The 115,343-nt window shown below is 49.3% G+C and carries 102 protein-coding genes, 3 tRNA genes and 3 rRNA genes (2 of these 108 cut by a window edge); 66 read left to right on the top strand and 42 right to left on the bottom strand.

Annotated elements, in window-relative coordinates:
* Together ACXX82_RS18000 and ACXX82_RS17995 are read right to left on the bottom strand one after the other, a co-directional pair.
* Nucleotides 1–162 carry the beginning of an RNA polymerase factor sigma-70 gene (locus tag ACXX82_RS18000; protein WP_322237049.1) on the bottom strand. Its footprint begins 408 nt before the window's first position, so the window shows 162 of its 570 coding nt (coding positions 1–162); the start codon lies at nucleotides 160–162; its stop codon lies beyond the left edge, outside the window.
* Between the two features lie 632 nt (nucleotides 163–794).
* Entirely contained in the window at nucleotides 795–1,538 is a 744-nt protein-coding gene (locus ACXX82_RS17995; RefSeq protein WP_322237047.1) for an SDR family oxidoreductase, read from the bottom strand.
* Nucleotides 1,539–1,660: 122 nt separating this feature from the next.
* Between ACXX82_RS17995 and ACXX82_RS17990 the strand changes: the two genes are divergently transcribed.
* Entirely contained in the window at nucleotides 1,661–2,578 is a 918-nt protein-coding gene (locus tag ACXX82_RS17990) for a LysR family transcriptional regulator (RefSeq protein WP_322237045.1), read from the top strand.
* 224 nt (nucleotides 2,579–2,802) lie between these two features.
* Nucleotides 2,803–3,132, top strand: a complete 330-nt coding sequence (locus ACXX82_RS17985; RefSeq protein WP_322237043.1) for a DMT family transporter — start codon at nucleotides 2,803–2,805, stop codon at nucleotides 3,130–3,132.
* A 422-nt stretch (nucleotides 3,133–3,554) separates the two neighbouring features.
* Here the strand turns inward: ACXX82_RS17985 and ACXX82_RS17980 are convergent, their stop codons facing one another.
* Both ACXX82_RS17980 and ACXX82_RS17975 read right to left on the bottom strand, forming a co-directional pair.
* The gene (locus ACXX82_RS17980) at nucleotides 3,555–4,574 is read right to left on the bottom strand and encodes a DUF2891 domain-containing protein (RefSeq protein ID WP_322237041.1); all 1,020 of its coding nucleotides are present in this window, start codon (nucleotides 4,572–4,574) and stop codon (nucleotides 3,555–3,557) included.
* A gap of 121 nt (nucleotides 4,575–4,695) precedes the next feature.
* Nucleotides 4,696–5,688, bottom strand: a complete 993-nt coding sequence (locus tag ACXX82_RS17975; RefSeq protein WP_322237039.1) for a serine/threonine protein kinase — start codon at nucleotides 5,686–5,688, stop codon at nucleotides 4,696–4,698.
* A gap of 221 nt (nucleotides 5,689–5,909) precedes the next feature.
* Between ACXX82_RS17975 and ACXX82_RS17970 the strand changes: the two genes are divergently transcribed.
* Together ACXX82_RS17970 and ACXX82_RS17965 are read left to right on the top strand one after the other, a co-directional pair.
* Nucleotides 5,910–6,344 (top strand): VOC family protein, encoded by a 435-nt coding sequence (locus tag ACXX82_RS17970; RefSeq protein WP_458563407.1) that lies wholly within the window; start codon nucleotides 5,910–5,912, stop codon nucleotides 6,342–6,344.
* A gap of 193 nt (nucleotides 6,345–6,537) precedes the next feature.
* Nucleotides 6,538–7,236 carry a UPF0149 family protein gene (locus tag ACXX82_RS17965; protein WP_322237037.1) on the top strand — a complete coding sequence of 233 codons (699 nt, stop codon included), beginning with the start codon at nucleotides 6,538–6,540 and terminating at the stop codon, nucleotides 7,234–7,236.
* Between the two features lie 136 nt (nucleotides 7,237–7,372).
* Here ACXX82_RS17965 and orn read toward each other — a convergent pair whose 3' ends face one another.
* Nucleotides 7,373–7,969: an oligoribonuclease gene (orn, locus tag ACXX82_RS17960; protein ID WP_322237036.1), complete on the bottom strand. Its 597-nt coding sequence runs from the start codon at nucleotides 7,967–7,969 to the stop codon at nucleotides 7,373–7,375.
* Between the two features lie 78 nt (nucleotides 7,970–8,047).
* Here orn and ACXX82_RS17955 point away from each other — a divergent pair, with 78 nt between their 5' ends.
* The 5 genes from ACXX82_RS17955 (at nucleotide 8,048) to ppnP (ending at nucleotide 13,477) form a co-directional block, all read left to right on the top strand.
* Nucleotides 8,048–9,340, top strand: a complete 1,293-nt coding sequence (locus ACXX82_RS17955; protein ID WP_323506958.1) for a M48 family metallopeptidase — start codon at nucleotides 8,048–8,050, stop codon at nucleotides 9,338–9,340.
* 88 nt (nucleotides 9,341–9,428) lie between these two features.
* On the top strand, nucleotides 9,429–10,295 hold the full coding sequence (gene rsgA / locus ACXX82_RS17950) for a ribosome small subunit-dependent GTPase A (protein WP_322240535.1): 867 nt from the start codon (nucleotides 9,429–9,431) through the stop codon (nucleotides 10,293–10,295).
* A gap of 178 nt (nucleotides 10,296–10,473) precedes the next feature.
* A complete protein-coding gene (argF, locus tag ACXX82_RS17945; RefSeq protein WP_322237033.1) occupies nucleotides 10,474–11,391 on the top strand; it encodes an ornithine carbamoyltransferase in 918 nt (305 codons plus the stop codon).
* A 183-nt stretch (nucleotides 11,392–11,574) separates the two neighbouring features.
* Nucleotides 11,575–12,804, top strand: a complete 1,230-nt coding sequence (locus tag ACXX82_RS17940; protein WP_322237032.1) for an argininosuccinate synthase — start codon at nucleotides 11,575–11,577, stop codon at nucleotides 12,802–12,804.
* Nucleotides 12,805–13,162: 358 nt separating this feature from the next.
* Nucleotides 13,163–13,477 (top strand): pyrimidine/purine nucleoside phosphorylase, encoded by a 315-nt coding sequence (gene ppnP / locus ACXX82_RS17935; protein ID WP_322237031.1) that lies wholly within the window; start codon nucleotides 13,163–13,165, stop codon nucleotides 13,475–13,477.
* A 90-nt stretch (nucleotides 13,478–13,567) separates the two neighbouring features.
* Here ppnP and murB read toward each other — a convergent pair whose 3' ends face one another.
* Nucleotides 13,568–14,626, bottom strand: a complete 1,059-nt coding sequence (gene murB / locus ACXX82_RS17930; protein WP_322237030.1) for a UDP-N-acetylmuramate dehydrogenase — start codon at nucleotides 14,624–14,626, stop codon at nucleotides 13,568–13,570.
* 260 nt (nucleotides 14,627–14,886) lie between these two features.
* Between murB and ACXX82_RS17925 the strand changes: the two genes are divergently transcribed.
* Both ACXX82_RS17925 and ACXX82_RS17920 read left to right on the top strand, forming a co-directional pair.
* On the top strand, nucleotides 14,887–15,372 hold the full coding sequence (locus ACXX82_RS17925) for a YajQ family cyclic di-GMP-binding protein (protein ID WP_323506956.1): 486 nt from the start codon (nucleotides 14,887–14,889) through the stop codon (nucleotides 15,370–15,372).
* A 117-nt stretch (nucleotides 15,373–15,489) separates the two neighbouring features.
* Nucleotides 15,490–16,128: a retropepsin-like aspartic protease family protein gene (locus ACXX82_RS17920; protein ID WP_322237028.1), complete on the top strand. Its 639-nt coding sequence runs from the start codon at nucleotides 15,490–15,492 to the stop codon at nucleotides 16,126–16,128.
* A gap of 96 nt (nucleotides 16,129–16,224) precedes the next feature.
* Here ACXX82_RS17920 and aroG read toward each other — a convergent pair whose 3' ends face one another.
* The 9 genes from aroG to ACXX82_RS17875 form a co-directional block, all read right to left on the bottom strand.
* On the bottom strand, nucleotides 16,225–17,289 hold the full coding sequence (gene aroG / locus ACXX82_RS17915) for a 3-deoxy-7-phosphoheptulonate synthase AroG (protein WP_322237027.1): 1,065 nt from the start codon (nucleotides 17,287–17,289) through the stop codon (nucleotides 16,225–16,227).
* 545 nt (nucleotides 17,290–17,834) lie between these two features.
* Nucleotides 17,835–19,055, bottom strand: a complete 1,221-nt coding sequence (locus ACXX82_RS17910) for an MFS transporter (RefSeq protein WP_322237026.1) — start codon at nucleotides 19,053–19,055, stop codon at nucleotides 17,835–17,837.
* Complete coding sequence (locus tag ACXX82_RS17905; RefSeq protein ID WP_458563406.1) at nucleotides 19,045–21,009, bottom strand: IucA/IucC family protein; 1,965 nt, start codon at nucleotides 21,007–21,009, stop codon at nucleotides 19,045–19,047. Before ACXX82_RS17905 ends, ACXX82_RS17910 begins: the two co-directional genes overlap by 11 nt.
* A gap of 283 nt (nucleotides 21,010–21,292) precedes the next feature.
* Nucleotides 21,293–21,871: a GNAT family N-acetyltransferase gene (locus ACXX82_RS17900; protein WP_458563405.1), complete on the bottom strand. Its 579-nt coding sequence runs from the start codon at nucleotides 21,869–21,871 to the stop codon at nucleotides 21,293–21,295.
* A gap of 13 nt (nucleotides 21,872–21,884) precedes the next feature.
* The gene (gene tldD / locus ACXX82_RS17895) at nucleotides 21,885–23,345 is read right to left on the bottom strand and encodes a metalloprotease TldD (RefSeq protein ID WP_322237023.1); all 1,461 of its coding nucleotides are present in this window, start codon (nucleotides 23,343–23,345) and stop codon (nucleotides 21,885–21,887) included.
* Between the two features lie 151 nt (nucleotides 23,346–23,496).
* Nucleotides 23,497–24,210 (bottom strand): dUTP diphosphatase, encoded by a 714-nt coding sequence (locus ACXX82_RS17890; protein WP_322237022.1) that lies wholly within the window; start codon nucleotides 24,208–24,210, stop codon nucleotides 23,497–23,499.
* Nucleotides 24,211–24,673: 463 nt separating this feature from the next.
* Nucleotides 24,674–25,456: a 3-hydroxybutyrate dehydrogenase gene (locus tag ACXX82_RS17885; RefSeq protein ID WP_322237021.1), complete on the bottom strand. Its 783-nt coding sequence runs from the start codon at nucleotides 25,454–25,456 to the stop codon at nucleotides 24,674–24,676.
* A 9-nt stretch (nucleotides 25,457–25,465) separates the two neighbouring features.
* Nucleotides 25,466–26,212, bottom strand: a complete 747-nt coding sequence (locus ACXX82_RS17880; protein ID WP_323506953.1) for an acetoacetate decarboxylase — start codon at nucleotides 26,210–26,212, stop codon at nucleotides 25,466–25,468.
* 309 nt (nucleotides 26,213–26,521) lie between these two features.
* Nucleotides 26,522–27,544, bottom strand: coding sequence for an alpha/beta fold hydrolase (locus tag ACXX82_RS17875; RefSeq protein ID WP_458563404.1), 1,023 nt, complete (start codon nucleotides 27,542–27,544; stop codon nucleotides 26,522–26,524).
* An 814-nt stretch (nucleotides 27,545–28,358) separates the two neighbouring features.
* On the opposite strand from ACXX82_RS17875, the gene ACXX82_RS17870 reads away from it, so the two are divergent.
* The 16 genes from ACXX82_RS17870 (at nucleotide 28,359) to ACXX82_RS17795 (ending at nucleotide 47,653) form a co-directional block, all read left to right on the top strand.
* Nucleotides 28,359–28,658, top strand: a complete 300-nt coding sequence (locus ACXX82_RS17870; protein ID WP_322237019.1) for a Flp family type IVb pilin — start codon at nucleotides 28,359–28,361, stop codon at nucleotides 28,656–28,658.
* A 200-nt stretch (nucleotides 28,659–28,858) separates the two neighbouring features.
* The gene (locus ACXX82_RS17865) at nucleotides 28,859–31,312 is read left to right on the top strand and encodes a pilus assembly protein TadG-related protein (protein WP_323506952.1); all 2,454 of its coding nucleotides are present in this window, start codon (nucleotides 28,859–28,861) and stop codon (nucleotides 31,310–31,312) included.
* A gap of 4 nt (nucleotides 31,313–31,316) precedes the next feature.
* Nucleotides 31,317–32,504, top strand: coding sequence for a hypothetical protein (locus tag ACXX82_RS17860; RefSeq protein ID WP_323506951.1), 1,188 nt, complete (start codon nucleotides 31,317–31,319; stop codon nucleotides 32,502–32,504).
* Between the two features lie 84 nt (nucleotides 32,505–32,588).
* Nucleotides 32,589–33,308, top strand: coding sequence for a hypothetical protein (locus ACXX82_RS17855; protein ID WP_458563403.1), 720 nt, complete (start codon nucleotides 32,589–32,591; stop codon nucleotides 33,306–33,308).
* 69 nt (nucleotides 33,309–33,377) lie between these two features.
* Nucleotides 33,378–33,572 carry a Flp family type IVb pilin gene (locus ACXX82_RS17850; RefSeq protein ID WP_322237015.1) on the top strand — a complete coding sequence of 65 codons (195 nt, stop codon included), beginning with the start codon at nucleotides 33,378–33,380 and terminating at the stop codon, nucleotides 33,570–33,572.
* A gap of 35 nt (nucleotides 33,573–33,607) precedes the next feature.
* Nucleotides 33,608–34,906 (top strand): TadE/TadG family type IV pilus assembly protein, encoded by a 1,299-nt coding sequence (locus ACXX82_RS17845; protein WP_323506949.1) that lies wholly within the window; start codon nucleotides 33,608–33,610, stop codon nucleotides 34,904–34,906.
* A 134-nt stretch (nucleotides 34,907–35,040) separates the two neighbouring features.
* A complete protein-coding gene (gene cpaB / locus ACXX82_RS17840) occupies nucleotides 35,041–36,036 on the top strand; it encodes a Flp pilus assembly protein CpaB (protein ID WP_322237013.1) in 996 nt (331 codons plus the stop codon).
* Nucleotides 36,033–37,742, top strand: coding sequence for a type II and III secretion system protein family protein (locus ACXX82_RS17835; RefSeq protein WP_323506947.1), 1,710 nt, complete (start codon nucleotides 36,033–36,035; stop codon nucleotides 37,740–37,742). Before cpaB ends, ACXX82_RS17835 begins: the two co-directional genes overlap by 4 nt.
* Before the next feature lie 195 nt (nucleotides 37,743–37,937).
* On the top strand, nucleotides 37,938–39,908 hold the full coding sequence (locus ACXX82_RS17830; RefSeq protein WP_322237011.1) for a TadA family conjugal transfer-associated ATPase: 1,971 nt from the start codon (nucleotides 37,938–37,940) through the stop codon (nucleotides 39,906–39,908).
* The gene (locus ACXX82_RS17825; RefSeq protein WP_322237010.1) at nucleotides 39,901–40,758 is read left to right on the top strand and encodes a type II secretion system F family protein; all 858 of its coding nucleotides are present in this window, start codon (nucleotides 39,901–39,903) and stop codon (nucleotides 40,756–40,758) included. The genes ACXX82_RS17830 and ACXX82_RS17825 overlap by 8 nt, the downstream gene beginning before the upstream one ends.
* Nucleotides 40,759–40,856: 98 nt before the next feature.
* Complete coding sequence (locus ACXX82_RS17820) at nucleotides 40,857–41,750, top strand: type II secretion system F family protein (protein ID WP_458563402.1); 894 nt, start codon at nucleotides 40,857–40,859, stop codon at nucleotides 41,748–41,750.
* Between the two features lie 93 nt (nucleotides 41,751–41,843).
* The gene (locus ACXX82_RS17815; protein WP_322237008.1) at nucleotides 41,844–42,164 is read left to right on the top strand and encodes a hypothetical protein; all 321 of its coding nucleotides are present in this window, start codon (nucleotides 41,844–41,846) and stop codon (nucleotides 42,162–42,164) included.
* Nucleotides 42,165–42,469: 305 nt separating this feature from the next.
* On the top strand, nucleotides 42,470–43,102 hold the full coding sequence (locus ACXX82_RS17810; RefSeq protein WP_323506946.1) for a hypothetical protein: 633 nt from the start codon (nucleotides 42,470–42,472) through the stop codon (nucleotides 43,100–43,102).
* Between the two features lie 201 nt (nucleotides 43,103–43,303).
* Nucleotides 43,304–43,672, top strand: coding sequence for a DUF192 domain-containing protein (locus ACXX82_RS17805; protein WP_322237006.1), 369 nt, complete (start codon nucleotides 43,304–43,306; stop codon nucleotides 43,670–43,672).
* 379 nt (nucleotides 43,673–44,051) lie between these two features.
* Nucleotides 44,052–46,499, top strand: a complete 2,448-nt coding sequence (locus tag ACXX82_RS17800; RefSeq protein ID WP_458563401.1) for a pilus assembly protein TadG-related protein — start codon at nucleotides 44,052–44,054, stop codon at nucleotides 46,497–46,499.
* 5 nt (nucleotides 46,500–46,504) lie between these two features.
* Nucleotides 46,505–47,653 (top strand): hypothetical protein, encoded by a 1,149-nt coding sequence (locus ACXX82_RS17795; RefSeq protein WP_458563400.1) that lies wholly within the window; start codon nucleotides 46,505–46,507, stop codon nucleotides 47,651–47,653.
* Between the two features lie 93 nt (nucleotides 47,654–47,746).
* Here the strand turns inward: ACXX82_RS17795 and ACXX82_RS17790 are convergent, their stop codons facing one another.
* Both ACXX82_RS17790 and ACXX82_RS17785 read right to left on the bottom strand, forming a co-directional pair.
* A complete protein-coding gene (locus tag ACXX82_RS17790; protein WP_416186818.1) occupies nucleotides 47,747–48,565 on the bottom strand; it encodes a carbon-nitrogen hydrolase family protein in 819 nt (272 codons plus the stop codon).
* A gap of 154 nt (nucleotides 48,566–48,719) precedes the next feature.
* Nucleotides 48,720–52,967, bottom strand: coding sequence for a YhdP family protein (locus ACXX82_RS17785; protein ID WP_323506945.1), 4,248 nt, complete (start codon nucleotides 52,965–52,967; stop codon nucleotides 48,720–48,722).
* A 317-nt stretch (nucleotides 52,968–53,284) separates the two neighbouring features.
* Between ACXX82_RS17785 and glnE the strand changes: the two genes are divergently transcribed.
* Nucleotides 53,285–56,074, top strand: coding sequence for a bifunctional [glutamate--ammonia ligase]-adenylyl-L-tyrosine phosphorylase/[glutamate--ammonia-ligase] adenylyltransferase (glnE, locus tag ACXX82_RS17780; RefSeq protein ID WP_323506944.1), 2,790 nt, complete (start codon nucleotides 53,285–53,287; stop codon nucleotides 56,072–56,074).
* Between the two features lie 191 nt (nucleotides 56,075–56,265).
* On the opposite strand, the gene gap is transcribed toward glnE, so the two are convergent.
* From gap to tkt, 3 genes are all read right to left on the bottom strand, one after another.
* Nucleotides 56,266–57,276 carry a type I glyceraldehyde-3-phosphate dehydrogenase gene (gap, locus tag ACXX82_RS17775; RefSeq protein ID WP_322236999.1) on the bottom strand — a complete coding sequence of 337 codons (1,011 nt, stop codon included), beginning with the start codon at nucleotides 57,274–57,276 and terminating at the stop codon, nucleotides 56,266–56,268.
* A 142-nt stretch (nucleotides 57,277–57,418) separates the two neighbouring features.
* Nucleotides 57,419–58,012: a GNAT family N-acetyltransferase gene (locus ACXX82_RS17770; RefSeq protein ID WP_323506943.1), complete on the bottom strand. Its 594-nt coding sequence runs from the start codon at nucleotides 58,010–58,012 to the stop codon at nucleotides 57,419–57,421.
* Entirely contained in the window at nucleotides 58,009–60,003 is a 1,995-nt protein-coding gene (gene tkt / locus ACXX82_RS17765) for a transketolase (RefSeq protein WP_323506942.1), read from the bottom strand. Before tkt ends, ACXX82_RS17770 begins: the two co-directional genes overlap by 4 nt.
* A gap of 473 nt (nucleotides 60,004–60,476) precedes the next feature.
* On the opposite strand from tkt, the gene ACXX82_RS17760 reads away from it, so the two are divergent.
* The 8 genes from ACXX82_RS17760 (at nucleotide 60,477) to ACXX82_RS17725 (ending at nucleotide 69,858) form a co-directional block, all read left to right on the top strand.
* Nucleotides 60,477–61,202, top strand: a complete 726-nt coding sequence (locus ACXX82_RS17760) for a 16S rRNA (uracil(1498)-N(3))-methyltransferase (protein WP_322240528.1) — start codon at nucleotides 60,477–60,479, stop codon at nucleotides 61,200–61,202.
* Between the two features lie 290 nt (nucleotides 61,203–61,492).
* Nucleotides 61,493–61,951, top strand: a complete 459-nt coding sequence (locus ACXX82_RS17755; RefSeq protein ID WP_322236994.1) for a YidB family protein — start codon at nucleotides 61,493–61,495, stop codon at nucleotides 61,949–61,951.
* Between the two features lie 217 nt (nucleotides 61,952–62,168).
* Nucleotides 62,169–63,146 carry a bifunctional riboflavin kinase/FAD synthetase gene (locus ACXX82_RS17750; RefSeq protein WP_322236992.1) on the top strand — a complete coding sequence of 326 codons (978 nt, stop codon included), beginning with the start codon at nucleotides 62,169–62,171 and terminating at the stop codon, nucleotides 63,144–63,146.
* Between the two features lie 146 nt (nucleotides 63,147–63,292).
* Nucleotides 63,293–66,196 (top strand): isoleucine--tRNA ligase, encoded by a 2,904-nt coding sequence (gene ileS, locus ACXX82_RS17745; protein ID WP_458563399.1) that lies wholly within the window; start codon nucleotides 63,293–63,295, stop codon nucleotides 66,194–66,196.
* Nucleotides 66,197–66,349: 153 nt separating this feature from the next.
* Nucleotides 66,350–66,871, top strand: a complete 522-nt coding sequence (gene lspA, locus ACXX82_RS17740) for a signal peptidase II (RefSeq protein ID WP_322236990.1) — start codon at nucleotides 66,350–66,352, stop codon at nucleotides 66,869–66,871.
* 43 nt (nucleotides 66,872–66,914) lie between these two features.
* Nucleotides 66,915–68,126 carry a bifunctional phosphopantothenoylcysteine decarboxylase/phosphopantothenate--cysteine ligase CoaBC gene (gene coaBC / locus ACXX82_RS17735; RefSeq protein ID WP_458564022.1) on the top strand — a complete coding sequence of 404 codons (1,212 nt, stop codon included), beginning with the start codon at nucleotides 66,915–66,917 and terminating at the stop codon, nucleotides 68,124–68,126.
* A 173-nt stretch (nucleotides 68,127–68,299) separates the two neighbouring features.
* Entirely contained in the window at nucleotides 68,300–68,749 is a 450-nt protein-coding gene (gene dut / locus ACXX82_RS17730) for a dUTP diphosphatase (protein WP_322236989.1), read from the top strand.
* Nucleotides 68,749–69,858, top strand: a complete 1,110-nt coding sequence (locus ACXX82_RS17725) for a M48 family metalloprotease (RefSeq protein WP_322236987.1) — start codon at nucleotides 68,749–68,751, stop codon at nucleotides 69,856–69,858. The genes dut and ACXX82_RS17725 overlap by 1 nt, the downstream gene beginning before the upstream one ends.
* Before the next feature lie 255 nt (nucleotides 69,859–70,113).
* Here ACXX82_RS17725 and clpA read toward each other — a convergent pair whose 3' ends face one another.
* Complete coding sequence (gene clpA, locus ACXX82_RS17720; RefSeq protein WP_322236985.1) at nucleotides 70,114–72,414, bottom strand: ATP-dependent Clp protease ATP-binding subunit ClpA; 2,301 nt, start codon at nucleotides 72,412–72,414, stop codon at nucleotides 70,114–70,116.
* Entirely contained in the window at nucleotides 72,411–72,719 is a 309-nt protein-coding gene (clpS, locus tag ACXX82_RS17715) for an ATP-dependent Clp protease adapter ClpS (RefSeq protein WP_322236983.1), read from the bottom strand. The genes clpA and clpS overlap by 4 nt, the downstream gene beginning before the upstream one ends.
* A gap of 368 nt (nucleotides 72,720–73,087) precedes the next feature.
* Here clpS and cspE point away from each other — a divergent pair, with 368 nt between their 5' ends.
* Complete coding sequence (gene cspE, locus ACXX82_RS17710; protein ID WP_322210815.1) at nucleotides 73,088–73,291, top strand: transcription antiterminator/RNA stability regulator CspE; 204 nt, start codon at nucleotides 73,088–73,090, stop codon at nucleotides 73,289–73,291.
* Nucleotides 73,292–73,430: 139 nt separating this feature from the next.
* On the opposite strand, the gene icd is transcribed toward cspE, so the two are convergent.
* Nucleotides 73,431–74,684, bottom strand: a complete 1,254-nt coding sequence (gene icd / locus ACXX82_RS17705) for an NADP-dependent isocitrate dehydrogenase (RefSeq protein ID WP_322236981.1) — start codon at nucleotides 74,682–74,684, stop codon at nucleotides 73,431–73,433.
* Between the two features lie 178 nt (nucleotides 74,685–74,862).
* On the opposite strand from icd, the gene ACXX82_RS17700 reads away from it, so the two are divergent.
* From ACXX82_RS17700 to ACXX82_RS17690, 3 genes are all read left to right on the top strand, one after another.
* Nucleotides 74,863–75,435, top strand: coding sequence for a pseudouridine synthase (locus ACXX82_RS17700; RefSeq protein WP_322236979.1), 573 nt, complete (start codon nucleotides 74,863–74,865; stop codon nucleotides 75,433–75,435).
* Nucleotides 75,436–75,581: 146 nt separating this feature from the next.
* Complete coding sequence (locus tag ACXX82_RS17695) at nucleotides 75,582–75,818, top strand: hypothetical protein (RefSeq protein WP_416186816.1); 237 nt, start codon at nucleotides 75,582–75,584, stop codon at nucleotides 75,816–75,818.
* Nucleotides 75,819–75,992: 174 nt separating this feature from the next.
* Nucleotides 75,993–76,457, top strand: a complete 465-nt coding sequence (locus ACXX82_RS17690) for a DUF192 domain-containing protein (protein ID WP_322236977.1) — start codon at nucleotides 75,993–75,995, stop codon at nucleotides 76,455–76,457.
* 321 nt (nucleotides 76,458–76,778) lie between these two features.
* Here the strand turns inward: ACXX82_RS17690 and rpsT are convergent, their stop codons facing one another.
* Nucleotides 76,779–77,045 (bottom strand): 30S ribosomal protein S20, encoded by a 267-nt coding sequence (gene rpsT / locus ACXX82_RS17685; protein ID WP_322236975.1) that lies wholly within the window; start codon nucleotides 77,043–77,045, stop codon nucleotides 76,779–76,781.
* A 319-nt stretch (nucleotides 77,046–77,364) separates the two neighbouring features.
* On the opposite strand from rpsT, the gene murJ reads away from it, so the two are divergent.
* Nucleotides 77,365–78,915: a murein biosynthesis integral membrane protein MurJ gene (murJ, locus tag ACXX82_RS17680; RefSeq protein ID WP_458563398.1), complete on the top strand. Its 1,551-nt coding sequence runs from the start codon at nucleotides 77,365–77,367 to the stop codon at nucleotides 78,913–78,915.
* Between the two features lie 46 nt (nucleotides 78,916–78,961).
* A complete protein-coding gene (locus tag ACXX82_RS17675; protein WP_323506939.1) occupies nucleotides 78,962–79,807 on the top strand; it encodes a SirB1 family protein in 846 nt (281 codons plus the stop codon).
* A gap of 116 nt (nucleotides 79,808–79,923) precedes the next feature.
* Here ACXX82_RS17675 and ACXX82_RS17670 read toward each other — a convergent pair whose 3' ends face one another.
* The 11 genes from ACXX82_RS17670 to ACXX82_RS17620 all read right to left on the bottom strand — a co-directional run bounded on the left by ACXX82_RS17670 (nucleotide 79,924) and on the right by ACXX82_RS17620 (nucleotide 91,835).
* Nucleotides 79,924–81,819 (bottom strand): ATP-binding cassette domain-containing protein, encoded by a 1,896-nt coding sequence (locus tag ACXX82_RS17670; RefSeq protein ID WP_458563397.1) that lies wholly within the window; start codon nucleotides 81,817–81,819, stop codon nucleotides 79,924–79,926.
* Between the two features lie 488 nt (nucleotides 81,820–82,307).
* Nucleotides 82,308–82,382, bottom strand: a tRNA-Arg gene (locus tag ACXX82_RS17665).
* Between the two features lie 368 nt (nucleotides 82,383–82,750).
* A complete protein-coding gene (locus ACXX82_RS17660; protein ID WP_458563396.1) occupies nucleotides 82,751–83,173 on the bottom strand; it encodes a surface-adhesin E family protein in 423 nt (140 codons plus the stop codon).
* Between the two features lie 304 nt (nucleotides 83,174–83,477).
* A complete protein-coding gene (locus tag ACXX82_RS17655) occupies nucleotides 83,478–83,888 on the bottom strand; it encodes a hypothetical protein (protein ID WP_458563395.1) in 411 nt (136 codons plus the stop codon).
* A 65-nt stretch (nucleotides 83,889–83,953) separates the two neighbouring features.
* Nucleotides 83,954–84,066, bottom strand: a 5S ribosomal RNA gene (gene rrf / locus ACXX82_RS17650).
* Nucleotides 84,067–84,244: 178 nt separating this feature from the next.
* Nucleotides 84,245–87,127: ribosomal RNA gene (locus ACXX82_RS17645) — 23S ribosomal RNA — on the bottom strand.
* 358 nt (nucleotides 87,128–87,485) lie between these two features.
* Nucleotides 87,486–87,561, bottom strand: a tRNA-Ala gene (locus ACXX82_RS17640).
* A gap of 21 nt (nucleotides 87,562–87,582) precedes the next feature.
* A tRNA-Ile gene (locus tag ACXX82_RS17635) sits at nucleotides 87,583–87,659 on the bottom strand.
* Between the two features lie 89 nt (nucleotides 87,660–87,748).
* Nucleotides 87,749–89,281: ribosomal RNA gene (locus tag ACXX82_RS17630) — 16S ribosomal RNA — on the bottom strand.
* The 16S, 23S and 5S rRNA genes sit together here with 2 tRNA genes alongside, the layout of an rRNA operon.
* Nucleotides 89,282–90,087: 806 nt before the next feature.
* Nucleotides 90,088–90,585, bottom strand: a complete 498-nt coding sequence (locus ACXX82_RS17625; RefSeq protein ID WP_458563394.1) for a methyltransferase — start codon at nucleotides 90,583–90,585, stop codon at nucleotides 90,088–90,090.
* A gap of 69 nt (nucleotides 90,586–90,654) precedes the next feature.
* Nucleotides 90,655–91,835, bottom strand: a protein-coding gene (locus tag ACXX82_RS17620) for an IS3 family transposase (RefSeq protein ID WP_458563393.1) whose coding sequence is annotated in 2 segments (ribosomal slippage) — nucleotides 90,655–91,583 and nucleotides 91,583–91,835 — 1,182 coding nt in all. Because the reading frame shifts where the segments join, the coding sequence is not laid out codon by codon here.
* A gap of 2,078 nt (nucleotides 91,836–93,913) precedes the next feature.
* On the opposite strand from ACXX82_RS17620, the gene ACXX82_RS17615 reads away from it, so the two are divergent.
* Genes ACXX82_RS17615 through ACXX82_RS17605 form a run of 3 tightly spaced genes read left to right on the top strand, consistent with a single transcriptional unit; the run spans nucleotide 93,914 to nucleotide 96,190 of the window.
* On the top strand, nucleotides 93,914–95,170 hold the full coding sequence (locus tag ACXX82_RS17615) for a hypothetical protein (RefSeq protein ID WP_458563392.1): 1,257 nt from the start codon (nucleotides 93,914–93,916) through the stop codon (nucleotides 95,168–95,170).
* The gene (locus ACXX82_RS17610) at nucleotides 95,148–95,477 is read left to right on the top strand and encodes a hypothetical protein (RefSeq protein WP_458563391.1); all 330 of its coding nucleotides are present in this window, start codon (nucleotides 95,148–95,150) and stop codon (nucleotides 95,475–95,477) included. Before ACXX82_RS17615 ends, ACXX82_RS17610 begins: the two co-directional genes overlap by 23 nt.
* On the top strand, nucleotides 95,474–96,190 hold the full coding sequence (locus ACXX82_RS17605) for a hypothetical protein (protein WP_458563390.1): 717 nt from the start codon (nucleotides 95,474–95,476) through the stop codon (nucleotides 96,188–96,190). The genes ACXX82_RS17610 and ACXX82_RS17605 overlap by 4 nt, the downstream gene beginning before the upstream one ends.
* Before the next feature lie 5 nt (nucleotides 96,191–96,195).
* Here ACXX82_RS17605 and ACXX82_RS17600 read toward each other — a convergent pair whose 3' ends face one another.
* Complete coding sequence (locus tag ACXX82_RS17600) at nucleotides 96,196–96,945, bottom strand: TRADD-N-associated membrane domain-containing protein (RefSeq protein WP_458563389.1); 750 nt, start codon at nucleotides 96,943–96,945, stop codon at nucleotides 96,196–96,198.
* A 377-nt stretch (nucleotides 96,946–97,322) separates the two neighbouring features.
* Between ACXX82_RS17600 and ACXX82_RS17595 the strand changes: the two genes are divergently transcribed.
* Together ACXX82_RS17595 and ACXX82_RS17590 are read left to right on the top strand one after the other, a co-directional pair.
* Entirely contained in the window at nucleotides 97,323–97,796 is a 474-nt protein-coding gene (locus ACXX82_RS17595) for a LexA family protein (protein WP_458563388.1), read from the top strand.
* Between the two features lie 2 nt (nucleotides 97,797–97,798).
* On the top strand, nucleotides 97,799–99,094 hold the full coding sequence (locus ACXX82_RS17590) for a Y-family DNA polymerase (protein WP_458563387.1): 1,296 nt from the start codon (nucleotides 97,799–97,801) through the stop codon (nucleotides 99,092–99,094).
* Nucleotides 99,095–99,194: 100 nt separating this feature from the next.
* On the opposite strand, the gene ACXX82_RS17585 is transcribed toward ACXX82_RS17590, so the two are convergent.
* From ACXX82_RS17585 to ACXX82_RS17570, 4 genes are all read right to left on the bottom strand, one after another.
* Nucleotides 99,195–99,875 (bottom strand): SOS response-associated peptidase, encoded by a 681-nt coding sequence (locus ACXX82_RS17585; RefSeq protein ID WP_458563386.1) that lies wholly within the window; start codon nucleotides 99,873–99,875, stop codon nucleotides 99,195–99,197.
* Nucleotides 99,876–100,159: 284 nt separating this feature from the next.
* Complete coding sequence (locus ACXX82_RS17580) at nucleotides 100,160–100,375, bottom strand: hypothetical protein (protein ID WP_458563385.1); 216 nt, start codon at nucleotides 100,373–100,375, stop codon at nucleotides 100,160–100,162.
* Nucleotides 100,372–101,463 carry a phage portal protein gene (locus ACXX82_RS17575; RefSeq protein ID WP_458563319.1) on the bottom strand — a complete coding sequence of 364 codons (1,092 nt, stop codon included), beginning with the start codon at nucleotides 101,461–101,463 and terminating at the stop codon, nucleotides 100,372–100,374. Before ACXX82_RS17575 ends, ACXX82_RS17580 begins: the two co-directional genes overlap by 4 nt.
* Entirely contained in the window at nucleotides 101,460–103,247 is a 1,788-nt protein-coding gene (locus tag ACXX82_RS17570; protein WP_458563384.1) for a terminase ATPase subunit family protein, read from the bottom strand. The genes ACXX82_RS17575 and ACXX82_RS17570 overlap by 4 nt, the downstream gene beginning before the upstream one ends.
* A gap of 144 nt (nucleotides 103,248–103,391) precedes the next feature.
* Between ACXX82_RS17570 and ACXX82_RS17565 the strand changes: the two genes are divergently transcribed.
* The 12 genes from ACXX82_RS17565 (at nucleotide 103,392) to ACXX82_RS17510 (ending at nucleotide 109,444) form a co-directional block, all read left to right on the top strand.
* On the top strand, nucleotides 103,392–104,234 hold the full coding sequence (locus ACXX82_RS17565) for a GPO family capsid scaffolding protein (RefSeq protein ID WP_458563383.1): 843 nt from the start codon (nucleotides 103,392–103,394) through the stop codon (nucleotides 104,232–104,234).
* A 62-nt stretch (nucleotides 104,235–104,296) separates the two neighbouring features.
* Nucleotides 104,297–105,331, top strand: coding sequence for a phage major capsid protein, P2 family (locus ACXX82_RS17560; RefSeq protein ID WP_458563382.1), 1,035 nt, complete (start codon nucleotides 104,297–104,299; stop codon nucleotides 105,329–105,331).
* A 2-nt stretch (nucleotides 105,332–105,333) separates the two neighbouring features.
* Nucleotides 105,334–106,056: a phage terminase small subunit gene (gene gpM / locus ACXX82_RS17555; RefSeq protein ID WP_458563381.1), complete on the top strand. Its 723-nt coding sequence runs from the start codon at nucleotides 105,334–105,336 to the stop codon at nucleotides 106,054–106,056.
* Nucleotides 106,057–106,156: 100 nt separating this feature from the next.
* On the top strand, nucleotides 106,157–106,648 hold the full coding sequence (locus ACXX82_RS17550) for a head completion/stabilization protein (RefSeq protein ID WP_458563380.1): 492 nt from the start codon (nucleotides 106,157–106,159) through the stop codon (nucleotides 106,646–106,648).
* Nucleotides 106,649–106,659: 11 nt separating this feature from the next.
* Nucleotides 106,660–106,869 carry a tail protein X gene (locus ACXX82_RS17545; protein WP_458563379.1) on the top strand — a complete coding sequence of 70 codons (210 nt, stop codon included), beginning with the start codon at nucleotides 106,660–106,662 and terminating at the stop codon, nucleotides 106,867–106,869.
* 26 nt (nucleotides 106,870–106,895) lie between these two features.
* Nucleotides 106,896–107,252 carry a putative holin gene (locus tag ACXX82_RS17540; protein ID WP_458563378.1) on the top strand — a complete coding sequence of 119 codons (357 nt, stop codon included), beginning with the start codon at nucleotides 106,896–106,898 and terminating at the stop codon, nucleotides 107,250–107,252.
* A complete protein-coding gene (locus tag ACXX82_RS17535; RefSeq protein WP_458563377.1) occupies nucleotides 107,245–107,535 on the top strand; it encodes a phage holin family protein in 291 nt (96 codons plus the stop codon). The genes ACXX82_RS17540 and ACXX82_RS17535 overlap by 8 nt, the downstream gene beginning before the upstream one ends.
* A complete protein-coding gene (locus ACXX82_RS17530) occupies nucleotides 107,522–107,989 on the top strand; it encodes a D-Ala-D-Ala carboxypeptidase family metallohydrolase (RefSeq protein WP_458563326.1) in 468 nt (155 codons plus the stop codon). Before ACXX82_RS17535 ends, ACXX82_RS17530 begins: the two co-directional genes overlap by 14 nt.
* Nucleotides 107,980–108,399 (top strand): hypothetical protein, encoded by a 420-nt coding sequence (locus tag ACXX82_RS17525; protein WP_458564059.1) that lies wholly within the window; start codon nucleotides 107,980–107,982, stop codon nucleotides 108,397–108,399. Before ACXX82_RS17530 ends, ACXX82_RS17525 begins: the two co-directional genes overlap by 10 nt.
* The gene (gene lysC / locus ACXX82_RS17520) at nucleotides 108,293–108,514 is read left to right on the top strand and encodes an Rz1-like lysis system protein LysC (protein ID WP_458564021.1); all 222 of its coding nucleotides are present in this window, start codon (nucleotides 108,293–108,295) and stop codon (nucleotides 108,512–108,514) included. The genes ACXX82_RS17525 and lysC overlap by 107 nt, the downstream gene beginning before the upstream one ends.
* Nucleotides 108,498–108,983 carry a phage tail protein gene (locus tag ACXX82_RS17515; protein WP_458564017.1) on the top strand — a complete coding sequence of 162 codons (486 nt, stop codon included), beginning with the start codon at nucleotides 108,498–108,500 and terminating at the stop codon, nucleotides 108,981–108,983. The genes lysC and ACXX82_RS17515 overlap by 17 nt, the downstream gene beginning before the upstream one ends.
* Nucleotides 108,980–109,444 (top strand): phage virion morphogenesis protein, encoded by a 465-nt coding sequence (locus tag ACXX82_RS17510; RefSeq protein WP_458563376.1) that lies wholly within the window; start codon nucleotides 108,980–108,982, stop codon nucleotides 109,442–109,444. Before ACXX82_RS17515 ends, ACXX82_RS17510 begins: the two co-directional genes overlap by 4 nt.
* Nucleotides 109,445–109,450: 6 nt before the next feature.
* On the opposite strand, the gene ACXX82_RS17505 is transcribed toward ACXX82_RS17510, so the two are convergent.
* Together ACXX82_RS17505 and ACXX82_RS17500 are read right to left on the bottom strand one after the other, a co-directional pair.
* A complete protein-coding gene (locus tag ACXX82_RS17505) occupies nucleotides 109,451–109,843 on the bottom strand; it encodes a helix-turn-helix domain-containing protein (protein WP_458563375.1) in 393 nt (130 codons plus the stop codon).
* Complete coding sequence (locus ACXX82_RS17500; RefSeq protein WP_458563374.1) at nucleotides 109,830–110,168, bottom strand: transcriptional regulator; 339 nt, start codon at nucleotides 110,166–110,168, stop codon at nucleotides 109,830–109,832. The genes ACXX82_RS17505 and ACXX82_RS17500 overlap by 14 nt, the downstream gene beginning before the upstream one ends.
* A gap of 216 nt (nucleotides 110,169–110,384) precedes the next feature.
* Between ACXX82_RS17500 and ACXX82_RS17495 the strand changes: the two genes are divergently transcribed.
* The 7 genes in view from ACXX82_RS17495 to ACXX82_RS17465 are tightly spaced (at most 32 nt apart) and all read left to right on the top strand, a layout consistent with a single transcriptional unit that may run on beyond the window.
* Nucleotides 110,385–111,068 (top strand): phage baseplate assembly protein V, encoded by a 684-nt coding sequence (locus tag ACXX82_RS17495; RefSeq protein WP_458563373.1) that lies wholly within the window; start codon nucleotides 110,385–110,387, stop codon nucleotides 111,066–111,068.
* Nucleotides 111,065–111,406: a GPW/gp25 family protein gene (locus ACXX82_RS17490; RefSeq protein ID WP_458563372.1), complete on the top strand. Its 342-nt coding sequence runs from the start codon at nucleotides 111,065–111,067 to the stop codon at nucleotides 111,404–111,406. The genes ACXX82_RS17495 and ACXX82_RS17490 overlap by 4 nt, the downstream gene beginning before the upstream one ends.
* Nucleotides 111,403–112,290, top strand: a complete 888-nt coding sequence (locus tag ACXX82_RS17485; protein ID WP_458563371.1) for a baseplate assembly protein — start codon at nucleotides 111,403–111,405, stop codon at nucleotides 112,288–112,290. The genes ACXX82_RS17490 and ACXX82_RS17485 overlap by 4 nt, the downstream gene beginning before the upstream one ends.
* Nucleotides 112,283–112,852: a phage tail protein I gene (locus tag ACXX82_RS17480; protein WP_458563370.1), complete on the top strand. Its 570-nt coding sequence runs from the start codon at nucleotides 112,283–112,285 to the stop codon at nucleotides 112,850–112,852. The genes ACXX82_RS17485 and ACXX82_RS17480 overlap by 8 nt, the downstream gene beginning before the upstream one ends.
* A gap of 4 nt (nucleotides 112,853–112,856) precedes the next feature.
* Entirely contained in the window at nucleotides 112,857–114,302 is a 1,446-nt protein-coding gene (locus ACXX82_RS17475; protein WP_458563369.1) for a hypothetical protein, read from the top strand.
* The gene (locus tag ACXX82_RS17470; RefSeq protein WP_458563368.1) at nucleotides 114,284–114,838 is read left to right on the top strand and encodes a tail fiber assembly protein; all 555 of its coding nucleotides are present in this window, start codon (nucleotides 114,284–114,286) and stop codon (nucleotides 114,836–114,838) included. The genes ACXX82_RS17475 and ACXX82_RS17470 overlap by 19 nt, the downstream gene beginning before the upstream one ends.
* 32 nt (nucleotides 114,839–114,870) lie before the next feature.
* Nucleotides 114,871–115,343: the 5' end (the start) of a phage tail sheath protein gene (locus tag ACXX82_RS17465; RefSeq protein WP_458564020.1), read on the top strand. It continues 700 nt past the right edge of the window; 473 of the gene's 1,173 nt are visible here — the first part of the coding sequence; its start codon is at nucleotides 114,871–114,873; its stop codon lies off the right edge, out of view.

Below are 115,343 nucleotides of genomic sequence, written 5' to 3'. Positions count from 1 at the left end.
TTCGCTGACTTTAATAAAAACGTCCTGTACAACATCCTCGGCACGACAGCGACAACCGGTAATTCCTGTTGCAATATTCACCAGCAGATTACGATTTGCAATCAACACTGTACCTACTTCTGCACTTCCGTTATTCGCTTCCGGCTGCCTTGACGTACCCATGTTGTCGCTCCGTTCTGCAAGTGGTGGAACGAAGACTATAAAGCAAATACGAATCATTCTCAATACAATAATTGGCGTGCAGCAATAAATAAATACGTCATTTACGCTATATTTGAATCACTATTATTTAGATCACAATGTTTTATTGTCACTCAAAATGAGGATCGAATTGTCGATGAATTAACGCACTTTTAACGTTGCTTTGAAAGTAATAAAGTGTGAAAAAATCATCCTTTTGACAGCATTGAAATTGTAAAATAAATAACTATTTCGAATTGTCAAACGTGATCAATAATGGCTATTATTTCTTAATAGAGAGATGACCTGACAAGGTCACCGTAAGGGCTTGCGGAGACAAACGGCTGAAGGTACGGCTGAAGGTTTTTATACTTTTCTAACGACATTTATGGGATCAATTAATCAATATTATTTACAGCAATCGATAATTTTATAATAACGACTTTAAAAAGAAAAAACGGCACACTCAGCGCCGCTTTTATCTTTACTATTTACTATTTTATAGTTAAGCATTTTCACTTAGCTCAATCATGCTCGTACAATATTTAGTACAACATTTATAACAATATTAATGAAAAAATTTATGGCATTATTTAGGTTAAACACTTACTAACTTAGAAATCCTGAACCGTTGGCCGCAAGACAATTTCATTAATATCCACGCCAGCGGGTTGCTCAATTGCGTAAGCGATTGCACGCGCGACCGAATCCGCTGGAATCGCCATCTGATAAAAATCATTCACTGACGCAGCACTTGCTTCGTGGGAACTGCCCAGCTTGAGTTCGGAATCCACCGCACCTGGCGAAATGGTCGTGGTGCGGATCGCGCCACCCACTTCATGACGTAATCCTTCAGTAATCGCATGCACGGCAAACTTGGTGCCACTATAAACAGTGCCGCCCGGACTGAATACTTTAATACCGGCCACCGAAGCAATGTTAATAAAATGTCCACTGCCTTGTTTTTGAAAAATTGGCAATACCGCTGCAATGCCGTAGAGCACGCCTTTGATGTTAATGTCGATCATCCGATCCCACTCATCCACCTTGGTCTCGCTCATCGGCGCAATCGCCATCAACCCCGCGTTATTTACCAATACATCGACACGTCCAAAAGTGCGGACGGCGGCGTCGATCAACGCCTGCACTTCAACAGCCTGCGTCACATCTGTGGCAGCAATCTCTACTTTTCCACCTGCTGCGCGAATGTCAGCGGCAATCTGAATCAATTTATCCAGGCGCCGTGCGCCGAGCATCACTGAAGCTCCAAGAGCGGCCAGATGGCGCGCAGTGGCTTCACCCAAACCGCTGCTGGCACCGGTAATCACAACTACTTTACCTTCGATATTTTTGTTCATTTTTGTTACTCCAGTTTATGCAAAACATTTTTTGCGTTGGAGCAAGTATCGTAGGATACTATCTGCCAGTAAATGATCAATATTTCACTTTATAATTCCATTTTTTGGAATAGTTAGGGAAAATGTTAAATCGCTTAGAAATGTTGCGTATCTTTTGTGTTGCAGCGGAAGCAATCAGTTTTAAAGAAGCCGCGATCAAACTTGGTATATCGCCGCAAGCGGTCACCAGAGCGGTGCGAGAGCTTGAACGATTACAAGGTGAGCTTCTGTTTCATCGTAATACACGCAATGTCCAAATTACTGCCTACGGCGAAATGCTCGCAACCCGCGCCAGTCAAAGCGTAGCGCAATTGGATGGTCTGTTTGTAAGCGCCGATGAAACTAGCGAGTTGGAATTGGAAGGTCTGATAACGCTGACCGCACCCAGCGTCCTCGGGCGTCAGTTATTGTTGCCTGCGCTCACGTTGATTGCAAAACAACATCCTCAACTCCGTTTCGACCTTCGTCTAAGTGACCGCCATGCTGACGTGGTAAGTGAAAAAATCGATATCGGCGTACGGATGGGGTATTTACGCGATAGCCGTTTCGTCGCACGACAGGTCGCCAAAGTGCGCTTTCATGTGGTTGCTACGCCGGGCCTCTTTGCCGAACATGGCGATCCCAAACATATAGAAGATTTAAACGCACTCCCAACCACCGCCATGTTTGATCGCGATACCGGTCGACCATGGCCATGGTTATTCGCGGGAGGACAGCAATCTAACCCTCCCAACGCACGTTTTATTTGCGATGACGCAGAAGCTGAATTGGCGGCGGTGCTATCGGGCCTGGCGTATGGTCAGATACCGGGATTCTTAGTGGAAAAATTAATCGCCGCCGGAGAGCTTATTCCTGTGATGGAAAAACTGGCTCCCGAGCCTTGGGGCTTGTTTGTGTATCGACCACAGCGAGGTCCGGTACCCGCCAGAATCCGACTTGTATTTGATGCGTTGATTCTCGCTCTGTCCGACGAAGAACCCCATGGCACAGACAGCGAGTAAGCGCTCCCAATATTATCGGCATTGCCGCATTCATGCAAAAACCTGTCGCGCAAACATCCGAGGTGTTTGTCTGTTCTTATATGATCAGATGTTCACGCAGAACGCACGCACAAAGAAATACGCAAACCGATAGCGACTTAACGTGAACTGAGAAAATCCAAAATCGATGATGTTAGTCGACCAATTTTCACCCGCTGCGCCAGTACTGGCTTCTAAGGAAAATAATGCATTGGCTCTATTTAGGTATCGCTATCGTCGCAGAAGTCATTGCCACCAGCGCACTAAAAGCCAGCAGCGAGTTCACCCGCTTGCTGCCGTCAATCGTAGTCGTCACAGGTTATCTGATCGCGTTTTATTTTCTGTCGCTAACATTGCGCACATTGCCGGTCGCCATCGTGTATGCGATGTGGTCCGGCATTGGTATTGCGCTAATCGCCATGATCGGGTGGCTAGTATTCAAACAAACGCTGGACACCGCAGCGTTGATCGGGATCGGTTTGATTGTGGCGGGCGTCGTCGTACTGAATGTCTTTTCTAAATCGGTTGCGCATTAACCGTTCGCTTAAGTTTATTGACATATAAAGCTTGTAGACGGGGTTATTGCAAACTGAATCACAGCCACTATAAATGCTGTGGAAGTTGCAGTTACAGTTGCTTTTGAATTTGACGTACCCCGTCAAGGACGCTGCCAAGTATTTCAGCTGTCAGTCGGGAATTGTTGGAAGACATGTTTGAGCGAAGCGATTTGGTCTTTCAACCCGACTGACGGCTGAAATACTTGGGAACCCGCAGGGCAGCGTCAGTTGCGGTCGCCTTTTCTTTGGTTACTTTTTCTTGGCGGGGGCGCCGAGCCGAGGCAAAAGAAAGTAACTACCTGTCGGGCTACCCCGACCAGCATCCACGGAGCACCAACCGCTCAAGTTATCCAAGCATCGAACCGCAAGCCCTTCCCGACTCAAAATACCTGCACAATAAATCAAGCCTCCAAAGCCAACAAAGCAAACGTTCCCAACCAATGTTCCCCCATATAATCACCAGAAATATGTGCAATGGCACTGTCAAAATGGTGATCGGCTGCATCCAATAATACGACTGAACGTGCATCATCCAACGGCAATGCACCTGCCAGTGAACGCTGACACCAGGCACGACTAAAATTAAGTCCGTCCAGATGCGCAATCTTGCCATCGCTTCGGTCAGTAACTGTTGCTGGTTCAAACAAGGTAGCCGGTTGACGTTGCGCCAGATGAGGCAAAAATGCACGGAACCACGTATCAAATTCGGCGGCTGGCAAAACCTGCCGCATCAGTTCAGCCTCCATCAGCGCAGGCGACAAAAATTCATCCCCGCTTGGTTCCCAGGCCTGACAGTCCACGTCCTGGGCATGCCACCGTCGTGCCGTTTCGGCGATCAGTGTTTCCAACTGTGTGTTATTAACCGCACGGGCGTATTCCAGCGCCAACGTCATCGCAAAGGCCGTATTGAAATGCGTACCGACGCGCACCGGATAAGTTGCTTTAGGCAAAAAATTAACGAAAAGGGCAACAAAAGCATCGGACAGCGGCATTAAGGTTTTGGCCCAACGCTGGCCTTCTGGGGTGTCAAGTTTGTTCAGCGCAGACTGCAACGCCAGCAACCACCCCCATCCATATGGACGCTCAAAGCCGGCGCGTGATGGCGATGCAAGATAGGCCAACTCACCTTTTACGTTTTCTTCAGTCAGTTGTTGGTCAAACACGGCCCGTATTGCCGAAGCCTCCGCCAATGTCGGATAACGCGTCAACAACCGCGTAAGTAACCAATAACCGTGAACGCAAGAATGCCAGTCGTAGCTGCCGTAAAAAATGGGATAGAGGGCGCGAGGACTCTTTACATCGGCGGCGCTATCTAGCGTATGCGTCAGTTTGTTGGGGTATTCCTGCGTCAGATGACCAAGGACCATGTTGGCAAACTGAGATGCCAATGCGGGTGTGAGTGTTTTGCTGTTTGATGTCATTATGTATCTTCGATTACTTTGTCTATATACGCTTTAGAAGTAGCAAAACTGCCGTCAATTAAATCGAGGCGTTTTGCTGACGAGCTTTGCGTCAATTCCAGCCATCTAGTTGCCAGAAACCTTACGCTGGCCACAACGGTTGCTCATCCATCAATGCGATCTGCTCGCGCAACTCCAGCACGCGATCCTGCCAGTAGCGCTGCGTATTAAACCAGGGGAATGCAACGGCAAAGGCAGGATCATCCCAACGCCGGGCAATCCATGCCGAATAGTGAATCAGACGCAAGGTTCGCAACGCTTCAATCAGATGCAATTCACGCGGATCGAAATCGCAAAAATCCTCATATCCTGCAAGCAGGTCGGACAACTGTCGCACCATGTCCTGACGTTCACCCGACAATAACATCCATAAATCTTGTACAGCCGGTCCCATGCGGCTATCGTCAAAATCGACAAAGTGCGGCCCGGCATCGGTCCAGAGTACGTTACTGCCATGACAGTCGCCATGCAAGCGCAGCGCGCCAACGTCACCGGCACGATCAAAGCAGCGCCGCACACCGTCGAGCGCCTGGGCTACAGTAGTGCGATAAGCCGCAAGCAGATCTTCGGGCACAAACCCGCTTCCCAACAAATAATTACTTGGCTCGATTCCGAAGGTGGTGATATCTAGCGTAGGCCGATGTTGAAATGTTTTTAATTGTCCAACCGAATGGATACGGCCCAAAAATCGTCCGAGCCATTCTAACGTCGCACTATCTTCCAATTCAGGCGAACGTCCGCCATGGCGTGGAAACACTGCGAATCTGAAGCCGTGAAATTGATGCAAAGTATTGCCGTCTTTACTCGCCGAAGCTGGCACTACGGGAATTTCGCGCTCTACAAGTTCTTCCACAAATGCATGCTCTTCCAAAATCGCGGCATCGCTCCAACGCTGTGGTCGATAAAATTTCGCCACCAGCGGAGGACCATCTTCCATCCCAATCTGATAAACCCGATTTTCGTAGCTATTGAGCGCAAGCAAACGACCATCGCCGTGTAAGCCAATGCTGTCGAGCGCATCGAGCACGGTGTCCGGGGTCAAGGTAGAAAATGATGCGGGTGTGAGTAGGTTCATAATCTCCATTGTAAGCTGCAATGTCGCCCTATCATCTTTCGTGACATCCAAATATTTCAGTCACGGTCACTATTTTTTTCCAACCGAAGGAATACCGCTTATTGACCGTCATTTTTGCCACAATGGGATAAAGCACAACGTCATCATTCAACAGGCGTAAAATTTGGGTTACGGAGAACAAGTGGCCGTTGTTGTCGACATCAATTCAACCGGAATTTTTCATGCCAGCCATCGGCCTCAATCATTACAATTTACGCGCACCGCACGACCTGATGATGATACTCAGGGATTTCTATTGCGATGTTGTGGGTCTCGAAGAAGGTGCGCGCCCTGCTTTTAATAGCGTCGGATTTTGGCTTTATGCAGGCGGTCGCCCGATTTTGCATTTGAGTCAGGCAATGAATGAGATTGCCAGCGAAGCAGTGCAGGAAGTACCAAGCGACGCATTATTAGGCGATGCAAAAAATACAAGATCCAACACTTTTGACCACGTTGCCTTTACCTGTATCAATCAGGCAGAGATGCGAGCACGATTGGCGCTGCATCAAGTCGTGTACAAAGTTGCTTTGGTGCAGATAACGCGGCAAACCCAGCTTTTCTTCAAAGATCCTGCTGGTAACGGCATTGAGCTTAATTTCGAAGAAGAGATCGGCTAATGCACGCATTAGGACGGGACTTCCCAAGCTGATCTTCACGTTCATTTGACTGAGCGTCGGCAATAAAATGGCCGGAGCTAGTCAACACTCCCGTGATTTGATTGTTTTTTGACGCTTTTTGCAGGTTTGGCGCATTTCAATCGTAAAATCCGCCATCGCGCACTTTACACTTACATTTTATATAGGCATTACGATGGAACTTGACGAACCGTTATCAGATAAAGAATTTGATGAATTAGACGACTTTTTGCTTTCCGACCGCTGCGGCGAAGAAAGCATGACGATGGACACGCTGCACGGTTATCTGACCGCGCTGGTGATCGGGCCAGAGCAAGTTTTACTTGGTGAGTGGTTACCGCACGTCTGGGGACCATCACTGAAGGATGCGCCTAAGTTTAAGTCTGACAAGGAATTCGAGCGCACTGTCGGCCTGATAGCGCGCTACATGAATGAAATCGCGGTGACGTTGGAAGTGGCACCAAAAGAATACGAGCCATTATTTTGCGAGTTTGAGCATGAAGGAAAGCCGCTGCTGGATGGTGAAGCGTGGACGTGGGGTTTCTGGGAAGGTATTAATCTACGCGCCAAAGCGTGGGAGCCAATCTGGACCTCGAATTTAGCGACCGTGGTGCGGCCGATTTATTTGCTTGGGGCCGAAGAGCTGGAAGAAGAGGAAATGCTTTTGCGCGAGGATCCGGTCAAGCGCCATAAATTGACAGTGGAAGTCGAATCGGCCATTCCGGAAATCTATCGTTATTGGTTGCCAAACCGTAAATCCGCAGTCAAAACGATTCAACGCGAAACACCAAAAGTCGGACGTAATGATCTGTGCGGGTGCGGTAGCGGCAAGAAATTTAAAAAATGCTGTGGCGCTGGGTTAGCTGAAGAATAATTAACTTTGCAGCGCTGTCTGCAATGGTGGGCAATCCGATATAGCGGAATGCATTGCACAATATAAAAAACCTCACCGATTCATATGAGCGGTGAGGTTTTTTTTGCTTGAACGCCTATCTTGACGCGTGTCCGGCTTACTCTTTAATAAAGTGTTCGCGGTAGTATTTCAGCTCTTCAATTGACTCTAGAATATCTGCCAACGCCGTGTGCTTTTGATGTTTTTTGAATCCACTCGCCAACTCTGGCTTCCAGCGGCGGCATAATTCTTTTAATGTTGAGACATCCAGATTGCGATAGTGGAAGAACGCTTCCAGCTTAGGCATGCCACGCGCCATGAAACGACGATCCTGGCAAATAGTGTTGCCGCACATCGGCGATTTGCCGTTCGGTACGTATTTGCGCAGGAAGGCGATCAGCTCAGTTTCAGCTTCGGCTTCAGTCACCGTGGAGGTCTTGACGCGTTCGATCAAACCAGAGCGACCGTGCGTGCCTTTGTTCCAGGCGTCCATACCATCCAAGAATGTATCAGACTGATGAATCGCAAAAACCGGACCTTCTGCCAGAATATTCAGTTGCGGGTCGGTGACGACTACCGCCACTTCAATAATGCGCTCTGCATCCGGGTCAAGTCCGGTCATTTCCATATCAACCCAGATCAGATTGAATTCATTCGGACGTAATGGCGCCACAACAGGTGCGGATGGTGTCGATGAGTCGATAGCTTGTGACATAATTGTTCTCTTTACTATTTATTGGGAAACGCGATTAGTTTTCGCCGTCAGTCGCGTATTTTCTCACATAGGGACAACATGTCTTCATTTGCATTTTCAGTATTATTTATAGTTTTTTTGGCAATAAGCCTATCAGTACGCTTTTGGCTCGGTTCGCGACAGATTCGTCACGTCATCCAGCATCGTAGCGCAGTGCCACCCGAATTCGCCGAAAAAATTCATCTTTCGGCGCATCAAAAGGCCGCAGATTACACCGTTGCCAAGACCAAATTTGGACTTTTTGGCTTACTCATCAATGCCGTTGTGTTGATCGGCTTCACGCTATTGGGTGGCTTGCAATGGCTATCCGGCTCATTATATGGCTGGACCGGTTCTGGCATGTTGTATCAAATGAGCCTGGTGGTCGCCTTTGTACTGATCTCTGGCGTAATCGATTTGCCAATTGCCTATTACAAACAATTTGTTCTTGAAGCGCGTTATGGTTTCAACAAAATGACGCATAAGCTGTTTTTCGCCGATTTGTTAAAAAGCACCTTGTTGGGGGCTGCAATTGGCTTGCCGTTGATTTGGGTGATTTTGTTACTCATGGAAAAATCCGGTGATATTTGGTGGTTTTATGCCTGGCTGGTGTGGAGCGGTTTCCAATTATTGATGCTCATTCTGTTTCCAACGGTGATCGCACCGCTGTTCAATAAGTTCACGCCATTGACTGATGACAGCTTGCGAGCACGGATCGAAGGGTTGATGCAGCGTGTCGGCTTTGCTTCAAAAGGACTGTTCGTCATGGATGGCTCCAAGCGCAGCGCGCACGGCAATGCTTATTTCTCCGGCTTTGGCGCTAGCAAACGTATTGTCTTTTTTGATACATTACTGGCGCGCCTTGCACCGCATGAAATCGAAGCGGTATTGGCGCATGAATTGGGACATTTCAAACTCAAACATATTGTTAAGCGGATCGTGGTCATATTTGCAGTCTCACTTGTCTTCTTGGCATTACTCGGTTATCTCAAAGAACAATTATGGTTTTTTACCGGACTTGGCGTTATTCCGTTGCTGTTATCTGACCTCTCGAATAACAATGCGATGGCATTAATTTTGTTCATGCTGGCACTGCCAATTTTTACGTTCATGTTGTCACCACTGTCATCAATCACTTCGCGAAAGCATGAATTTGAAGCAGATGCGTTTGCAGCCAAATATACTAATGCTGACGATCTGGTCGCCGCGCTGGTTAAATTGTACGAGGACAACGCCTCGACGCTCACGCCTGATCCGTTACATTCCGCGTTTTACGATTCGCATCCTCCAGCCTCGGTACGTATCAATAAGCTACTCGCCACAAAATTAGAACCGGTTACATTCCATGGTTGATCATTACAAACCGAAGCCGGGTAAAGCGGTAAAAACGGGCATCGCCAATGCTGTCGGCGTCGTCATCGCGGCCCACGGACGTCACTATATGGTTCAGGCGCTAGTGGATGGCGAGTCCTTAAAACTGCATTGCGTGACACGCGGCAAGAAGAGCGATGTTGCCGTGGGCGATAAGGTCAATCTCAACATGACCTCAAAAAACCAGGCGGTGATCGAGTCCCTCGGAGAACGGCGCAGCCTCTTATACCGTTCGGATCAATACAAATCGAAGTTGCTCGCCGCCAATGTTTCACAACTATTTATCGTCGTGGCGACGGAACCGGGCTTTACCGACGATCTGATTTCGCGCGCCTTGGTGGCGGCTGAAGCGGCGGGTGTCGCCGCGCACATCATATTGAACAAAACCGACATCGTCGCCTCACTGCCGAGAACACGCGAACGGCTACAACCGTATGCCAAGCTTGGCTATCCGATCCACGAAGTATCGGCAATAGGAGCGCCAGAGCAAACCTGCGCCACCTTAATGCCTCTTCTGGAAAACCAGTCGACCATCCTGATCGGGCAATCAGGTATGGGCAAATCATCGATCATCAATCTGATCGTGCCAGACGCTGACATTGCCACCCGGGAAATCTCGGCGGCATTGGATACCGGAAAACACACGACGACTTTCACCCGATTGTATGAAGTGCATCCAACGGCTGACGATGAAACCTACATCATTGACTCGCCCGGATTTCAGGAGTTTGGCCTGTATCAACTCAGCGAAGGCATGCTGGAACGCGCTTTTCGAGAGTTCGCACCATTTTTGGGGAAATGTAAATTTTACAACTGCCATCACTTGATAGAACCGAATTGCGCTGTTCTTGAAGCGGTGCAGGAAGGAAAAATTGCCCCAATGCGGCATCAGCTCTATAAGCAACTGTTGCATGAATCATCACAAACACTGTATTGAAGCCAGATGATGCGGCCATCCCAACATGCTTCCGATACGCCGTGGCTTGTGCATGGCTTGTAGCGGAGATAAGGTTGATTAGGCTCCTTCCTTAGGTATCTTTTTGAGCAATATCCCTTATAATTGAACGGGTTAGAAACTTCGGCGGCAGATCTACCACTGGCCGCCATTTTCATTTATGGCAATCAAACACTACCTGCAGTTTTCCGACTTTACGCTCGATGAGTACGAGTACATCATTGAACGTACCCGCATCATCAAGCGTAAGTTTAAGAACTATGAGCCGCACCACCCGCTACTTGATCGCACGCTGGTGATGGTTTTCGAGAAAAACTCGACCCGCACCCGCTTGTCGTTTGAGGCCGGAATGCATCAACTCGGCGGTGCCGCCATTTATCTCAACACGCGCGACAGCCAACTCGGACGTGGTGAACCGGTCGAGGACGCCGGACAAGTGATGTCACGCATGTGCGACGTCATCATGATCCGTACCTTCGGCCAGGACATCATTGAGCGTTTTGCTGCCAATTCACGCGTGCCGGTGATCAATGGCCTGACGAATGAATATCATCCATGTCAGGTATTGGCGGACCTTTTCACTTACGTTGAACAACGTGGTTCTATCACTGGCAAGACGATAGCGTGGATCGGCGATGCCAACAATATGTTGTATTCATGGCTACAAGCGGCGCAGGTGTTTGGCTTTCACGTCAATATCTCAACGCCAAAAGGCTACGATCTCGATCCGATGCTGGTCACCGCTGATAGCACGCAATACACTTTGTTCGATAATCCCTCGGATGCTTGCGTGGGCGCACACTTGGTCACGACCGATGTCTGGACGAGTATGGGTTATGAGGCTGAAAATAATGCACGCCTGAAAGCCTTCGATGGCTGGATCGTGGATCAGGCCAAAATGGCACGTGCACAGCCGGACGCACTTTTCATGCATTGTCTTCCCGCGCATCGGGGTGAAGAAGTATCAGCCGAAGTCATCGACGGACCACAATCGGTCGTTTGGGACGAGGCTGAAAATCGCTTGCACGTGCAGAAAGCACTGTTGGAATATCTGGTGGTAGGAAAACTCGATACCTGAAATGTATATTTTTAAATGCGATTTCTGTCTTACATTCCTACGCAAGCGAGAATGCAACCAGATCGCCTAAGCAGACTTTCAAGCGGTGTAACGCCACGTTGACGCCGACCGAAAAGCCACTTAGTTAACACGTTAGCTAGCAACTTAATTACTGAATAGCACTGAAACATTAGAAAGAAGATCATGAGCGACGTAAAAAAAGTAGTTCTCGCCTATTCCGGCGGCCTCGACACTTCAGTCATTTTGAAGTGGCTACAAGACAACTATCAATGTGAAATCGTCACCTTCACCGCCGATTTAGGTCAGGGCGAAGAGCTGGAACCAGCGCGCCAAAAAGCATTGAAATTTGGTATCAAGCCGGAAAATATTTACATCGATGATGTCCGTGAAGAATTCGTGCGTGACTTCGTATTCCCGATGTTTCGTGCCAACACCGTGTATGAAGGTGAATACTTGCTCGGCACGTCGATTGCGCGTCCGTTGATCGCAAAACGCCTCATTGAGATCGCCCGCGAAACCGGCGCAGACACAATCTCGCACGGCGCGACCGGCAAAGGTAACGATCAAGTTCGTTTTGAGCTTGGCGCTTATGCGTTGATGCCAAACGTCAAAGTCATTGCACCTTGGCGCGAATGGGATTTGCTGTCGCGTGAAAAATTGCTGCAATACGCAGCAGACGCCGGTATCGAAATCGACATGAAACACAAAAATGGCGGCGCACCCTATTCAATGGATGCCAACTTGCTGCACATCAGCTTTGAAGGCCGTCATTTGGAAAATCCAAGTGCCGAGGCCGAAGAAAGTATGTGGCGCTGGACTGTCAGCCCAGAAGCAGCACCGGATCAAGCCGAATACCTCGACATCGAATACGAAAAAGGCGACATCGTTGCACTCAACGGCACGCGCATGTCACCAGCAACCGTTCTGACCGAACTGAACCGTTTAGGCGGCAAGCACGGTATCGGCCGTCTGGATCTGGTCGAAAACCGTTTCGTCGGCATGAAGTCACGCGGCTGTTACGAAACCCCGGGCGGCACGATCATGCTGCGCGCACATCGCGCCATTGAATCCATCACACTGGATCGCGAAGTCGCGCATCTGAAAGATGATCTGATGCCACGTTACGCATCGATGATTTATAACGGCTTCTGGTGGGCGCCGGAACGGGTTGCATTGCAGACGCTGATTGACCAAACTCAATTACGCGTCAACGGCTGGGTTCGTCTCAAGCTCTATAAAGGCAATGTCATCGTCGTATCACGCGACTCCAAAACCGACTCATTATTCGACATGAAGATTTCTACATTCGATGAAGATGGCGGCGCTTATAACCAAGCCGATGCAGGCGGTTTCATCAAACTGAATGCGTTGCGTTTGCGGATTGCTGCTAACGCGCGTAACCAGCGCGGATAATATTGGTCGCAAAAGTGTCTGAATGATTTGAATCACATTCACTCATTCATTCACTAAAACACTAATACACGTGAAATTTTGCCTGAAAAAATAAAAAGTCTCTATTGATGCAAGGATCAATAGGGACTTTTTATCGTTGAAAGCATATTCAGCGATCTAGCGCGCCGATGTAGAAAAATACTAACGCACGACATCCACGTTACGCATCTTTTTTTACATATTTTTTGCGTATTGATTACGGAAAATATTGCATTAAATATTATGGACAAGCCGATCATGAAAGCAATGAAATTTGGCATAATTGCGCACGCTTTATCACATTCACCAACTCTTACCCTCTACCTAAAAGGCTTTCCTTATGAGCGCGCAATTCGATAACGTATCTGTCCTGAAACAAGCCAGCGTCTACTTTGATGGCAAATGTATTTCCCACACCATCATTCTTGAAAATGGCATAAAAAAAACCTTGGGTGTAATCCTGCCTTCGACGCTGACATTTAACACTGGCGTGGCCGAAATAATGGACGTCACCAGCGGACTCTGCCAAGTGCGCCAAAAAGATCAGCCGCTGTGGACCAGGTACGTGGCAGGCGATAGCTTTGATATTCCAGCGAATTCCAGTTTTGATATTGAAACGATTGAGACGCTGAACTACGTTTGTCATTATGCCTAACATCGTATTGAATGGAGAGTGGGCGGCTTCTTAAAAGTCGCCCACGGTGCAAGACGACTCATGTAAAACCGCCTTGCACGTCATCACCGATCACACAAAAATCGGCTCCGGTTCCAATGCCACGCCAAAGCGCGCCATCACATCGGCCTGAACCGCTTCCGATAAGCGAACAACGTCTTGCCCGTTCGCACCACCTAGATTAACTAGAACTAACGCCTGCTTTTGATACATGGCAACCCGTCCCAGAGCCTTCCCTTTCCAGCCACATTGATCAATCAACCATCCAGCGGCAAGTTTAAAGCCACCGTCTGTTTGTTTATAGCTGACCATTGCAGGATGTTGGGCGAGTAAAGCGTCGCGTTGAGCGGCTGGGATGATTGGATTCTTGAAAAAACTGCCTGCGTTGCCGATCACCGCTGGATCAGGCAACTTGCGCGTCCGAATCGCGATGACGGCGTTACTCACATCAAGCGCATCTGGTTCGGCGATACCACGCGCCGCTAATTCATCCTTAATATCGCCATAACGCACATCCGCTTGCCAACGTTTCGGTAATGAAAATGTCACATCAATCACGACAGCACGGTCGCGTAAAGCGTGTTTAAAGATACTGTCGCGATAGCCGAATGCGCAATCTTTGCGATGCAACGTCAACATTTCTCCGGTCGTAAAATCGAATGCGGTTAGCGCATGAAACCGGTCTTGCATCTCAATGCCATAAGCGCCGATATTTTGAATCGGTGCGGCACCAACATTGCCTGGAATTAACGATAGATTTTCTAATCCACCCAATCCGTGCGTCAATGTCCACTCAACGAGCGCGTGCCAGGTTTCACCGGCAGCGGCACGTATCATGACAGCATCAGCATCTTCCCCAACAACTTGGATACCTTGATTGCGGATGTGCAGCACCAATCCTGGAAAATCGCGCGTGAGCACCACATTACTACCGCCACCTAATATCAGGCGCGGCAACTGAGATAGGGCTGGATCTGATCGCACCAGTTGCAGGTCTGCCACCGAGTTGATCGATAAATAGGCATGAGCGGTCGCCTCGATACCTAATGTATTGAGGGCGCGCATGGGAAAGTCGGTCTGAACCGCCAAATTTGCGGTGAGAGTCGTGTCGTGCTGATAGGCGAAAGGCATACAAGATTATACGTAAGTCGCACAGCTCCCGCCAAATAAGCGAGCAAAACTCGGGTAAAGTAGACACCACGGTGCAAAGAATGAGGGAAGCCATAGCCGCCCGGTTTTTTGTTCGATAGAATGCACGCTATGAGGCTGTCGGTCTAATTGGTTCGAAGCGATAGGATCGTCCACAATGGGCCAAAATGCTAAACGGTACGCACGGCCTCAAAGAATACAAAATACACGCACCATTAGAAAAACATTAAGGAATTACCAAAATGCCATCATTTGATACCGTTTCCGAAGCCAATCTTGCTGAGGTTAAGAATGCCGTCGATCAAGCCAGCAAAGAAATTGCTACGCGCTTCGACTTTAAAGGCAGCGATGCACGCGTTGAACTGAAAGAGCGCGATCTGACTGCTTACGCCGATTCCGACTTCCAATTAGCCCAAGTACGCGATGTGCTCACAAGTAAGCTGGTGAAGCGCAGTGTTGACGTAAGATTTCTCGACATCGGTAAGATCGAGAAAACTGGCGGCGACAAGGTCAAACAAGTCATCAAGATCAAGAACGGCATCGAATCCGACGATGCCAAGAAAATCGTTCGCGTGGTCAAAGACAGCAAGATGAAAGTACAGGCCAGTATTCAGGGCGACGCAGTCCGCATAACCGGTGCCAAGCGCGACGATCTGCAAGCGGCGATGGCAATGCTGCGCAAGGAAGTACCAGACTTGCCGCTGGAATTTAACAATTTCAGGGATTAAGCGAGATTGTTCGCTACGGCAGTCTCAAGCCTCAAAAGACGCCACTGCGGAAAAGCGCTATATCGTGCGCTTTCCGCCCTCCTCCACGTTAACTTGCCTATCGGAAGTCCACACTCCATGCGCTTGCTGAAGCTGAACGCCTGCCTTTTCATGATAATTACGGCATTATCGGCTCAAGCAACCGATATCGGCGTGGCTGGCCTTTTCCCTGGTAAAGCGGTTTTAATCATCGATGGCGCCGCTCCTAAAACCTACTCTGTCGGCGATAATGTTCGCGGCGATATACGCCTCACTTCAGTCACAGGCTCGACTGCAACGGTGAATGTAAAAGGCAAACTTGAGACCATCGGTATTGGTGAGTTCGTCAGTCGCAGTGCGCCCAGCGCAAACGCCAGTGTGACGTTGAAAGTGAACGGCGCAGGTCATTTTGTGGCACAAAGTCAGGTCAACGGCGGAATCATGACGATGTTGGTTGATACCGGCGCGACCGTCATTGCTTTGCCGGCATCAGATGCGATCAGGCTTGGCATCAACTACAAGCGAGGTCAAAAAACGATGATGAATACCGCCAACGGTCTTACGCCTGGTTATCGTGTACGGCTAGATATCGTCAAGGTTGGCGATATCGAAATAAGGCAGGTAGATGCAGTCGTGCTCGAAAGCGGATTGTCATTTGCATTGCTGGGTATGTCATTTCTCAATCGCACTGAGATGCGGCGCGAGGGTGACATGATGGTCTTGACCAAACGTTTTTGATTAAAGACTTACGAAAAAATAAAGGCCGGTTCAGATAAATGAATCGGCCTTTATTTTTTGCTCAGAAGCGATTTCCGCACTGATCGATCACAGCAGTTACGCCGCGTTTTTTTTCAGACGACGCTGCTTAACCGCCTCCGCCAATCCATCAAGGACGGCAATACTTTCTTCCCAACTGATGCAACCATCGGTAACCGATTGACCGTAAGTCAGTTCCTTGCCTGGAACCAGATCCTGACGTCCGGCGACCAGATGTGACTCAATCATGACGCCCACAATGCGATCGTCACCAGCGGCGATTTGACTTGCTATATCAGCACAGACAGGAATCTGATTCTCTGGCTTCTTGGAGCTATTCGCATGCGACGCATCAATCATCAGGCGTTGCGCCAAGCCATTCGCTGCGATGTCCTTGCAGGCTGCATCGACACTTGTAGCGTCATAATTAGGTGCTTTTCCACCGCGCAAAATGATGTGGCAATCTTCATTTCCGTTGGTCGATACGATGGCAGAGTGACCGCCTTTGGTGACCGACAGAAAGTGATGTGGCTGCGATGCTGCTTTCATAGCGTCTACTGCAATTTTTACGTTGCCGTCAGTGCCGTTTTTGAAGCCAACCGGACATGACAGGCCAGATGCCAACTCACGATGTACCTGGGATTCAGTGGTCCGTGCGCCAATCGCGCCCCAACTGATCAGGTCAGCGACGTATTGCGGGCTGATAACATCGAGGAACTCAGTACCCGCTGGCAAACCTAACTCATTAATATTGAGCAGCAATTCGCGCGCCATGCGCAAACCGTCATTGATGCGGAAACTGTTATCCATGTAAGGGTCATTGATCAGACCTTTCCAGCCAACCGTAGTGCGAGGTTTTTCGAAATACACACGCATCACGACTTCCAGTTCGCCTTTCAGACGATCACGTGCGACGACCAAAAGACGTGCATATTCCATCGCCGCTTTGGTGTCATGAATTGAACAAGGTCCAATCACGACCATCAATCGGTCATCCTGTCCATGCAAAATGCGATGTAACGCAATGCGCGAATCAGCGGCTGTGGTAGCACCTTTTTCGGTGACGCCAAATTCGCGGATTAAATGGGATGGTGGCGTTAACTCTTTCATTTCTCGTATGCGCAAGTCATCGGTACGTGGCATTTCTCTCTCCTGGCTAAAAAGTGACTGGGAATAAAAAAACCGCCATCAGGGGCGGTTTTTTTGAATTTCGGTTTGTTCTGTGATTACGAACGCTTACCGCTTTTCACCGCCGTGGGGCTGGAATAGCTAAAATAAAAATAAAAGTAAGTGTTTGAAAAAGACATTTTTTCGCGTAATTAATGAGAACTATGGGCCAGATAATGCAGCAATTTTGAAAATTAAGCAAGCACCACCCAATTACCACCGAAAAATTATGTGCGTTATCAATCAGAAACGCAATCTGCACTCGCAGAATAATGCCTTATAATCAATTCTTTAAATCATCCAACGTAGGGTCGCCATTGGCCATTTGTGCATCGTGACCGAGTTTTCAAGGCGCGGTTCAGAGACAGTTCCTACTGAGAATTCGGTTTCGGAAAACGTGATATTAATCGCAGCCACCGCGTCGAACAATGACCATTGTCCGACAACATAACGTTTAGTTTTCGGATGGCTTAGGTACATGTGTCAGAACCTGCTGACTCAGCCGATGACGTGATCGCCAATTAATGCAATACATCCTCGATATTAGGAAGAAAGTAAAAGCGTAGCACGCGGATTCCGAGCGCTGCAAACAGGTACATCACTGCGACAAACCAGAATCCTGCGGTCAGGCCACACCACGCAATAGCGGCCGTCCCGCACCCAAGGCCAAGTAATGCGCCGGCCTTGGCCGCACTATTTCCCAGCCCCATAATGTAACCTTGAATGCTGTCGCTGCTGGCACGCGACAATAGCGCATAAAAAACCGGCAATAGTCCACCTAGCCATATCCCCCATAGAAACCGCACGGCAATGAACGCAGTAATGTTGGTAGCCAATGCCTGCAAACCCACGGTGACTGCACACAGCAAGGTAATGCGTTCGACCGTTCCCAATGCGCGCGCGTCAGATTGCTTATCGAAGTAGCGCGCCCAAAATGGCGCCGAGAGCGTTAGACCCAAGGCGGTGACTCCGTAGCAAAGTCCAGTCACCCACGCCGGAGCCAATAATACGCTATCGATATAGAGCGCAAAGAAAACTTGCGGCATCATTTTTCCGGCTTGTATCAATACGATTGCTAGCAGCAATCCGATCCAAAAAAGGGATAGATTACTAGCGTTTTTTTTGATCATACAAACGCTACTGCGTGGCTGTGGCAAACAATTTCGCTGCGGCGGTAAGCATGCAGTCGCAGCTATTGCGCATGACAAACATAACCCGGTTGCGACCAAATTTACACTTTCAAATCCGGAATAGGCATATAGCCACCCTCCGAGCATCGGCCCCGCAAAAGAGCCAATTGCCGTCGCCGTTTGTAGCTGTGCGATCAGAAAGGTACGTTGTTTAGGCGCACTCATACCGGCCCCGTAAGCTTGTGCTGCGGCGATGAAGCCAGCAAAACCACCCTGTACCAAACGTGCAAGCAAGATGCTGGTGACACTTCCCGCGATTGCGACCCATAATTGGGTTATTGCGAGCGCAAACAGGGCACGCAATAACATCGGTTTGTGTCCAAATCGATCCCCCAAACGTCCCCATAGCGGCGTCGTCAACATCGCCGCCAGCATCGGACCAGCATATACTGCACCGCCAACGATACTGGTCATCTGTGGTGAAAGATGGCCGAGGGAGCGCAGATAAACTGGCCAAAAAGGGCCACTCATTTCGAGTGCTCCCATTGATACCAACTGAATCCCGTACAGCCACCATAACGCACGGCGGCTTTGAGCTGACTCAGTTGCCATTGATCCTTGCCGTATCACTTGGATCTAGCCCAACAAGTGGATTTGACATAGTACGCAACTCATCGTCGGCGCTTTCCGTCAGACGCATTCGCATAAACGATTTTGCAGGCCATGCTTGTACCATTAATAGCGCGTGTTCCTCCTTCCACAATGTAGGGGCGATGCGCGGCTTCAAATGGTCGAAGGCACCTTGCATTACATCGCGCAGAACCGTCCACAGTTTTTTCTCTGGTAAATCGTAAAGCTGCGTTAATAACAGAGCCAGTTCACCCAGATGGCAAAGAAAGACCGCATGCAATAACTTATCGCGCACCGTTTGACGATCCTCAAATACGGTCTGATCAGCCTTATAACAACGCAATGTCAACCCTGCGACCCGGAGAGCCTCGGCATGAATACGGATATCACCAAAATCACGCAATAGTAATTTTTGTGGCATGCCGTCCGCGTCGATCAGTACAAAACTATTCTGTTGGTGCGCCTCAAAACCTATGCCGTACAACAAATAAGCGCCAAGCGTAGCGGTCACCACAATCTGCGCATACTGGTGGAAGAAGGCGATCGCGCCTTGTGCATTATCCTGAAAAGCGCTTGCAACCAATTCCGTCACTAATGCCGTCTTTTTACCACTGTTTTGTATAGATGTTGGGGCAAAAAGTGCGCCTACAGGAATCGGAAACAGGCCGTCCTGAGCGTGATGCATGGGATTGACGCGATACAAAATCGACAGATGCCGGGCGTGCTCATCATTACCTTCGGGATCAATATAATGCAAGCCGATCTGCTCGCAAACGATGGCCAACGTATCACCGAAGCCCTGCTCTCTCGCAAGAATTTCCTGTAGTAGAGCGCTCACCCGCGGGCCCATTTGGGCTGACTTTGGGGAAAGACTTCGCTGCACACTCGTCAACCGTAATGAGATCGGTAATTTCATCATCGGCAAATGTGAAGAGCGTTGTGGAACGACAGTTCGAAAGGACATAGTTGGCGAAGCCACGCACGTGACCTCGTTAAGTAGAATTAATTTCCGATCAGCGATCTCAAGCGCAAATTCGGTCGGCAAATGGCGTTGTGCCTGCCATGGATGCATCGGCAACGGCAACCATTCAGAAACGGTTAAATTACGCGCAAGCAAAGCCTCTTTCCATATTCCCCAAACCTGCGGAAAGGTAAGTTCGAACCAATCCGAATAAGTAGAAAAGCCAGACATTCCTGGCATGTTTTCTATATGCATAACGTCGGCACGCACTGCAGCGACTTCGACTTCGATGCTGGCTTCGAATTCAGGAGACATGTCAAATACCTCCTGCTTTGACATCCCAAGTTTTGTCTTATAGTTTGGATGCCATGGATGTCCCAGAGTGCCCCATTGCTCAAGAAACAGACACCCATTAAAGCGCTCGCCACCTTTGTTGTTTCCTGATTTTTTTTGCAACCAGGAAATCATTCCTTCCCCCATCGGTATTTCTTGCTCAAGTCTACGCGCCCAAGATTGACGGTAAGCCAGACAGAGCGTGTCGTTCTCGGTGCTATTACGTAATTCGGCTTGCAGCCTTTCAATGTCCGGCTTTGAAGTCGCTACTTCAAACAGACCGGCCAAAATATTTAGCGCTTCGGACGGGGTCGTCACTTTAATCGGCCTTTGATGATTTTTCAAATAATGAATATGGCCATTCAATTGCCAACTCCCCGCCATTCCCGCCTTCAAACCATCGAAACGAAACAACGTTTTACTTCGCCAGTGCGGCAGCCAGACCGCATCACTCGCGGGATCAAAAATTAACTGATCAGAATCGAGTAATTTTTCGCGAAATAAGGCCTGCAACAAGAGTTGCAAACCACGTTTATTGGCTTCAGCTCTGGCCAGAGTCCATTGTGTCTGCGTCAAATTTTGAGGAAAATTATCAACACGTTCCGTCAAATTGCTAGTGACACTTAGAGTAGTTTGAATCATATTAGAACCCTTCCCGTGCAAAAAAAAAATGAGATCCAGGCCACCTCTTCCGCCAACTTGAAATCGATCAAGCGATGGGAAAGAGATGAAACTTCCGATAAAGCCATAATTTAATAATGAGAATCATTCAAACATGCTACTTAAGTTGACACCACCAATCCTTGATCGGCAAACCGATACTTTTTTGAAAAAAAAGAGGATAGCTTTACGTGAAAAAAATCTTCGCGCAAAAAAAAACCGCCATCCGTGGCGGTTTTTATCATTCGAGAAACATCGGAGAATGCTAAGACTTACGAATTTTTGCAATAGTTTCGTCGTGCATGAATGTCGACGAATTTGGCATACTGGTGGTTATCATTTGAATGTGAGGAATGCCATCTTCATCATACACTTCACCGATCGGCTCAAAACCGTAGCGACCATAGAACCGTTGCAAATGCGCCTGCGCACCAATTTTAATGGCATGCCCGGGAAATAACTTCGCGACTTGCGCCATCGCTTGATTCATCAAGGCATGTCCGGCGTTCATGCCACGCAATGTTGACGCGGTTACGACCCGACCAATTGACGCTTCTGCGTAAACAACACCGGGCGGTGCGATGCGCGCATAGGCTACTAAACCGGCGTTGGGCAAATAGCCGAGTCCGTGCCAGCATTGCTGATCAATCCCGTCTGCATCTTGAAAAACACACTTCTGCTCTACAACGAAGACTTGCTGACGCAAAGCCAACATATCATACGTCTGGGAAGCGCTCAAATCTTGAAATGGAAGCCAACTCCAGTCGAGCATCCGGATATTTTCCTGATTATTTTTTACCTCATGCTCCGACTTATCAGCGACGGCAACCTTTTCGACCATCATGCGCCTTTCGCTTTTAAGCAGTTCCACCTACGGTCACGCCATCAATCCGCAACGTTGGCTGTCCCACGCCAACAGGTACGCTTTGACCTTCTTTACCGCAGACGCCCACGCCTGGATCAAGACGCATGTCGTTGCCAATCATCGACACGCGATGCAGTACGTCAGGGCCATTACCAATAAGCGTCGCACCCTTGACCGGATAAGTGACCTTACCGTTTTCGATCATGTATGCCTCGCTCGCGGAGAATACGAACTTGCCGTTCGTTATATCGACCTGTCCGCCGCCGAAATTTACCGCATATAAGCCATTTTTGACCGAAGCTAGAATCTCAGCCGGATCTTTATCACCGGCGAGCATGTAGGTGTTGGTCATCCGTGGCATCGGAAGGTGGGCAAACGATTCACGACGTGCATTACCCGTGACCGGCATCTTCATGAGACGCGCGTTCATGGTGTCTTGAATATAACCTTTGAGAATACCGTCTTCGATCAGCGTGGTGCACTGCGTTGGATTGCCTTCATCATCAATGTTCAGCGAGCCACGACGGTCCGCCAGCGTTCCGTCATCGACTACCGTTACGCCTTTGGCGGCAACGCGCTCTCCGATGCGCCCCGAGAACGTGCTGGAACCTTTGCGATTAAAATCGCCTTCGAGGCCATGACCAATCGCTTCATGCAACAAAATACCTGGCCAGCCATTACCCAGCACCACGGTCATTGGACCGGCAGGAGCGGGACGAGCGTCCAAATTCACCAAGGCCGCTGCGACTGCTTCAGCGGCATATTTTTCCAGCAACTCATCGGTAAAATAACCGTAACTATAACGACCGCCACCGCCGCTACTACCCATTTCACGTCGACCATCTTTTTCTGCAATAACAGTGACTGATAGTCGTACCAATGGGCGAATATCGGCAGCAATAACGCCATCACTTCGCGCTACCAGAACGACGTCATATTCACCAGCCAGCCCGGCCATGACTTGCACGACGCGCGAATCTTTAGCGCGGGCTATGCGTTCGATTCGCTCCAGCAATTTTACTTTTTCAGTTGCATCCAGCGACGTTAAAGGATCGTTGGGCAAATACAACGAGCGACCGCCTTTTTGCTCCATGACACTCGCTATTTTTACTTTTCCTGCACCTTGACGCGCAATGGTACGCGTCGCAATTGCAGCATCGTGTAATGCGCGTTCCGAAATTTCGTCTGAGTAAGAGAACGCCGTTTTATCGCCAGAAACCGCGCGTACACCGACGCCTTGATCAATGGAGAAGCTACCGGTTTTGACAATTCCCTCTTCCAGACTCCAGCCTTCGCTTTTTGTAAACTGAAAATAGAGATCGGCATAATCCACCTTGTGCGTGAACATCGTCGCGAGCGCTTTTTGCAGACTGGATTCATCAAGGCCGAAAGGCGTTAGCAAAACATCGCGTGCGACAGCGAGCGCTTGTAGATTGGGTTCAAATGGTTTCATATTATTAGGTGCCTTGCAATGTGGACAGATTAAGCTTGATTGTAGAGCATCCAATTGCTGGCTGCAGTAAACAACCTAAAAACAGCCCCCAAATAGCCTAAAAACAATACGAAAACCGCATCAAGGTAATCCACGAGGGCCAGGTAATGCGTCAATTGTCAGAACGATCACTTTGCGCACAAATGATGGGTTGAGGCAACAAAGCATAAAAAGCGTAACGCTCATTGAGCAATGTGTAAATTTGCATTGAAAAATTAGCAGCCGCGGGATCAAGATAGGAGACAATTTCGATCAGATGCGAGTTGTCCTCTTTCCCGCCCCATACTTTGGTGTAGCGCCCAGTTTTATAGCCGTGGTTTTGGCGGAAAACATTTAATACATGCTTAGCAATATATAAGACCATAATCTGGTCCCAGTTCAGACAACAGGCACGACACGTGACCTCCAGCAAAGCCAATTCGTTGCGCCCACTAGCAGCAAAAGCCGCGATTAGCTCCAATAGCTTCGGTACGTCGCACTGCGCCAACGTATATTCTTTGCCATCAAAATGGCAGCTTTCCAGTTTTGGATTGGAGCGACTTAATAACACGCTTGTCGCTACATTCAGGTTCCCATCACATTCACTAATAAGGTGAGACAAGCTGAAGTGCAACATATCAATGAGCTCAATCTGCACTAGAGAAAAATCTCTTGGCTCGCTACTCCACCATTTCCATCCATAGTGATCCAGTGCTTCGACAGCCTCAACCAGTACACCGCGTAAATAGGGATATCCCGAACCTAACCAATTATCATCAACCTTTCGATTAATTTTATCTTGCATAGCCAGGATGATTTCTGCTTGTCTCACATTTATTTTTTCCACGATGACCTATCTTAGATTGTTATTCGCTTCGATTCACTATAAACGAGATGAATTCATTCCCAGCAGGTAAACCAAGACAATTCTGCCAAGATAATTCTCTCTTTATTAGCGCAACCTAAGACAGGTTTTCATCGGGTCGTAGCGTTCCATTGACTTCTTTCTGAGGTCAACATATTGCAATGATTTGATCAGGTGAAATTTTTCTAAAAATCTGCCTGTATTTTTTTTCACCTTCCTTTTTTACTAAAGTGAAAAGAAAACGTGGACGAACAACAGCGTCACAGCTTAAAAATAGAGCGTGAAATGAGAGGATGTAATTGGAAGAATTTTAACGAATTCGCGCAATCAGATAGCACACGATGTGCGCCACCTGATGCGAATTAATTTTAAGTATTGCGGGCGAATCTCATAAATCAAAAGTGTTACAAATTATAGTTTACAGCGGCGACGATGATTGTCTGGATCATTGCATAAACCAACCATGACTCACCACGATCGACTGGCCAGTCAATGCATTAGATTCGAATCCCCCAAGAAATATGGCTGTTTGCGCGACATCATGTACCGTCGTGAATTCACCGTCCACGGTATCTTTCAACATCACGTTTTTGATAACCTGATCTTCAGTGATTCCCAATTCCTTGGCTTGCTCTGGAATCTGCCTTTCAACCAGCGGTGTACGCACAAAACCGGGGCAAATGACGTTCGCGCGAATCTTGTTCTTTGCACCTTCCTTGGCGACTACTTTTGCCAGACCGATCAAACCATGCTTAGCGGTAACATACGGTGCTTTCAGGGGCGAGGCTTCATGCGAATGCACCGATCCCATATAAATGATCGAACCGCCCGTTCCCGCCTTGATCATTTCTCGCATAGCCGCGCGCGTGGTCAAAAAAGCGCCATCGAGGTGAATCGCCAACATTTTTTTCCAGTTATCCAACGTCGAGTCAACGATAGGCGCGATAATCTGAATTCCCGCATTGCTGATCAGCACGTCAATACTGCCAAAAGCGGCAACCGTATCTGCGATTCCCTTATCAACCTGCGCTTCATCCGTGACGTTCATCGCGACTGCCATTGCAGTACCACCGGACTTATTGATTTCGTCAGCGGTAGCGGTAGCAGCGTCGAGGGCCAAATCGGCGATCACAACTTTAGCACCGGCACGTGCGTATTCAATGGCGATTTCTTTACCGATACCGCTGGCTGAACCCGTAATTAGTGCAACTTTATCTTTTAATGACATAGCATTCCTTTACTTTGAATTGGCGAGATAATCATAAACAACAGTGCCGTGCGGCAACGTCAGATCGGACATAATATGTACAGCAGAAATCACTTCAAGCACAGGCAGATCAGCTATCGGTGCCAATGCATGGGGGCGTAAATCAAGGGCACCAGGACCGCTCCACGCACCTTTGATCGTCACATCGGTGAGGCTATATTGAACAAGTTCGCAGATTCGTGGCGTCCCGTCAACATGTGGAATAATCTTTAACAAAAAGGTCGGTGCTTCCAGCGATTTTTTGATCACGCCTGCGTCGAGGGGTAAATGCTTATAGCCCATCGTTCCAACGGCTATCTGGGTATCACTATAGGAGAGCGTACCAACCATCGTATCTTTATGCACTTTTAGCTGTGGTTCACCCATCTTTTTTGGAAAACCCCACAACTCCCGACCACCTGCAATTGGCGGCTGGTCATTCAAATACATACTGTGAACGTATCCTCCAGCAACACCATCCAGCGTTACCGGAATAACCTGTCCCGATTCACAATAATGCCCAAATCCGGTTGAATCCGGCATCTTGATAAATTCAAATTTGACGATGGGTTCAACAAATTGTAGCGGAGCAGGAATAATCTTTTTTAATGCTTCTGGATCTGTTCTGTAAGTGATGATCAAAAATTCCCGATCAACAAAACGATAAGGTCCGGGCGGAAAGGCGGGATTATGAAACGGCATAGCAAACGCGTTGCGGCGAATATCTTCTTCAGTCATAGCGCTTCCTCATGATAAAAAATACTACAGCCAATATCGATTTATTGAATCTAAAAAATATAGGGTAAAAATGATTCACGTGCTCATGAACGTACTAACAGGAATCGCTGCGCATCAATCAAGCTTGAGTACACATAAAACACATGCGATGTACACAACACATGTGTCTCTGAATTATGCCTTACCGGCAGCGAGGCTGCAGAAAGCTTACCAAATTAGATTACGAGGGAGTTGCGTTGCCTTGAACACAATTTTTTATCGAGAAAGCACCTTTCTAGTAATAACAAAAAATTGACACGACCCCCTACTTCACGATTGTTTAGCAAGCCATTCCAGCAGTATTTTATGGAAATTTTCTGGATCTTCCATCTGCGGGGCATGACCAAAACCAGGAAATTCAACCAACGTCGCTTGTGGAATCATTTTTGCAACTTGCTTGCCGAGGTGAGAATAATGACCGATGACGGCCTTCACTTCAGGCGGCGCCACATCACTTCCAATCGCGGTGGTATCGGCGTCACCAATCATCAACAGGGTCGGCATCTTTAAATTTTTAAACTCATATACAACCGGTTGCGTGAAAATCATGTCATATATCAGAGCCGAGTTCCAAGCCACCAATTTTTTACCCTGCCCCTGATTCAATCCCGTCAGCATATCTACCCAGCGCTGATACTCCGGCTTCCATCGTCCAACATAATACGTATTCAACTCATACTTTCGAATACCCTCCGATGTCATCTTGAGTTCGCGCTCGTTCCATTGGTCCACCGTTCGATAAGGTACGCCAAGTGCCTTCCAATCTTCTAATCCAATTGGATTGACCAGGACCAATTGATCGACCTGCTGTGGATACATCAAAGCATAACGTGTAGCTAACATTCCTCCGGTGGAGTGGCCGATAATCGTCGCCTTCGTGACTTCCAACTTTTCCAACAACCCATACGTGTTGATCGCCAGTTGCTGGAATGTGTATTGATAGTGTTCCGGTTTGGTTGATGTACAAAAGCCGATTTGATCTGGTGCTACAACCCGATATCCCGCGCCGCTAAGAGATTTTATGGTCTCTTCCCACGTTACGCCGCAAAAATTTTTACCGTGCATTAGTACGACAGTATGGCCATTCGGCTTAGTGACCGCAGCCACGTCCAGGTAACCCATTTGCAAATTAACGCCTTGTGATGAAAAGCCGTAATGCTGCAAAGGATAAGGCATTGAAAAGCCTTCGAGTTCAGGGCCATAAGTTGGTGCAGCCTGCACGATTGATGACGCCGCACCAAAAAAGGTCATCAGTAAAAAACTGAACGACCTAAAAGAGGGCAAATCTGGCATAGGATTTTTTCGGAAAAATGTGGTTATAGAAAAGGAAAAATATTCTGCGTAACGATAGCATCTGGCGCTAAAGAAGAATCTGTTTATTGCGACCAGTTTACGACCAAAATTCTCATCTCGGGCTTCTCCCATTTTTCTATATGAGAAAAATGATCCAAATCCGCTTCTGGCATGCAAATTTTGCGGTGTCACATTGCCGTAATACTTGCCTATTTCCGTTTCAAGTAAGCGCTGCATACCTAAAAAAACGATACAAAAATATGTAAGAACGCACGAAATAAGAACGCTCGTACGCATCTTTTGCGCAAAGCAAAAAACGCCATACAATGATTTTTATAGCAAAAAATGCCTATTTTTCCGCCCTAAAATTCACACTATTTAAATTAATTTTTCAGTTAAAAAAATCCGTGAATTTCATAGATAAATGATCTTGAAACAGAATTATTTTTAGTGCCATGGCACAACAATTGCGTTAGGGAAATTAAAAAAAGTGCCGCGTATAATTTTGAAAAATACCTAAAAAGACAAAGAGCACTATCGAATTATGTCGATGAAGTAGTAAAAAATGCTCCTGAATTGATGCCGCCCGGCGCTTCAGCAGTTGTGAATCCTGACAGAATTTGCCGAAACTATCCGGCAACGAGCACCGCAAAGCAATCCCAAAAAGAAGCCCTCGTACTACTGTAAAAAAGCACCGTTAACATTCGTTTTTTGATGTTGGCTACGTAATTGCATAACTGCGGAAATTTTTTTGTGACTGTTTTGCTTGCAACGGGGAATCGTCCCACAACCACGCGTCTTTAGGAGATTTCAAATGGCTACGCTTTCACTATCCAAATTCCGTCACATTAAAAATATTAAAACGGCATTGCGCCAACGTGGACAAGGAATGTCCGAATACATCATCATCGTGGCATTGATTGCGGTCGTAAGTATCGGTGTTTTTGCAGCCTTTGGCAGCACCATCCGCCATCAGGTTGCAGGTATGGCTGCAGAACTGTCTGGCAGTAACGGACAGACAGAGATTACTGCCGCTGGTACCGCAGCGACGCTGGCCGCCACGAGGGCTGCTACACAACGCACTATGAAAGATTACGGTACAGATAACCGTTAATCGCCCCACAAACGGTTACCGGCATCTGTCGCTAATCCTGGAGACAACAACTCTCGCGTCGCACATTTTACAGCGACGCGAGAAAATTTTACGGGAAAGAGTTGCCTCACTACCGACGGGCAGACTAGTCACGCAACAAAAGTGTTTGACCATGCGAAATCATTAATCTATAAAAACTTTGTTCAAATACGGGGCGCAAATTGAGACGTTTATCACCATGCGCTAAAGAAAGGATGGCGAGCGCCGTATGGCGCAACAGCAAAGCTGTGCACCAACATCGCCCTTCCCGCTCTATCGTCGCGCGTCAGCGTGGTGCAGTATTACCAATCGCCATCTTCTTCGCCGCTGTATTATGTCTCGGACTATTTGCGGTCTATAACATGGCGCAAGTAACCAGTGAGAAACGCCAACTAACGAACGCCGCCGACGCCATTGCCTATAGCACCGCAAATGTCGCCGCTGAGGGCCTCAACTACACCTCTTATACCAACCGCGCCATGATCGCCAACTATCAGGCGGTCGGTCAAATGACGGCGATGTGGTCCAACATGACTATGTCCGAGGAGTACTGGAAAAACAATTCAGTGGTGATGAAAGCGGTTGCCGCACTGGTTAAATATATTCCTTATATCGGCACAGGTCTATCTGGCGTTCTCAACGCAGTCAGTAAGTTTTCCACCTTTTGGGACAAAATCGTTGATGGTGTGCGCGTTACCAGTCAGGTATTGGCTAACGTTGGCACGGCGACGACCTCACTGACTAATTACGCTATTTTTGCATCGCAACAAGTGCATCTCGCCACCACTGCCTCGGCCATGATCTCGATGCAGAGCAATCTGCTGGCCGCCAATGCGCCACAAGCAGAATATATACCGCAGACGATCGTGTATCAGATTGGCAAAAGCATGGTTGACTTCGGCAGCATGATCAAACTGCATCAACCGCCGCGCAAGTTCTTAGGCGACACAGTGATGAAAACCGACATGCCGAACAGCACCGGTATTAAACACAATATGGTGCATGCCCTGATGATGGACGAAATGTTTGGCTTCACCAGCAATATGGCTGGGCGACGCCTGTTTCCAAATGCAGTAGGTTTATGGACGGTAGACGGTTGCAACCTGAGTGCCATCAACGGGATATTAACCGGGTTATCGACCAACGGCCTTGAACAGATCATACCTGCGCTCGCTGGCAACACCGCTGCTGATGTCATCGGCCCCGTCATCGAAGCCTTCATGAATACAGTCGGGCTCATCGCTAGTCCGATTATGTGTCTGTATGAACGTACGGGTGGGTCACGTGTGATCCAAATGCAAGACGGTACCTACGCGTGGAGCAATATTGACATCATGGAAATTAATCCGCATCTGTTTAATATTCATATCCCGATGGCGGGTGCCGTGACGATGTCCAAAGTTGGTCGTCAGGGACTAGACAAAAATCAAGAAATACCTGATGACCTGAAAAAGTTTGTTGACGTGGTAAATGGCAACGACGCATGGAAAAGATCCTTTTGGGGCGAAGCGGTCGCCATTGACGACTGCATGTATTTCACGCTCCCAACCGGCGGTGTGTACGCACCGCGCCTCGGCGGTGCCTGTGCGTCACTGAATGCCGGTGTGGCGAAAAAATATTACGATCGCGGCGTGATGAATATTGCCGAGTCTTCTGCCGATAGAGCAATGAAAGGCCAAGCCCAGATTGCGAATGCCACCGAGGTAATTAGCAATGCAGCCACTGCCACTTTGGCACCGATAATTCAGGCAGTCGGCAGCAGCATTAACTCCACCAGCTCGGCGTCATCTTTAATCAACCTAGCAGATGCCAACGCAGGCAACACCACTGGCGTATTGGGTGGCGCACCAGCTGGTCTTCCCGCATCCGGTTCAGCATTGAACGCGCCAACCCCAGGCAGCGGAGATCCGGCGGTAGGCATTGCGAGTGGTCTAGCACAACAAGCTGCCAATTTTGCGAACCTGTCGAGTCAGGGTAACAACGTCTCTTCGGCGGTTTCAAACGTGTTGGGCAACGGCTTCACCTTACCCAACATGTCCTTTACCGATCCGGTCAACGCGCCAGACGCATTTACTCAATTCCTTCTAAAAGCACTGGGATTGAGCGATTTAATCGATGTTTTGGGGATGCGCACTTCACGCGGGACCGAAACGTTATTCCAAAAACCTGGCTTGGGTGGCGTGATTGCGGCCGATATGGGATTGCCGGCCGAACGTTTCGGTTTTTGGGAAATGCGTCACGCGAATCTTGGTAACTACCGTGTTCAAAACGCAGACCGTGCCAACGGGGACAGCAGCAATATATTTTTGGCTAGTAAGGAAGTCCAAAACAATGCCCTAAAAGATATTGGTCCATCCTTTGTGGTGGCCTTGCAGGAAACGGCAGAGAAACTGCCGCTGCGCTCAGAAAGCAAATTTAATCTTGGACGTGCACCGTTGAAGGATTATGACGCCGAGACCAAACAAAGTTATCTGAAAGCGATCGGCAAGGCCCGTGTTTACTACCGGGCACCAGTGGAGCGCTGGACCTCTCGAATGCAGGTTATGTCACACGCCAATCTGATACTGCCGTACTGGAATGCAAGGCTGGAAGGCCTGAACTATCCGGAAAAATCTCTATTCTTCCTGATCGACTAGCCCTATGCGCAACCCAGCTAAACGCCCAGCCAAACGCCAAAGCAAGCCGACCAGAGTGCCCTATCCAACCTTGCTGCAACCACGCCGCCAGCACGGGCAAGCGCTGGTGGAATCAATTCTGGCTTGCAGTATATTTATGGTGTTAGTTTTTGCCTTGCAGTGGGTATGGCGTTTTGGCGAATTGAAACAATTAAATACCGAGGCCACCCGCTTTGCGATTTGGGAACGTACGGCATACAAAAGTAATGGCGATGCCGACTTCCAATCATTATTTAGTGGCGATGCAGATCTGGCACCCAAGGTCTTTCGCAATGTTTATCTGACGCCACGCGGAGCCAGGCTTTCGCAGGCCAACGGTGGCGGCGATTTGCTGCAGGACCATCCTGACTGGATGAATACTGCAGCGCGCTTTTTTTCGAATACGTTTGCAACAGCTACCTTTTCTGCCGTTGCCAATAGCGCATTGACCGTCACCACAAACGCCAATAAAGTCCCGGGCGGACCGATGGGATTCGACCCCACGCACAACACGCTGACCAGACTTAAACTGGATGACCAATCGTACGAGCAAGTCCAGGTTACCGGCGCAATTGGACTCAGTGATTTCATTACCGCATTCATGCAACAACGATTTGGCGTGACGCCGCCAGTTGGATCACCCAACGCAGGAACCACCACGCCAACCCGCTTGGGTAGTTTGACCATGGTGACCAATTCCTGGTCTGCACCACCGGCAGTTGGCAGCAAGCGTATGTTTGAGGAACTCAACCCGTTGGGGCCAAGCAATTATGTGGGAATGGTGCTGAATAATGGCCAATACGCCAACCTGTCGCAACTGATCGGCGGCGCCTCTGGATTTGGCGCCAATTACCGAGTCGATAAGGTGGGGATTAATCCCGCGCAGATCTCCTCGTTGGTCTCGCAAGGAATGAGTTTCAATTACGACAGCCTGAAAAATCCAGCGGATCTTTTCAAAATTTTTAAACCAACTGATGATTACAAAGAAACTTTCCAATTTAAGGGCGGACCACCTTTTGAAGGCGATTACGTTGGTGTTGCCTGCACTTCCAACGTGCCACGCTCTATCCGCCTAACGCAATATACGCAGGACGAACTCTGCCCTGCGGGGATATTGCGCGCCCGCACCATTTCCATGTTCGACAACCCGGCGCTACGATTTGTCTCACCCTAGTTCACCAACGTTAGGATCAACCACGATGCAAAAGTTAACCGTTGTCACAACCACGACAACTATCACCATGGTGAAGTGTGCCGATTGAAGAATCTGATCGCAACGTGCTTTTGGTTGTGCGCTCTGGTATCCACCAGCGCCCATGCATTTGACAGATGGAAAGGTGGAGAACAGTTACTTCTTGAGGGAATTCCCAAAGATTGGGGAATGACCAGAATGGCCGATGAAATCGAGGTGAACGGATTGCCGATGTTGATCTTTCAAATCGACGGACCGCAAAATCTGCGCGAAGCATCTGTACTGATCGCAGCTGCGTGGGCCAAAGATAGCTGGAAAGTGACCACCAAACCAGCTGGTCACGAAGTCCAAATCATCGGTATCCGAGACGGTTGGCTGAAGCAGGCCAATCTTAGCAGCAGCAATCGCAAGACCACGGAAGGCTATCTTAGCTTGTCAGACCTTCCAACCCGCATGAAAGCCGATATCGATTCCAAAGCGCCGGTGCTCGGCAAACACTTGCGCAAACCTTCCGGCACGATAATTTTGAACGAAGTGCGGACCGTGGATAAAGCGGGTGAATCAATTATGACGACGATGACAAACAACTTCGACCTTGAACAAAACATTGCTTTCTATGAAGAAGATCGCGCTGCGGAGGCCTGGAAAGTCGCTTACCGGCGCGTCGCTGAAAGTAACAAAGGAACCGTAATCAAGTTCGTCTCCGGCGAAAACCACGAAGCAACCTATACCTTCACCCGACGAGCAGGACAGACTTTTATTGTTGTCAACTGGATTACCCGATGAACCAAAGATTAAGCACAACTGGCTCACCCGTCTGCACCAAATGGAAGATTTTCTATTGCGAGGATTGTCATGCGTAATATCAGATTCGTGCGCATCGAACGAGGTCAGATTGCGGTGGAGTATTCCATTTTACTGGTCTTCGTGGCCATGGTTCTATTTGTTTCCGTCGATGGAAAGTCAGTCTTGAGTGTGTTGTTAGACGCGATTCGACATTTGAATTTTAGTTATATCCAAGGACTTGGTGTCGTCTCAACGCCTATTTAAAACCAACATCCTGAAATCTTCAACGACTGACGCCCATGCTGAGAAAAAATAGACGCAAGTCCAAACACCACCGAGGCGCCAGCCTCGTAGAATTCGTCGTCGCCATTCCCGTCGTTCTGATATTCGCCCTGCTTTGCCTGCAACTGATGCTGATGTATCGCGCCAAACTGGCACATAATTTTGCAGTTCAGGAAGCAGCACGCATCGGTGCGATGAGCAACGGCAGAGTCGTCCCACGCTTTGTGACCGATCCACTCACCGCGCAACTTGGCAACCTCGGCTATGCTGCTGTTGGCAAAATAGTGCACAGCAAAGACGCCTCTGGAAAAGACGTCATTAGCGTGGTCACAACACCCGGCAATGAACTGGCCGGGGCCGGTCAGGCCGGCGGCGTGATGGACGGTCCCTCCGCCAATAGCGACGTCGGCACATCGGGCGGCGATGGGTCCGAGGCGGCCAACAAGCCCGGTGGTGTCTCTTCCTTTCTGGGAGCGGCTAAAACCAAAGTAACGCCCGCAGTCTGGGCGTTCATCCAAGGCCTGATGCGCTACGGCGACAGCTCGGTATTGCAAGGTTTCATAAACGGTATTACGCCGATGTACATGGGAAGCGGCACTGGTAAACTCGCCGTGGTCGAGGCACAGGTAGCGGCCTATAAGGATGCGATGTTCAATTCTTGCATTCTGTATCACAACCCTACTCAAGCTGCTTTTCTCGAATCTGGCACCATTGAATTGCAGGGATTGGATTACGGCATTCTCAAATTACCATCCGACTATATGCGTTTTCGTACGCCACTTGGCGTTACCGCTGCCGCTGGCGGCGACGATCTTAGCAGCGACAGTCTTAAAGGTAACCTGACTAACAAAAACATTCAGGACAACACGATTCTATCGATTGAAATCTTATGGAGTTATCCGCTTAAAGTCCCGATCGCCAATAGCATCATCATCGGTATCACCAACATGATGGGCGCACTTAGCCCGAGCTCCAACCTGACCGCCGCATTTCAGGCCAAGGCGTTATCTCGCGGCCGCTATCCATTTTCTTCATCAGCCAGCTACCGTGCACAAAATGCACTGGCATGGCATCCGTTCTATCCATTAGGAAGTATGGCACCACCGCCAGGCGGCAGCGGCGGCTATGAAGCCTTCGACGTTATCGTCATAATCTGGAACAGTATCGTCAGCAGAATGGAAGGTAAGTTTGATCCCGCAGAACCACAGATCGGATTCTGCCTTGGTGCCATGGATATGGGTGCCTGGGCCGAGGGCGATCCTAACGACGTGAAAACACATTGGTGGGGTGAGAGTTACGACCGCTCACACAAATAGGATTCCCCGTTTAAGGACTACCCAAACAATCCGCACCGCACGCACCGCCTTTACTTACCGTCCTTTGCGCTTCTTTTTTCAAGCAGAAAACGAGTCTTTCGAATTTATTAAAACCTCACCTCCAGACCATCACTATGAATCTAAAACGTTACATCAATCCCGACAAGATTAAGAAAGCGCTTCCGCTAATAGTTATTCTGTTGATTGCAGCGCTAGCGGTTTTTCTGGCTAATAGTTATTTAAAAAGCCGTTCCAGTGAAATAGAAAAAAGCCTCAGCGATGAGGCCAGCAAAGTACGTACAACAGTCACGGTACCACGTATGGATTTGAGTCCCGGCGATATCCTGACGATGGACCAGCTAGCTTCGCGCACGGTACCAAAAGAGTATATGAACTTTGATGCAATCACTCCAGAACAGATTGACGCTTATATCGGTAAGAAAATCATCCGACCGGTGCGCAAGGGAACGCCGTTACTAGAGTCCTATTTTCTCTTGTACGAATCCGTACCTTTTTCCAAGTCAATTGACGCGGGTGATCGTGCCATCACTATTCCAGTGGATGAAATTAATTCGTTCTCCGGCTTACTGCGCGCAGGCGATCATATTGATTTGTTTTACATGATGAAGCGACCGCCGGATGGCCCACAAATGCCGATGCCGACGCCGGGACCAGCGCAAGAAGACACAATGCTGGCACCGCTACTGGAAAATGTTGAAATCCGGGCGACAGGCCAGACCACCGAACGCGAAGTGCTAGCGGCTGATCGGGCCAAAGAAAGCGGCTTCGGTGACCGTCAGAGTCAACCAGGACGGACGACATACAGTACGGTCACTATTTCGGTTCCTGCTGCCGATGCCCAGAAAGTGATTTTGGTACAGACCGGCGCCCGTATCGTGGCGGTCCTGCGCCGCCCAGACGATGTAGATGGCGTCCAAAAGAAATTGTTTTTGTCTGATGTACTTGATCCAGGTGCTAAAGAACGCTTCAAGCTGCCGCAAGGCCCACAGGTTGATTACATCATCGGTGGCCGCTTCAAGACCGGCGAGTACATAGACGGTGGCGACGACCAGGCGAAAAAAATCGAAGCACTTAAGCGCTTTCTCGGCACGGTAGGGAATCCACAATGATTACTATAAAAAAACCACGCTACGACATGATCAATCACCGCACCGCACGTATACTTGTACTATTGTCAGCCTTGATAGTGACACCTAGTTTTGCCGCTCCAGCTGCACAAGACTCTGGCTGGAAAACTGCATCTACCCAAAAAATTGCATCTAGAGACGGCGCCGAAGTGCAGTATCTAGATGGAAAATCACTTGATCGCAATGGTAGCGTCCAGGTAATTGGTCAAGATGGTCAAATTGCGCAGGGAGAAAATGAGCCGGGCGCATCAACCTCAAACGCCGCAAAAAATAGCGCAGCGAATCGCGTCTTGAAAGGCCCTGCCAAACCTCTGCCTCCGCCTGATGACGAAATTCTGATGTATGCAGGTGAGGCCCGCGTAATGGAAGTCGGGCCAGTCAATCGCATTGCAGTCGGTAACGGCAAGATTGCGTCAACCGCTGTGATCGAAAAAACAAAACTTCTGATCATTGCACAGGAAGTCGGACTGACCAATATCCTGCTATGGAAAAAGCCGAATTTATCACGTGAAATTCGGCTGCGCGTCACCGCACTCAATGTGCTAAAACAACAACGCGATGTCAAAGCTGCACTCGCCGATTTACCAAGTGTTGAAGTAGTCCGCCGAGGTGAGCGACTATATATCGAAGGACATATCTCTACGCGAGAAGATCTCTCTAAAATTACTGCGCTGACCGGCCAATATGCCAATCTGATCAACTCCACCACATTAGATATCGACACCGTACCGGCCTATAAACAGGAATCGCAAATGCTAGTGTTTGACTTGTACTTTGTAGAGTTCAAGAAAGGCTATCTGGAGAATCTTGGTGTCAATTGGGCCAAGAGCTTTAACGGCTTCAATATCGGTATATTTGGTGAAGCAACGCGTGGCAGCACCAATCTGCGGCCGTTACCACAAAGTGCCGACAGCACAGGTGCCACCTTCACTGTGCCAGACCAGAAGCAGCGTGGAGTAAGTGCTGCCGTGAATGCATCAATTGCGATTCCGTCCATCATTCAGTTAGCTGTCGATAGTGGGAACGCGTTCGTCTTAGCTTCGCCCAGTATCGCAACCCGCAACGGCGGTCAGGCCAAGTTCGTGGCTGGTGGAGAAGTACCGATCCCAACGGTTAGCCAGAATGGCACTAACGTCACGTTTAAACCTTACGGCATCCTGATCGAAATCGCACCCAAGCTAGACCCTTTCGGTAATGTCACAGGACTTCTCAAGGCTGAGGTTAGCAAGATTGATCCAAGTGTCAGTGTTGGAGGCATTCCGGGCTTTACCACCCGTCGGACTGAAACCGATTTTTCGGTGAAGACCGGTGACGCCATTATCTTATCGGGCTTGTATAGTCAGGATGGCAGTACCGACGTACAGAAGGTGCCGGGATTGGGAGACGTGCCGGTGCTGGGTAATCTGTTTAAATCAACTGGGACGATACGCAATCAAACCGAAGTATTTCTGGTGGCGATCCCACACATTCACGAAGGCGAACAGGCAGAAACATCAAATGCGCTGCGTAACCTGAATAACCGGATCAATCAATCGCGTAAAGAAGCAGGTATGCCGCAACAACGCGAATTGCCGACGATGCGTAGTTTAATGGACCCACCAATGGAGGAGCCCGGTCCAATGCCAGCTACGCCAGTTCCGGGTCCTGTGCCAGGCGGAGTGTCATTTCCTGAAGACCGCACACCTTAAACAGTTCGAATGTGCGCCGAACTCAGGTCGAACTTGGGTAAAGCGTATCAATAGGCGTTATACAAAATTGCTCTAGCACCGCGCTTGCCATCGTGCCGATGACGACAGTAGCGAGAACCGCCAATAAATAACGACGGCGCTGGAGTAGATTGCATACATCTGAATACATTTATTTTTAATGGAGAGATATAGTCCATGGCAGATATTTCTGGAAGTTTCTTATTGACGGTGGTGTCAGATGGTTATGACACACTTGATGAAGTCGCCATCACTAAGGATAAATTTATCGTCGGAAAAGCCGACGGATCCGATCTGCGCTTAAAAGGTTGGAGTGTCAGTAAATTACATGCGACATTTCTGATCAACGAGGGCAGTATTTTCCTTGAGGATAGCGGTAGCATTTTCGGCACATGGATTGAAGGCGAACGGATTAATCGCCTTGGTCCACTCAACGCAGGAACGGAAATTCGAATCGGTGGCTACACGCTGACCTTGCACGTTAATCGGCAAGGAGACACCTCCGCCAGTCGACGTGAGCTTGACGACCCAAATGAAGCAAACAATGCAAACGCACGTCGGGCATTGTCTGCAAATATGCACAATAATCCACCGAACCATTCCACTAGGCCCAGCGCAACGGTCGATGAAATCAGTTTCGATGATGACGTATTGTTAGCAGATGATCTGCTTGATGCTTCTGCTGAGCGGGTACCGCGTGCGCAGGAACGCGCACCGCAACCGGTAAAGGCTCCATCAACGGCCGCGTTCACACCAACCGTAACAGCGAGGCACGAAAGCGCGACATCTTCAAATCCTCCTCCCATCCTGAGACCAGCGACTAAGCCGGAACGCACTGAACGTGCAGAGCAGCCAGCGTCATCGCGTCCAACTAGTGCCGGCACACAAGCGCCTGCGGTTCAAGCGCGCGTCATTGATCATGAGTTTTCGCGCTGGCGCAAAACGCTGCACGAGGCCGTTCTGTATGAAATCGATTTACGCCGGATCGATGCCAATAAGATGTCGGAGGAAGATCTTAAGGCCAACGTCAAAACGTTGATCAAGGAGCTTTTGGCCTCCACGTTCAACGTACCGGACAATATTGATACCGAGCAGCTAACCCGAGAAGTACTGGATGAGGCAGTTGGCCTGGGCCCTTTAGAGCCCTTGATCGCCGACGAGAGCGTCACTGAAATTATGGTCAACCGGTTTGACGAAATCTGGGTTGAGCGCGGCGGTCGACTCGAACTATCGGCCGCTACTTTTACCAGCGACCTGGCTGTCATGGGCGCTATCGAACGGATTGTCACGCCTCTTGGGCGTCGGATTGATGAGAGTTCGCCAATGGTTGACGCGCGGCTAAAAGATGGCTCACGCGTCAACGCCATCGTACCGCCGCTATCGCTACGGGGACCAACACTGACGATTCGAAAGTTTTCACGTCGCAAAATGATCGCTGAAGACTTGATAAAGTACGGGTCCATGACCGATGAAATGCTGCATATTCTGCGTAGTGCTGTCGAGCAGCGTCTGAACATTGTCGTTTCGGGAGGTACTGGCTCCGGGAAAACCACCTTCCTTAACATGATGTCGGCCTTCGTACCAAACGATGAACGGATTGTGACGATCGAAGATGCTGCTGAATTGCAACTCTCTCAGCCCAATCTGGTATCTCTGGAAAGTCGCCCTCCCAATGTGGAGGGCAAGGGCCATGTCGCAATTCGCGATTTGGTGCGTAACTCTTTGCGGATGCGACCGGATCGCATCATCGTCGGTGAGTGTCGCGGTGGCGAAGCGCTCGATATGTTGCAGGCAATGAATACCGGCCATGATGGATCAATGACCACCTTACATGCAAACTCCCCGCGCGATGCATTAGCACGGATGGAAGTGCTGGTACTGATGGCCGGCATGAACTTGCCGGTGCGCGCAATCCGCGAACAGATCTCGTCGGCGGTACATCTGATTATTCAGCTCACCCGCTATTCATGCGGGGCGCGTAAAGTGACCGCCATCACTGAGGTAGTCGGGATCGAATCAGAAACCGTTCAACTTCAAGACGTTTTTAAATTCCATCGCGAAGGATTGGACAAAAATGGCAAGACATGTGGAGAATTCCGTTATTCAGGGATGATGCCGGCGTTCATCGAAAGGATGAACAATGAATAGTATGATCTTCATGTTTTCCTTGATTGTGTTTGTACTGGTCGTGTTTATTGCCTGGTCACTGCTAAACTCAAAAAACTACTTTCTTAAAGTACTTTTTGATATGCACGTGCGCTATCTAGAGCGCATCAAGGAGTGGACCGGCCTTACAGATGGCCGGGTCTATCTGGTTCTATTTGCGCAAATTGCGGCCACGATATTGCTGACGGTGGTGATCTATTTTGTCGTGCGTAATATTTTATTGATCATGCTGATTGGTTATTTTATTTTCAAAGCGCCATTGTGGATCAGTGATCACAAACGTAAACGTCGCCTCAGTAGTATTGAATATGAACTGCCGACTGCCCTCACCGTGATTGCATCGAGCCTGACTGCCGGTGTATCGCTGAGCATCGCACTACAATCTTATTCCAAGGAAATCAGCTCGCCGCTGGCAAATGAATTTGCGCACGTGATTCGTTTACAAAAAGTCGGTGTCGACTTTGAGACCGCCATCGAAGAAGTTGGCAAGCGTATTAATTTGGTCGATTTTCAGTTATTGGTCATGACCTTCCGTATTTCAAAATCGGTCGGTGGCAACCTATCTGAAACCCTGATGAGTCTGTCTAATACGATACAGCAAAAGCTGACTATTGAAGGAAAAATCAGGTCATTGACCGCGCAGGGAAAAATGCAAGGGTGGGTCATGATCTGCCTGCCAGGACTGGTGGGCGTTGCTTTGTATTTCATCCAACCGGAAGAGATGAGTCAACTAGTCACCACCTTCTACGGAAAAATCGTCTTGTTTATCTGTTTGACCATGGCCTACATCGGTCACAAAGTAATACAAAAAATTCTCGCCATCGATGTCTGATACAGAAAGCCATCCTCAGAGATACTAACGTTTTCTAAAACTCACGCAATTGGCAATACGCATAAACCCAACACGAACATCACTAAGGGACGAATGGTATGAACAGTTCAATTTATCTATATAGCGCGATCATTCTGGCCTTCGGCAGTCTTAGCGTATTTCTTTTTTACGTCTTTAAGTTATTGGCGAACGCCAAAGTTAGCAAATTTCGGCCCAATATGGATCCATTGCCACCACTCCTGAAAAAAGTATGGAATGGCGTCATGTTTTTTGATTTTTATTTCGGTGCTTATTTATCCGAAGCCACCTTACTCAAGCGTAAGCAAATGCTCAATTCGGCCGGTCTGGAATATTTCATGACGCCGAACGAGACGTTCGCTGTTCAATTTTTCTCTCTGGCTGTTTCTCTCTTCTTTGGAATTTTGGTCAGTTTTGGGGCATTTGGTATTAGTTATAAGGTGCTTTATATTGTCGCTGTGCTTGGGTCAATTGGCTGGTTTTATCCGCTAATGTGGATCAAGGACCAAAAGAAGCGCCGTAACCTGGAAATATCCCGCTACTTCCCATCCTTTGTCGATATCGTGACGCTCTGTTGTGAATGTGGCCTAACCTTAAATACAGCCATCATTAATTTTTGTGAGCGTGGCCCCGCCTGTATCTTGCGGCAGGAAATAGAGCGGGTAGTGCGCGATATGAAAACGGGAGCCGGACGCGCTGAAGCTCTCGAAAAGTTCGCCCGTCGTACCGGCAATCTGGACATCAAGCGCTTTGTTGGTATTGTGCTGCAATGTGACAAACTGGGCGTTCCACTCGGACCGACTTTGCGCAAATTTTCGGAACAAAAGCGCACCGAGCGCTTTCAGAGAGCAGAGAAATTGGCAATGGAGGCGCCAATGAAAATGATCGCCCCACTCATCATGTTCATTTTCCCAATCACTTTTATCATCATCGCCTTTCCGATTGTGCTCACTATCATGACAAATTTCAGATAAAGAGTGCGCGCGTCATAGCAGCATTCATCAAAAGCTATACTTTTTATCATTCTCACTGAACCATTCCCAATCTGACAACTCGAACAAACACTAATGAAAACAAAAATATTCAGCTCGGCCCTAACACTATCTCTTGTTTGTTCTGGCACGGTCTGGGGCGCTACAGTCCTGCCGCAGCTTAAGCAAGCAAATACGCAGGTATGCATACAAATGGGTGCAAGCGCACAAGGCACTCCAAAAAATAAGACGAAGTTGCCTACGTTCTGCGATTGTGTTTCTAATACTTATTGGAACAGCGTACCGCAGGCAGAGTACGACTCGCTAATCAAAACCGGCAAATCGCCATTGCTAGAGGCCAGCATGGAAAAACGACTAAATGTGGCTAAAGCAAGTTGTCTAAAAAAAAATGGATAAGCATGGGTCGCGTCTGAAAATCTGACTCTGTATTAATGGTTTTATTGGAAAATCATCGCTGAAAAAGCATTCCGTTTATGAGGATTTCCCTGCTGGATATTCAATTTATCACCCCATGAATCCCTTTCAAAACTGCAATGTGTACTCGCCCAAATCGACGATTGCAATCAGTTGAGAAAGTAATTTATTGCCAATTTCAACACAAGATGATGGATAGCGCGCTTTTGAGAAGTTTCAAACCAGATTAAGTAGTATTTTTCGATGAAAATTTGGGATCGCTTTTGAATGAGATTGGGACAAGTTTCATGGAAATTTTTATCGCTGATAAGGCTAAGAACGTCATCACCAACAGCGCCCCACCAGTTCGCTTTGGATTTGGGAGAGAGGAATGTAGGATGATAAAAGTACCAGCGACTACGCTTACGCTTCTGGAAAATATCAAGAAAGCATTGAGTAAAAACTTGTTGCTGACAGATGACTTTTACACCGATGATAACCTCAAGCGTTTCACAGGCGGCGCTCAGATTAGTCGTGTCGGAGAAAACAGAGAGAACGTCAAACGTGTTGAAATTACCCGCTTTGGCGCTATGGTTAAAACCTCTTGGGACGGACGTCGTGACGAAGGGGGACTAACGATCCTCTGCCGGAAGGAGGAACAATTCGGCGGCGACGTAGAGGGACGTCTCAACTTGTGGTTGCGCAACGAAGATGAACGAGTCAGTTATCGGAACATGGAAAAATTGTTTGGACAACAATGGGAAAAATCAACTGCGCGTAATGGTGAAAAATGCCTACCACCGCTGCACGAACATGGAAATGCGGAAATGGAATTCTTTGCGCTGACAAACGGAGTGGAACAAACCGTACGACTCCTGTTTAGTCCACGAGCCAATCTGGAGATGGCAAGTTTTTTGGAGGTCAGACCTTTCGATTTGTAATGACCACTTCATATTTATAGACGTACCACGCTGATACCGCAAGACGATCAGTCCATTATTTGTGGCGTTTATTTGTGTGGTTTATTTGTGTAACTTATAGCCTCATTATTTTTTCTTCACGCATCATCAGATTGTTAAAGACGATGACCCACTCCACACTCGCCATCGCACTGACCACGCGTTCAAATAACAAACTACCCTATGAAAATTGACGTCCGGATCGCCAATAATTTTTGGAAACGCGCTGTCGGTTTGTTGGGTTCACTTCCTCTAAATGACCAGCAAGGAATGCTGATTTCTCCATGCAATAGCATCCATACATGCTTCATGCGATTGCCAATTGATGCAGTATTTATTGATCTAGATGGAAATATCATGCGTATTGTGGAACATATCCGACCATGGAAATTTGCTGCGGCTAAAGCGCATTCCTGCCTTGAGTTGAGCGCGGGAAACGCCGCTCGGCTTGGTTTGAAAGTGGATGATTGTCTGGCAGAACTTGCTCAACCGGTTACTGGCAAGGTCATCCAGATAGTCGTTCTTTTACCAGTTTCAACGCCACATTTCTAACGTTACGCCGTACTAAAAACGATCGCGCAATGCGATCGTCTTCTGATAAAACTTCCATCACTATTTTATAAAAGAGACAGCGTGAACATCGTCACGCGCGTGCTTTTTTGCGTTATTTTTCTGGAGAACGTAGCAATACGTTTCGCTCTTATGCCAAGTTAATTCACAATAAAAAATGTAATTCGGATGCAAACTGGCGGTCGTCATCACCCCGTAACAAAACCTTTCTACTATCAACCATCATCTTCCCCGCGTCATTAAATTCAAGATTCATGACACCGCTTGTCATTCACGCCGATTGAATGTCGTATCAAGATATTAATATCGCGGCTAGCTTCCAGATCCCGACCATAAATTTCTATGATCTCAACAATGTCACATGAACGACCTGAGCGTTGAGGCTATTTTGTTAAAAACGGAACCCGATTTTTCTCTACAATACGCGCGCAAAAATACTTTTTCAAAAGCTCATGGCGATATGCTCCGCACACAACGTGGTGCGGTTTTACCCATTACCATCTTTTTTCTTGCAGTGCTTTGTATCGGATTATTTGCCATTTATAACATGGCGCAATTAACTGCTGAAAAGCGCCGCCTGACCAATGCAGCCGATGCCATTGCTTACAGTTCAGCTAACGTCGCCGCTGAAGGACTCAATTACACCGCCTACACCAACCGCGCCATGATTGCGAACTATCAGGCTGTTGGACAAATGACGGCGATGTGGTCTAACGTCACCATGTCGGACCAGTACTGGCGTAATAACGCCAAGGTGCTGAAGGCAACGGCTGCCTTAACCAAATTCATCCTCTATATCGGTACCGGTTTATCGAGCATCCTCAAAACCGTCTCAACCTTTAGCGACTATTGGGAAAAGATCGTCAATGGCGTGCGCGTCACCAGTCAGGTATTAGCCAATGCTGGCACGGCGACTACATCGCTGACTAACTACGCCATTTTTGCTTCGCAACAGGTCCATCTGGCAACTACCGCTTCTGCCTTGATCTCAATGCAAAAAGATTTGCTGACAGCGAACGCACCGCAAGCAGAGTACATTCCGCAAACGGTGATGTATCAGATCGGTAAAAGTCTGGTTGATTTCGGCAGCATGATTAAGCTGCATCAGCCGCCGCGTAAGTTTATGGGCAGCACTGAAATGAAAACCAAAGTTCCTGGCGATAAAGGCACTGCTGAATTCAATTTGGTACATCGCTTGATGATGGCAGATATGTTCAAGTTGACGAGTGGTATGGGCGGTCGTCGCCTGTTTCCCAATGCCGTTGGTTTATGGACAGTGGATGGCTGTAATTTGAGCGCGACGAATGGGTTGCTAACAGGCCTATCGGTCAACGGTCTGGAACAGATCGTCCCCGCGTTGGCAGGTAATGTTGCGGCCGACGTGATTGGTCCCGTTATCGAAGGATTCATGAATACGGTAGGTCTTATCGTGAGTCCGATAATGTGTCTTTATGAGCGTACTGGCGGTACACGCATGATTCAAATGCAGGACGGGACATATGCATGGAGCAACATCGATATCATGGAAATTAATCCCCATCTGTTCAATATCCACATCCCGATGGCAGGTGCGGTAACAATGTCCAAGGTGGGTCGTCAAGGTTTGAATAAAAACCAAACGATTCCCGATGACTTAGACAAGTTTGTAGATGTGGTGAACGCTACGCCCGCCTGGAAGAAAGCATTTTGGGGCGAGGCAACAGGGATTGATGACTGTATGTATTTCACGTTACCAACCGGCGAGGTGTATGCACCCCGCATCGGCGGCGCATGCGCATCGTTGGCCGCTGGTGCTGCAAAAAAATATTACGAACGCGGTGTCATGAATATCGCCAAGGCCTCAGCCAACCGCGCAATGAAAGGCCAGCCGCAAATAGCGACCGCCACCGAAACGTTGAACAACGCCGCTATGGCCACGTTGGCACCAATTTTGGATGCTGCCGGTGGCGGCATCAATGGAAGTAGTTCTGCTTCGTCAGCAGTGAATCTACCTGACGCTAATGCAGGCAACCTGACTGGCGTCGTAGGCGGTGCGCCTGCCGGGATGCCAGCGTCGGGCGCTGCACTCAACGCACCAAGTCCGGGTGGTGGCGATGCCGAAGTTGAAATGGCCACTGCGCTGGCACAACAAGCAGCAAATTTTCAGAACCTGTCCAATCTGGGCGGCAATGTCGCCACGTCCATTTCAAACATGCTCGGTAGCGGTTTTACGATGGCGAATACGGTATTCGATGATCCCGTCAACGCGCCAAACAAGTTCACCCAGTTCTTTCTCAAGGCGTTGGGTCTCGGCGATCTGATTGATGTGCTCGGCATGCGCTCCTCGCGCGGAACCGAAACGTTATTTCAAAAACCGGGATTGGGCGGTGCGGTTGCAGCCGACATGGGATTGCCTGCGGAAAGATTTGGCTTGTGGGAAATGCGCGACGCAAATATGGGTAACTATCAAATAGGTGACCGTGCCGCCAGTAATATATTTGTCGCCAGCAAAGAAATACAGAATTCAGCCCTAAAGGATCTTGGCCCTTCGTTCGTGGTGGCATTGCAAGAAACGACCGACAAATTACCGCTAAAATCAGAAAGCAAATTCAATCTCGGCCGAGCGCCGTTACATGATTATGACGCGGAAATAAAACAAAATTATCTGAAGGCTATTGGCAAGGCGCGCGTCTATTATCGTGCACCGGTTGAGCGTTGGACCACTCGCTCGCAAATTGTCTCGCACGCCAATCTGATGCTGCCGTACTGGAACGCACGACTGGAAGGACTGAATTATCCTGAGAAATCGTTGTTCTTCCTGATTGACTGAGTCCTATGCTTATATCGCAAACCCGCAGGCTTTATCTATTACCTTCCCGCCGTCAGTTTGGGCAGGCGTTATTCGAGTCAGTGGTGGCGCTCAGCCTGTTTATGGTATTTTTGTTTGCGATGCAGTGGGTGTGGCGCTTTGGAGAACTGGCGCAGTTAAATGCTGAAGCCCCACGCTTCGCTATGTGGGAAAGAACTGCCTATAAAGACAACGGGACAGCGGACGTGCAGTCGCTTTACAGTAGCGATGCAGATCTAGCGCCCAAAGTGTTTCGAAACGTTTATCTAACGCCACGTGGCGCACGACAATCGCAAGCCCCGGGAGGCGACGCGATGATGCAAGATCATCCAGATTGGATGACGACAGCCGCTCGCTTTTTTACCAACACGTTTGCAAGCGCTACCTTTGGTGCCGTCACCAGCAGCGCATTAACAGTCACGACTAACGCCAATACGGCACCCGGCGGTCCGATGGGATTCGATCCTACTCACAATACGCTCACCAGCCTCAAGCTTGATGATAAACCTTACGAACGAGTTCAAGTCAACGGTGCCATCGGATTAGGGGAATTTATTACAGCATTCATGCAACAACGTTTTGGGATCATGCCGCCCGCTGGCGCAAGTAGCGACGGCGTGACGACCAATCTGGCGTTGGGCAGCCTGACTATGGTGACTAACTCCTGGTCGGCGCCCGGAGCGGTCGCGATTAAAAGGATTTATGGAGAGCTCAATCCGCTCGCACCAACCAATCACGTGGGCATGGTGCTTAACAATGGTCAGTATGGAAATTTATCCCAGTTGATTGGTGGTGCATCGGGTTTCGGCGGCAATTATCGGGTAGATAAAGCGGGGATCAATCCAGCGCAGATTTCAGCGCTGGTAACCCAAGGCATGGGCTTTGATTACAACGGCCTCAAAAATCCAGGTGATCTGATAAAGCTATTCAAGCCGACCGATGAATACAAGGAAAATTTCACCTTTAAGGGTGCTGGTCTGGAACCTGAGTTTGTCGGCGTGACGTGCAAAGCCAACGTACCGAACTCTATTCGTCTGACCCAATATACCCAAGATGAATTGTGTCCATCCGGCACCATGCGCGCACGCGTCATCTCGATGTTCGATAACCCCGCGCTAAAGTTTAATGCGCCATAACAACTCTGCAGAAAGGCCCAATTGATCAGCCTTTCCTAGCCTCTTTCGGATATCTGCGGGTCTACTCCGAGACATTCATTAAAGCAAAAGAAATTACAACTTCCGATGTCGCAAAGCTGGCAGATTTTCACGCACTTGTCGCATGTAATCGGCGTCGATCTCGCCGCTGACGACACCTTCGCCTTCAGGCAGTACCATTTTGATTTCGCCCCAAGGATCAATCAACATACTGTGGCCCCATGTGCGGCGGCCATTCGGATGTTTACCGCCTTGCGCGGCAGCTAAAACATAGCATTGATTTTCGATGGCGCGGGCACGCAATAAAATTTCCCAGTGCGCTTTACCGGTCGTGTAAGTGAAGGCGGCCGGCATCACAATTAAACTGCAATCGCCCATGGCGCGGTACAACTCAGGAAAGCGCAAGTCATAGCATACTGAAAGGCCAACTTTGCCACATGGTGCATTGAAAGTGGTGACGTCTTTGCCATAAGAAATGGTGCGCGCCTCGTCGTACGATTCTTCGCCTTTATTAAAACTAAATAAGTGAATTTTATCGTAATGACTCAACTGCTCGCCGCCAGGGCCATACACCAACGTGGCGTTAAGCACTTTGCCTGACTCTTGCGAGATAAGCGGCAACGTGCCGCCGATCAAATGAATATTATGTTCTTTTGCCAGCCCTGCCATAAAACGTTGAATAGGGCCAGCGCCAAGAGATTCGGCAATGGTCACTTTGTCGCTATCTTGCCATCCCATGATCGGCCAATATTCAGGCAGTAAAACTAATTGCGCACCTTGCTGTGCCGCTTCAGCGACCAATTTTCGCGCGGTAGAAAAATTTTCTTCAACCTGCGGCGTCGACACCATTTGTATGGCGGCAATTTTGAATGGGCTTGTAGCTTGATTCATCATATTTCGACTCCGACTCTCAGGTTAATGTGATTTGCGCTATTTTTTTAAAGCGATACAGCTACTGAATAATTGATGGTGATTGCTTTGCTTTTAATTTTTACTTTTAATTTTTACTTTTAATCTTTGCTTTTAATCTTTGCTTTTAATGTTAACTCTAATGATTTTCGATGACAGTTGTAGCATTACTTTTGCCTTCAGACTGATCGTCTTTATGCCCGATTTTCTTCACTATCGGATCTTTCCATGGACCAGTAATATCATACTCAAAAGTGAAAGCCCGCATCAACGGATCACGTAGAAATAACTGGGCTAAAAAAGTACCGATGCCAACCACAGGATTGATTGCCAATACTGCCAGCGAGGCCGCACCCGCATTAATTTCCGGAAGAACAGCGACATGCAAATTCTGCGTTTCCTGAGCAATGTCAGCGCTACCACTCAACAAAACCGTCGCCGCCACACTACGCATCTTGAAGTTATCAGTGGTTGCCTTGCCTTGCGCAATCGTCGCCGTGGCGGTGACGCTGTCGAACGCAAACCCTTCCGAAAATACATCCCTGAAATCTAGTGTCAGGCGACGCGGCAATGACTGCAGGCTGAGTACGCCCAGCAACTTGGCTGCACCGGGATCGACTTTGAGAAATTGACCCTGTTGCATATCCAGATTAATCTGTCCTGTTAGTGATGGTATATCAATTGAAAACGGCAATCCCTTCCATGTAACATCGCCATCCATCCGCCCTTTGGTGCTCTTAAGGATATGGGCGAAACCAAAACGTTCGAGCAATTTTCCTGCATCATTGACGTCTAGCGCATAAGTTAAATTGGTCAAGTTATTGTCATTGACCGTGGTCCATTTGCCCGCTGCCTTGAGTTCGGCATCGGGATTGCGAATGGACAATCGCCGTATACGCCATTCGCTACCGACATCGGCATGCACGTTGTCAGCAACCAGTTCCAGCCGACCTAATTTTTTATCCATTAACTGAAAATCTTCAGCAACGATATCAAGACCCGGTATCTCGGTCGCAGCATCTTTGCTCTCTAATATTTCTTTCACATCCGACGTCGCGTTCTCTGGAATGATCAGCGATGACAAGCGTGCTGTGACCTTACCAAGGCCGTGCCCAGAACTGACCGTATTCCAGGTCACGTAACCAGATGCCTGAGTAGAGTCGATATTTGCCTGCCATATATTTTTTTGATGCGATGCGCCCACCACCACATTGTTCAGCTTTTTTCCCATGAGAATCAATTCACCAGCCCGGACCGCCACTACCTCCGGTTTGACATATTGGGCGATACCAGCAAGTTGCGCTGGATCTGTGATAGCTTTATTAGCCGAGCCATCGTTAGCAGCGCCTGCCAGATCACTCCACTGATCAAGGTTTAACGATTTCGCATTCAGATTAATGACCACTCCGCTATCGGGTTCCGGTATAGGTGCATTGACCCCGATACCGCCACGCAATACTTTCCATTCGGCTTCTTTGTCGATGGATTTCTGCCGTTGATAGCGTGCAGCCATCGCCGCGCCCAAAGATATACGAATTTCGTCACGTAAAAATAATGGATCATTAGACGTTACGCCGACCCATTCAAATTTAAGTGGCAAGCTGTCATTAGCAGCCTTTTGCAATGGTGCGGGGAAATTCAATGTCAGCCCTTGTAAACTGGAATCAACCAGCAATTCGGTATGATGATCATGGATAGATACGGTTGCGCTGTAGCGACTGGCACCACTGGCATGACTGAAAATACTTTGCGCGTTGGCACTTGGATACACTATTTTTAACCCATCCAGCGTTGCCACACCGTCAATCTTGATTTTGCTCTGACCATCTGGCTGCGTGCCACCACTGGCCTGAACCGGACCGCCAAGAAAAGAACCCTTGAGTCCATTTAGATTGAACCCTTTTTGATTGAATTCAAGTTTGCCATTGACGCCTTGTAATGGCGGAATGATCTTTTGCAACACAACGTCATTGTTAAAAAATTGGACCGTACCATTGACTTTAGAATCGAATGCATGCGCCAAGGGAATGTGAAGATCGAGATTGAGTTGCGCGTTGCCCTTGCCTTCAGACTCATTCGTAAAACCACCAATCCAGTGCTCAACTGGACTGTTATTAACAAAGGACAGAAAATCGCCGAGCGCACCGGCACCTTTCCCCTCAATATTGAGCATTCCATCATGCGACAATAAATCCGGAACCGTTGCGACCACATTGCTCAACGCCACGTTAGTCGTTTTAGCGCTATCAGCCTTAATTTGCAACCGTGTCCTGTCCACGGCAATCGTTCCGTTAATTTTTTCCAGAAGCGGCCACAAGGGTTGCTTGCCGTCCTGACCAAAAATACCAGGATCATATTCCATTGTTCCGTTATCAATCTTACCGAAAACGCTAAACTCACCCTTGGCTTTTGCGGTAGGATCGTTCGCTGGCGTATTAAATGGAAAATGTGCAAGATCACCTTTAAGTTTAATCGTTACGTCACGTGCGGTCCCGTCTTTCAATGCGCCAACCAACCAGTGTCGCAAATGCTCAGGGGTGTGTAACGGCAAATAAGACCCGATAGTATTTATTTGAAACATGCTTATCTGGCCGGTTATATCGATCATTCCGAGACCACCGTCATGACGCCCTAACGGCAACAAATGGGTGCCCGATAGTGATCCGGCGGCTCCATCCTGCACAAAATTCAGGCTATCAATTTGTATCAGCAGATTTTTGCCCTGCCTTGGGATTGATGGTGAGGGTAACGCTTTCTGAGCTAATTTTTCTAACATGCCATCCTGAACCTGCCAATGCGCCTTTAAGTCCAGGTGCTGGAACGGCATCACCGGTTGCACAAAATAGCCGGGCAAGGTCACTGACATTTTGTCCGACGCAACGTTGAGCGAACCGCCTGACTGACTAACGTCGATACTGCCAGTAATATTATCAACGCCAGGAATAGCTGACATGGCCGGTTGCGCTGGCTGGGATGCCGTTTTTGGTTGAGCAACTCGAGACGACTGCGCAGCTAGGCTCAGTCCTTTAAACTGTCCCTTAGCATGATAAGCGGTAACTGCTGGATAAGTGCCCTGCCACTGGGCTGAGAAATTGTGTAACTCGCCACGCGGTGCATAGTCGTTCAGCATCTGGACTTGTGACTTGGTCAACGGCAAGCGCTGAGCAAAATCAGCTAAGGTTTGCAGTACAAGCCTGTCGGCGCTTAAAGAGTATTTTTCTGGCCGACTACCTTTGGCTGGCAAATAAGACTCATTAATGGTGGTGCGCGGAAGGACCAAACCGTCCATGGTTTCGAACGAAAAATCCGTCAACGAAATATGATGCCCGTTGCTACCGAAGGTCGGTACGCCATCTGCTGATGACGGTCCGATTTCTTCCTGCGCGGAAATCCGACCATGTACCTGACGCAAAGTCAGGAGCGCTAAATCTTTGCGCAAACGTACCGACAAATCGGCTAATTCCACATCGGCAGCAAAATCGACCACCTTGGCATGATCAAGATCAAGCCAGGCTCTTACCGCGCCCTTTCCTTGATTTAGTTCAATCGGATAATCGACGTAAGCTTTCCAGAGTGTTAAATCTGTATTCCGAATGTCCGCGTAAAGCGTTCCCTTCCAACGAGAAATATCGGCTTTCTTCCGAGCAAACACTGGATGCGTGAATTCAGCGCGCAGATCAATCGGCGTAGAAAATGTCGCAGGTGGCGTTGCCCGCACTGATAGCCGATGGTGACGCCAACGGTTGTTTATTACCACATCAACATTCGTGAGCGCTAGTTCTGGTGCGCCCCGCAACTTATCGTTCCAGCTGACACGTCCTTGACGAATCACAATTTGATTTTGTGCCAAAACCCATTCTGCACCGCCGCCGCCATTCTCGGATTTGGGATTAATTGGAATCCCGGCGATAAACAAGTTACCTGCCGTATCGCGTTCTATTTGTAGATTCGGGCGATCAACTTCTAATGAATCAAGGCGCAGCGTACCTAACAATAACGAACGCCAGGATAGTGTGGCAGCAACTTGCGGCAAACTTAAAGCAGGTGATTTTTTTTGATCCGCAACAATGACATCGGTCAACGTCAGCGTCGGTTGCAAACCGTCCCATGATGCCGCAATCGTTCCAATTGATATCGGAGATCCAAGCGCACTGCTGACGATTTGTTCAACGTTACTTTTGTAGTGGCTAATATTTGGCAGAACCACATAACGCAGCGTCAGAAACACCCCACAAAATATAAAATACGCCACGACCAAGGTCTTCAGCACAAACCCGACCAAATGGTGTGTTAGCAGGTTAATACGTTGGTATGCGCTCGTAATCGCACGCCACAATAGTGTGATTCGAGGCACGGCGACAGGATTATTTTGTTGCTTTTTAGACATCAATCAATGGGGAAAATTGGTGATTTAAAAACGAAATGGCGCAATAACGCAAGACAAACAGAAAACAAACATACATCAACGATGCAGAGAAAATAAAAATAAACCTACTTTCCGCTTAGTGACGCAATCAGACTCAAAATACCCCTCTATGTTCGCACGTATCGTTATCGATAAATATCAAAACCCTTAAAACCCGACAAAAGTATTCCAAATCCATTCCATCCGCGGCATCATGCGTACTTACTCACTGTGCGATGCTTAATGTCTAGAGTCACACGCGTAGTGATTCAATTAGTCAAACCGTATTCATTACTTGAATGTCAAACGCCGTGACGCAATCCCTCATTAGCACCGATGCCGCCTCTCATTTTTATACTCGCTGGATTAGCGCGGAAGCGGGCCGCGCAGAAAAAGTTGCGGGATTAGCGCAATTATCCCTAAGCCAGACGCCTTTTGCACTGCTGTTACAAAATGAAATAGATTCCGGCATGCCGTTACCGCGTGCGATGCGCCGTTTGCGGAATTTGATTGTCTGCACGTTAATTGCGCGTGATATAACTGGTGTGGCAGATTTGGAAGAAGTCGTCACTACGATGACCGTATTCGCCGATTTTGCGGTCAAAACGCATCTCGCCAGCGTCATGAGCGAGATGGTCGGGCTGCACGGCATGCCGATTGGTAAAGAGTCTGGCTTACCGCAAGAACTGATCATCCTTGGCATGGGTAAACTGGGTGGTGGCGAACTCAATGTATCGTCCGACATCGATTTGATTTTTGTGTACGCGGAAGACGGTGATACCGTCACCGATAGCACTGAACAGCGTCCTTTATCAAATCATGAGTTTTTTATACGTTTGGGCAAAAAACTGATCACCGCCATATCCGAAATCACTCAGGACGGCTTTACTTTTCGGGTTGATATGGCATTGCGTCCAAACGGCGCATCGGGTCCGCTCGTCGCCAGTTTAAATATGGTCGAGAACTATCTGGTCACGCAAGGTCGGGAATGGGAGCGCTACGCATGGTGCAAAGCGCGCGCAATGACCGGTCGACCTGAAGACATTGTCGCGCTTGAGAGCATCTCTCGCCCTTTCGTATTCCGACGCTATCTGGATTACGGCACGATCGATGCCATGCGGCTGATGCACAGACAAATCCGGGCGGAAGTCACCCGCCAGGAAGCTTTACATCCTGATCGCAACAATAACGTCAAACTGGGACGTGGTGGAATCCGGGAAATCGAATTTCTGGCGCAGGTATTCCAATTGATACGGGGCGGACGTGAGCATGATCTGCGTGACCGCTCGACCCGTAAAACCTTGCGCACGTTAGTTGACAAGAATTTGCTGACTGCCGAGGTCGTCGACCAACTGTTGGAAGCGTATGATTTTTTGCGTAATCTCGAACATCGTTTGCAATACCTCGATGATGCGCAAACCCATACCCTGCCGGTTAGCGATGCCGAACGTCTGATCATCGCTCAATCGATGGGATTTGGCGATACCGAGACTTTACTCAACGAACTTGAAAAACGTCGCGTGCTGGTTGCGGCTCAGTTTGATGCTATTTTTAGCGACAAACAAGATAAGCAAAATAAACAAAATGGACAACACAATGCCGCCAATAATGAGGCACAAAATATCCTCTGCGCCCTGAGCGACCGCGACAGTGTGGACGTCATCGAAAGCGTATTGACTTCACTAGGCTTCGGCGATGTCACCGATAATGCGCGCCGCCTTGCCTCGTCCTGGCAATCTGGACGCATACAGAACTTACCCGAAATTAGTCGCAATCGCTATACGGCGTTAATCAACGTTGCGCTGCCTATCATTGGCAAACTGTCAGAATCCAAAAATAGCACTGAATCGACCTCACAACACATTACGCTTGGCCGACTGCTTGATTTTCTCGATACTATCGCTCGTCGCGCTGCCTATCTGGCATTATTAACAGAGTATCCCGGAACCTTGCTTCGCGTGATCCGTATGATCGGCGCAAGTGACTGGGCAGCTAAGTTCCTGACGCTTCATCCTATCCTACTTGATGAATTGCTGGACGACCGTAGTCTCCATGACGATCCTGACTGGCCACAATTTGCCCAAGATTGCCGACGTCAGATGGACGCCGTCGCAGGTGATACTGAGCGTCAGCTTGATTTATTGCGGGAACTCCATCACGCCCAATTGTTTCGATTGTTGGCGCAAGATCTGGAAGGCAAGCTAAGCGTCGAGGTCTTATCTGATTACTTATCCTTGCTTGCAGATATTTTAGTCGACACCACCATTCAGTCGGTCTGGAAAACCTTCCCAAATCGTCATCGCGAAGTGCCCAAATTCGCCGTTATTGCTTATGGAAAGTTGGGAGGGAAGGAGTTAAGCTACGCGTCCGATCTTGACGTGGTCTTCCTCTACGACGATGCCGATCAGGATGCACCTGCGCTATACGCCAAACTGGCACAGCGGTTTATTACCTGGATGACGAGTCACACTTCCGCTGGAATACTATTCGATATCGATATCGCTTTACGTCCGGATGGCGCCAGTGGTTTACTGGTATCAACGTTTGCCACATTCGAAAAATATCAACGACAGTCAGCGTGGTTATGGGAACATCAAGCGTTAACCCGCGCGCGGTTTTGCTCAGGCGACAGCGATATTGGTGAACGCTTCGAAGCCCTTCGTGTTGATGTTTTGCGTCAGGTCCGCGATCCGCTCAAACTGGAACAGGAAGTGCGCGCTATGCGCCAAAAAATGCGAGACGCCAATCGCAATCGTAGCGATCTATTTGATCTCAAACACGATGAAGGTGGGATGATCGACATCGAGTTTTTGGTACAGTTTTTAATCTTGCGACATTCCGCGCTACACCCTGAACTCACCGCCGACATTGGCAATATCGCATTATTAAAATTATGTGGCGAGTTAGGCTTGATTGATGCGGAACTCGCGAGCGAAGCTGCAAATGCTTATCGCCATTATCGCAAGTTGCAACATCAGCGCCGCCTTCAGGGTGACGAGCGAGCGCGGGTATCGCCGGGTTGGGTTGCCGCTGAAACACCCATAGTCAAGAAGCTGATGGCATCAGTATTTACGGCCACTACGCATTAAACTTATGATGCAGTTGATGGGAAAGCGGTCTAATTTCCCATCAACTTAATCGCTCAAACCATCAAACTCATCATGTGATTTGATCCTTAAAAACGCAGAATCATAACGTAATAACGTTTACTCTCTGCAAGTTAAGGTCGTTAAAAAGCCCCGACTAGCGGGGCTTCGGAAAATTCAGGTAACCGTTAAGATTACTTGGCTTCCATCAATGCCACAGTGGTATCCAGCATGCGGTTCGAGAAACCCCATTCGTTATCATACCAGCTCGACACTTTAACCAAATTGCCAGAAACTTTGGTCAATGTTGCATCAAAATTGGACGATGCAGGATTGTGGTTGAAATCGACTGAAACCAATGGCTCAACGTTATAAGTCAGTACACCTTTCAGTGAACCTTCCGAGGCTTCTTTCAGGATGGCATTGACTTCATCGACCGTTGTTTCGCGTGCAGAAACAAACGACAGGTCGACCAACGACACGTTGATGGTTGGCACGCGAATGGCGAAACCGTCCAACTTACCGTTCAATTCTGGCAAGACCAAACCAACCGCGGCAGCTGCGCCGGTTTTGGTGGGAATCATGCTCATGGTTGCTGAACGGGCCCGACGCAAATCTTCGTGATAGACATCTGTCAACACTTGATCATTAGTATAAGAATGAATCGTTGTCATCAAACCATTTACCACGCCAATTTTGTCATTCAATGGCTTAACCAATGGGGCTAGACAGTTGGTGGTGCAAGATGCATTCGAAATGACAGTGTCAGTCGACTTCAAGACATTGTGATTAACGCCAAAAACAATCGTCGCATCAACATCTTTGCCGCCCGGTGCCGAAATGATTACTTTCTTGGCGCCGCCATGAATATGCGCGCTAGCTTTTTCTTTGGTGGTAAAGAAGCCCGTGCATTCCAAAACAACGTCAACCTTCAGCTCACCCCATGGAAGTTCAGCTGGATTGCGTTGTGCAAATACCTTAATACGGTCTCCGTTAACAACAATCGCGTCGCCATCCACTGTCACAGTACCGGGAAATTTACCGTGTGCTGTATCGTATTGGGTCAAATGCGCATTCGTTTTTGGATCACCCAAATCGTTAATCGCGACGATTTCGATGTCATGCTTCTTGCCGCCTTCGTAATGCGCGCGGAGGATGTTGCGGCCGATGCGGCCGTAGCCATTAATTGCAACGCGAATAGTCATGCTTTTCTCCTAAGGTATGAACAAAAATTTACTTCAGACGATTGTGTACAATCGTCGTTGCCTGAGTGCGTTAAGCCTGCTTAGAGCCTGAGTTTTATTCTTATGCGGCTCGTATTAGCATTGCTTTAGCATTACCCTGCATTCAATTAACACGTATCGTACGCCAGCCGTAACCAACTTCCTGCATCTCCAGATCATCCCAGATAAATGTTTGCTCGGTCAGCAATTCTCCACCTAACTTGGTATAAAACTGTCGGGCAATGTCATTTTGTGACAATACCCAGGCCAGCATATTGTTTGCACCCGCGCTGGCAAGCGTCGATGCTACGTGCGCGACTAACCGACGACCAATACCAGCACGCTGCACCGATGGAATTAAATAAATCGCAGTCAGCTCACTATCGAAACCCAACTTCGGCTCACTGAGCGTCATACCTGCAGCAAACCCGACAATTTCACCATCAATTTCAGCGACAAAAACACAAGCCGCATCGGATGCTGCATGCAGTATGCGCGTCCACAATGCCGTACTTTCGTCAACTTTCATGCTATCGAGATAAGCGACAGGAAGAATTCCACGATAAGTTGCACGCCAGCTATCAATGCGCACCCCAGCGATCACCCCGGCATCGGCCACAGTACCGCGACGCACCGAAAAGTCACCAACTATATTGGCGAAATCGGTGACGTCGGCCACCTCAGGAACACTTTTAATTTTCTTTATACCCACGCTCATGCCAGGGTCAGTTTGACTTTGTCCACCACATTTTCCACTGTGAAACCAAAGTGCTTAAACAAGACGCCAGCCGGAGCCGACTCACCGAAAGTATCCATTCCAACAACTGCGCCCTCAAGACCAACATATTTATACCATGTTGAAGTGACGCCAGCCTCAATCGCCACACGTGGCAAGCCACGGGTGAGAACACTCGCCTTATAGGACGCTTCCTGACGATCAAACACATCAGTGCTTGGCATTGAGACGACGCGTACTGCGATGCCTTCAGCGGCCAACGCGTCGGCCGCCTTGACTGCTAATTCAATTTCAGAGCCAGTCGCAATGATGATGCCTTTCGCGTCTTTAGCATCTTTGAGAACGTAGCCGCCGCGTGCGATGTCCGCAATTTGCGTCGGATTACGTTGTTGAAATGGCAGATTCTGGCGTGAGAAAATCAATGTACTCGGACCATCATGGCGCTTGACTGCATAACCCCACGCAACCGCTGATTCCACCGTATCGCATGGACGCCAGTTATCCAGATTCGGAATCAGGCGCAGGCTTGATACATGCTCAACAGATTGGTGGGTTGGACCATCTTCGCCAAGACCGATCGAGTCGTGCGTAAAGACAAATATCGAACGAATTTTCATCAATGCGGCCATACGCAACGCATTGCGGCTGTAATCAGAAAAGGTCAAAAAGGTCGCGCCAAATGGAATGTAACCACCATGCAAGGTGATCCCGTTCATCATCGCGCTCATCCCGAATTCGCGCACGCCATAATTGATATGGTTACCCGGTTGGTCGGCACGAACGGCGACGCACTCTTTCCAGTTAGTCAGATTGGAACCAGTCAAATCAGCGGAACCGCCGAGGAATTCAGGCAATACCGGAGCCAAAGCCTGAATTGCATTTTGACTCGCTTTACGCGTCGCGATAGTTTCTTGCTTTTCAACACATGTGGCAACGTAAGCGCTCAGCGTCTGATCAAAATTGCCAGGTAACTCGCCCTTCATACGACGCGTCAGTTCAGCGGCCTGGGTTGGAAATTCAGCGCTGTAAGCAGCAAATAAAGTATTCCATTGATCTTCAAAACGTTGACCTTGCACCTTGGCATCCCATGCGGCATAAACATCCTCAGGAATTTCAAACGGTGCTGAAGTCCAGCCCAATGCTTCGCGCACTGCGGCGATTTCTTTGTCGCCCAATGCTGCGCCGTGAACTTTATCGGTACCAGCCAGATTAGGAGAGCCTTTACCGATCACTGTTTTGCAGCAAATCAGGGTTGGTTTGTCGGCTAATTTGGCTTGATGGATGGCAGCATTCACTGCCTCAACATCGTGCCCGTCTACACTGCGGATCACGTGCCAACCGTAGGCTTCAAAACGTTTTGGGGTGTCATCCTTAAACCAACCTTCGACATGACCGTCAATCGAAATACCGTTATCGTCATATAGCACAATCAATTTGGAGAGACGCAATGTACCCGCTAGCGAACACGCTTCGTGCGAGATACCTTCCATCAAACAACCGTCACCCACAAAAGTGTAAGTGTAATGATCGACAACTGGAAAGGCTGGCTGGTTGAATTCTGCGGCCAACAATTTTTCAGCCAATGCCATGCCGACTGCATTGGTTAAACCCTGCCCCAGCGGACCCGTCGTGGTTTCAATTCCAGGCGTGACGTCCAGTTCCGGATGACCCGGTGTTTTGGAGTGCATTTGACGAAAATTACGTAACTCGTCCATCGGCAGGTCGTAGCCGGTCAAATGCAATAACGCGTATTGCAACATTGAACCATGTCCGTTCGACAACACAAATCGATCCCGATTGATCCATTTTGGATTGGTGGGATTATGCCGATAGTGCTTCGCCCACAGCGCCACAGCGATATCGGCCATGCCCATTGGCATACCTGGATGGCCGGAATTGGCTTTTTGTACTGCATCCATTGCCAAAGCGCGGATCGCATTGGCCATCTTCGAGGTCGGGAGTGTGGTGGTCATGGTTTTTACAGTTAGGCAATGGTTGTTCGTGCAGGGCGCAGCAAGCGGCGAAAAAATGACGTTTTAGGCTTGCGTCCAAAGAGATAGCACTAAAGCGCGATATTTTACCAAAATGCCGAGTCCTACGTTGCAAAAACACGTCGACTAGCATTTTTAGAGGCAAAAATAAATAGTTTTAAGGATCGAAATACAGATTCAGCTGCTCTCATTTCAAATGAGAAACAAACAGATGAACAAGGCGACAAACAAGCTGATGGATAAAGAATTCATTTTTACTTCGTGATCACCAACGCGATCAAAACGAATTAGTTGGGTTAACTCTTCCAAATAAACCTCTACTAAGGCGAATAGCCGTGATCAAAATAGCGATTCCGGTCAACTTCCGTCATACTAAGCCATCTTACGGCAAGCTAATAGGTCTCTATTCTATTTGCTCAACCTATTACAGTTGCCACTCACATTCTTTCGATCCTATGCCGCGTTTTTACATCCCTAATTCACTTGAAATTGGTTCCCATTTAGCACTACCGGAATCGGTGGCGCATCATATCCAAGTGCTCCGTCTTGCACTTGGGACCCCGATTACATTATTCAATGGAGGCGGCGGTGAGTTCACTGCCACTATCATTAGCATCGAAAAAAAGCGCGTCAGTGTAGAAATCAAAACTTTCTCGCCACGTGAAGCTGAATTGCCTTACGCCATCACTCTGGCGCAGGCGCTGCCCGAATCGTCAAAGCTGGACTGGATCATTGAAAAAGCCGTTGAGTTGGGCGCTGCCGGCATTCAACCTCTGTCAGCACAGCGCTGTGTCGTGCGATTTTCCAGCGATCGGGTCGAAAAAAAACAAGCACATTGGCAAGCTGTCATTGTCGCCGCGGCGGAGCAAAGCGGACGCAATCGATTGCCCCATTTAGCCCCGCTCACCTCCCTCAATGAATGGTTAGGTCAACAAGACTTACATAAGCGGATTATCTTGTCCCCGCGCGGAGAAGAGTCTTTGTCAAACTGGGCCCGCCATCAACCGCCGCAATCGGTGGCGCTATTGATAGGTCCGGAAGGTGGTTTTACCGAGTTAGAAGAGCGAGCCGCGTGCGCTCAAGGCGCATTGATGCTGTCTATGGGCGCAAGAATATTACGTACTGAAACAGCGGGGCTCGCAGCGCTGGCAGCGATAAATGGTATCTGGGGAGAAATGTAATTAGTGTCGGTCATTTGCACAAGATGCAATAAAATCTATCACGCCAAAATTAACATGCTATTTTGATAAATTTAAATCATAAACATCCATTCTGATCAGTCGTCCGCAACAAAATTTGTTTCCATATTGCAAATAATACAGTGCTTTTAGGCAATATTATTAGTAAAAACTCGCATTGAGGGTCGCAGTCGTCCACATTTAGCCCTATAGTTAGGTGGGTATCGCCGTCGGTTACCCGTTCTTTTTTAATTCGCTTCATATTGGTATCCGTTTTTACTGAGGAGAAAATCATGGGATTATTAGATGGCTTGCTTGGCGCGGTCAGCGGCAATCAAGGAGAGTCAGGGCAAACGAACGATCCCAAAGCGATGCTGATACAAGCCGCGCTTAGCATGCTAACCAATCATTCTGGTGCTGGTGTAGGTGGCGCAGAGGGTGGTTTAGGCGGTCTACTGAGCAAATTTCAGGCTGCCGGACTGGGTGACGTGGTGAGTTCATGGGTCAGCAACGGCCAAAATCAAGCGATATCCCCAGATCAGGTCCAACAGGCGTTAGGCGGTGGTCAACTAGAACACTTGGCACAAGCTACCGGACTTTCTGAAGGCGAAACTGCCAGCCATTTATCAGAAATACTACCTGGATTGATTGATAAATTAACCCCTAATGGAGAGGCTTCTGAATCCGGTGGTGGTTTGAGCGGGCTTGCGGGTATGCTTGGCGGCCTACTCGGCGGTAACAAATCCGCTTAAATCGGTGACTTTTCCTTAAGTAATACCGGTCATTAATTGCGGAGAATAATACCGCGAAGCTTGGAAAATCGCCCTTTTGAGGCGATTTTTTCATCGTTTCTTCCTTTTCAAACACAAATAAAACAAAGAACGACCAACCATTCCAACGGTAGGTAGGAGTTGCGACGCGAAAGCATTTATAATCTATGGTTTTGCAACATCTTTCCCGGCCACTTCTATGAAGGTATTTCGCGGACTTCCCAACGCAGAATCGCGTGCGCCCTGCGCTCTGACGATCGGCAACTTTGACGGCGTACATCGCGGCCATCAGATTTTGCTCGCGCACGTGCGCAAAGCCGCGACCGAATTAGGTCTCGATGCTGCCGTGATGACATTTGAGCCACATCCGCGTGAATTTTTTGCTCAGCATTTCCAACATCCGGTCATATTGCCAACCCGCGTAGCCAATTTGCGTGACAAGTTGCAATCGTTGGCGCAAGCCGGTATTGACCGCGTGATCGTCGAACATTTCAATGCGCATTTTTCCGCTCTGTCGCCGCAAGACTTTATCGAAAAAGTATTAGTACAAGGCCTGCATATCAAATGGTTGATGGTAGGCGAAGATTTTTGCTTTGGCGCGCGCCGCGCTGGCAATATCGCAACGCTGATTGAAGCCGGGAAAAAATACGGTTTTCAGGTAAAAACCTTACCAAATGTGATGAACGACGGAACACGCGTGTCCTCATCGGCAGTACGTCTCGCATTGGCGAATGGTGACTTTGCCGCTGCAAGAACCTTATTAGGCCATCCTTATTCCATCTCAGGACACGTTGTTCATGGAAAAAAATTAGGGCGGACGTTGGGGTTTCCTACATTGAATCTGCGCGTTCACCATAAACGACCTGCGTTGTCGGGCATTTTTGCAGTGCGGGTCCACGGACTAACAGAGCAGCCTTTACCCGCCGTAGCCAGTATTGGCACACGCCCTACCGTCGACAAAAGCGGGCATGTGCTGCTAGAAGCCTTTATCCTTGACTACTCTGGCGATTGTTACGGCAAAGTGGTAAAGGTCGAATTTTTAAAAAAATTGCGCGACGAAGAAAAGTACGTTGATCTGCCAACATTAACTGCGGCAATCCAGCGCGATGTTGAAAATACACGGGATTACTTTCGCCAGCACGATAGCGCCGCCATTTCAGCGACCGACCGAATTTGAGGCGTGTTGCAACATGAAGCGCCGGTTGCAGCAGATAAGGTTGTCGCACTGAGTCTGTGACATATTGGTGCCATCCCAAGGGGTGCAAAGCTTACCGCAATCGCCACTTTGCCACAGACATCCACTGAATTCAATTGAAGAAAATTATGTCCGACCAGCCAACTCAAGTACCTAAGCCAGAAAATAACAAGGCCGCAAAAGTAACTAAGCCACAAAGCAAATATCCGGTCAATATGACCGAAACAGCTTTCCCTATGCGTGGCGATCTTGCCAAGCGAGAGCCGCAATGGGTAAAAGAGTGGCAAGAAAAAAAGGTGTATGAGCACATTCGCAAAGCCTCTAAAGCCCGCCCTAAATTTATCCTGCATGACGGCCCACCGTATGCAAATGGCGAGATCCATTTAGGTCATGCGGTGAACAAAATTCTGAAAGACATGATCGTTAAAGCGCGCAATATGGCTGGCTTTGACGCGCAATACGTGCCCGGTTGGGATTGTCACGGCATGCCGATCGAAATCCAGATCGAAAAGAAATATGGCAAAAATCTGCCCGTGGCGGAAGTACAGGCAAAAGCACGCGCTTATGCCAACGCCCAGATTGATTTGCAGCGCAAAGACTTCATCCGGCTAGGCGTATTGGGCGAATGGGATAATCCCTACAAGACCATGAACTTCAGCAACGAAGCAGATGAGTTACGCGCGCTCGGCACGATACTCGAAAAAGGGTATGTGTATCGGGGTCTGAAGCCGGTCAACTGGTGTTTCGATTGCGGCTCGGCACTAGCTGAAGCGGAAGTCGAATATCAGGATAAGCGTGACCCATCGATTGATGTCGGCTTCCCGTTTGCAGAACCAGAAAAACTTGCCACCGCATTCGGCCTGTCAGCGTTGCCGATCGATAAAGGCTACGTCGTTATCTGGACCACCACGCCGTGGACCATCCCTTCTAATCAGGCGCTCAACGTCCATCCTGAAGTCGACTATGCCTTAGTGGAGACGGTCCGCAATGGCGAACCGCTTTTGCTGATTTTGGCGCAAGATCTGGTTGCCGCATCACTGGTCCGCTTCGGACTTGAAGGCAGCGTCATCGCGACCTGTAAAGGCGCGGCACTGTCGCTGATCAATTTCAAACATCCGCTAGCCACTGCACATGCTGGTTATGACCGTTTGTCGCCAGTCTATTTAGGCGACTACGTCACCACTGACAGCGGCACCGGTATCGTTCATTCGGCACCCGCTTATGGTATCGAAGACTTTATTTCCTGCAAAGCGCATGGCCTCAAAGACGATGACATTATCAGTCCGGTCATGGGTGATGGACGCTATGCATCGTCACTGCCGTTATTTAATGGCCTGACAATCTGGGAAGCGTCGAAACCCATCTGCGCGACACTGGAAGAAGTTGGTAGCTTATTTAAGCTAGAGATGTTTGATCACAGTTATATGCATTGCTGGCGTCATAAAACACCCATCATCTACCGCGCCACATCGCAATGGTTTGCCAGCATGGATAACTTGCCAACAGATGGCGGTGATAGCTTACGCAAAACTGCCATCCGCGCTATTGAAGACACGTCTTTTTTCCCTGCATGGGGTAAAGCCCGGTTGCATGGCATGATTGTCAATCGTCCCGACTGGACGCTCTCGCGCCAACGCCAATGGGGCGTGCCGATGGCCTTCTTCGTCCATAAAGAAACCGGCGACCTGCATCCGCGTACGCCAGAATTGCTAGAGCAAATCGCACTATTAATCGAAAAAAGCGGCATCGAAGCGTGGCAAGCATTGGACCCAAAGGACCTGCTCGGCGACGAAGCTGATCTTTATACAAAAAATAAAGACACGCTGGATGTCTGGTTTGACTCGGGCCTGACACATCAGACAGTGCTGCGCGGATCGCATCATCTGCAATCGCAGTTCCCGGCTGATCTGTACCTGGAAGGCTCGGACCAACATCGCGGTTGGTTCCACTCGTCATTATTGACTTCCTCAATGCTGAATGGCCGTGCGCCCTATAAAGCGCTGTTGACACACGGTTTTGTGGTCGATGGTGAAGGCAAAAAAATGTCGAAGTCGTTGAAAAACGGCATCGAACCACAGAAAGTATCGGACACACTCGGTGCCGAAATTTTGCGTTTGTGGGTTGCCTCCAGCGATTATTCTGGCGAAATCACGATCTCTGACGAGATTTTGAAACGCGTCACCGAATCGTATCGTCGCATCCGTAATACGCTGCGCTTTCTATTGGCGAACACTTCCGACTTCAACCCATTGACTGACGCGGTACCAATTGGTGAGTTGCTGGAAATCGACCGTTATGCCATTGCTAGCATGACGCAACTACAAGTTGATGTTTTGCAACATTACGAAGGTTATGAGTTTCACCCGGTTATCTCGAAATTGCAGATGTATTGCTCGGAAGACCTGGGTGGTTTCTACCTCGACATTTTGAAAGATCGGCTATACACCGGTGGTGTTACATCGCACGCGCGACGTTCGGGCCAAACCGCGATATGGCACATTACCCAAGCCTTGCTGCGCCTGATCGCACCAACGTTGTCATTTACAGCAGAAGAAGCCTGGTCGTTCTTTGCCAGCAAAGATGCTTATGCCGACAGTGACGAGACGATCTTTACGCAAACCTATTACACGCTTCCTGTCATTGATGGCGCTGCGACATTGATCGAAAAATTCAATGCCTTACGCACGTTGCGTGCCGATGTCACCAAACGTCTGGAAGAAGTGCGTGCTGCTGGCGGTATTGGTTCGTCGCTGCAAGCTGAGGTTGAGTTGAAGGTCACGGCTAGTAAATACGCACTGTTGAACAGCCTTGGCGATGATCTTAAATTTATCCTGATTACTTCCGCAGCCACCGTGACAGAAGTCGCATCGGCAGCCGAAGAAACTATCTTGGTAACGCCATCATCCCAACAAAAATGTGAGCGCTGTTGGCACTATCGCGCTGATGTCGGCAGCCACGCCGAGCATGTTGGTTTATGCGGACGTTGTGTTTCTAACCTGTTTGGCAGCGGTGAAGACCGCCATTTTGCCTAAGCTGCTGATTGCATAGAGTACAAAGACCAGCTTTAACTGAACGGCCCGAAATCAATCTGTATTATTTTCGGGTCGTAAATCATCTTGATGGTTTTTGTTTGTATTTGCTTTATATCCGGCACCACTGATTCTTGCTTGCTGAACCCTATATTTATGGCCACTAAAAAACGCTCTGTATCGTCGAACTCGCACTCATCCTCTAAATTAAGTGCAGGATTGCTTCCCTGGATGGGAATCGCAGGGCTCGTAATTCTTATTGATCAATTGACCAAAGTCACCATCACGCGGATGTTCAGTTATGGCGAATCCCATCCGGTAACGGCGTTCTTCAACCTTGTGTTGGTGTACAACCCTGGCGCCGCATTCAGTTTTCTGGGATCTGCGTCAGGATGGCAGCGCTATTTTTTTACGGGCGTTGGTATAGCCGCCGCGATTTTCATTGTTTTTCTGCTTAAACGTCACGCTGGACAACGCATGTTTTGTACTGCGCTGGCGTTAATACTCGGCGGTGCGCTGGGCAATGTAACGGACCGTATCGCTTATGGGCACGTGATCGACTTTTTGGATATATACATTGGGCGCTGGCATTGGCCTGCATTCAATATCGCCGATAGCGCGATTTGCATAGGCGCGGTATTGTTCGTCATAGATGAGCTGCGTCGTGTCAATAAATAAGCAACTTGCACTACTTTTTTGAAGTTTTATCCCGGGAGTAATGATGGATCTCGCTGGTAAAAAAATTGTTCTCGGCCTTACCGGAGGCATTGCCTGCTACAAAGCGGCGGAATTCACGCGTGCATTGATCAAAGCAGGTGCATCGGTACAGGTCGTCATGACACAGGGTGCGCTCCAATTTATCACCCCGATTACGATGCAAGGCTTATCGGGACAGCCAGTGTTTACTGATCAATGGGACGCACGTATCGGCAATAACATGCCGCATATTGATCTGACGCGGGACGCCGATGCGATCGTGATTGCACCTTGCTCGACTGATTTCATGGCTAAACTAGCCTACGGCGTCTGCGATGACCTATTATCGACGTTGTGTGTGGCGCGACAAGCACGACTACCGCTATTGATTGCGCCCGCCATGAACGTGGAAATGTGGCAAAACCCCGCTACGCAACGCAACGCAAAACAATTGTTAGCAGACGGCATTCAATTGCTTGGCCCTGCCGCGGGAGATCAGGCTTGCGGTGAAGTCGGCCTGGGTCGCATGCTGGAGGTTGACCAGCTTTTGGCAGAAGTCATTTCATCCTTTCAGCCCAAAATACTCAAAGGTAAACGCTTGCTGCTGACTGCTGGCCCCACCTTTGAAGCAATTGATCCGGTGCGCGGCATAACCAATCTTTCGTCCGGAAAAATGGGCTACGCGATTGCCCGCGCCGCACGTGAAGCTGGTGCTGAAGTCACCCTCATATCAGGACCAACTGCTCTGCCGATTCCATATGGCGTGCGCTGCCTTAATGTTCTTAGCGCCCAGCAAATGCATGATGCTGTGTTATCGCATGTGACAGGCCAGAATATTTTTGTGGCTGTCGCAGCGGTCGCGGATTGGTACGTCGCCAATGCGAGTGATCAAAAACTGAAGAAGAATGCGGAGGGTAGCACGCCCGAATTGGTATTTGCCCAAAATCCCGACATACTGGCGGCGGTTGCCGCTCTGCCCTTGCCGCAACGACCTTACTGTGTCGGCTTTGCGGCAGAATCCGAAAACCTGCTCGAATATGCCGAAGCAAAACGTCAACGGAAAAATGTGCCGCTACTGGTTGGCAATATCGGTCACGATACATTTGGAAAAGACGAGAACCAACTTGTCCTATTCGACGTCAAAGGTCATAGCAGTTTTCCGCGTGCGAATAAACTGCAACTTGCGCGTCAGCTCATTGCCGAAATTGCCGTACGTATCAACGTCGGCATCGTTTGATCTATCGTCAAATGCCATCGTAAGACGTGGACCGAAAGGGAAGTTAAGCGGCCATGGCGGTGACACAATCGCCACATTGCAGACGCTCGATAACCGCTTTATTACGCTTAGTTGCCGCATTGGCCGATTACTTGACTCACCTTTTTCAAAAAATTAGCTAAATAATTTATTATATGAAAACAATCGACGTAAAAATTCTTGATCCACGTATGCAGGATCAGCTACCCAAATATGCCACCGAAGGAAGTGCCGGTCTTGATTTACGTGCTTGCCTTGATGCGCCAATCACGATTAAGCCGGGTGAAACACATTTAGTACCAACTGGTCTGGCCATACACATCGGCGATCCAGCGTACGCAGCGATGATCTTACCGCGCAGTGGACTGGGCCATAAACACGGTATCGTATTGGGCAACCTGGTCGGCTTGATCGATTCCGATTATCAAGGGCAACTGATGATATCAACCTGGAATCGCGGCGACACTGATTTCGTTCTTAATCCGATGGAACGTTTGGCACAACTCGTCATCGTACCGGTCCTCCGAGTCGATTTTAATATTGTTGCTGATTTCGACAGCAGTGAGCGTGGGACCGGCGGCTTCGGTAGCACAGGAAAACACTGATGGAAAAATCTATGAAGGCAACACCTCCGCAATGGTTAGCTTTAAGACGAACTGCAATAATGTTACCGCTTGTCTTGCTAGCCGCCTGTGCGACGCAAGAGCCGAATCAGCCCACTGCAGTCACAACACCAACCGCTCATAAAACTCAACCAACACTGCAGCCAATCAAGCCACCGGCTAATCCTCAGCAAGCAGAATTGCGCGTAATCGTCACTCAGCAGGATCGTTTGTATGCTGTTGCAGCGCCATTGTTGGTTAATAATGCCGATCTTTGCCGGAACAATGCCCGCAACCTACTCGGCTTTACCGCAAAAACAAAATTCTCTTATTCGAGTGAGTTTATCGAGGCGGCCCAAGTTTCTTTAGGCTTGTCCGATCAACTACAAGTTACCGGCGTATTGGCTGGCAGCGGTGCTGCACAAGCTGGTGTCAAGCCCGGCGACTTACTCTCGACTATCGAAGGCAAACCAGTCCCGCCAGGACCAAATGCTGAGAGACTGGCCGCGCTCATGTTAGGACCGCTGGTCAGCCGAAGCGCAACCATCAATTTGGGCATGATTCGGAATGGGCATAACGTTAACCTCAACGTGCCATTAACCCGGGCCTGCGCATTTGGTGTCGAACTGGGAAATACAGAGAACGTTAACAGCTATGCGGATGGACGCCGTCTGCTGATTACATCGGGAATGGTCAAATTTGCCCAAACCGACGATGAGCTGGCCTATGTCATCGCCCGCGAGATGGCCCATAATTCGCTCATGCACGTCGTGAGACAAAGGATGACAGCCACTATGAGCGGCATTATCGACAACTTGATACGCCTCCGTCCTGATACCAGTTCATTATCTGGTAGTGCGGGCGTCAAACCTTATACGCAGCAATTGGACGTCGCCGCCGACAAACTTGCACTCTACATGGTGGCACGCGCTGGATATAAGATTGATAATGCAGGGGTATTTTGGCAACGTCTGGCAAACCAATACCCAGCGAGTGCTCCAAACGGTCATACGGCGATACATCCAGCCACTTCAGCACGGCTAGATATGATCCGAAAAACTATTACAGAGATTGAAGCCAAGCAAGCGATTGGCGCTGCTTTGACGCCTTAATGGTCTGCGCGGCAGCGTATGCGTTTTTCTGTGCCCTGCCGCTACTACAAACAGTCTTTCATTAGACTCAAACAATGCTTCGTTTGATCCAAAAAAAGCCCGAATCACAGACGTGAATTCGGGCTTTTTATCGTACTTTACTGAGGTGATGACTGCACTATTTTATTCATGCAGCTCTTTTGGACCCACAATCAAAAACACAAAGAGAGGGACTGAATATATTCCCGCTCACAAGTTCATGCTGAATGCCAAAACTTATTCCACTTCAACCGTCTCTTGCGGGGTCGCCGGCTTTGCTTGATTCTTCGCAGGAAAATCAAGCTTAATCTGTTCTTTATCGTCCAGATCAACCGTTACCCGACCACCGGACACCAACTTACCGAACAATAGCTCGTCAGCAAGTGCCTTTCGAATCATGTCCTGAATCAACCGGGACATTGGTCTCGCACCCATCAATGGGTCAAAACCTTTGCGTGCCAGGAACTTGCGTAAGTTCTCGGAAAAGACTGCTTCCACTTTCTTCTCGTGCAGTTGTTCTTCCAATTGCATTAAGAATTTATCTACTACACGCAGGATGACTTCTTCGTCCAGGGCACGGAAACTGATGATTGAATCGATACGGTTGCGGAACTCAGGCGTAAACATCCGCTTAATATCCACCATCTCATCACCGGCTTCTTTCTTCTCTGTGAAACCAATAGTCCGCTTTTGCAAACTCTCAGCACCCGCATTAGTGGTCATAATAATGATCACGTTACGGAAATCTGCCTTGCGTCCATTGTTATCAGTCAGCGTGCCATGATCCATTACCTGCAACAGAATATTGAAAATATCAGGATGTGCTTTTTCAATTTCATCAAGTAACAATACTGCATGCGGCTTTTTGGTAACAGCCTCAGTCAGCAAACCACCCTGATCGAACCCGACATAACCTGGTGGTGCACCGATCAAACGACTCACCGCATGGCGTTCCATGTATTCAGACATATCGAAACGAATCAATTCGATACCCATGATAAACGCGAGCTGCTTTGCCACTTCAGTCTTGCCAACACCGGTCGGACCCGAGAACAAGAAAGACCCGATCGGCCGGTCAGTTTTGCCTAGGCCAGCACGTGCCATTTTGATTGCCGAAGCCAGAGCATCAATTGCCGGGTCCTGACCAAACACCACGTTCCGCAAATCACGATCAATCGTCTTTAGCTTGCTACGATCATCCTGATTAACAGTTTGCGGTGGGATGCGGGCAATCTTGGAGATGATGTCTTCAATCTCGGTTTTACCAATTGTTTTCTTTTGCTTCGACTTTGGCAACACGCGTTGCGCAGCCCCGGCCTCATCAATGACATCAATCGCTTTATCTGGCAAATGACGATCATTGATAAATCGCGCTGCCAATTCAGCCGCCGTCGTCAACGCAATCGCGGAGTATTTCACGCCATGATGCTCTTCAAAGCGAGACTTCAAGCCACGTAAAATTTGTACGGTTTCTTCGACTGTCGGTTCATTGACATCGATTTTCTGGAAGCGACGTGATAACGCATGATCTTTTTCGAACACGCCCCGGAATTCAGTATACGTCGTCGCACCGATGCATTTTAGTTGGCCACTGGAAAGCGCTGGTTTCAATAAGTTGGACGCATCTAGTGTGCCACCGGAAGCTGAGCCCGCACCGATGATGGTATGAATCTCATCAATGAACAAAATGCCGTGTTCGCTGTCCTTCAACTGTTTCAGGACTGCCTTCAAACGTTGCTCGAAATCACCACGATATTTAGTGCCAGCCAACAAAGCGCCCATATCCAGTGAGTAGACGATTGCGTTGCTCAAAATTTCAGGAACATCACCTTGTGTGATCCTCCAGGCCAAACCTTCTGCGATCGCCGTCTTACCCACGCCGGCTTCACCGACCAGTAATGGATTATTTTTACGGCGACGACATAACGTTTGAATCACCCGCTCGACCTCAAACTCACGCCCGATCAATGGATCGATTTTGCCTTCCAGCGCCAGTTTATTCAGATTTTGCGTGAACTGATCCAAGGGGCTTTCTTTTTGCTGCCCTTCAGCCTGCACTTCTTCCACACTCTCAGGAGATTTTTGACCTTCACCGACCTGGTCTTTGCGAACACCGTGTGAAATAAAATTCACCACATCCAGACGCGTCACACCTTGTTGGTGTAAATAGTACACAGCATGCGAGTCTTTCTCGCCAAAGATTGCCACCAGCACGTTCGCGCCAGTGACTTCTTTCTTGCCGTTAGATGCCGACTGAACGTGCATAATCGCACGCTGAATGACGCGTTGAAAGCCGAGGGTTGGCTGTGTATCTACCTCCCCGGAACCAGGCACCGTTGGTGTGTTGTCGCCGATAAAAATCGTCAACGTCTTGCGCAGATCCTCAATATTGCCAGCACAAGCGCGCAATACTTCGGCAGCCGATGGATTATCCAGCAGTGCCAAAAGGAGATGCTCAACAGTGATGAACTCGTGTCGTGCTTGTCGAGCCTCAACAAACGCCATATGCAAACTTACTTCTAATTCCTGCGCAATCATGCTTCCTCCATCACGCATTGCAGGGGATGTCCTGCTTTTCGCGCGTGCGTTAATACTAATTCGACTTTTGTCGACGCGATATCTTTCGAAAATACCCCACACATACCTTTTCCCTCGCGATGCACCTTAAGCATAATCTGCGTCGCGGTCTCTCGATCTTTGTTGAAATACTCCTGAATCACGGCCACTACAAATTCCATTGGCGTGAAATCATCATTCAACAAAAATACCTGGTACATAGGGGGCGGCTTGAGCTTTTGCTCCTGTCGCGTCGCTACCGTTCCGTCTTCGTGCTTGGTTGCCATGCGTCTATTCTAAAACGTTCATACAAATACGCAGCAAAACCGCTGCAAAGATAATGCTTTATAGTTTGAAATAAACGCGGAATTAAATCTACATTAATTTAATAGTACGCGCTTTCTTCTTGTAGTGCAGATGACGTTACAACGAAGGAATTCAAGAGCACGTTATCGAAGAAAAACATGCCGGATATCATCACATGCCGCTTCACAAAAAATAACTTGACTTATTTTTTTTCTGAAAGAAAAATAGCACACAGTTAATAAGTATGTTTTCTTGTTAATAGAAGGGAGCAAGTTTTAGAGGAGGCCTAGAAAAGGCATCTTGCTTTTACGGCTCGTTTGATTGGTCATTATTTGAAAGACGCTACTTTATGTCAACAGGTACAGTCAAGTGGTTCAACGACTCTAAAGGCTTCGGTTTTATCACTCCCGATGATGGTGGTGAAGATTTGTTCGCACACTTTTCCGCAATCCAAATGAACGGTTTTAAAACCCTCAAAGAAGGCCAAAAAGTACAGTTCGAAGTCACTCAAGGCCCAAAAGGCAAGCAAGCTTCTAATATTCAGGCACCTTAATTTATCAGTAAATTGCTTGTTGTAAAAAACCCGCGCTCGCGCGTTTTTTATACAAGGTCAAAAAAGAGCCAAAAACGACCACCAAAAAAAACCAGAACTAAGTTCTGGTTTTTTTAATATCGTGCCAAATTTAATACAATTACATGTTTTCAATCAACACATCACCAAAGCCTGAGCATGAAACTTGCGTTGCACCTTCCATCAAGCGGGCAAAATCATAAGTCACCTTTTTCGATGAAATCGATTTTTGCATAGAGGCGATGATTAAATCGGCAGCTTCGAGCCAGCCCATATGACGCAGCATCATTTCAGCCGACAAAATGAGTGAACCTGGGTTCACATAATCTTTGCCAGCATATTTTGGTGCAGTGCCGTGAGTAGCTTCAAACATCGCGACGGAATCAGACAAATTGGCGCCGGGCGCAATGCCGATACCACCAACTTGCGCTGCTAGTGCATCGGAAATGTAATCGCCATTCAAATTAAGCGTGGCAATAACACTATACTCATTCGGACGTAACAGAATCTGTTGCAAAAATGCATCAGCTATCGAGTCTTTAACAATGATGTCGCGACCAGTCTTAGGATTTTTGAATTTTGCCCATGGACCACCATCGATCAACTCCGCACCGAATTCTTTTTGCGCTAATGCATACGCCCAGTCACGAAAACCGCCTTCAGTGAACTTCATGATATTACCTTTGTGAACAATGGTCACAGAAGGCTTGTCATTATCGATCGCGTATTGAATCGCCTTACGTACCAGACGCTCAGTACCTTCGCGCGATACCGGCTTAATGCCAATGCCCGATGTATTCGGGAAGCGAATCTTCTTAACGCCCATCTCATTGATGAGAAAATTGATCAATTTTTTGGCATCTTCGCTGCCCTCTTGCCACTCAATACCTGCGTAAATGTCCTCCGAATTCTCACGGAAAATCACCATATCTGTTTTTTCTGGCTCACGAACTGGCGATGGAACACCCTGGAAATAACGCACGGGACGAAGGCAGACATACAAATCCAGTTCTTGACGCAAAGCGACGTTCAGCGAACGAATACCGCCGCCAACCGGCGTCGTCAAAGGACCTTTAATAGAGACGACATAATCTTTGATAGCCGCTAGCGTTTCGGCTGGCAACCAAACGTCAGGACCATAAACGTTCGTCGATTTCTCACCAGCATAGACCTCCATCCAACTGATCTTGCGCCTACCAGCGTAGGCTTTGGCAACTGCTGCATCCACCACTTTAATCATGACCGGACTAATATCGACGCCGGTTCCATCACCTTCGATAAAAGGAATGATTGGGTTATCCGGGACATTCAGCGAATAATCAGCGTTGACGCTGATTTTTTTGCCTTCAGCTGGCACTTTAATATGTTGGGACATGCAATATCTCCAAAGATGAAGCGAGAGGGTGGAGCCAAGGTTTTACCCTTCTATTTCGGCCCATTCTATATTTGGTATTGTATTCGGCATTACATCGAGTCTTATATAAGACATAAGACAGCGATTTATATTATGCACTAGTATTTTACTAGACGCTATGTTTTTGAGACACTACGGTATGCCTCTTATTCTATTCAATAAACCTTTTCAGGTGATGTGCCAGTTTTCATCGCACCCAACGCGTGAAACTCTCGCCGACTATCTTACTATCCCAAACATCTACCCTGCCGGAAGGCTTGATGCTGATAGTGAGGGGTTACTACTATTAACCAACGATGGAAAGCTGCAACATCACATCAGCCATCCCGCGTTTAAACAGCCAAAAACCTATTTGGCTCAAGTTGAAGGCTTGCCCGATAACGGAAAGCTGGCTCGCCTGCGCAATGGACTTGATCTTGGTGACTTTATGACCCAACCCTGTGAAGTTCGTCAAATCATCCCGCCAGAATGGCTTTGGCCCCGCGTTCCCGCTATCCGCGAACGCTTGGATAAACCGACTAGTTGGCTAGCACTCACCATCACCGAAGGAAAAAATCGACAGGTGCGGCGCATGACCGCTGCGGTCGACTTGCCCACTCTTCGTTTGATCAGAATCGCCATTGGAAAAATTACATTAGAGAGCCACCCGCTTTGGCCTGGAGAGTTCCGTGCAATCGATCCATCTGAGCTAACAAGTCGGCAAGCAATCTGAAGGGATTGCTTACATTTCTAAAGATCAACTAATACGACATCTGCCGCTACTTAAAATATTATTTTATTTTTTTTAAAAAAAGCGTCAACCATAAGTTCAGCACACCGTTAATTGCAGTGATTCAAATGAATCATCTATGCACTTACATGATTAATAATCAAAAGGATTCTAAAATGTCTAAACTGATCGCTGTTTTGGTAGCTGGCCTTTTCGCAACTTCTGTTTTCGCTGCTGATGCTGCCGCTCCTGCTGCTACTCCAGCCGCCGCTGCTCCGGCTACTTCAGCTCCGGCTGCGAAAAAAGCAACTAAAAAAGCACACAAAAAAGTAGCTAAGAAAGCTAAAGCTGATGCGGCTCCTGCCGCTGATGCTCCTGCTAAGTAATCCAGGCGTCAGTTTCAAAAAAAGACAGGCATTGCCTGTCTTTTTTTATGTCCGATCAGTTTTCAATCTGAGGTAGAGCTTCTGCCTTTGCATCAGAGCGTGACCACATAGCGCGTTGCCGACCCGCGATAACCCTCTGTATAATCCGGTAAAACATAAAAGGACTTTACCAACATGAGAAGATATCGCCCATCGACTGCTGTTATGGCGCTTGCACTCTTAGGCAGCACCATCGGCGTCATCTCTGCAGCAACAGCGCAAGGAACGCAACAATTTCCAGTCGTCTCACTGAATGCCGGAATCCATGTGATCAAGGCTGAGGTGGCTACGACAGAAGCCCAGCGTGAGCAGGGCCTGATGTTTCGCAAACAGTTAGCTTCCAACGCGGGTATGGTCTTTTTATTTGATGCGCCTGCGGGCGTTTGTATGTGGATGAAGAACACGCTAATTCCGTTATCAGTCGCCTTTTTGGACCAAAACGGTGTCATCATCAATATCGAAGAAATGAAAGCCCAGACCCTCGATTCCCATTGTGCTGAGAAAGCTGCGCTATATGCATTGGAGATGAATCCAGGTTGGTTTAAGCAGAAGAATCTAAAACCAGGCACCGCCATTAGCGGTTTACCGCGGGCACAATAAGCTTCCGCATCTTCTAAAATTCAATATCTTTGGCGATGATTTTACCTCCCAAGGGAGGTAATGTTGATTGGTCTGCTGATGAGTCCCACCAAAAATGGAATGACTAGCATGACGTTACGCTGAGACGCACCCGATATCCAACGGAAAAAGGTCAACACTCAGGCTGAAGTTAGCGAGCGGCCTGTTTTGGCAAAATAAAAAATGACTATAACGGACAAAATAAAAAACAAAAAAAACCTTGCGTAACCAAAGGCTATGCAAGGATTTTTTAAATCAGTACTCAAATAAGAACTTCGACCGACCTAGTCGGCAAAATACATATTACGCTGACAGTGCTTTCAGAGCTGCGTTTAGACGGCTCTTATGACGTGCAGCTTTGTTCTTATGAATGATTTTCTTGTCTGCAATTCGGTCGATAGTTGACACAGATTTTTGCAGAACCAGAGTTGCAGCTTCTTTATCGCCACCGGCGATTGCTTTGCGAGCAGCTTTGATTGCTGTGCGTAGAGTCGAACGCTGACTAGAATTGTGCAGGTTTTGAGCGACTGCTTGACGAGCACGCTTACGTGCTTGTGCGGTATTTGCCATTTATATATCCTAAAACGAGGTCGGGAATGCTTACGCGGCAAAACTAACCAGACCGCGACGCAGAATTCTGTAAAGCCATGGATTATAACTACTTTCTCACCAATAAGCAAACCAATCTCACTCCTGCCTTAATATTCATTCCTTCAGTAAGATTTCTATCTGGGACCAAGACGAATTAGTGACTTCATCATTTTAATGGCGTCTAAGGCATTTTTCAGTCTGATGTGAAGCATAAAGTTTCAATATGAGAACCTACTCGACTGAAAGAGCTTGTTACAAAGCTGTGAACAGGCAACATGAGCGGCTATAATGCCGCTCCATGAACTTGCATAAAACGCTTGCCACCGTCTCTGGCATGACGATGTTGTCGCGTATAGCGGGACTGATTCGTGAAATCTTATTTGCGTCTACGTTTGGCGCTTCAGCTTTCACCGACGCCTTCAACATCGCCTTTCGTATACCCAATTTATTGCGCCGTCTGTTCGCGGAAGGCGCATTTTCACAAGCTTTCGTTCCGATTCTTGGAGAATACAAGAATAAGAAAGGTCAAGAAGCAACCAAGCATTTAGTCGACCATGTATCAGTGGTGATGACATGGGTCATGATTCTTACCTGCATCGTCGGTATCCTTGCATCACCATTGCTGATTTATTTTATGGCAACTGGGCTCAAAAATGATACGGTTGCGTTTAATGCATCGGTTGTAATGACGCGCATCATGTTTCCTTACATCGGTTTTATGTCGTTTGTAGCGTTAGCCGGCGGAATTTTGAACACGTGGCATGAATTCAAGATTCCGGCGCTTACTTCGGTGCTATTGAATCTCGCATTTATCGTCGCTTCACTTTTTGTCGCACCTCATATGGCTCAGCCGATCTACGCGATGGCTTTTGCGGTATTGGTCGGAGGCATTTTGCAAGTCGCGATTCAGATCCCTGCGCTGCGCAAAATAGGGATGATGCCGCGTATGATGGGAAACCCCTTTATCGGACTGCGCGATAGCGGTGTAAGGCGCGTACTCAAAAAAATGGGACCTGCGGTATTTGCAGTCTCCGCAGCGCAGATCAGCCTGATGATCAATACAAATATCGCGTCGCGCCTGGAGCACGGAAGTGTCTCCTGGTTATCATACGGTGATCGCTTGATGGAGTTTCCAACTGCGTTACTGGGCGTCGCCCTCGGCACTATTCTGCTGCCAAGCCTTTCCAAAGCGAATGCCAACGCAGACCATCGCGAATACTCCTCACTATTAGATTGGGGATTACGACTGACCTTTTTACTGGCGCTTCCTTCCGCGGTTGGGCTTGCGACGCTGTCGGTTCCCCTCACAGCAACTCTATTCCATCACGGAAAATTCGACGCCATTTCGGTCGCGATGACGAGTCGGATACTCATTGCGTATGGCGTCGGTCTGATAGGTTTAATTGTCGTAAAGATTTTGGCGCCAGGATTTTATGCCAAACAAGATATCAAAACACCGGTCAAAATTGCCTTCGCGGTGCTAATCACCACGCAGCTACTTAATTCTTTATTTGTCCCGATTTTTGCAGTAGCAGGATTGGCGTTATCAATCAGTTTTGGTGCCTGCATGAACGCAGGACTTTTGCTGTGGAGTCTGTTACGGCGTGGTATCTACAAACCGGAAAAAGGCTGGATGCTATATTTTATCCGCTTGGTGGGCGCTCTTTGCCTGATGGCTGCAGTCGCACTATGGACCGCAGAGCGCTTTGACTGGATTGGACTACATACCAGTTCGATCGCTCGCGTCGGTGCGCTGATGGCCGTTCTTGTGGCTTGTGGGATCACCTACTTTGGGGCACTTCTTGCAATGGGGTTTCGATTTCAAGATTTCAAACGTTCCTCGCACTAATCGATAAGCTGAGCTACATTAGATATTATTTGGTAGCATACTTAACATGATCTCTTCTCTAAATTACTTTACGACCCTGGTGCAAGAGGCCAATAGCGTGCCGCTATTTGAAGCGGCACTTGCCATTGCGCAAGACCCCTATCCAGCATTGGATCTAAATGCTCCACAGATTGCTGTGGATAAATTCGCCAATACATTGAAGCAACGCATTCACGCAGATGCTTCACAGATTAAAAAGTTACAGTTATTAAATAATTTCTTTTTTCGAGAGTTAGGGTTCGCAGGTAATGTTAATAATTATTACGACCCTGATAATAGCTATCTGCAATGCGTCATTAATTCGCGGCGCGGTATTCCTATTTCGCTGGCGATCATTTATATGGAATTGGCGCAACAGGTGGGATTACCAATACACGGAATTTCATTCCCCGGCCATTTCTTGATGAAACTGACTGTGTCCTCGGGTGATATTGTGATAGACCCCTTAAATGGGTCAAGTCTATCGCATGTAGAACTCGAAGAAAGACTGGAGCCCTATTTACGGACTTCGCCGTCTCAGGGCAAAGAAAAGAAAATATCGCTACAACCTTATTTGCAAAACGCCCATCCTCACGAAATTTTAGGTCGTCTGTTACGCAACCTTAAAATAATATTCACACAAGGACAGCATTGGGAGCCCTTACTGAAACTGCAGCAACGCTTGCTGATACTACAGCCCAATGATCCCATTGAGTTGCGTGATCGCGGCGCGGCTTACGCACACTTGGATTGTCCGCAAGCAGCTTTAGACGATATTGAAAATTATCTGACCCAACGACCACATGCACAAGATGCTGATGCATTGCGCGCGCAAGCACGTGAACTGCGAAAAGCGTGCAAAAAACTGAATTAATAACGAAAGCAAACATACAATCGACAGCGTTATACCTGAATTGTCGTCGTTCAAATATACTGGCTGTCGACCTATTTTTCATGTCTTTTCGTCGTAACAATTAACGGCCTTGGCAGTTAACCTTTGTTGCGGGCTTCAATCACTTCCCATTTTTCCAACGCTTCGAGCAACAAACTATCTAGTTCGGTAAAGCGCAGGTTCAAGCGCTTCACTTCATCCGGCTTTTTAACATACAACTCAGGATCAGCCAATTGCGCGGTAATCGCCTTTTGCTCTGCTTCCAATTTCGCAATAAGTACCGGCAACTCATCCAGTTCACGTTGCTCTTTATAGCTGAGCTTTTTTTGCTTTGCCGCTGGAGCTTGTATAACTTCTGCCTTAGTTTCGGCTTTGACTTTAGCCGCCAATGCTGCAGGACTTGGACGCACGCGCTCCCAATCGCTATAGCCACCGACATATTCACGCCACAAACCGTCGCCTTCTGCCGCGATAACCTGCGTCACGACATTGTCGAGGAAGGTACGGTCATGACTGACCAGAAACACAGTGCCCTTATAATCTTCCAGCAACTCTTCCAACAACTCGAGCGTATCAATATCCAGATCGTTGGTCGGCTCATCCAATACCAACACATTGGCTGGTTTTGCAAAAAGGCGCGCTAGCAATAGTCGGTTACGCTCACCACCGGACAATGATTTAACGGGAGACCGAGCGCGTTCTGGCGCAAACAAAAAATCGTTCAGATATGTCATTACATGCTTACGCTGACCGTTAATCTCGACCCAGTCGCTACCCGGTGCTATCGTGTCTGCCAAGCTTGCTTCGTCATCCAATTGCGCCCGCATTTGATCAAAATAGGCAACCTGTAACTTGGTTCCCTGTTTGACAGTGCCGCTATCTGGTTGATCTTCGCCCAAAATCAACTTCAGCAACGTGGTTTTTCCCGCGCCGTTATGCCCGATCAAACCGACTTTGTCGCCACGTAAAATAGTTGCAGTGAAATCGCGAACGATGACCTTGTCACCAAAGGCGCGATTAACATCCGTCAACTCAGCGACAATCTTGCCTGAACGCTCGCCTGCTGACACATCGAGCTTGACCTGCCCTTGCTGGTCGCGCCGCGCTGTGCGATCCAGACGCAACGATTCTAAACGTCGCACACGGCCTTCGTCACGGGTACGGCGTGCCTGTACACCTTTGCGAATCCAAATTTCTTCTTGTGCCAGAAATTTGTCGAACTTGGCATTTTCAACTTCTTCAATTTCGAGTTGCTCAGCTTTACGCACCTGATACGCAGTAAAGTTACCGGGGAACGACAAAATACGACCGCGATCAAGTTCAACGATACGTGTCGCTACATTGTCCAGGAAACTACGATCATGGGTAATGAACAGGACGCTACCTTTATAGTCGCGCAATAATCCTTCCAGCCACATGATCGAGCTAAAATCAAGATGGTTGGTTGGCTCATCGAGAAGCAAAACGTCGGGGGCACTGACCAACGCGCAAGCGAGAGCGACACGCTTCTGCATCCCACCTGACAACGTACCCATCAAGGAGTCTTTGTTCAGGTTAAGGCGATCAAGCGTGGTTTCGACCTTATTTGTCAGACTCCATGCGTCTGCTGCATCAAGCTTGCCCTGGATTACGTGCATGCGCTCCATGATGGCGTCGTCATCGTCCCCACCAAATTGCCCTGTCAATGCGTCATACTCATTCAATAACGCCTGCATCTCGCCCATGCCGGATGCTACAGCATCAAACACTGACATTTCAGGAACAAAATGCGGCTCTTGATCAACATAAGCGATCTTTATCCCTTGCTGCATCACCATCAAACCATCATCCAGTTTGGAAACGCCAGCAATAGTTTTTAACAAAGAGGATTTTCCAGTCCCGTTACGACCGATCAAACCGACTCGCTCTCCCGAATCCAGGGAAAATTCAGCGCGATCCAATAGCGCAACGTGACCGAACGCAAGTTGTGCGTTGGTAATAGAAATGACTGCCATAGTAGAAAACCAGAAAAAGAGAGTCTGCGAAAATCACCACGCAGCCAATTAAATGAATGAATTGCGCATTGTACCGATAGGTGGCGATATCTCGCTATAAGTTACGCGCTTTATAGCTTGTTGTTGCATTTTATGAGTAATCGCCGCACTAAGTTGGCTCGGGTTGGATCGTTGTGTAATTTATAGCCAAAAAACCATACAGCTCACTAAGGGCATCGGCTTGAATTCGATGACCTGTCACACGCATCCAAAAAATTGGAATTTAATGAGCGGCCCATTGGCAGCAGCACCGTGTTTATTCGAATATGCTCGCTCAACATGACTTTGCCACACGCCCCTTTTGAAAAAGTTGCAATTTAAGCAATGTACGTATCGGAATTACCTTGTAGTACCTCATCAATAGCAAACTGAAACACGGTATTGTGGATACCAAATTCAATTCAAAATAGCGCTATTAACCTGAAATATGCGACCGTAATCTCGCAGTATGGTATCGCCTACAGGAATCGAACCTGTATCTATCCCTTAGGAGGGGATTGCATTATCCGTTATGCGAAGGCGACACTCGCGGCAGAATTATACAGTCTTCTTTGTATGAATTGCCTATCTAAGACGATCCATGTCACATCAGATAACAGACTGCGCCAATTTTTTAGTAATTAGAAAGAAAGGCGAATAATAAAAAAACGCATGAAGAAAATTATTCTGTCTTCCATGCGGTAGTTACACTGGAGCCACAGATTGTAGTAAATTACCGCAAGCGGTTTTGCATCATCCTATTATTCATCGGGTCCAGCACTATAAGCGCTTTCCTCAGAGGGTAAAAAAGGAATCAGAAGATAATTAAGTTACGCATGTCAGGACTAAAATAAAAGCGATTCAAGTGGTGTTCTGACATATGCATATCGCCGATTCCTATTTCAGATAGGGATTATTGAGTCCCAAGCGTTTGATTACAAACGAAATTTGTCATAATTCCATCAGCCAAAGAGCCCTTAACCGGTGCGGCAAACTTACTATTTTTCAACGCTTCTGAATGATCGCGTTTGTCCCCCTTGGCATCATTTTCCACAAACAAAATTTCTCGCGCTAATCGCGTGGTCTTCGCAGCGCAATTATATTCTGTCAAATCCTGGTACGACTTAAAAGTCGGAAACGTAGGATCTCCCTCATTCTTACGCGCCTCTCGAAAGTTCCACATCGACCATACTTGTCGTATGCCGTTTGTTTCTTTAATAGAATCCTTATCTAACTGGAGGCTGGATACATCACTTTGACCAACAACTTGCCAATCAGCAGCTTGCGCGCCAATACAAACCATTGTTAACCCGAGAATAAGTGCGATTTTTTTCATGTGTAATTTCCTTGAGTTATTAACTGTAATAGGACCCATACAGCCTATCTTAATTCATTCGTTGCACAGCTAATTTTACAAAAAAACACATGTTCCGATAACATTAAATAATCTTTTAAGGGACCGGTGATGCGAAGGTAGCCCGATAAAAAAGTGGCCCAGACAAGCTTAATCAGTGGGACACCCGCGATCAATATAAAATTATGGGTGATTTGAAGGTCTCTTATTATCATCACTTACCTGAAGTACGGTTAGTAATCCCACATTTTTATTGTAAATATCATATTTTTTCGGATTTACATGACTATTCGAACTGTACCCATTGCTGCCGATTATCCTGCGTCGGTAGCAACGGAAGAGAAGTAGCGGAAATACGCTGATCAACGTCAAAAAAAAGAGCGTTAAGACAACAAAGAGGAGGTAATCGACTAGCGGCGTCTCTTGGTCGGGCACGGCGTCCGGAAATTTCAAGATTAAACGTTGAGAGGGTGTTTGGTGTTGGGTGTTGGGTGTTGGGTGTTGGGTGTTGGGTGTTGGGTGTTGGGTGTTGGGTGTTGGGTGTTGGGTGTTGGGTGTTGGGTGTTGGGTGTTGGGTGTTGGGTGTTGGGTGTTGGGTGTTGGGTGTTGGGTGTTGGGTGTTGGGTGTTGGGTGTTGGGTGTTGGGTGTTGGGTGTTGGGTGTTGGGTGTTGGGTGTTGGGTGTTGGGTGTTGTCATTGCATAAATCGTTTCTGCAAAGCAAAAACCCTCCCCGATTACTCGGAGAGGGTTTTCTAATAAGAGCCTGACGATGACCTACTTTCACACTGGTTGCAGCACTATCATCGGCGCAAAGTCGTTTCACGGTCCTGTTCGGGATGGGAAGGGGTGGTACCAACTCGCTATGGTCATCAGGCATAAACTGTAGTGTCGTGTGTTCCCAATGGGGCAACAAACAACGCAATCTAGAAGAAGTAAAGTTTTGTATTACTGCAGTGCAGTGACAAGGGTGTGTCACCGCACTGCTGGGTATGATTGCACTTTTCAGGCAAACACATATCTCATTAGCTTAATCTATAACCTGCTAAGGTTATAGGGACAAGCCTCACGGGCAATTAGTACTGGTTAGCTTAACGTATTACTACGCTTCCACACCCAGCCTATCAACGTCCTGGTCTCGAACGACCCTTTAGGGGAATCTAGTTCCCGGGAAATATCATCTCAAGGCAAGTTTCCCGCTTAGATGCTTTCAGCGGTTATCTCTTCCGAACTTAGCTACCCGGCAATGCCACTGGCGTGACAACCGGTACACCAGAGGTTCGTCCACTCCGGTCCTCTCGTACTAGGAGCAGCCCCCTTCAAATTTCCAACGCCCACGGCAGATAGGGACCAAACTGTCTCACGACGTTTTAAACCCAGCTCACGTACCACTTTAAATGGCGAACAGCCATACCCTTGGGACCGGCTACAGCCCCAGGATGTGATGAGCCGACATCGAGGTGCCAAACTCCCCCGTCGATATGAACTCTTGGGAGGAATCAGCCTGTTATCCCCAGAGTACCTTTTATCCGTTGAGCGATGGCCCTTCCATACAGAACCACCGGATCACTATGTCCTACTTTCGTACCTGCTCGACTTGTCAGTCTCGCAGTTAAGCACGCTTATGCCATTGCACTAACAGCACGATGTCCGACCGTACCTAGCGTACCTTCGAACTCCTCCGTTACACTTTGGGAGGAGACCGCCCCAGTCAAACTGCCTACCATGCACTGTCCCCGATCCGGATAACGGACCAAGGTTAGAATCTCAAACAAACCAGGGTGGTATTTCAAGGTTGGCTCCACGCAAACTAGCGTTCACGCTTCAAAGCCTCCCACCTATCCTACACAGATTGGTTCAAAATTCAATGCAAAGCTACAGTAAAGGTTCATGGGGTCTTTCCGTCTAGCCGCGGGTAGATTGCATCATCACAAACATTTCAACTTCGCTGAGTCTCGGGAGGAGACAGTGTGGCCATCGTTACTCCATTCGTGCAGGTCGGAACTTACCCGACAAGGAATTTCGCTACCTTAGGACCGTTATAGTTACGGCCGCCGTTTACTGGGACTTCAATCAAGAGCTTGCACCCCATCATTTAATCTTCCAGCACCGGGCAGGAGTCACACCATATACGTCCACTTTCGTGTTTGCATAGTGCTGTGTTTTTATTAAACAGTCGCAGCCACCTTTTTATTGCAGCCCTTTCACCCTTCTGGCGCGAGCCAGTCAAGCTACCGGGGCGTACCTTATCCCGAAGTTACGGTACAAATTTGCCGAGTTCCTTCTCCCGAGTTCTCTCAAGCGCCTTAGAATACTCATCTCGCCCACCTGTGTCGGTTTGCGGTACGGTCTCGTGTGACTGAAGCTTAGAGGCTTTTCTTGGAACCACTTCCGATTGCTTCATGAATAAATTCACTCGTCTCAACCCCTTGAATTACGCTGCCGGATTTGCCTAACAGCCTTCTCTGAGCCAAAAACCGACTATTCCAACAGTCGGACAACCTTCCGCGATCCGTCCCCCCATCGCATCACACGACGGTGCAGGAATATTAACCTGCTTCCCATCAGCTACGCATCTCTGCCTCGCCTTAGGGGCCGACTCACCCTGCTCCGATGAACGTTGAACAGGAAACCTTGGGCTTACGGCGTGGAGGCTTTTCACCCCCATTATCGCTACTCATGTCAGCATTCGCACTTCTGATACCTCCAGCATCCTTTACAAGACACCTTCGCAGGCTTACAGAACGCTCTCCTACCATATGACCTATAAATAGGTACATATCCGCAGCTTCGGTGACTGGCTTAGCCCCGTTACATCTTCCGCGCAGGACGACTCGATCAGTGAGCTATTACGCTTTCTTTAAAGGATGGCTGCTTCTAAGCCAACCTCCTGACTGTTTTAGCCTTCCCACTTCGTTTGCCACTTAGCCAATCTTTGGGACCTTAGCTGGCGGTCTGGGTTGTTTCCCTCTTGACGTCGGACGTTAGCACCCGGCGTCTGTCTCCCAAGCTCGCACTCATCGGTATTCGGAGTTTGCAATGGGTTGGTAATTCGCAATGAACCCCTAGCCATAACAGTGCTCTACCCCCGATGGTGATACTTGAGGCACTACCTAAATAGTTTTCGGAGAGAACCAGCTATTTCCAAGTTTGTTTAGCCTTTCACCCCTACCCACAGCTCATCCCCTAATTTTTCAACATTAGTGGGTTCGGACCTCCAGTGCGTGTTACCGCACCTTCATCCTGGCCATGAGTAGATCACTTGGTTTCGGGTCTACACCCAGCGACTGAACGCCCTATTCGGACTCGATTTCTCTACGCCTTCCCTATACGGTTAAGCTTGCCACTGAATGTAAGTCGCTGACCCATTATACAAAAGGTACGCAGTCACGGAACAAGTCCGCTCCTACTGTTTGTATGCACACGGTTTCAGGATCTATTTCACTCCCCTTCCGGGGTTCTTTTCGCCTTTCCCTCACGGTACTGGTTCACTATCGGTCGATTACGAGTATTTAGCCTTGGAGGATGGTCCCCCCATGTTCAGACAGGATTACACGTGTCCCGCCCTACTTGTCGCACACTTAGTTCCACACCACCGATTTCATGTAAGGGGCTATCACCCTCTATGGCCACTATTTCCAGAGTGTTCCATTATCGCTGATGCTAAATCGTGCAGGCTGTTCCCATTTCGCTCGCCACTACTCTGGGAATCTCGGTTGATTTCTTTTCCTGTAGCTACTTAGATGTTTCAGTTCGCCACGTTCGCCTTGCATACCTATGTATTCAGTATGCAATACCCATAAAGGGTGGGTTTCCCCATTCGGAAATCTGCGGATCAAAGCCTGTTTGCTGGCTCCCCGCAGCTTATCGCAAGCTACTACGTCCTTCATCGCCTGTAATCGCCAAGGCATCCACCATGTGCACTTATTCACTTGTCCCTATAACGTTAGCCTCTGATCGCGTTCACGACCAAAAACCGGTTATAGGATATTACTTATGAGTATTACTTTAGCGTTTGCCGTATCCAAAGTGTTATCGCATTTGCATACTTACGTATGCTCTTTTGAGAACTCTTTAATACTTTTTGATTTGATACAATCATACCCATCCACACTACTGTCGTAGCGCAGACGAATCTTTACTTCTTCTAAATTGTTAAAGAACAAACAGCCAATGATCTTAAAAAGATCAAACCTAAATCGCTTTATTTCACGCTACTACCCCGCGCAAATACTGACTTAGGTTTGATTTTTTACGCTTACTTTATGCACCAGGCGGTGTGCCCAGCAAAGTAAATGGTGGAGGCTAACGGGATCGAACCGATGACCCCCTGCTTGCAAAGCAGGTGCTCTCCCAGCTGAGCTAAGCCCCCCTTAAATCGTACCTCTATAACTGGTGGGTCTGGTTGGGCTCGAACCAACGACCCCCGCGTTATCAACACGGTGCTCTAACCAACTGAGCTACAGACCCGTCCTGATTAGCACGTTCCTAATATGACTGTTCTTCTTCTAACTAACACACCGATAAGTGTGGACGCTTAATGTCCGGGCAAACTCTAGAAAGGAGGTGATCCAGCCGCACCTTCCGATACGGCTACCTTGTTACGACTTCACCCCAGTCACGAATCCCACCGTGGTAAGCGCCCTCCTTGCGGTTAGGCTACCTACTTCTGGTGAAACCCGCTCCCATGGTGTGACGGGCGGTGTGTACAAGACCCGGGAACGTATTCACCGCGACATGCTGATCCGCGATTACTAGCGATTCCAACTTCATGTAGTCGAGTTGCAGACTACAATCCGGACTACGATACACTTTCTGGGATTAGCTCCCCCTCGCGGGTTGGCGGCCCTCTGTATGTACCATTGTATGACGTGTGAAGCCCTACCCATAAGGGCCATGAGGACTTGACGTCATCCCCACCTTCCTCCGGTTTGTCACCGGCAGTCTCATTAGAGTGCCCTTTCGTAGCAACTAATGACAAGGGTTGCGCTCGTTGCGGGACTTAACCCAACATCTCACGACACGAGCTGACGACAGCCATGCAGCACCTGTGTACTGGTTCTCTTTCAAGCACTCCCTGATCTCTCAAGGATTCCAGCCATGTCAAGGGTAGGTAAGGTTTTTCGCGTTGCATCGAATTAATCCACATCATCCACCGCTTGTGCGGGTCCCCGTCAATTCCTTTGAGTTTTAATCTTGCGACCGTACTCCCCAGGCGGTCTACTTCACGCGTTAGCTGCGTTACCAAGTCAATTAAGACCCGACAACTAGTAGACATCGTTTAGGGCGTGGACTACCAGGGTATCTAATCCTGTTTGCTCCCCACGCTTTCGTGCATGAGCGTCAGTGTTATCCCAGGGGGCTGCCTTCGCCATCGGTATTCCTCCACATCTCTACGCATTTCACTGCTACACGTGGAATTCTACCCCCCTCTGACACACTCTAGCCTTCCAGTCACAAATGCCATTCCCAGGTTAAGCCCGGGGATTTCACACCTGTCTTAAAAAACCGCCTGCGCACGCTTTACGCCCAGTAATTCCGATTAACGCTTGCACCCTACGTATTACCGCGGCTGCTGGCACGTAGTTAGCCGGTGCTTATTCTTCAGGTACCGTCATTAGCCCCAGGTATTAACCAAGACCGTTTCTTCCCTGACAAAAGAGCTTTACAACCCGAAGGCCTTCTTCACTCACGCGGCATTGCTGGATCAGGCTTGCGCCCATTGTCCAAAATTCCCCACTGCTGCCTCCCGTAGGAGTCTGGGCCGTGTCTCAGTCCCAGTGTGGCTGGTCGTCCTCTCAGACCAGCTACTGATCGAAGCCTTGGTGAGCCTTTACCTCACCAACTAGCTAATCAGATATCGGCCGCTCTGATAACGAGAGGTTCTTGCGAAGCCCCCTCTTTCCCCCGTAGGGCGTATGCGGTATTAGCTAATCTTTCGACTAGTTGTCCCCCATTACCAGGCACGTTCCGATATATTACTCACCCGTTCGCCACTCGTCAGCGGAGCAAGCTCCCTGTTACCGTTCGACTTGCATGTGTAAGGCATGCCGCCAGCGTTCAATCTGAGCCAGGATCAAACTCTTCAGTTTAATCTCTGTTTTGTGGCATTGCTGCCTAGCATCGCTGCTATCGCTCACTCAAAATACTGACAGGCTATCTCCCCAATTTGACTCAGGCAAATATCCTATTTTCTTCTTTTGTGAACATTTAATGTTTTAAGTTATACGCAAACCACCGAAGTAGTTCACGCTGCACTTTCATTAAACGCCCACACTTATCGGCTGTTAATTGTTAAAGAACTGTCTCTGTTTGGCGTCACACCCAACCTTACGCTCGGTGTTCGCAGCGCTGACAAAGCGTTTTGTTTGTCAGCAGCAGAGAGATGAGATTATGTGGCACTTCGAACTTTTCGTCAACTTCTTTTTAAATCATTTTAGAAACAATTTAAAACCAAATCAACTCACAACTACCGCTCAAAACACCCCACTTTACAACCTCGTTTCCGCCTCCAATTTCGCCCTTCGCACCGCTTGCGCCGTACTCAGTATTTCGCGTCGTTTTCAACAGAGGCCGAACTATAGCAACACATCTCAACACTGGCAAGCAATTTTATAAACAATTTTAAAATACTTTTAAAAAGGACTTTTACCACCTTTTTTTCCATCTCGGATTCCGGCTCGAAAGCAGGCAAAACTACCGCGCAAATCCCGTCGCTATTTCAGTACTCCATAATACTTAATCCCGAAAAAATTGGAGATCACGATGGATTCATGCGCCTCATCACATACCGCCGAAAACACTTCGACAATTAGCATCTTATTAGAAGAAGCCAAAGCAGCCCGCACACTCTGCGCAGCGAACAACACTTCTAAGAAGCCACGCCAGTCACGTACCCTCACCAAATGAACGGCAGCAAACGATGCCTAACCTTCTTTTGGTAATTAACATAGCCAGAAAGATTCTCGGCCAAAAAAATCTCTTCAGTAAAGAGCCTCCACGCAATTAAAAGCGCCATCAAAACAACTAACAACAACCCCCACCACGCGCCAAGCGCGAGCGGAATGCCAGTAAGCATAACGACGCCACCGGCGTACATCGGATGGCGCACGAATGCATACAGCCCAGTCGAAATGATTTTTTGATTCGCGTCGACCTCGATGATCGCCGACGCATAGGTATTTTCTTTGAACACAAAAAAAATACAAAGGAACCCCGCCGCGACAAGAGCATCTCCAAGCACCACTACATATAAAGGAACGGTTGACCAAACAAAATGATGGTCAATGGCGGACAAAACAAACACCATGACAAATACGATGACGAGCAGCGTTAATATCGTGCGTTGGCCTTCTACTTTTTCGGCACTGGGACCAATATTTAGTCGCCGCGCCAATAGCTTAGGATCTTTTTTTGCCAGATAGACTGAGCTTCCCTCGATATTTCGTCTGCCATGAGGTGAATTTTATGCTGCTATTTTTTGCTTCTCCTGCTCACTTGCCCAACATTTCAAATACTGAATTGGTGATCGGTAGCCGAGCGTCGAATGTAGCCGCTGACGATTATAAAAAACTTCAATGTATTCAAAGCTTGCAGCCTTCATGTCCGCGTGAGTCAGGTAGCGCAGGCCATGATACCGTTCGTTCTTGAAACTGTTAAACCAGCTCTCCGTAGGGGCGTTGTCCCAGCAATTTCCTTTGCGACTCATCGAACACGTCATGCCAAATACCTTGAGTTGTGCTTGAAATGCATAACTGGCGTACTGACTGCCCCGATCCGAATGATGCATCACGCCTGGTGGCTGTCTTTTGCGAAACCATGCCATCTTCAATGCGTCCATCACGATATCGGTCGTCATCCGAGGCTTGAGCGACCAGCCAATCACCTCTCTATTGAACAGATCAAGAACAATAGCCAGATACAACCAGCCTTCATCGGTCCACAGATAGGTAATGTCCGAAGTCCACACTTGGTTTGGCGCATCCGGCATGAATTTGCGGGCCAGCAGGTTCTCCGCTATTGGCAAACCATGCTGCGAGTCGGTAGTCACTCTGTAGCGCCGTTTATGCCGAGCACGGATACCGTTCTCGCGCATGAGCCGCTCAATACGCTCTTTGCCTCCAGTAAAACCGCGCAGCCGCAATTCACGGACCATACGAGGACTGCCGTATGCCCCCCTATGTTCAGAATGGATGCCGCGTACCACCGCCAGTGTCTGACTATCCGACAGACGTTTGCGAGCAGGACTACCACCGCGCTGCCATGCCCGAAATCCACTAATGCTGATCTCAAGTGCCGTGCACATTTCAGCCAACGCAAACGTTTTGCCTTGCGCCTTAACCCAGGCATACTTCACAGAACATCCCTCGCGAAGTACGCCGCTGCCTTTTTTATTATTTCGTTCTCTCGCTTCAGACGAGCGACTTCTGCGCGTAGACGGGACAACTCCATGGCTTCTGGCGTGATCACTTTGCTACCGGCACCTTTCAGCTTACCCGTCGCAGAAGCTTTGATCCAGTTACGCAACGTCTGGTCGCTCAAACCTAATTCTTTGACGACCGCCGAAACCGCTTGTCCATCAGCCACCCGTTTAACAGCAAGTTCCTTGAACTCGGTTGTATATGCCTGTTTTGGTATTTTAGTCATTTCTATTTCTTCCAAATGTAACGTTATTTTACGTCACCTATGGAGAACTAAATTTCAGGGGAAGGTCAGACAGTAATCGCCAGCGCAGAGCCCAAAAATACACCCAAAAAAGCCCAGCCCCTCCAATAATGCAATGTCCGCTCAGGCACAAACACTAAAGTGCCCATACTAATTAGCAGGCGAAGAAGCCCTACAACCGCTTTTTTATGCAGATTCGTCATTTTATAATTCTAATTCATCGCGGCCACTCTGCAATCTTCTGCAGAAATCCGATCTCTTTGCGCCAGACTTTACTCTGCCCACGACAAGCTGCCCGCGCGCGATCAAGAAGATGAAATTACTTACTTCTTATAGATGAGATTGTTCGCGCCGATTCTTTTTGCTAACAAAAAGGTGACGCACAATCTATGTATCTATGTATCTATCTATCTATCTATCTATCTATCTATCTATCTATCTATATATATATATATATAGATAGACGACGGATTTGATTTGCCAAGGAACCCCCGCTGACTATGCTTTACATACGCCATGGCCGCTAAACGGAACCGAGCAGGTTGAGATTATGCCCAACCAGAGAAATGGCGATGCACGTACCACGCAGAATTTGAAGAAAAAAAAGGGATGCCGTTTTCACGGTATCCCTTGATTTATCTTGCTAAATTTGAAGTTTTAGCTTCCGAATATTAGCAAGTACTATCAGCCGAAGCCTTATATTTTTTGGGGTGGCTGATGGGGCTCGAACCCACGACAACAGGAATCACAATCCTTAGGGAAAGCTCTTTATAATCAAAATGTTAGATCATTAAGTAGGAATCTGCCAGTATAAAAATAAGCATTGCATCATAGGAGAGATTTTACGATGTTCCTACAAAATTTCTTTCATTTTTACCACCTCGTTCGATCAAAAGGTTTCATAAAGGGAGGCTGGTTAAACCAACAAAGTGAGCTTTTACTGAACCAACGAAAAAAAACTCACATAGCTGTAGCTTTTAAACATTGATGCGGCTACAGGACTTGAACCCGCCGCCCCCCTGATTACAAGTCCGAAGCAATACACAAGAATAACAAATACTTAGCGTACTTTTTGCTCCGCAATTCGAAAAACGCTTCATCGGAAACCCTTGTCCTATCTACCTCATTTATTTTTTGCGGAGCAGAATTGCGCCCACTTTAGTCCCAAGGTAATCGGTCCTTTTTGGGTCGAAATGCTGCTTGGCACGAAACAAAACTTACTCATAATAAGTCCCCGCTAAAAACGTCATCAAAACTGATAGGTCTTCTATTGTTTTTCAATCAGCGGCTGCCGGTCAGACCTAAGATTGCATTGTGATCAAGCACTTCCCTCATCACAAAACGACATTTCTATTTTTTCTATAAAAATCAGTTACTTACCATCATCGGAGTGAGCATCTGGGAAGCAAAGGAAAGTCTCCACATCCCTGCTGCCTTTAGATCTTAATGCTGGCTGCTGACCTGAATCCCTTCCTGAATTGCAAGCCTCCCATTATTTTTTTTATATACAGAAATACCTCTTATTAAGAAAATGTTGCCTATATAGACATTCCCCCCCTCTCACAATCAAATGTATCGTCTAAAACCACTTTAAAAGAACATGATAAACACACATCCCTTCGGGGAAGCCTGATCAACCTTGTAACGTACGTGCTGAAATGCGGCCGATGGCCGAGTTAGGCACCCAACCAGCTATGAAGCAACGTATTGCAGCGCGTGCCGTCTAGAAAGGGTATTTTGCTGAACCGATACATTTTTAATTTACCCTCATATTTGTTGAGCGGAGTTATAGGGGCAAATTTATCTTAAATAGGACAAGGCAGGTATATAATCCCTCGGCGTTTATTTCTAGCCTTCAAGGGGCCACTCAGTTGATTAGTTTATGAAGTGAAATAGGCGAATCTTTCAAGGTGTAAAACTCAATAAGTCGTTGGAAGAAGACATAAAAAATGATAAATCCGGATCGAGTTGTTGGCCTATTATTGTCAAAAAAAAGACTTAGAAAGGCACAGCGGCGTCGGATCAGGTCGCTAAAATCTCTCACGAGAGATCGCTCCTTCTTGCTGCTCTATAAAAAGCGTTTTTCTAAAGACAGGCATGTGTTAAACATGCTCGCCTCGCACGCAAAAAAAGTACTCCCTTCAAGTAAGAAGATTTTGTATATTCAGATTCCCCGTATTTTTTCGATAATTGAATGTCCGGAAATCGTGATCGATTTAGTGACGAGTTTTGCAAAGGGCTTAAGATCCGGATATAAGATTGGGAGAATTGATTTCCAACTTGAGCAACTTGAGCAATACGATCTAGCGGCTAATGCTTTGTTAGATTTCGTTGCGGTCGAATTCAAAAACGAACTACAACAGCTTCGAAGGAAGCGACTCCGAATCGCTGGGCGGTATCCGAGAGATCAGTCGGTGAAAAGATTTATAAAGGCGATGGGCATCATTAAGCACATGGAAATTAACCACGAGGCACCTTCCGCCGCTGAAGTTAAGAAACTTCGCATATTTGATGCAAGAAATTGTCACTATGTAAAAAGTGTTGATGGTACCACTGCTGATTTCAAAGATCGGGAGCAAGCCAAATTCGTTGATCACATCGACCAGTGCCTTCGTGATCATAATAAAGAACTGAGCGACGAAGGAAAACAAAGTCTAGTTAGTTATTTAGGTGAAATACTAGCAAATGCAGAGGACCATGCTGACTTCGTTGATTGGAGTGTTCAAGGTTACTTAGACAACAGTTTAGATATACCTGTTTGTGAAATAGCAATATTCAATTTCGGACAGTCGATTGCAGACTCTTTAAGGACATTGCCCAATGACTCCTATACCAAGAATCAAATTCGACAATATGTAGAAACTCATCGGTCCAAAGGCTTTTTTGGAAATCGCTGGCGGGAGGAAGACCTATTGACCGTAATTGCACTACAGGGGCATGTTAGCAGACTGAATAGCAACAAGGATACGAGTAGAGGACAAGGAACTGTTGAATTTATAAATTTTTTCCAAAAAATTTATTCTGCGCCTAGTAACGGTCTGGCTCAGGCAAAAATGGCGATAGTGTCTGGAGGAACTTACATCCTTTTCGACGGAACGTATCGCATGCAGGATCGAGTTTTAGAAGGTACAATAGCAGGACGGACGATAGCGTTTAACTCCACAAATGATTTAAACGAATTACCCGATCCTTCTTTCGTCAAAAGTTTGGGTCAATTTTACTTCCCAGGAACAATCATTAGTATACGATTTCCTTTGTCTTTGTCCGAGAGTTCGTTGGTAGAGGAATTGCAAAATGAGCAATCACATGATCATTGACTTCAGTAACATTGGTGGCCCGGTATATTCAGGCAGGCCCCGGGGTGAATTGATAAGAGCGAAATTCGCTCTGGATAATATCGACCAATCTAGCACGCTAGTTGATATCCAAATTCCAGAAACCACCTATTCGATTACCAGTTCATTTTTTTTAGGGCTGTTTGGCCCAAGCGTGGTAAAGGCAGGTAGTGTTGAAGCATTCTTTTCAAAATATCATTTTGAGGCGAAGCCTGTGCTGACAAAGGCATTTCGCGACTATGCCGGCCTTGCCTTGCAAGCTAAGGCTCTTTTTTCAAACAAGAATTGAGCACGGCTAGCGCAGGCATTCTAAGTTTTAAGGTTCCAAATCAAGACTCCCTCGTTACACGCGACAAGGCGATAGATTCCATTAAAGCAATTATTCCACCTATTCAAGGCCCGTGTGGTTTTAACTTGCCCGAAGCCAACTCCTCGTTAACTGCAACCGTCGGTTTCGAAAAACCCTTCTTAGTACAAATTCAAAACAATAGTCATTTTTACCAGGAATCTGGAACGTGGATTGCATTAGCGGCGTTGGCAGTTTCTGTGACAACTTTTTTGTTAAATCAACAAAAAGATTCACGGGCTAGAAAACAATCGATTCAAGATGATTTTTGGTTAAGAAAAGTAGCTTTCCCGGGAGCAATGGATCCTACACTTGAGTTTTTCTCATGGCTAATCGCAGAGCTTCCAAATGAATCAAACAAACTATCCACGAATAATGAGCAAATTGAAAGCTTTCGCGAAAAATTTCAAGAACAACATCGATTGATAGCCCGTAAATTAATACTGATGGGTAGCTACAGCCTTCCCCTATATCAAAAATTAAATGAAATTTTTCAAGACTTAGAAGATTGCATCGTTACATATTGTCATGCAAACTCTGAGGGTTACCAAGGAAAGATCGGTTCCACTTCCTCGCGTTCGGCAACTGAAATCGAAATTACAAATTTTCTTAACGACATGATCCTAGCGATACGTAATAGCCAAGAAGACCTCTAGCTGAATTAATCAGTAGATCGCATAGCTCTTGCATGCGATGGTGGTGACATTGCATATAGACTCAAAAGTTGTTTTGCCAACTCCGCTTTCGTTTGGCTCTTAAGGTCTGAATTCGTATCTGGAATACTCGCGATAACCTGTACGGCCATGCCTACTGCATTGATTCGTTCTAGTACGGTTACGTACTCTTTCGACTGCGAAAGAATAGAACGGTATATGAGCAAAAAAGACCCGCCGATGAAACTAATGAGTACCCCCGAAGCGGAGGCCACAATCGACACTGCCAGCTTATCAGGATTAGTTGAAGCTTGAAAAAGACCATACATTACAAATCCAAATCCACAAAACATGACTATCAGCGTTAGCCAATAAATGGAACGCACTTGGCTGAGATTTCGGTCTAGATAATTCTCAAGTTTTATCCGAGCTAAGTCCCATGCTAATTGAGGCCGCTCGGGATGCTCCCTTAAACGCTCTTCTACGGTTTCAATTTTCTCTTCGCGAACCTGCTGATCGACAAGACTTTGGTACGAGAGGACACCAAGAAGGGCAATGCCAGCCGCGAGGGCGAGTGTTGCAGCAAAAATACCGATGATTTTCTTATCAACTCCTAACAATTGAGCAAGGGCGCTGATCAATGTTGCGCTTAACACTAGGACAACGATCAATATCAAAGTGGCACGTACACGCCGATGACCGCCTTGCCAAGCTTTCAAGAGAGAGTGGAGGATCGATATATATGGGGAAGAACTCATTTTATGAAGAGACTACCGTATGGATTTAAAGGGGTGCAGCCAGCCGTGGGATAAAAAATATATTGCATTCTATTTAATATTCACACAACGCGCCATTCATTCTGGTTGCAGCCATCAATCTTAAGAATATCAGGGATACATTTAATAGTGTGGAGTCCTAATTTGATAGAAATAACAGGCTTCAGGTGCATCAAACTGCATCACGCTGATGCAGCGCCAATCGGTCCTTGCTCCGCGCCGGGCGGGGCTCTGGCGGTATGCCACGGTGCGCTAATACCAGTGCATCTAATGAAGCCCGCAGGCGTGGTGGGTAGTGCGCGGCGGCGGTCAAAGGTGATAATATAGCTGTATATTCATACAGTATAATTAAATGCCCCATGAGCCCCCTCGACTGCACGCAAGCGTGCGCACCAGTTAGCCTCGCGCAATATGCCCTTGCGGCGGTCATCGCCCCCGAGGCTTGCCCTGTTCCGTTGTTTCTTATTAAGATACCTGCAGGTTTCCCATCCCCTGCGGCCGACTACGTGGAGGAAGGTCTCGATCTCAACACTTACCTCGTTAAGCATAAAGCGGCGTCGTTTTACTTTACAGTTGAGGGCGATAGCATGACTGGTGCGGGCATTCTCGCTGGCGACCGGGTATTGGTGGACCGCTCGATTGAACCTAAGCACGGCCATATTGTTGTGGCGGTCATAAGTAACGAATTCACCTTGAAACGCCTTTATCGCCGCCGTGGAGTAGTTGAACTGCGTCCAGAGAATCCAGCCTATAAGGTCATTGTCGTTAGTGACGACGATGATTTACAAATATGGGGCGTGGTTGCAGGGGTCGTTCGGAAGTTTGCTGTCTAATCATGGGCGCACCGCCTTCCCAGTTATTCGCCCTGGTCGATGTCAACAATTTCTATGTCAGTTGTGAGCGCGTTTTTAATCCCCGGCTGGAAGGCAAACCGGTTGTCGTCTTATCGAATAATGATGGTTGTGCGGTGGCGCGCTCGAATGAAGTGAAGGCGCTCGGTGTCAAGATGGCCGCGCCGTGGTTTCAATTGCAGGATTTGGCACGTAAGCATGGAATCATCGCACTATCGTCCAACTACACGCTTTATGCCGACATGAGCAACCGCGTCATGACCATTTTGCGCGACTACAGTCCTGATGTTGAAGTGTATTCCATCGACGAGTCATTCTTAAGTCTCAATGGTATGGCCGGTCATTGGCCGACATTGACCGACATGGGCCAGACCATACGGCATCACGTTAAGCAGTGGACAGGCCTGCCCGTCTGCGTCGGGATTGGTCCTTCCAAAACATTATCCAAGATGGCCAACCATATCGCCAAGAAACAAACGCCATTCAATAGCGTATGTGATCTGGCGGGTATGCACAGCGATGATGTTAACGAAGTCCTTAGTCACATTGATGTCGGTGAAGTGTGGGGAGTCGGTCGTAAGATAAGCGATAGGCTGCGTAACATGCACATCGACACAGTGCAAAAATTACGAACGACCTCCCCAAAAGTCCTGCGCGACCAATTCGGTGTCGTGATGGAACGTACCTGCAATGAACTACGTGGCATCTCTTGCATGGCGCTAGAAGAAGTTTCGCCGCCTCGCAAACAGATTGTCTCGTCCCGTTCCTTTGGTGCGACCGTGATGACGATCAAGGAATTGGAAGAAGCCATATCGATGTACATGGCGCGAGCTTCCGAAAAGCTTCGCGGACAGAAATCCGTGTGTGGAGCGATTCACGTTTTTGTGGAGACCGACCGTTTTCGCTTGGATGACGCTCAATACAACAATGGCATTACCATCCCGTTACCGGATTCGTCAGATGATGTGCGCACACTCACCGGCTTCGCGCTCAACGGATTGAAGCGCATCTTTCGTGATGGTTATAAATACAAAAAAGCGGGGGTAGTCCTGATGGACCTTTATTCTGGAAACATCAAACAGGGAAACTTGTTTGATGCTTCCCACACCGTAAAGCATTCCCCGGCGGTCATGATCGCGCTCGATGCGCTAAATGCACAATATGGCCGAGATACTGTGCAACTCGGTTCTGCCGGAGGTCTCGGGCGCTGGGCGGCGCGGTTTGACAATAAAACCCCCAGGTACACGACTGACTGGGGAGAGCTGCCAAAATTAAAATGAAGGACGACTTTTCACCAAAGCTTGTCCACCATTAGATTTGGTCGGTGGGGAGTGCCCCATCTTTCTGGACGTGCGCGCAGGAGCGTTGCACGCCGCTTATTCACGACGAAATCCGCTCAATCATAGACGGATCACTCCTCCCTGCTCGATTAACCTCCGTCGACACCATGAACCACTCAAAGCTATCTGGGCCGAGCGCGAGGTGTCGGGCGATCCGTTCCGCCTGTTCCTCTGGCAAACCGTTGTCCATCCACAGCAAAGCATCCTTAGCCGCCAACACAACCGGACGCCGGTCGTGTACGTCGACCAATCCGCCTTCGGCTGCAGCGGTAACGATCACAAAACCCGAACCTTCCTGTAATTCTCGGTCCGGTCTAAAATCCGTCATGGCCGCGAAGAACATCGGGCCATCGTTTTTCAGTTTGATGTACCAAGGCTGCTTATGTCCTTTTTGGCCAGTCCACTCAAACCATCCTTCCGCGGGAATAATCGCGCGCCCTGATTTGAACATCGCCCGAAATGCAGGACCGGTCGCGGCTTTCTCCAGCCGCGCATTTATCATCATCGGTAGCTTTCTTTCGACCGCCCACTTTGGACGAAAGCCCCATGGCACTGAATCAACGGCGCGGGTGCCGCCAAATTGATGAAGTAACAGGGGCGCGCTACCGGGCGGCACATTCCAGTTAGGTTGCCAATCATGTTCGCGATAGTCAGCGTCCGTCCAGCCCAGCTCTTTAGCGTAGGATTCGGCCGTTCTGGTCTGTGTGATGCGTCCGCACATAGCTGTTCTACTCCGATTGAGTGTTAGGCTTTACATATCAAATATAACGTTAGCACTACGAGTACAAGGAATTTTATCAAATGCCATTTGTCGCAACTGGCCTGCCAATCAAATCCTACCTAAAATGATGGTTAACCGATATTAATTCGACCCCAAAAAGTAACGGACAGCCGTGAAGTTTCCTAACGGAAATCAACTATCTTCTCGTTTTCTTAAGAATAGTCATGATCAAAATTAACCACGCATTAGAGCGATTTGCTGGGCAGGTCAAGCCAAATATTAAGTTAAAAAGGCTTTCCAGCGCGTAAAAAAGCGGCCTGCTCCATATCGTAGTCATTACGACAATCCACGCCACAAAAGCACCTTGATAACGCCACCGGTTCATCGCAATAGGCACAATGGCCATCCGCCACCATCACGTTATTCTTTCGTGCCGCCGCCAATGATTGCCTTATGGCGAGCTCTATCACGTAGTCGGCGCGGTCGGCAATGTCGCTCATGCTGAGACCCTTTCAGTTGTTTTTGCTTCACCGGTCACAAGGATGTATTCGTCGAACTTCACAACCTCTTGTCCGGCCCAGTCATTGATGGCTAAAAATTGTGATTGCAGCGGGACCAGTTCATTGCGGGCGAACACCCGCGCTGCTGGTTCGACGGCTCCGAAGCCACCGGTGTTATTGGGCATGATGCCGAGCAGCTGGGGCGGCACGCGGTGTGCGGCCAGCACATCGTCGCGGGTCACGCCTTTGATGTTGAAGAATTCATCCTTGGCCGCGACGTCCGAGACCGGCAGAATCTGAATACCGTCTTTCTTACCGTTCGGTGCGTACATGAACAGATTCCTAAAATTGCCCGGCCCCTTGCTGTCGCGCATGGCCTGGCGCAGGTTGTCCACGTCCGCATTGTTTGCCGCCGCGTCGGTCATGTAAAAGATGAATCCGGCGTGGGAGCCGTTCTTGTAATACTTGCGCCGAAATAAGGTCGCCGCTTCATTGAGCCATGCGGACTGCAGCGCACTCAGATATTGCGGCACGCCGTAGACTTCCTGATTCACGTCGGGGTCCATCAGGTGGCACAGTGAGCCGGTGCGAAACGCGTATTCTTCCTGCCAGCCGCGCACGAAATAATACTGGTCCAGATCGCGCCCGCGCCGCACGTATTTGGCTAGCGCATGCGCCAGCGCCAACAGCTTGCCGCTGCGGCTGACCCGTTTCTCCAGGTACGCATTGCCAAAGGTTAAAAAATCCAGCGTCAGCCGTTTGAACGCATCGCGTGACAGTAGAGGTGTCGGCACAAACGTCGAGGTCAGGATGTTGGCTTTGAAATAGATCGCGCTGCTGTGGTGGACGCTGGAGTTAAACGATTTTGTCAACCCGGCATAATTGACAGGTGGCTCATACCAGCGCCCGTTCGACCAGCATTCCAAACTATCGAGGATCTCGGCGTGATCGAGTACCGGCGTCGGATCGCCAAACGTGAAGGCTTCGAAGCCGGATGCGGCGGGCGGCGCATGCTCGGTTGTGTCTGTCGTCGCCATGGAAGTTGCCATATTGTCGGCGCGGGATCGCGCTCGTTGCTTGTTGCTCATGAGGTATAAATCTCCATAAAGGATTGGGTGTTGGAATGACCGCCTTCAAACGGCTCGTGGTCAAGTGCGTGCATACACGCCCACGCCAGATCGGCATGGCCGGTGGCATCGGTGCGACTTGCTTCGTAGGTGGCTTGCCGACCGCTGGCGGTGAGCGTTTTATGGATCGCCATAAAAGCTTGCGCGATATCGATTGATCCGGCGTCGAATTCCAGTCGGCCTTTGCTGATGATGTTTTTAGCCTTCAACACCATGCGGGTCTTCACTTCGACTGAATAAGTAATGGCGGTCGCGGCCGGGAAGAACTGGCGCACCAGCGGAAAGACGCCAATGCCCATGCCGGTGGTATCGATGCCGATATATTCGACGTTATATCGGAGCGTCATTTGCCGGATCGCCTCGGCCTGTGCTTCGAAATCCATATCGCGCCACTGATGCCGCTCCAAGATGCGGAACTTGCCACCAGCAACCAAGGGCGGGGCCAGCACTACGCACCCGGCACTATCCCCCGTCAATGACGGGTCGTAACCGATCCAGACTGCGCGATTACCAAAGGGCCGTGTCGCAAAGACTTTGAAATCGGACCATTCGACCCACGTATCGACCATGCAGCGTTGCAATTCCATCAGCGGAAAGATCGACTGCGTATCGTCGATGAAATTGCACATCAGCAGGTTTTCGAACTGGTCGGGGCTGTATTCGAAATTGCGTAATTCGTCGATATCGAACAGATTACAGCCACCGTGTTCGGCGTCCAAAATGGTCACGATCTGGCGCCAGATTTTGTCCTCGCCAGTGAAGCCGGCTGCGAGGCGTTTGTGCGACAGATCGATGGCGATCTGATTGGCCACAGCGCGGCGTTTATTGAACCCGTCGCCGCTCCAGAACGGATAGGCCTGATGCGTAACCGACGACGGTGTCGAGAAATAGGTCTTGCGCCACTGCTTATGCAGCGCCATGCCGGAGGCGACTTTGTTTAACTCGGCAAAGTTATGCGTCCAGAAAAATTCATCGAAATAAAAGTTGCCGTGATAGCCCTGCGCGGTGCGCGCATTGGTGCCAAGAAAGTACAGGTGCGCACCGTTCGGCAAGATGATCGGGTCGCCTGTTAATTCCACGTTCGCCGCCTCCCGCGCAAACTGGATGATGTATTGCTTAAACACATGTGCCTGCGCTTTGGAGGCGGATAAAAAAATCTGATTGCGCCCGGTTTCAATCGCATCGGCCAGTGCCTCGCGGGCAAAATACCAGGTCGCGCCGATCTGGCGCGATTTGAGAATCACCCGCGTGCGCTGGTCGCTGTTGCGGTGCCAGACCTTTTGATAATCAAACAGGGAATCCTGAAAGGCGTCCAGCAACTGGATGCGCTGTTCGTCGCTGAATTCATTGCGGATCGGCTTTTTCTTGGGTCCTGCGTTGCGGTTGGCCAGCTTCGGATTGAGATCCACTTCATTGCCGCCGGGTGCTTCATAGCGACGCACGCGGGCGGTCTGTACCACCTGACGCATCAGCAAATCGATCTCTTTAAAATCACCGCCGGATTTGCCGTCTTTAGCGATCAACTGGACCAAGCGGGCGTCCAGTGCCGCTTCCACCTTTTCCAGCACGGGCGCGCTGTCCCAGCCATCGCGCTGCTTCCAGCTTTCGACGGTGGAACGTTTCAGTTTCAGATAAGCGGCGACGGCCGAAATTTGCCATCCCTGCCAATATAAAAATTTGGCGAGTCGGCGCGGATCCGTTTTGGGATCCGTTTCAGCGGCAGTGAAAGGGGTGGTTTCTGACATGCCGCAAGCGTAGGGGTCACGCGCGTGTAACGCTTCTACCAGAGCGCCACTAAGCGCCTTACCAACCCCCTGCGCATTGAATCAGGGCGCGCTGTCGTTGACCATGGCGACATCTGACCACTTTTACGCTTACCAGCGCACACCATGCCTACTAAATCCACATTTTTCCGTGTCGCCATCGAAGGTGCTACCACCGACGGGCGCGAGATCACGCGCCAGCAAATTGCGCAAATGGCGAAGACCTTTAATCCCGACAAGTACGGTGCACGGATCTGGATGGAACATATCCGCAGTGCGCTGCCCGACAGTCCGTTCCGTGCTTACGGTGACGTCACTGCCGTCAAAGCCGAAGAAATTCAACTCGATGGCGTGACCAAACTAGCGCTGTTCGCGCAGATCGACCCGACCCCGTCGCTGGTGGCCATGAGCAAAGAACGGCAAAAGATTTACACCAGCATTGAGATCAATCCCACATTTGCTGGCAGCAATGAGGCTTATCTGGTGGGTCTTGGCATCACCGACAGCCCGGCCAGTCTCGGGACGGAAATTCTCAAGTTCGCCGCGAACAGCAGTGTCAACTTCTTCGCCGCCCGTAAGCAAGATGCCGATAACGTGTTTTCGGAAGCTATCGAAGCCGAATTGGAGTTTGAAGAGTTCGCTGATGTGGTGCCAACAGACAGCAAATTTACCATCACCATCAAAAATATTATGAAACGTTTCGCCCACAAAGAAAGCGGCGATGACGCCCGTTTTAACGATGTCAGCGAAGCCTTAGAAGCCGTCGCGCTGCATGCCAGCGACACGGCGCAATCGTTCACGATCCGGTTCGCCGCTGCACAAAAGCAGATCACCGCGTTACAGGAGGAACTGACGGTCACCACCGCAGCGTTCAACACGTTCAAACAGCAGATGGAGTCCCAGGACGGCGACCCGTCCAAACGACCCGCCGCGACAGGTGGTCACGGCATGGAACAGACCGAGTTTTAAGCGCCTATCGCTAGTAAACGCCAGGTTCCCTTTAAACAAACATTATTGCCGGAGTGCATAAAATGAAAAAAATTACCCGCGTTGCCTTTGACCATTACACCACCCGCCTGCAAGTATTGAACGACACGGCCAGCGCTGCATCGACCTTTGCCGTTGCCCCGACCATCCAGCAAAAGCTGGAAACCAAGATGCAGGAGTCGAGCGAATTTTTAACCAAGATCAACATCATTGGCGTGACCGAACAGGAAGGAGAAAAGCTCGGCCTTGGCATCTCCGGACCGGTGGCCAGCCGCACCAACACCGCCAACAAGGACCGCCAGACCCGCGACCTGACCACGCTCGACGGTCATAAATATCGCTGCGAAAAGACCAATTTCGACACCCATATCAAGTATCAAACGTTGGATGCATGGGCCAAGTTTGCCGACTTCCAGAGCCGCATTGCGAACACCATTTTGAAACGTCAGGCGCTCGACCGGATGGTCATCGGCTTTAATGGCGTGAGCATCGCCGCGGACACCGATATCGTCACGTATCCGATGCTGCAGGATGTCAATAAAGGCTGGCCGCAGCACTACCGTGAACAAGCCCCGGAGCGCGTCATGCAGGAAGGCAACACGCCCGGCAAGCTGTACATCGGCAGCAACGCCGACATCACCGGCGATTATGTCAATCTCGATGCCGCTGTCTATGACGCGATCAACCTGCTCGATCCGTGGTACCAGAAAGATAATGGTTTAGTGGCTATCGTCGGTCGGTCGCTGTTACACGACAAATATTTTCCGTTGATCAATATTAATCAGGCTCCGACCGAAACACTCGCCGCCGATATCATCGTCAGCCAAAAGCGCTTAGGCGGCTTGCAAGCGGTCAGCGTCCCATATTTCCCGGATAACGCGATCCTGATCACCCGCTTTGACAACTTGTCGATCTATTGGCAGGAGTCGGCCCGTCGCCGTCGCGTGGTCGATGAAGCCAAGCGCGACCGCATTGAAAACTACGAATCGTCGAATGACGCGTATGTCGTCGAAGATTTTGGCCTCGGTGCGATGATAGAAAACATTGTGCTGGTTGACGCCACGACGCCGAAAGCATAACCATGGCCCACCTTTCCCCCGCATTGCGGCACAAGGCACGGGCGCTTGCTGCGAAAGCCGCAGCGAACGCCCCGGAAGGGCACCTGACCGCAGGCAGCGCCTACGAGCTGATGCTCTACAAGTTGGCCGAGGATCGCCGACGCTTAAAGCAGATCCAGTCCGTGAAACAAAAGATCGCGCTGAAAGCAGAAATCCTGCCCGAGTACCAGGACTGGATCGACGGGGTGTTGAGCGCGGGGAAAGGCGCACAGGATGACGTGCTGACCACCTTGTTAGTCTGGCACATCGATGTCGGCGACTATGCGCAGGCGTTACGCATTGCCGCCTATGCGATCACCCATGCGCTGACCTTACCGGATCAGTACAACCGCGATATTCCGACCATGCTGATGGACGAGTTTGCGGAAGCCATGTTGTCGGGCCAGATGACACCCGCAATTGGTCGCACGATCTTACCTTTGGTTATTACGCTCACCGAAAGCCGGGACGCACCGGATCAGGCGCGTGCCAAATTGCATAAAGCACTGGCCTATGCATTCCTGGACAAAAGCGCCATCGCCGCCGATAACGTCGCCGATGCCGCACCAGCGGCGATCCATCTGGCCTTACCGCATCTGACCCGCGCCCTCGCGCTCGACAGCCGGGTCGGGGTTAAAAAAGATATTGAACGCCTGACCTTGCGTCTCAAAAAGACCACCGCCACACCGGCAAAGGGTAAGGCGTAATCCCAAGCACCCAACGGCGCACGGCGGCGCGGGTCGATGAGTTGCAAATTCATTTGACAGCTCTGACACCCGCCCACCGCCGTCTATTACGAAAGTTGCCATGAGCTTTATCGCCAAGTCCCCCGTGCCCTTGGCCACCAACGAAACCGCCGATCCGACCATCGTCGAGAACGACGGCTGGTTCCCGGCTATCGATCTGCATCACATGCGTGACGCGATGCGGCTCGACGGCACGGTCACCACGCCACGGTTAGTCCAGGCCGTGGCCGAAGCGATCCTGTACGTGAATGGGGAATTAGACGCATGGCAGGACCAACAACTGGAGAACGGCTTCAGCACCTTGGAAGTTGTCCCCGCTAAAAAGATCAACCGTGAAAGTAAGTTATTGATTCATTACCGGCGTGCCGTCTACAGCATCGCCAAAGCCGACCTATTGGAAAAATACCGAGATTACGACACCACCGCGTCATCCATGGCCGACAAGAAATCCATGGGGTATTTGGACGACGGTCCCGGTGAACAACGGCGTAACGCGCATTGGGCGATTGCCGATATCTTGCAACGGCATCATTTAACGGTCGAGTTGATTTAACAAGGATAACCATGCTGGTCCGCGCTCAACAATACGACACGCTTGATTTGCTGTGCTGGCGGCATCTGGGCGCAACCGCCAGCGTGGTCGAAGCCGTGCTGGAACTGAATCCCGGTCTGGCCGACGACGGGCCGTTTATCGCCCACGGTCGGCTCGTTACCTTGCCAGAACCGGCTACCACCGCCACACCTTCCCGCCAGACCATCAGTCTGTGGGACTAATCCGTGATTCATAAGGGAGAAACACTATGGCCGAACCCGGCAGCACCTCGTTATTCATGACCACCGCCGCAGGCATCGGTCTGTCCTCGATCTTTCCGGGGATCGATGGCAATGCACTCATCGGTGCCTTTGCCGGTGCCACCTTGGTGGCCATCACCAGTAAGAATTTGCCCCTGTTGCAGCGACTGGTCTACATGGTGATTTCGCTAGCCATTGGTTATCTGGCCGCGCCGGAAGTCATGAACAACACACCACTCAAACAATCCGGTGTCGCCGCTTTCTTAGCTTCGGCAGCAGTGATTGCGCTGACCTTACACGGTATCGATTTAATCAAATCCATTGCGTTGCCAGAATGGTTACGCAAAGGAGGACGCCATGATTGATACCGTGCAACAAGTCGTGACTGCTATCGCCTTGTGCTGTTATCTCGCAGCGTGCGGGCAACTACTGTGCTATCGGCGCGGTCTGGCGAACTACCGGATCCACCTGTCGTCGTTGGCATGGTTGCTCATTGCCCTGACCGGTAGTTGTGCACTGGATATTCTGCTCGGTCACGCGCCGGTGTCGCTGGCGCAAGCCGGACTGGCGCTTGCCTTATGCGTCATCGTTTGCCGTGCCAGGGGCAATGTCGCCCACCTTTTGAAAGATCCGTATGGCTATCTCTAGTGACCACCTGACTGAACACTTTGCGCTGACAGAATTCGTGCGCAGCGACACCGCCCGCACCCTCGGCATCGACAACACGCCACCGCCAGCCATCGCCGTGAACCTGCGACGTCTGGCCAAGTTTGATGAGCTGGTCCGGCTCGAACTGGGCGGTGCGGCGATGCGCATTTCAAGCGGATTTCGCTGTACGGCATTGAACCGGGCGGTCGGCGGCGCACGCAACAGCGCGCATCTGGACGGGTTAGCCAATGATTTTACGGCAGTCGAATTCGGCACGCCGCTGGCGATCTGTCGCAAGCTCGAACACTCCTATTTACAGTTCGATCAACTGATCTACGAACGCGCCGGGTCCGCAATCTGGGTCCATCTGGGTATTGCGGCCGAAGGGGTGACACCACGGCGTCAGGTATTGACCATCGATCACAAAGGGACACGGGCCGGGTTATGGAGCTGATCGTTAAAATCCTCGTTGGTGTGCTGTTAATGGGTGGCATGGGAACCGTCATCGTTAGTCAACGCGCCAGCCTGATCACCGTCAGGGATCAGGCTGCACGCGCCGAGCGAGGGGTGACCGACCGCAACCGCATCATCGACACCCTAAAAGCCGTCGACGTCAAACAGCGTCAGGCGACCATCAAACTACAAGCGGCGCGGGCCAGCATGGCCGTCACTTTATCCGAACGTGAAGCCCTGATCGACCAACTCCACCATGACCTCTCCATTCGCCCTTGGGCTTTTGCTCCTTTGCCTGACGCTATTGCCCGGCTGCGCAAGCGTCCCTCCCTCATCGGTGCCGACGCTTATCGTCAATGGTTGTCCGCCAGTCACCCGCTGCCAATTACCAGCAACGGCACCGACCACTAACGGCGCGTTGCACCTTGCGCTCGAACGCACCGAGGCCGCGTGGGCCATGTGTGCCGCCCAAGTCGACATGATCGTTGCATGCCAACAAGAAGAACATGATGCTCAAGCCCACTAGCCTGCAAAACCATCTGATCGCGGCCAATCCGGATTTGCGTCAGAACCCCGACAAGCTGCTGGTATTCGCCGACGAGGGTAACGTGGTCGCTACCGGATCCGCATCGCTCTCGTTTGAATACCGTTACAAGCTCAACATCATCCTCACCGACTACAGCGGCGATCCGGATGCGATCATAGTGCCGCTGCTGGCGTGGATTGCGCTGCATCAACGTGATTTACTGAATAATCCGACGTTACGACAAACCGGTATCGGCTTTGACGTGGATTTTAATAATCATGAAACGATTGATCTGTCGATCAAGCTGGACCTGACCGAACGCGTCATCGTCAAACGCGAAGGCGGCAGGCTCGCTATCCGCCATACACCCGAGGCACAACCCACGCCCGACTACAGCGACGACTTCTGGACCTTGTACCAGGGCGAGTCGTTACTGGCTGAATGGCACACGCCTGTTCAACTGGCATGAATAACGACTTGCAGGCGATAGAAGAATGGGCCGGTGCGCTGTTATTAAAACTTGCACCGGCCCAGCGCCGCGCCGTCAATAAAAAAGTCGCGCAGGATTTACGCCGTAGCCAGGTCAAACGCATCGCCAGCCAGCAAACGCCGGAGGGCGAGGCCTATACGGCGCGCAAACAACGCAAAAACCTACGGGGCAAAAGCGGTCGCATCAAACGGCAAAAGGCCGCGATGTTTGCCAAGATACGCAAACAAAAAAGCCTCACAATTCAGCAGGATGAAAATCAGCTATCGGTCGGCTTCTTTGGACGGGTGGCGCGCATTGCACGGGTGCATCAGGAGGGATTGATAGACAAGGTATCTAAAAAAGGGCCGGAAGTCCGCTATGCGGCCCGGCCTTTATTGGGATTTAGTGCTGAGGATCACACGTTGATTCGTGAATCTTTACTCAAACATTTGACGCCATAGCATTGATTAGTCTAGCGACACTTCACGCAACAATTCAGGATGACGGCTAGCTATTTTTAACAACGTTTGGGCGGGGCCGGAAGGAGATTTACGGCCTTGCTCCCACTCTTGCAGCGTTCGCACTGAAACACCGATCGCTTTCGCAAATTCAGCCTGGGACATACCGGAACCTGCACGGGCCGCCATCAACTCCCACTTCGGTCCCGTCAAGACCTCATCTTTTTCGATAGTGCCATCCGAACGCACGATCACACGTCGCATCGATCCATCCGGCAACGCTTCGAATGTGGTTTTTCGCGCCCACTTGCCACCACGTAATTCTTGCACCGCTTGCAACAGTTCAGCACCGATGTCACGCTGCGCATCCCGCGCCAGTAATGCCTTCTCAGTCAGTTTCATCGAGAATCTCCTTCAATTGTTTAAGAATATGGCCGGGGATGGAAGCGCGATTGCTCTTTGCATAAATCACCAGCATTAAAATTTGTCCCGCTCGAGTACGTGCGTAATAACAGACCCTCACACCGCCAGACTTACCTGCGCCTGCACGTGCCCAACGTACTTTGCGAACGCCCCCTGAACCGCGAACAACATCCCCAGCCTCATGATTATCAGAAAGATATTCCTGTAACTCTTTATATTCGTCATCATTAAGGTAATCATAGACGTTGGAGGAAAATAGGGTTGATTCAATAAATTCATATCGCATGCAGTTAATATACGCCATAAGCGTACATTACGCAAATGAGTCGATTCACGCTGCCCGCAGCGAGTCGTGTTCATTTGGGTAAAAATGCGAAATATGCTAGCCTTGCGCCGCTGTACAGGTGCGCGGCCTTGGCTTTACTTGCAGGTGTTTCGCCGGTACGGTGGCGTGGCTCACGCGCCCGCAAGGTGCCATAGGATCTCTGAGCTGATAAGCGGCTTAGCAACTCGTTGCCAGATGCATTCCGAAGCGCAACACGGCACCATGCATCGCATGACTGCCGACCTCTCCGAAATACTCCGCTTACTCCTGAACCTGATCCGTCTTGGCACCATTGCCGAGATCGATCACGACGCGCAACACGTACGGGTTCAGATCGGCAACAATCTGACCGACTGGCGACCATGGGCGACGACCCGGGCCGGGGACGCGCAAACGTGGTGGCCACCGTCGTTGGGCGAACAGGTGATCCTGTTATCGCCGGAAGGCAACTTTGATCACGCCATTATTTTGCCTGCGGTGTACTCCGATCAGCATGCGTCACCGTCGACGAACCCTGACCATCACACCACACGTTACAGCGATGGCGCGCTCATCCAGTACGATAGCGCCGCCCATGCGTTAAGCGCCACCTTGCCGGATGGCACCAGCGTGACGGTCGCACCTGGCATAGTCACCTCCAACGCCGACGACACGGTCTGCACGGGCAATCTCACCGTCTTAAAAAATCTGATTGTGACCGGCATGAGTTCACTCAACGGCGGCATGGCGGTCACCCCCGGTGCGGGTGGTGGTGCGGCAGCCGTGATTAACGGTACCCTGACCGCGACCGACGATGTGGTCGCTGGCGGCATCAGCCTAATGAACCACCCGCACGGCGGCATTGAGCGCGGTAGCGACGTGTCGGACGGTCCGCAATGAGCGGCATGCATCGCAGCACTGGCCGTGCATTAACCGGCCTCGCGCATATCCGTCAATCGCTGGCTGATATCCTGACCACACCGATAGGATCCCGCGTGATGCGCCGTGGTTACGGGTCCGAAGTGCCGGATCTAATCGATCAGCCATTACATGGCGCCACGACCTTACGCATTTATGCGGCGACTGCGCATGCGGTGCGTTTGTGGGAACCGCGTATCAATCTGACCGGCTTACAACTACAGCGTGACACCAATGGCAAAGCGACTCTGCTGCTCGATGGCGTGGCCGCTGAACAAAGTGTGCAACTGACGGTGCCGGTTAGTCAGGGTGGCGTATGAGTACCTCGGCGATTGACCTCTCGCGCTTACCGGTACCGAACATCGTCGAAGCGCTGGACTTCGAGACTATACTCGCTGAACAGCTGGATGACCTGATCCTTCGGGACGCGACCTTCGACGGCTTGCAGGAATCCGATCCGGCCATGAAGATTTTACAAGTGACCGCCTATCGTGAGCTATACATACGCCAGCGCGTCAACGAAGCGGCCCGCGCCCTGATGCTGGCCTATGCAATGGATAGCGATCTGGATCACCTGGGCGCATTGATGGATGTGCCGCGTCTGGTCGTCACGCCTGCCGATCCCGACAAGGGAACTGATGCGGTGATGGAATCGAATGCAGATTTGCGCAAGCGTATCCAGCTGGCCCCGCACGGCTTCTCGGTCGCCGGTCCCGAAGGTGCGTACATCTTTCATGCACTCGGTGCCGATGGTCGCGTGCTCGATGCGTCGGCGACCAGTCCGTCGCCCGGTCAAGTGATCGTGACGATCCTGTCACGCGAAGGTGACGGAACGGCTACACCCGATTTACTAGAACTTGTTGCGTCACGACTTGGGGCCGATAACGTGCGCCCGCTCACCGATTACGTCCTGGTCGAATCGGTCGAGATTGTGCGCTATCAGGTTCGCGCCACCTTGTTCACGTTTCCCGGTCCGGATGCGACCGTCGTCCTCCTGGAAGCACAGAAGCGCATGGCGCAATACGTGATCGATACCCACCGCATCGGACGCGTGCCGACCTTGTCAGGCATCTATGCCGCCTTACACGTCGACGGCGTCGAACGCGTGGAGTTGACATCTCCCACCATGGACCTCCCGGTGACGCGCCGTCAGGCACCGTTCTGTGACGATATCGTAGTCGACTATGGCGGTGTGTATGAGTAGGCCGGTTCCCTCATCATATCGGTCGTTACTGCCACCCAACACCACGCCACAGGAACGCGCCCTGGAAGCGACGACCGCCCGCATCTCCGCTGTGCCGGTACCGCTGCGCACGCTGTATCAATCGGACACCTGCCCAATCAATTTATTGCCATGGCTGGCGTGGCAATTGTCGGTCGACAGCTGGAAACCGTACTGGAGTGAAGAAGTCCGGCGCGCCCGCGTGCGCAGCGCCATGGCAATCCACCGCCAGAAGGGCACCGCCCAATCCGTCAAAGATGTGGTCGCCGCGTTCGGAGGCGCGATCCTGCTTAACGAATGGTGGCAACAATCGCCCAAGGGTGAACCGCACACCTTTGATTTGCTGATGACCTTGAGTGGCGCAGGCGGCGCATCCGCGACCGCTGCCTTTGTCGACGACGTCATCGCCGAAGTCAACCGGACCAAGCCGGTGCGCAGTCATTTTACGTTCACCCAAGGGTTGAATACCTTTGCTGCGATTGCAGTCGTCACCGCGCTGCGTCCTGTGATCTACGCCCGACTACACCTTACGGAAGCACCCTAATCCTATGTCCGGAATCTCCATCATCACCACCAAAGCCGGTCGCGCCGCCTTAGTCAACGCCGAACACAACGGCACCGCACCATTGACCGTGACGCATATCGGTCTCACCGCCGCCGTGTTCACGCCCGACGACGACCTGGTTGATCTACCCGGCGAATTCAAACGGCTCGATGCGCTCTCAGGGGAAGTCGTGGGTGCGGGCACGATCCACGTCACCATCCGCGACGATGGCACCGACACCTATACGGTGCGCGGGATCGGCTATTGGTTGAGTAATGGTGTCTTGCTTGGTGTCTACGGTCAGCCTGACCCGATCCTGGAGAAGTCCGCGCAGTCGATGCTGCTGTTGTCGGCCGACACGATTTTTACGACGATTGATGTCACCAATTTAACCTTTGGCAACGCCAATTTTACCAATCCCCCGGCCACCACCTCCCGCCAAGGCGTGGTCGAACTGGCGACTTTTACTGAGACCGTGGCAGGAAGCGATCCGACCCGTGCGGTGACGCCAGCCGGACTGACACCGGCGCTGGCCAACGCTATCGATCACCACAAAGAAGAAATCGATCCGCATCCTGGTTATCTCACTGATGCACGGGGTGACGCACTGTATTTCCGCACACTCGACGCCGTGACCGACAGTGACACCGATTGCGACACCTTACTGACCACTGGCGTACGCGACGTGCTGGTGGCCAATGACCGCGGCATCCTCGCGGCCACCCATTTACCACTGGACGGCGATGGCTTCGGAACGTTGATCACGCTGCACGGTGGTCAGTTTGTACGCCAGCTCTATACCGAAGGCGGCACCAGCCAGCGCAGTTGGGAACGCACCGGCTTTACCGGACAGGAGCCGACGTTCAAGGGCCGTGCATGGAAACTACTATGGGATACCGTGACGTTTGATCCTGCTCACAAGCAAGACACGCTCGGTTATACGCCGGTCCAGCAAGGCACCGGTATCGGACAAACGCAGAACCCGGTCAAGATTGGCTGGAGCGAAAACGACGGTCTGAAGGTGACGGTCGATGTTTCCGACCTTGGCACGCTGGTGTTGCAAAGCGCGCTCAACGACGCATTGCGCTACAAGGTCACCGGCAACGCAAATATCCGGCTGCAATGGGACGGACGCGGCGGTCAGCCGACGTGGGTGCATGGCGGCTATGACAATCCCAGTGATTGCGCGTTGTTTAATCCAGCCACTTTCAACGTCAATTACGCCAATAGTACGAACTATGCCAACAGTGCAGGCGTGGCGACGTATGCCCACCAGCTGGTAGGCGCTGGCTTATCAGAAAACAGTATCGGCTCCTACCGCTTAAACAAAAACCATGGCTCACCGGAAGTCGGCGGGGCATGGCAGTTACGCGGCTGGGCGTATGACAACGGCACCGGCAACGATGGTGGTATCGGCACACGGGCAGCATTATGGCAAAGGGTCGGATGATGGCAACGCGCAACAAAGTAATAAAAACAAACAAGAACGCTATAGCAACGGCCATGCCGGACGAAGCGACACCACCGGCGTCCATCGTGCCACCGGCGCTGCCGGTCGACCGCTTTACCTACGCGGATGTGCGCACGCCAGTGCGGCAGGCCAACGGGATCCGGTGCGACGTCAAATTTGACGCCAATGAAAACTATTGGTCCTTTTTAGCGACGCCTGACGATGTCGAACCGCATGGACGCGCGATTTATGCCGAATGTGACAGCGGTCGGTGGGGGCCGGTACCGGATTATTACCCGAGCGATGGCGAACTGGTCGCCACCGCCATCGAGCGCATCGGCAACGGCGTACGGGTCGCCACCACGGCGATTACCAAATATCAGGACCGCGTCGATATCGACGACGCCACACCGGCCGATAGCGTCTTGCTCAGGGCATGGAAAACCTACCGTGTCGGTCTCAATCGGATCATCGACCAGCCCGACTATCCGCATCGTCTGACGTGGCCGGTCTGTCCGGACGTCATCTCTTTTTAATCACGCATTACTTATTACTTACAGGAGTTGTTATGGCAGACGATTATCACCATGGCGTGCGCGTCCTCGAAATCAACGAAGGCACGCGCCCGATCCGCACCATCAGCACCGCCGTCATCGGTCTGGTGGCCACCGCAGAAGATGCCGATCCGTTGACGTTTCCGCTGGACACGCCAGTGTTACTGACCAACGTGATTGCGGCCCTCGGCAAAGCCGGAAAGAAAGGAACACTGCGCCGCACACTGGAAGCCATCGGCGCGCAAACCAAACCGTTCACCATCGTTGTCAGGGTAGCCGAAGGCGACGATGAAGCGGCGACCACCACCAACGTCATCGGTACCGTAACGGCCAGCGGCAAATACACCGGCATCAAAGCCTTGCTGGCCGCCCAGGGCAAACTCGGGATCAAACCACGCATCCTCGGTGCGCCGGGACTCGACACTCAGGCGGTGACCAATGCACTGGTTAGCGTGGCCCAGCAACTACGCGGCTTTGTGTATGCGTC

The organism is Glaciimonas sp. GNP009, from assembly GCF_054343755.1.
This window is presented reverse-complemented; position numbering and strand designations above follow the sequence as displayed.

Excerpts from the sequence above, each read along its gene's own strand:
- ACXX82_RS17515 (WP_458564017.1), top strand. The coding sequence starts at position 108,498 with ATGCTCAAGCCCACTAGCCTGCAAAACCATCTGATCGCGGCCAATCCG.
- ACXX82_RS17550 (WP_458563380.1), top strand. The coding sequence starts at position 106,157 with ATGAGCTTTATCGCCAAGTCCCCCGTGCCCTTGGCCACCAACGAAACC.
- ACXX82_RS17560 (WP_458563382.1), top strand. The coding sequence starts at position 104,297 with ATGAAAAAAATTACCCGCGTTGCCTTTGACCATTACACCACCCGCCTG.
- ACXX82_RS17755 (WP_322236994.1), top strand. The coding sequence starts at position 61,493 with ATGGGATTATTAGATGGCTTGCTTGGCGCGGTCAGCGGCAATCAAGGA.
- ACXX82_RS17965 (WP_322237037.1), top strand. The coding sequence starts at position 6,538 with ATGGAACTTGACGAACCGTTATCAGATAAAGAATTTGATGAATTAGAC.
- icd (WP_322236981.1), bottom strand. The coding sequence starts at position 74,684 with ATGTCCCAACATATTAAAGTGCCAGCTGAAGGCAAAAAAATCAGCGTC.
- ACXX82_RS17495 (WP_458563373.1), top strand. The coding sequence starts at position 110,385 with ATGCATTCCGAAGCGCAACACGGCACCATGCATCGCATGACTGCCGAC.
- argF (WP_322237033.1), top strand. The coding sequence starts at position 10,474 with ATGGCAATCAAACACTACCTGCAGTTTTCCGACTTTACGCTCGATGAG.
- murJ (WP_458563398.1), top strand. The coding sequence starts at position 77,365 with ATGAACTTGCATAAAACGCTTGCCACCGTCTCTGGCATGACGATGTTG.
- ACXX82_RS17970 (WP_458563407.1), top strand. The coding sequence starts at position 5,910 with ATGCCAGCCATCGGCCTCAATCATTACAATTTACGCGCACCGCACGAC.
- gap (WP_322236999.1), bottom strand. The coding sequence starts at position 57,276 with ATGACTATTCGCGTTGCAATTAATGGCTACGGCCGCATCGGCCGCAAC.
- ACXX82_RS17820 (WP_458563402.1), top strand. The coding sequence starts at position 40,857 with ATGAACAGTTCAATTTATCTATATAGCGCGATCATTCTGGCCTTCGGC.
- ACXX82_RS17660 (WP_458563396.1), bottom strand. The coding sequence starts at position 83,173 with ATGAAAAAAATCGCACTTATTCTCGGGTTAACAATGGTTTGTATTGGC.
- ACXX82_RS17990 (WP_322237045.1), top strand. The coding sequence starts at position 1,661 with ATGTTAAATCGCTTAGAAATGTTGCGTATCTTTTGTGTTGCAGCGGAA.
- ACXX82_RS17490 (WP_458563372.1), top strand. The coding sequence starts at position 111,065 with ATGAGCGGCATGCATCGCAGCACTGGCCGTGCATTAACCGGCCTCGCG.
- ACXX82_RS17690 (WP_322236977.1), top strand. The coding sequence starts at position 75,993 with ATGAGAAGATATCGCCCATCGACTGCTGTTATGGCGCTTGCACTCTTA.
- ACXX82_RS17585 (WP_458563386.1), bottom strand. The coding sequence starts at position 99,875 with ATGTGCGGACGCATCACACAGACCAGAACGGCCGAATCCTACGCTAAA.
- ACXX82_RS17485 (WP_458563371.1), top strand. The coding sequence starts at position 111,403 with ATGAGTACCTCGGCGATTGACCTCTCGCGCTTACCGGTACCGAACATC.
- ACXX82_RS17830 (WP_322237011.1), top strand. The coding sequence starts at position 37,938 with ATGGCAGATATTTCTGGAAGTTTCTTATTGACGGTGGTGTCAGATGGT.
- ACXX82_RS17805 (WP_322237006.1), top strand. The coding sequence starts at position 43,304 with ATGAAAATTGACGTCCGGATCGCCAATAATTTTTGGAAACGCGCTGTC.
- ACXX82_RS17480 (WP_458563370.1), top strand. The coding sequence starts at position 112,283 with ATGAGTAGGCCGGTTCCCTCATCATATCGGTCGTTACTGCCACCCAAC.
- ACXX82_RS17770 (WP_323506943.1), bottom strand. The coding sequence starts at position 58,012 with ATGAGCGTGGGTATAAAGAAAATTAAAAGTGTTCCTGAGGTGGCCGAC.
- glnE (WP_323506944.1), top strand. The coding sequence starts at position 53,285 with ATGTCAAACGCCGTGACGCAATCCCTCATTAGCACCGATGCCGCCTCT.
- ACXX82_RS17540 (WP_458563378.1), top strand. The coding sequence starts at position 106,896 with ATGGCCGAACCCGGCAGCACCTCGTTATTCATGACCACCGCCGCAGGC.
- dut (WP_322236989.1), top strand. The coding sequence starts at position 68,300 with ATGAAAACAATCGACGTAAAAATTCTTGATCCACGTATGCAGGATCAG.
- orn (WP_322237036.1), bottom strand. The coding sequence starts at position 7,969 with ATGTCACAAGCTATCGACTCATCGACACCATCCGCACCTGTTGTGGCG.
- ACXX82_RS17760 (WP_322240528.1), top strand. The coding sequence starts at position 60,477 with ATGCCGCGTTTTTACATCCCTAATTCACTTGAAATTGGTTCCCATTTA.
- ACXX82_RS17530 (WP_458563326.1), top strand. The coding sequence starts at position 107,522 with ATGGCTATCTCTAGTGACCACCTGACTGAACACTTTGCGCTGACAGAA.
- ACXX82_RS17955 (WP_323506958.1), top strand. The coding sequence starts at position 8,048 with ATGTCTTCATTTGCATTTTCAGTATTATTTATAGTTTTTTTGGCAATA.
- coaBC (WP_458564022.1), top strand. The coding sequence starts at position 66,915 with ATGGATCTCGCTGGTAAAAAAATTGTTCTCGGCCTTACCGGAGGCATT.
- ACXX82_RS17610 (WP_458563391.1), top strand. The coding sequence starts at position 95,148 with ATGAGCAATCACATGATCATTGACTTCAGTAACATTGGTGGCCCGGTA.
- ACXX82_RS17810 (WP_323506946.1), top strand. The coding sequence starts at position 42,470 with ATGGAAATTTTTATCGCTGATAAGGCTAAGAACGTCATCACCAACAGC.
- rpsT (WP_322236975.1), bottom strand. The coding sequence starts at position 77,045 with ATGGCAAATACCGCACAAGCACGTAAGCGTGCTCGTCAAGCAGTCGCT.
- cspE (WP_322210815.1), top strand. The coding sequence starts at position 73,088 with ATGTCAACAGGTACAGTCAAGTGGTTCAACGACTCTAAAGGCTTCGGT.
- ACXX82_RS17885 (WP_322237021.1), bottom strand. The coding sequence starts at position 25,456 with ATGTCATTAAAAGATAAAGTTGCACTAATTACGGGTTCAGCCAGCGGT.
- ileS (WP_458563399.1), top strand. The coding sequence starts at position 63,293 with ATGTCCGACCAGCCAACTCAAGTACCTAAGCCAGAAAATAACAAGGCC.
- ACXX82_RS17655 (WP_458563395.1), bottom strand. The coding sequence starts at position 83,888 with ATGACAACACCCAACACCCAACACCCAACACCCAACACCCAACACCCA.
- ACXX82_RS17875 (WP_458563404.1), bottom strand. The coding sequence starts at position 27,544 with ATGCCAGATTTGCCCTCTTTTAGGTCGTTCAGTTTTTTACTGATGACC.
- lspA (WP_322236990.1), top strand. The coding sequence starts at position 66,350 with ATGGCCACTAAAAAACGCTCTGTATCGTCGAACTCGCACTCATCCTCT.
- ACXX82_RS17545 (WP_458563379.1), top strand. The coding sequence starts at position 106,660 with ATGCTGGTCCGCGCTCAACAATACGACACGCTTGATTTGCTGTGCTGG.
- clpS (WP_322236983.1), bottom strand. The coding sequence starts at position 72,719 with ATGGCAACCAAGCACGAAGACGGAACGGTAGCGACGCGACAGGAGCAA.
- ACXX82_RS17590 (WP_458563387.1), top strand. The coding sequence starts at position 97,799 with ATGGGCGCACCGCCTTCCCAGTTATTCGCCCTGGTCGATGTCAACAAT.
- ACXX82_RS17675 (WP_323506939.1), top strand. The coding sequence starts at position 78,962 with ATGATCTCTTCTCTAAATTACTTTACGACCCTGGTGCAAGAGGCCAAT.
- tldD (WP_322237023.1), bottom strand. The coding sequence starts at position 23,345 with ATGAAACCATTTGAACCCAATCTACAAGCGCTCGCTGTCGCACGCGAT.
- ACXX82_RS17835 (WP_323506947.1), top strand. The coding sequence starts at position 36,033 with ATGATTACTATAAAAAAACCACGCTACGACATGATCAATCACCGCACC.
- tkt (WP_323506942.1), bottom strand. The coding sequence starts at position 60,003 with ATGACCACCACACTCCCGACCTCGAAGATGGCCAATGCGATCCGCGCT.
- ACXX82_RS17860 (WP_323506951.1), top strand. The coding sequence starts at position 31,317 with ATGCGCAACCCAGCTAAACGCCCAGCCAAACGCCAAAGCAAGCCGACC.
- clpA (WP_322236985.1), bottom strand. The coding sequence starts at position 72,414 with ATGATTGCGCAGGAATTAGAAGTAAGTTTGCATATGGCGTTTGTTGAG.
- ACXX82_RS17700 (WP_322236979.1), top strand. The coding sequence starts at position 74,863 with ATGCCTCTTATTCTATTCAATAAACCTTTTCAGGTGATGTGCCAGTTT.
- ACXX82_RS17785 (WP_323506945.1), bottom strand. The coding sequence starts at position 52,967 with ATGTCTAAAAAGCAACAAAATAATCCTGTCGCCGTGCCTCGAATCACA.
- ACXX82_RS17980 (WP_322237041.1), bottom strand. The coding sequence starts at position 4,574 with ATGACATCAAACAGCAAAACACTCACACCCGCATTGGCATCTCAGTTT.
- ACXX82_RS17880 (WP_323506953.1), bottom strand. The coding sequence starts at position 26,212 with ATGACTGAAGAAGATATTCGCCGCAACGCGTTTGCTATGCCGTTTCAT.
- ACXX82_RS17910 (WP_322237026.1), bottom strand. The coding sequence starts at position 19,055 with ATGGCAACTGAGTCAGCTCAAAGCCGCCGTGCGTTATGGTGGCTGTAC.
- aroG (WP_322237027.1), bottom strand. The coding sequence starts at position 17,289 with ATGCCACGTACCGATGACTTGCGCATACGAGAAATGAAAGAGTTAACG.
- ACXX82_RS17790 (WP_416186818.1), bottom strand. The coding sequence starts at position 48,565 with ATGATGAATCAAGCTACAAGCCCATTCAAAATTGCCGCCATACAAATG.
- ACXX82_RS17535 (WP_458563377.1), top strand. The coding sequence starts at position 107,245 with ATGATTGATACCGTGCAACAAGTCGTGACTGCTATCGCCTTGTGCTGT.
- ACXX82_RS17800 (WP_458563401.1), top strand. The coding sequence starts at position 44,052 with ATGAACGACCTGAGCGTTGAGGCTATTTTGTTAAAAACGGAACCCGAT.
- ACXX82_RS17575 (WP_458563319.1), bottom strand. The coding sequence starts at position 101,463 with ATGAGCAACAAGCAACGAGCGCGATCCCGCGCCGACAATATGGCAACT.
- ACXX82_RS17505 (WP_458563375.1), bottom strand. The coding sequence starts at position 109,843 with ATGAAACTGACTGAGAAGGCATTACTGGCGCGGGATGCGCAGCGTGAC.
- ACXX82_RS17920 (WP_322237028.1), top strand. The coding sequence starts at position 15,490 with ATGCGCTTGCTGAAGCTGAACGCCTGCCTTTTCATGATAATTACGGCA.
- ACXX82_RS17985 (WP_322237043.1), top strand. The coding sequence starts at position 2,803 with ATGCATTGGCTCTATTTAGGTATCGCTATCGTCGCAGAAGTCATTGCC.
- ACXX82_RS17570 (WP_458563384.1), bottom strand. The coding sequence starts at position 103,247 with ATGTCAGAAACCACCCCTTTCACTGCCGCTGAAACGGATCCCAAAACG.
- ACXX82_RS17525 (WP_458564059.1), top strand. The coding sequence starts at position 107,980 with ATGGAGCTGATCGTTAAAATCCTCGTTGGTGTGCTGTTAATGGGTGGC.
- ACXX82_RS17975 (WP_322237039.1), bottom strand. The coding sequence starts at position 5,688 with ATGAACCTACTCACACCCGCATCATTTTCTACCTTGACCCCGGACACC.
- ACXX82_RS17905 (WP_458563406.1), bottom strand. The coding sequence starts at position 21,009 with ATGATTCAAACTACTCTAAGTGTCACTAGCAATTTGACGGAACGTGTT.
- ACXX82_RS17565 (WP_458563383.1), top strand. The coding sequence starts at position 103,392 with ATGCCTACTAAATCCACATTTTTCCGTGTCGCCATCGAAGGTGCTACC.
- ACXX82_RS17475 (WP_458563369.1), top strand. The coding sequence starts at position 112,857 with ATGTCCGGAATCTCCATCATCACCACCAAAGCCGGTCGCGCCGCCTTA.
- ppnP (WP_322237031.1), top strand. The coding sequence starts at position 13,163 with ATGAGCGCGCAATTCGATAACGTATCTGTCCTGAAACAAGCCAGCGTC.
- ACXX82_RS17500 (WP_458563374.1), bottom strand. The coding sequence starts at position 110,168 with ATGGCGTATATTAACTGCATGCGATATGAATTTATTGAATCAACCCTA.
- cpaB (WP_322237013.1), top strand. The coding sequence starts at position 35,041 with ATGAATCTAAAACGTTACATCAATCCCGACAAGATTAAGAAAGCGCTT.
- ACXX82_RS17725 (WP_322236987.1), top strand. The coding sequence starts at position 68,749 with ATGGAAAAATCTATGAAGGCAACACCTCCGCAATGGTTAGCTTTAAGA.
- ACXX82_RS17925 (WP_323506956.1), top strand. The coding sequence starts at position 14,887 with ATGCCATCATTTGATACCGTTTCCGAAGCCAATCTTGCTGAGGTTAAG.
- ACXX82_RS17470 (WP_458563368.1), top strand. The coding sequence starts at position 114,284 with ATGGCAAAGGGTCGGATGATGGCAACGCGCAACAAAGTAATAAAAACA.
- ACXX82_RS17695 (WP_416186816.1), top strand. The coding sequence starts at position 75,582 with ATGATTAATAATCAAAAGGATTCTAAAATGTCTAAACTGATCGCTGTT.
- rsgA (WP_322240535.1), top strand. The coding sequence starts at position 9,429 with ATGGTTCAGGCGCTAGTGGATGGCGAGTCCTTAAAACTGCATTGCGTG.
- ACXX82_RS17750 (WP_322236992.1), top strand. The coding sequence starts at position 62,169 with ATGAAGGTATTTCGCGGACTTCCCAACGCAGAATCGCGTGCGCCCTGC.
- gpM (WP_458563381.1), top strand. The coding sequence starts at position 105,334 with ATGGCCCACCTTTCCCCCGCATTGCGGCACAAGGCACGGGCGCTTGCT.
- ACXX82_RS17825 (WP_322237010.1), top strand. The coding sequence starts at position 39,901 with ATGAATAGTATGATCTTCATGTTTTCCTTGATTGTGTTTGTACTGGTC.
- ACXX82_RS17670 (WP_458563397.1), bottom strand. The coding sequence starts at position 81,819 with ATGGCAGTCATTTCTATTACCAACGCACAACTTGCGTTCGGTCACGTT.
- ACXX82_RS17600 (WP_458563389.1), bottom strand. The coding sequence starts at position 96,945 with ATGAGTTCTTCCCCATATATATCGATCCTCCACTCTCTCTTGAAAGCT.
- ACXX82_RS17940 (WP_322237032.1), top strand. The coding sequence starts at position 11,575 with ATGAGCGACGTAAAAAAAGTAGTTCTCGCCTATTCCGGCGGCCTCGAC.
- ACXX82_RS17795 (WP_458563400.1), top strand. The coding sequence starts at position 46,505 with ATGCTTATATCGCAAACCCGCAGGCTTTATCTATTACCTTCCCGCCGT.
- ACXX82_RS17815 (WP_322237008.1), top strand. The coding sequence starts at position 41,844 with ATGAAAACAAAAATATTCAGCTCGGCCCTAACACTATCTCTTGTTTGT.
- ACXX82_RS17995 (WP_322237047.1), bottom strand. The coding sequence starts at position 1,538 with ATGAACAAAAATATCGAAGGTAAAGTAGTTGTGATTACCGGTGCCAGC.
- ACXX82_RS17850 (WP_322237015.1), top strand. The coding sequence starts at position 33,378 with ATGCGTAATATCAGATTCGTGCGCATCGAACGAGGTCAGATTGCGGTG.
- ACXX82_RS17845 (WP_323506949.1), top strand. The coding sequence starts at position 33,608 with ATGCTGAGAAAAAATAGACGCAAGTCCAAACACCACCGAGGCGCCAGC.
- murB (WP_322237030.1), bottom strand. The coding sequence starts at position 14,626 with ATGCCTTTCGCCTATCAGCACGACACGACTCTCACCGCAAATTTGGCG.
- ACXX82_RS17595 (WP_458563388.1), top strand. The coding sequence starts at position 97,323 with ATGAGCCCCCTCGACTGCACGCAAGCGTGCGCACCAGTTAGCCTCGCG.
- ACXX82_RS17510 (WP_458563376.1), top strand. The coding sequence starts at position 108,980 with ATGAATAACGACTTGCAGGCGATAGAAGAATGGGCCGGTGCGCTGTTA.
- ACXX82_RS17900 (WP_458563405.1), bottom strand. The coding sequence starts at position 21,871 with ATGATGGTCGAAAAGGTTGCCGTCGCTGATAAGTCGGAGCATGAGGTA.
- ACXX82_RS17580 (WP_458563385.1), bottom strand. The coding sequence starts at position 100,375 with ATGAGCGACATTGCCGACCGCGCCGACTACGTGATAGAGCTCGCCATA.
- ACXX82_RS17870 (WP_322237019.1), top strand. The coding sequence starts at position 28,359 with ATGGCTACGCTTTCACTATCCAAATTCCGTCACATTAAAAATATTAAA.